This window comes from Klebsiella oxytoca NBRC 105695 (genome assembly GCF_001598695.1).
GTDB classification, from domain to species: Bacteria; Pseudomonadota; Gammaproteobacteria; order Enterobacterales; family Enterobacteriaceae; genus Klebsiella; species Klebsiella oxytoca.
This window is the reverse complement of the sequence record NZ_BCZK01000012.1, coordinates 1-115343: the sequence shown is the minus strand read 5'-3', so window position 1 is coordinate 115343 and position 115343 is coordinate 1. Positions and strand designations below refer to the sequence as shown.

Annotated in this window: 107 protein-coding genes, 3 tRNA genes and 1 other annotated feature (1 of these 111 running past the window's edge); of the genes, 78 read left to right on the top strand and 32 right to left on the bottom strand. The window is 53.7% G+C overall.

Going from position 1 to position 115343, the window contains the following annotated elements; translation table 11 throughout:
- The 9 genes from KO1_RS20015 to KO1_RS19975 all read left to right on the top strand — a co-directional run.
- Positions 1 to 172, top strand: partial view of a tagaturonate reductase gene (locus tag KO1_RS20015; RefSeq protein WP_024273693.1) — the 3' portion only. The gene continues 1274 nt to the left of window position 1, outside the view; the window shows 172 of its 1446 coding nt (coding positions 1275–1446); its start codon lies off the left edge, out of view; it ends in the stop codon at positions 170 to 172.
- A gap of 134 nt (positions 173 to 306) precedes the next feature.
- Positions 307 to 3072 carry a sigma-54-dependent transcriptional regulator gene (locus KO1_RS20010; RefSeq protein ID WP_024273694.1) on the top strand — a complete coding sequence of 922 codons (2766 nt, stop codon included), beginning with the start codon at positions 307 to 309 and terminating at the stop codon, positions 3070 to 3072.
- Positions 3073 to 3171: 99 nt separating this feature from the next.
- Complete coding sequence (locus KO1_RS20005) at positions 3172 to 3594, top strand: PTS sugar transporter subunit IIA (protein ID WP_004108510.1); 423 nt, start codon at positions 3172 to 3174, stop codon at positions 3592 to 3594.
- 14 nt (positions 3595 to 3608) lie between these two features.
- Positions 3609 to 4079, top strand: a complete 471-nt coding sequence (locus KO1_RS20000; RefSeq protein ID WP_004108507.1) for a PTS sugar transporter subunit IIB — start codon at positions 3609 to 3611, stop codon at positions 4077 to 4079.
- Between the two features lie 18 nt (positions 4080 to 4097).
- The gene (locus KO1_RS19995; RefSeq protein ID WP_004108505.1) at positions 4098 to 4877 is read left to right on the top strand and encodes a PTS mannose/fructose/sorbose/N-acetylgalactosamine transporter subunit IIC; all 780 of its coding nucleotides are present in this window, start codon (positions 4098 to 4100) and stop codon (positions 4875 to 4877) included.
- The gene (locus KO1_RS19990; RefSeq protein WP_024273695.1) at positions 4855 to 5706 is read left to right on the top strand and encodes a PTS system mannose/fructose/sorbose family transporter subunit IID; all 852 of its coding nucleotides are present in this window, start codon (positions 4855 to 4857) and stop codon (positions 5704 to 5706) included. The genes KO1_RS19995 and KO1_RS19990 overlap by 23 nt, the downstream gene beginning before the upstream one ends.
- Before the next feature lie 12 nt (positions 5707 to 5718).
- The gene (locus tag KO1_RS19985; protein ID WP_004108501.1) at positions 5719 to 6780 is read left to right on the top strand and encodes an SIS domain-containing protein; all 1062 of its coding nucleotides are present in this window, start codon (positions 5719 to 5721) and stop codon (positions 6778 to 6780) included.
- A gap of 17 nt (positions 6781 to 6797) precedes the next feature.
- Complete coding sequence (locus KO1_RS19980; RefSeq protein ID WP_004108499.1) at positions 6798 to 7808, top strand: SIS domain-containing protein; 1011 nt, start codon at positions 6798 to 6800, stop codon at positions 7806 to 7808.
- A gap of 139 nt (positions 7809 to 7947) precedes the next feature.
- Positions 7948 to 8874 (top strand): Rpn family recombination-promoting nuclease/putative transposase, encoded by a 927-nt coding sequence (locus KO1_RS19975; protein WP_004108497.1) that lies wholly within the window; start codon positions 7948 to 7950, stop codon positions 8872 to 8874.
- Positions 8875 to 8926: 52 nt separating this feature from the next.
- Here KO1_RS19975 and opgB read toward each other — a convergent pair whose 3' ends face one another.
- The 6 genes from opgB to KO1_RS19945 all read right to left on the bottom strand — a co-directional run bounded on the left by opgB (position 8927) and on the right by KO1_RS19945 (position 14662).
- Positions 8927 to 11218, bottom strand: a complete 2292-nt coding sequence (opgB, locus tag KO1_RS19970) for a phosphatidylglycerol--membrane-oligosaccharide glycerophosphotransferase (protein WP_004108496.1) — start codon at positions 11216 to 11218, stop codon at positions 8927 to 8929.
- Between the two features lie 256 nt (positions 11219 to 11474).
- Positions 11475 to 11969: a YjjA family protein gene (locus KO1_RS19965; protein WP_004108494.1), complete on the bottom strand. Its 495-nt coding sequence runs from the start codon at positions 11967 to 11969 to the stop codon at positions 11475 to 11477.
- A 64-nt stretch (positions 11970 to 12033) separates the two neighbouring features.
- Positions 12034 to 12771, bottom strand: coding sequence for a replicative helicase loader DnaC (gene dnaC, locus KO1_RS19960; protein ID WP_024273697.1), 738 nt, complete (start codon positions 12769 to 12771; stop codon positions 12034 to 12036).
- 2 nt (positions 12772 to 12773) lie between these two features.
- A complete protein-coding gene (gene dnaT / locus KO1_RS19955) occupies positions 12774 to 13313 on the bottom strand; it encodes a primosomal protein DnaT (protein WP_004108490.1) in 540 nt (179 codons plus the stop codon).
- A 108-nt stretch (positions 13314 to 13421) separates the two neighbouring features.
- Complete coding sequence (locus tag KO1_RS19950; RefSeq protein WP_004108488.1) at positions 13422 to 13895, bottom strand: threonine/serine exporter; 474 nt, start codon at positions 13893 to 13895, stop codon at positions 13422 to 13424.
- Positions 13886 to 14662: a threonine/serine exporter family protein gene (locus KO1_RS19945; protein ID WP_004108487.1), complete on the bottom strand. Its 777-nt coding sequence runs from the start codon at positions 14660 to 14662 to the stop codon at positions 13886 to 13888. The genes KO1_RS19950 and KO1_RS19945 overlap by 10 nt, the downstream gene beginning before the upstream one ends.
- A 283-nt stretch (positions 14663 to 14945) precedes the next feature.
- Here KO1_RS19945 and pobA point away from each other — a divergent pair, with 283 nt between their 5' ends.
- From pobA to bglJ, 4 genes are all read left to right on the top strand, one after another.
- A complete protein-coding gene (gene pobA, locus KO1_RS19940) occupies positions 14946 to 16130 on the top strand; it encodes a 4-hydroxybenzoate 3-monooxygenase (protein ID WP_024273698.1) in 1185 nt (394 codons plus the stop codon).
- A 23-nt stretch (positions 16131 to 16153) separates the two neighbouring features.
- Positions 16154 to 17023, top strand: coding sequence for a helix-turn-helix domain-containing protein (locus tag KO1_RS19935; protein WP_004108485.1), 870 nt, complete (start codon positions 16154 to 16156; stop codon positions 17021 to 17023).
- Positions 17024 to 17301: 278 nt separating this feature from the next.
- Positions 17302 to 18024, top strand: coding sequence for a helix-turn-helix transcriptional regulator (locus tag KO1_RS19930; protein ID WP_004108484.1), 723 nt, complete (start codon positions 17302 to 17304; stop codon positions 18022 to 18024).
- A complete protein-coding gene (gene bglJ / locus KO1_RS19925) occupies positions 17985 to 18665 on the top strand; it encodes a DNA-binding transcriptional activator BglJ (RefSeq protein WP_004108483.1) in 681 nt (226 codons plus the stop codon). The genes KO1_RS19930 and bglJ overlap by 40 nt, the downstream gene beginning before the upstream one ends.
- A 13-nt stretch (positions 18666 to 18678) precedes the next feature.
- Here the strand turns inward: bglJ and KO1_RS19920 are convergent, their stop codons facing one another.
- Positions 18679 to 19137 (bottom strand): YbaK/EbsC family protein, encoded by a 459-nt coding sequence (locus KO1_RS19920; protein ID WP_004108482.1) that lies wholly within the window; start codon positions 19135 to 19137, stop codon positions 18679 to 18681.
- A 341-nt stretch (positions 19138 to 19478) separates the two neighbouring features.
- Between KO1_RS19920 and KO1_RS19915 the strand changes: the two genes are divergently transcribed.
- Entirely contained in the window at positions 19479 to 20822 is a 1344-nt protein-coding gene (locus KO1_RS19915) for a PTS cellobiose transporter subunit IIC (protein ID WP_004108481.1), read from the top strand.
- Positions 20823 to 20864: 42 nt separating this feature from the next.
- Here the strand turns inward: KO1_RS19915 and fhuF are convergent, their stop codons facing one another.
- The gene (gene fhuF, locus KO1_RS19910; protein ID WP_023320293.1) at positions 20865 to 21653 is read right to left on the bottom strand and encodes a siderophore-iron reductase FhuF; all 789 of its coding nucleotides are present in this window, start codon (positions 21651 to 21653) and stop codon (positions 20865 to 20867) included.
- A 110-nt stretch (positions 21654 to 21763) separates the two neighbouring features.
- On the bottom strand, positions 21764 to 22810 hold the full coding sequence (locus KO1_RS19905) for a GGDEF domain-containing protein (RefSeq protein WP_004110370.1): 1047 nt from the start codon (positions 22808 to 22810) through the stop codon (positions 21764 to 21766).
- A 262-nt stretch (positions 22811 to 23072) separates the two neighbouring features.
- Here KO1_RS19905 and KO1_RS19900 point away from each other — a divergent pair, with 262 nt between their 5' ends.
- Positions 23073 to 23312 carry a DUF1435 domain-containing protein gene (locus tag KO1_RS19900; protein WP_004110371.1) on the top strand — a complete coding sequence of 80 codons (240 nt, stop codon included), beginning with the start codon at positions 23073 to 23075 and terminating at the stop codon, positions 23310 to 23312.
- Positions 23313 to 23331: 19 nt separating this feature from the next.
- On the opposite strand, the gene KO1_RS19895 is transcribed toward KO1_RS19900, so the two are convergent.
- The 4 genes from KO1_RS19895 to rsmC form a co-directional block, all read right to left on the bottom strand.
- A tRNA-Leu gene (locus KO1_RS19895) sits at positions 23332 to 23418 on the bottom strand.
- 31 nt (positions 23419 to 23449) lie between these two features.
- A tRNA-Leu gene (locus KO1_RS19890) sits at positions 23450 to 23536 on the bottom strand.
- Positions 23537 to 23564: 28 nt separating this feature from the next.
- Positions 23565 to 23651 (bottom strand) — tRNA-Leu (locus KO1_RS19885).
- A gap of 167 nt (positions 23652 to 23818) precedes the next feature.
- Positions 23819 to 24847, bottom strand: a complete 1029-nt coding sequence (rsmC, locus tag KO1_RS19880; RefSeq protein ID WP_023320294.1) for a 16S rRNA (guanine(1207)-N(2))-methyltransferase RsmC — start codon at positions 24845 to 24847, stop codon at positions 23819 to 23821.
- A gap of 158 nt (positions 24848 to 25005) precedes the next feature.
- Between rsmC and KO1_RS19875 the strand changes: the two genes are divergently transcribed.
- The 13 genes from KO1_RS19875 (at position 25006) to deoD (ending at position 37403) form a co-directional block, all read left to right on the top strand.
- Positions 25006 to 25419, top strand: a complete 414-nt coding sequence (locus tag KO1_RS19875) for a DNA polymerase III subunit psi (RefSeq protein WP_017145042.1) — start codon at positions 25006 to 25008, stop codon at positions 25417 to 25419.
- Positions 25388 to 25834, top strand: coding sequence for a ribosomal protein S18-alanine N-acetyltransferase (gene rimI, locus KO1_RS19870; RefSeq protein WP_004110373.1), 447 nt, complete (start codon positions 25388 to 25390; stop codon positions 25832 to 25834). Before KO1_RS19875 ends, rimI begins: the two co-directional genes overlap by 32 nt.
- 14 nt (positions 25835 to 25848) lie before the next feature.
- Positions 25849 to 26526 carry a pyrimidine 5'-nucleotidase gene (yjjG, locus tag KO1_RS19865; RefSeq protein ID WP_023320295.1) on the top strand — a complete coding sequence of 226 codons (678 nt, stop codon included), beginning with the start codon at positions 25849 to 25851 and terminating at the stop codon, positions 26524 to 26526.
- A gap of 92 nt (positions 26527 to 26618) precedes the next feature.
- On the top strand, positions 26619 to 28208 hold the full coding sequence (gene prfC / locus KO1_RS19860; protein ID WP_004108474.1) for a peptide chain release factor 3: 1590 nt from the start codon (positions 26619 to 26621) through the stop codon (positions 28206 to 28208).
- Positions 28209 to 28425: 217 nt separating this feature from the next.
- The gene (gene osmY, locus KO1_RS19855; RefSeq protein ID WP_047720379.1) at positions 28426 to 29037 is read left to right on the top strand and encodes a molecular chaperone OsmY; all 612 of its coding nucleotides are present in this window, start codon (positions 28426 to 28428) and stop codon (positions 29035 to 29037) included.
- A gap of 124 nt (positions 29038 to 29161) precedes the next feature.
- Positions 29162 to 29323 (top strand): DUF1328 domain-containing protein, encoded by a 162-nt coding sequence (locus tag KO1_RS27505; RefSeq protein ID WP_003856556.1) that lies wholly within the window; start codon positions 29162 to 29164, stop codon positions 29321 to 29323.
- Between the two features lie 120 nt (positions 29324 to 29443).
- Positions 29444 to 30517, top strand: coding sequence for a patatin-like phospholipase family protein (locus KO1_RS19850; protein ID WP_004108471.1), 1074 nt, complete (start codon positions 29444 to 29446; stop codon positions 30515 to 30517).
- Entirely contained in the window at positions 30514 to 31293 is a 780-nt protein-coding gene (locus tag KO1_RS19845) for a metal-dependent hydrolase (RefSeq protein ID WP_016809137.1), read from the top strand. Before KO1_RS19850 ends, KO1_RS19845 begins: the two co-directional genes overlap by 4 nt.
- A gap of 145 nt (positions 31294 to 31438) precedes the next feature.
- Entirely contained in the window at positions 31439 to 32716 is a 1278-nt protein-coding gene (locus tag KO1_RS19840; protein WP_004108467.1) for a NupC/NupG family nucleoside CNT transporter, read from the top strand.
- A gap of 414 nt (positions 32717 to 33130) precedes the next feature.
- Positions 33131 to 33910: a deoxyribose-phosphate aldolase gene (gene deoC / locus KO1_RS19835; RefSeq protein WP_004098396.1), complete on the top strand. Its 780-nt coding sequence runs from the start codon at positions 33131 to 33133 to the stop codon at positions 33908 to 33910.
- A 78-nt stretch (positions 33911 to 33988) separates the two neighbouring features.
- Entirely contained in the window at positions 33989 to 35311 is a 1323-nt protein-coding gene (gene deoA / locus KO1_RS19830; protein WP_004108464.1) for a thymidine phosphorylase, read from the top strand.
- A gap of 52 nt (positions 35312 to 35363) precedes the next feature.
- The gene (gene deoB / locus KO1_RS19825) at positions 35364 to 36587 is read left to right on the top strand and encodes a phosphopentomutase (RefSeq protein WP_004108462.1); all 1224 of its coding nucleotides are present in this window, start codon (positions 35364 to 35366) and stop codon (positions 36585 to 36587) included.
- A gap of 93 nt (positions 36588 to 36680) precedes the next feature.
- The gene (gene deoD / locus KO1_RS19820; protein ID WP_004108460.1) at positions 36681 to 37403 is read left to right on the top strand and encodes a purine-nucleoside phosphorylase; all 723 of its coding nucleotides are present in this window, start codon (positions 36681 to 36683) and stop codon (positions 37401 to 37403) included.
- Positions 37404 to 37457: 54 nt separating this feature from the next.
- On the opposite strand, the gene lplA is transcribed toward deoD, so the two are convergent.
- Positions 37458 to 38474, bottom strand: a complete 1017-nt coding sequence (gene lplA, locus KO1_RS19815; protein WP_004110384.1) for a lipoate--protein ligase — start codon at positions 38472 to 38474, stop codon at positions 37458 to 37460.
- Positions 38475 to 38484: 10 nt separating this feature from the next.
- On the bottom strand, positions 38485 to 39126 hold the full coding sequence (locus KO1_RS19810) for a YtjB family periplasmic protein (protein WP_004108456.1): 642 nt from the start codon (positions 39124 to 39126) through the stop codon (positions 38485 to 38487).
- A gap of 104 nt (positions 39127 to 39230) precedes the next feature.
- Between KO1_RS19810 and serB the strand changes: the two genes are divergently transcribed.
- From serB to nadR, 3 genes are read left to right on the top strand one after another with little or no spacing between them, the layout of a single operon-like run.
- Positions 39231 to 40202: a phosphoserine phosphatase gene (serB, locus tag KO1_RS19805; RefSeq protein WP_004108454.1), complete on the top strand. Its 972-nt coding sequence runs from the start codon at positions 39231 to 39233 to the stop codon at positions 40200 to 40202.
- 9 nt (positions 40203 to 40211) lie between these two features.
- Positions 40212 to 41594, top strand: a complete 1383-nt coding sequence (radA, locus tag KO1_RS19800) for a DNA repair protein RadA (RefSeq protein ID WP_004110386.1) — start codon at positions 40212 to 40214, stop codon at positions 41592 to 41594.
- Positions 41595 to 41615: 21 nt separating this feature from the next.
- Complete coding sequence (gene nadR / locus KO1_RS19795; RefSeq protein ID WP_004108450.1) at positions 41616 to 42848, top strand: multifunctional transcriptional regulator/nicotinamide-nucleotide adenylyltransferase/ribosylnicotinamide kinase NadR; 1233 nt, start codon at positions 41616 to 41618, stop codon at positions 42846 to 42848.
- 189 nt (positions 42849 to 43037) lie between these two features.
- Here nadR and ettA read toward each other — a convergent pair whose 3' ends face one another.
- The gene (gene ettA, locus KO1_RS19790; RefSeq protein WP_004108448.1) at positions 43038 to 44705 is read right to left on the bottom strand and encodes an energy-dependent translational throttle protein EttA; all 1668 of its coding nucleotides are present in this window, start codon (positions 44703 to 44705) and stop codon (positions 43038 to 43040) included.
- 223 nt (positions 44706 to 44928) lie between these two features.
- Between ettA and sltY the strand changes: the two genes are divergently transcribed.
- Positions 44929 to 46866: a murein transglycosylase gene (gene sltY, locus KO1_RS19785; protein WP_004108446.1), complete on the top strand. Its 1938-nt coding sequence runs from the start codon at positions 44929 to 44931 to the stop codon at positions 46864 to 46866.
- Positions 46867 to 46983: 117 nt separating this feature from the next.
- A complete protein-coding gene (gene trpR / locus KO1_RS19780; RefSeq protein WP_004108439.1) occupies positions 46984 to 47316 on the top strand; it encodes a trp operon repressor in 333 nt (110 codons plus the stop codon).
- Here the strand turns inward: trpR and yjjX are convergent.
- On the bottom strand, positions 47297 to 47818 hold the full coding sequence (gene yjjX, locus KO1_RS19775) for an inosine/xanthosine triphosphatase (protein WP_004110389.1): 522 nt from the start codon (positions 47816 to 47818) through the stop codon (positions 47297 to 47299). The two genes, trpR and yjjX, sit on opposite strands and share 20 nt — an antisense overlap.
- A 114-nt stretch (positions 47819 to 47932) precedes the next feature.
- On the opposite strand from yjjX, the gene gpmB reads away from it, so the two are divergent.
- Positions 47933 to 48580 carry a 2,3-diphosphoglycerate-dependent phosphoglycerate mutase GpmB gene (gene gpmB, locus KO1_RS19770; protein WP_004108435.1) on the top strand — a complete coding sequence of 216 codons (648 nt, stop codon included), beginning with the start codon at positions 47933 to 47935 and terminating at the stop codon, positions 48578 to 48580.
- Here the strand turns inward: gpmB and robA are convergent.
- A complete protein-coding gene (gene robA / locus KO1_RS19765; RefSeq protein WP_004108433.1) occupies positions 48577 to 49446 on the bottom strand; it encodes an MDR efflux pump AcrAB transcriptional activator RobA in 870 nt (289 codons plus the stop codon). The genes gpmB and robA overlap by 4 nt on opposite strands.
- 209 nt (positions 49447 to 49655) lie before the next feature.
- Between robA and creA the strand changes: the two genes are divergently transcribed.
- Genes creA through creD form a run of 4 tightly spaced genes read left to right on the top strand, consistent with a single transcriptional unit; the run spans position 49656 to position 53669 of the window.
- Positions 49656 to 50129, top strand: a complete 474-nt coding sequence (gene creA / locus KO1_RS19760; protein WP_004110391.1) for a protein CreA — start codon at positions 49656 to 49658, stop codon at positions 50127 to 50129.
- 12 nt (positions 50130 to 50141) lie between these two features.
- Entirely contained in the window at positions 50142 to 50828 is a 687-nt protein-coding gene (creB, locus tag KO1_RS19755; protein ID WP_004108429.1) for a two-component system response regulator CreB, read from the top strand.
- Entirely contained in the window at positions 50829 to 52253 is a 1425-nt protein-coding gene (creC, locus tag KO1_RS19750) for a two-component system sensor histidine kinase CreC (protein ID WP_024273701.1), read from the top strand.
- Positions 52254 to 52310: 57 nt separating this feature from the next.
- The gene (creD, locus tag KO1_RS19745) at positions 52311 to 53669 is read left to right on the top strand and encodes a cell envelope integrity protein CreD (protein ID WP_024273702.1); all 1359 of its coding nucleotides are present in this window, start codon (positions 52311 to 52313) and stop codon (positions 53667 to 53669) included.
- A 53-nt stretch (positions 53670 to 53722) separates the two neighbouring features.
- On the opposite strand, the gene arcA is transcribed toward creD, so the two are convergent.
- On the bottom strand, positions 53723 to 54439 hold the full coding sequence (arcA, locus tag KO1_RS19740; protein WP_002887843.1) for a two-component system response regulator ArcA: 717 nt from the start codon (positions 54437 to 54439) through the stop codon (positions 53723 to 53725).
- A 95-nt stretch (positions 54440 to 54534) separates the two neighbouring features.
- On the opposite strand from arcA, the gene yjjY reads away from it, so the two are divergent.
- The 6 genes from yjjY (at position 54535) to thrC (ending at position 60800) form a co-directional block, all read left to right on the top strand.
- Positions 54535 to 54675, top strand: coding sequence for a YjjY family protein (gene yjjY, locus KO1_RS28295; protein ID WP_001541509.1), 141 nt, complete (start codon positions 54535 to 54537; stop codon positions 54673 to 54675).
- Positions 54676 to 55073: 398 nt separating this feature from the next.
- Positions 55074 to 55760, top strand: a complete 687-nt coding sequence (locus KO1_RS19735) for a tRNA/rRNA methyltransferase (RefSeq protein ID WP_064407091.1) — start codon at positions 55074 to 55076, stop codon at positions 55758 to 55760.
- 212 nt (positions 55761 to 55972) lie between these two features.
- The gene (gene thrL, locus KO1_RS27490) at positions 55973 to 56041 is read left to right on the top strand and encodes a thr operon leader peptide (RefSeq protein WP_004222578.1); all 69 of its coding nucleotides are present in this window, start codon (positions 55973 to 55975) and stop codon (positions 56039 to 56041) included.
- Positions 55980 to 56097: a sequence feature (Thr leader region), on the top strand. (Overlaps the previous gene by 62 nt.)
- 25 nt (positions 56098 to 56122) lie before the next feature.
- Positions 56123 to 58585, top strand: a complete 2463-nt coding sequence (gene thrA, locus KO1_RS19730) for a bifunctional aspartate kinase/homoserine dehydrogenase I (protein WP_023320300.1) — start codon at positions 56123 to 56125, stop codon at positions 58583 to 58585.
- A gap of 1 nt (position 58586) precedes the next feature.
- Positions 58587 to 59516, top strand: coding sequence for a homoserine kinase (gene thrB / locus KO1_RS19725; protein ID WP_004110407.1), 930 nt, complete (start codon positions 58587 to 58589; stop codon positions 59514 to 59516).
- Between the two features lie 3 nt (positions 59517 to 59519).
- Positions 59520 to 60800: a threonine synthase gene (gene thrC / locus KO1_RS19720; RefSeq protein ID WP_004108418.1), complete on the top strand. Its 1281-nt coding sequence runs from the start codon at positions 59520 to 59522 to the stop codon at positions 60798 to 60800.
- A gap of 51 nt (positions 60801 to 60851) precedes the next feature.
- On the opposite strand, the gene yaaA is transcribed toward thrC, so the two are convergent.
- A complete protein-coding gene (yaaA, locus tag KO1_RS19715; RefSeq protein ID WP_004108416.1) occupies positions 60852 to 61625 on the bottom strand; it encodes a peroxide stress protein YaaA in 774 nt (257 codons plus the stop codon).
- Between the two features lie 77 nt (positions 61626 to 61702).
- Positions 61703 to 63133 (bottom strand): alanine/glycine:cation symporter family protein, encoded by a 1431-nt coding sequence (locus KO1_RS19710; RefSeq protein ID WP_017145033.1) that lies wholly within the window; start codon positions 63131 to 63133, stop codon positions 61703 to 61705.
- 203 nt (positions 63134 to 63336) lie between these two features.
- On the opposite strand from KO1_RS19710, the gene tal reads away from it, so the two are divergent.
- From tal to KO1_RS19695, 3 genes are all read left to right on the top strand, one after another.
- On the top strand, positions 63337 to 64290 hold the full coding sequence (gene tal / locus KO1_RS19705) for a transaldolase (protein ID WP_004108412.1): 954 nt from the start codon (positions 63337 to 63339) through the stop codon (positions 64288 to 64290).
- Between the two features lie 99 nt (positions 64291 to 64389).
- Entirely contained in the window at positions 64390 to 64977 is a 588-nt protein-coding gene (gene mog / locus KO1_RS19700) for a molybdopterin adenylyltransferase (protein WP_004108410.1), read from the top strand.
- A 120-nt stretch (positions 64978 to 65097) separates the two neighbouring features.
- Positions 65098 to 66408, top strand: a complete 1311-nt coding sequence (locus tag KO1_RS19695) for an MFS transporter (protein ID WP_004108409.1) — start codon at positions 65098 to 65100, stop codon at positions 66406 to 66408.
- Positions 66409 to 66455: 47 nt separating this feature from the next.
- Here the strand turns inward: KO1_RS19695 and satP are convergent, their stop codons facing one another.
- From satP to KO1_RS19680, 3 genes are all read right to left on the bottom strand, one after another.
- Complete coding sequence (satP, locus tag KO1_RS19690) at positions 66456 to 67022, bottom strand: acetate uptake transporter (RefSeq protein ID WP_004108407.1); 567 nt, start codon at positions 67020 to 67022, stop codon at positions 66456 to 66458.
- A gap of 89 nt (positions 67023 to 67111) precedes the next feature.
- Complete coding sequence (msyB, locus tag KO1_RS19685; protein ID WP_024273703.1) at positions 67112 to 67861, bottom strand: acidic protein MsyB; 750 nt, start codon at positions 67859 to 67861, stop codon at positions 67112 to 67114.
- A 28-nt stretch (positions 67862 to 67889) separates the two neighbouring features.
- Entirely contained in the window at positions 67890 to 68294 is a 405-nt protein-coding gene (locus tag KO1_RS19680; RefSeq protein WP_016809145.1) for a DUF2541 family protein, read from the bottom strand.
- A gap of 386 nt (positions 68295 to 68680) precedes the next feature.
- On the opposite strand from KO1_RS19680, the gene dnaK reads away from it, so the two are divergent.
- The 4 genes from dnaK to KO1_RS19660 all read left to right on the top strand — a co-directional run bounded on the left by dnaK (position 68681) and on the right by KO1_RS19660 (position 73405).
- The gene (gene dnaK, locus KO1_RS19675; RefSeq protein ID WP_004108401.1) at positions 68681 to 70597 is read left to right on the top strand and encodes a molecular chaperone DnaK; all 1917 of its coding nucleotides are present in this window, start codon (positions 68681 to 68683) and stop codon (positions 70595 to 70597) included.
- Positions 70598 to 70684: 87 nt separating this feature from the next.
- Positions 70685 to 71818 (top strand): molecular chaperone DnaJ, encoded by a 1134-nt coding sequence (dnaJ, locus tag KO1_RS19670; RefSeq protein ID WP_004108399.1) that lies wholly within the window; start codon positions 70685 to 70687, stop codon positions 71816 to 71818.
- Positions 71819 to 71985: 167 nt separating this feature from the next.
- Positions 71986 to 72933, top strand: a complete 948-nt coding sequence (locus tag KO1_RS19665) for a LysR family transcriptional regulator (protein WP_004110417.1) — start codon at positions 71986 to 71988, stop codon at positions 72931 to 72933.
- A gap of 124 nt (positions 72934 to 73057) precedes the next feature.
- Entirely contained in the window at positions 73058 to 73405 is a 348-nt protein-coding gene (locus KO1_RS19660; RefSeq protein ID WP_004108395.1) for a phage holin family protein, read from the top strand.
- A 76-nt stretch (positions 73406 to 73481) separates the two neighbouring features.
- Here the strand turns inward: KO1_RS19660 and KO1_RS19655 are convergent, their stop codons facing one another.
- Positions 73482 to 74015 carry a glycoside hydrolase family 108 protein gene (locus tag KO1_RS19655; RefSeq protein ID WP_024273704.1) on the bottom strand — a complete coding sequence of 178 codons (534 nt, stop codon included), beginning with the start codon at positions 74013 to 74015 and terminating at the stop codon, positions 73482 to 73484.
- A 16-nt stretch (positions 74016 to 74031) separates the two neighbouring features.
- Positions 74032 to 74475 carry a winged helix-turn-helix domain-containing protein gene (locus tag KO1_RS19650; RefSeq protein ID WP_004108388.1) on the bottom strand — a complete coding sequence of 148 codons (444 nt, stop codon included), beginning with the start codon at positions 74473 to 74475 and terminating at the stop codon, positions 74032 to 74034.
- Positions 74476 to 74864: 389 nt separating this feature from the next.
- Here KO1_RS19650 and KO1_RS19645 point away from each other — a divergent pair, with 389 nt between their 5' ends.
- From KO1_RS19645 to nhaR, 16 genes are all read left to right on the top strand, one after another.
- Complete coding sequence (locus tag KO1_RS19645; protein WP_024273705.1) at positions 74865 to 76979, top strand: glycoside hydrolase family 18 protein; 2115 nt, start codon at positions 74865 to 74867, stop codon at positions 76977 to 76979.
- 91 nt (positions 76980 to 77070) lie between these two features.
- Entirely contained in the window at positions 77071 to 80130 is a 3060-nt protein-coding gene (locus KO1_RS19640; protein ID WP_024273706.1) for a hypothetical protein, read from the top strand.
- 311 nt (positions 80131 to 80441) lie between these two features.
- Positions 80442 to 81158: a winged helix-turn-helix transcriptional regulator gene (locus tag KO1_RS19635; RefSeq protein ID WP_017145027.1), complete on the top strand. Its 717-nt coding sequence runs from the start codon at positions 80442 to 80444 to the stop codon at positions 81156 to 81158.
- Between the two features lie 417 nt (positions 81159 to 81575).
- On the top strand, positions 81576 to 82118 hold the full coding sequence (locus KO1_RS19630) for a fimbrial protein BcfA (RefSeq protein WP_004108376.1): 543 nt from the start codon (positions 81576 to 81578) through the stop codon (positions 82116 to 82118).
- An 84-nt stretch (positions 82119 to 82202) separates the two neighbouring features.
- Entirely contained in the window at positions 82203 to 82886 is a 684-nt protein-coding gene (locus KO1_RS19625) for a fimbria/pilus periplasmic chaperone (RefSeq protein WP_004108372.1), read from the top strand.
- Positions 82887 to 82896: 10 nt separating this feature from the next.
- Positions 82897 to 85506, top strand: a complete 2610-nt coding sequence (locus tag KO1_RS19620) for a fimbrial biogenesis usher protein (RefSeq protein WP_029779276.1) — start codon at positions 82897 to 82899, stop codon at positions 85504 to 85506.
- The gene (locus KO1_RS19615) at positions 85507 to 86514 is read left to right on the top strand and encodes a fimbrial protein BcfD (protein ID WP_004108362.1); all 1008 of its coding nucleotides are present in this window, start codon (positions 85507 to 85509) and stop codon (positions 86512 to 86514) included. It abuts the gene before it with no gap.
- On the top strand, positions 86515 to 87051 hold the full coding sequence (locus tag KO1_RS19610) for a fimbrial protein BcfE (protein ID WP_004110439.1): 537 nt from the start codon (positions 86515 to 86517) through the stop codon (positions 87049 to 87051).
- Positions 87052 to 87086: 35 nt separating this feature from the next.
- Complete coding sequence (locus KO1_RS19605; protein WP_049128444.1) at positions 87087 to 87584, top strand: fimbrial protein BcfF; 498 nt, start codon at positions 87087 to 87089, stop codon at positions 87582 to 87584.
- Complete coding sequence (locus tag KO1_RS19600) at positions 87577 to 88281, top strand: pili/flagellar-assembly chaperone (protein ID WP_032725853.1); 705 nt, start codon at positions 87577 to 87579, stop codon at positions 88279 to 88281. Before KO1_RS19605 ends, KO1_RS19600 begins: the two co-directional genes overlap by 8 nt.
- A 29-nt stretch (positions 88282 to 88310) precedes the next feature.
- Positions 88311 to 89156, top strand: a complete 846-nt coding sequence (locus KO1_RS19595; protein ID WP_017145021.1) for a DsbA family protein — start codon at positions 88311 to 88313, stop codon at positions 89154 to 89156.
- Between the two features lie 62 nt (positions 89157 to 89218).
- Positions 89219 to 89518: a hypothetical protein gene (locus KO1_RS19590; RefSeq protein WP_004108350.1), complete on the top strand. Its 300-nt coding sequence runs from the start codon at positions 89219 to 89221 to the stop codon at positions 89516 to 89518.
- A gap of 433 nt (positions 89519 to 89951) precedes the next feature.
- Complete coding sequence (locus KO1_RS19585; protein ID WP_004108345.1) at positions 89952 to 91445, top strand: sulfatase family protein; 1494 nt, start codon at positions 89952 to 89954, stop codon at positions 91443 to 91445.
- A 232-nt stretch (positions 91446 to 91677) separates the two neighbouring features.
- The gene (locus KO1_RS19580; RefSeq protein WP_024273712.1) at positions 91678 to 92940 is read left to right on the top strand and encodes an IS1/IS1595 family N-terminal zinc-binding domain-containing protein; all 1263 of its coding nucleotides are present in this window, start codon (positions 91678 to 91680) and stop codon (positions 92938 to 92940) included.
- A 148-nt stretch (positions 92941 to 93088) separates the two neighbouring features.
- Positions 93089 to 94264 carry a Na+/H+ antiporter NhaA gene (gene nhaA / locus KO1_RS19575; RefSeq protein WP_016809073.1) on the top strand — a complete coding sequence of 392 codons (1176 nt, stop codon included), beginning with the start codon at positions 93089 to 93091 and terminating at the stop codon, positions 94262 to 94264.
- A gap of 52 nt (positions 94265 to 94316) precedes the next feature.
- Entirely contained in the window at positions 94317 to 95252 is a 936-nt protein-coding gene (gene nhaR / locus KO1_RS19570) for a transcriptional activator NhaR (protein ID WP_004108338.1), read from the top strand.
- A 99-nt stretch (positions 95253 to 95351) separates the two neighbouring features.
- Here the strand turns inward: nhaR and rpsT are convergent, their stop codons facing one another.
- Entirely contained in the window at positions 95352 to 95615 is a 264-nt protein-coding gene (gene rpsT, locus KO1_RS19565; RefSeq protein WP_003018940.1) for a 30S ribosomal protein S20, read from the bottom strand.
- Between the two features lie 330 nt (positions 95616 to 95945).
- Here rpsT and ribF point away from each other — a divergent pair, with 330 nt between their 5' ends.
- From ribF to rihC, 6 genes are all read left to right on the top strand, one after another.
- Positions 95946 to 96884 (top strand): bifunctional riboflavin kinase/FAD synthetase, encoded by a 939-nt coding sequence (gene ribF, locus KO1_RS19560; protein WP_004108323.1) that lies wholly within the window; start codon positions 95946 to 95948, stop codon positions 96882 to 96884.
- Positions 96885 to 96928: 44 nt separating this feature from the next.
- Positions 96929 to 99745 carry an isoleucine--tRNA ligase gene (gene ileS / locus KO1_RS19555; RefSeq protein ID WP_024273713.1) on the top strand — a complete coding sequence of 939 codons (2817 nt, stop codon included), beginning with the start codon at positions 96929 to 96931 and terminating at the stop codon, positions 99743 to 99745.
- Positions 99745 to 100245, top strand: a complete 501-nt coding sequence (gene lspA, locus KO1_RS19550; protein WP_004108317.1) for a signal peptidase II — start codon at positions 99745 to 99747, stop codon at positions 100243 to 100245. Before ileS ends, lspA begins: the two co-directional genes overlap by 1 nt.
- A gap of 97 nt (positions 100246 to 100342) precedes the next feature.
- The gene (fkpB, locus tag KO1_RS19545; protein WP_004098486.1) at positions 100343 to 100792 is read left to right on the top strand and encodes an FKBP-type peptidyl-prolyl cis-trans isomerase; all 450 of its coding nucleotides are present in this window, start codon (positions 100343 to 100345) and stop codon (positions 100790 to 100792) included.
- A gap of 1 nt (position 100793) precedes the next feature.
- Positions 100794 to 101744, top strand: coding sequence for a 4-hydroxy-3-methylbut-2-enyl diphosphate reductase (gene ispH, locus KO1_RS19540; RefSeq protein ID WP_004108315.1), 951 nt, complete (start codon positions 100794 to 100796; stop codon positions 101742 to 101744).
- 65 nt (positions 101745 to 101809) lie between these two features.
- Complete coding sequence (gene rihC, locus KO1_RS19535) at positions 101810 to 102724, top strand: ribonucleoside hydrolase RihC (protein ID WP_024273714.1); 915 nt, start codon at positions 101810 to 101812, stop codon at positions 102722 to 102724.
- Positions 102725 to 102752: 28 nt separating this feature from the next.
- Here rihC and KO1_RS19530 read toward each other — a convergent pair whose 3' ends face one another.
- Positions 102753 to 103688 carry a LysR family transcriptional regulator gene (locus KO1_RS19530; RefSeq protein WP_064407090.1) on the bottom strand — a complete coding sequence of 312 codons (936 nt, stop codon included), beginning with the start codon at positions 103686 to 103688 and terminating at the stop codon, positions 102753 to 102755.
- 279 nt (positions 103689 to 103967) lie between these two features.
- On the opposite strand from KO1_RS19530, the gene KO1_RS19525 reads away from it, so the two are divergent.
- The 4 genes from KO1_RS19525 to KO1_RS19510 all read left to right on the top strand — a co-directional run bounded on the left by KO1_RS19525 (position 103968) and on the right by KO1_RS19510 (position 110366).
- The gene (locus tag KO1_RS19525) at positions 103968 to 105023 is read left to right on the top strand and encodes a 4-oxalomesaconate tautomerase (protein ID WP_004108309.1); all 1056 of its coding nucleotides are present in this window, start codon (positions 103968 to 103970) and stop codon (positions 105021 to 105023) included.
- A 107-nt stretch (positions 105024 to 105130) separates the two neighbouring features.
- The gene (locus KO1_RS19520) at positions 105131 to 106564 is read left to right on the top strand and encodes an anion permease (RefSeq protein ID WP_004108306.1); all 1434 of its coding nucleotides are present in this window, start codon (positions 105131 to 105133) and stop codon (positions 106562 to 106564) included.
- A gap of 183 nt (positions 106565 to 106747) precedes the next feature.
- A complete protein-coding gene (locus KO1_RS19515; protein WP_024273715.1) occupies positions 106748 to 108007 on the top strand; it encodes an SLC13 family permease in 1260 nt (419 codons plus the stop codon).
- Between the two features lie 70 nt (positions 108008 to 108077).
- On the top strand, positions 108078 to 110366 hold the full coding sequence (locus KO1_RS19510) for a hydratase (RefSeq protein ID WP_024273716.1): 2289 nt from the start codon (positions 108078 to 108080) through the stop codon (positions 110364 to 110366).
- 55 nt (positions 110367 to 110421) lie between these two features.
- Here the strand turns inward: KO1_RS19510 and KO1_RS19505 are convergent, their stop codons facing one another.
- On the bottom strand, positions 110422 to 111375 hold the full coding sequence (locus tag KO1_RS19505; RefSeq protein WP_004110488.1) for a LysR family transcriptional regulator: 954 nt from the start codon (positions 111373 to 111375) through the stop codon (positions 110422 to 110424).
- A 92-nt stretch (positions 111376 to 111467) separates the two neighbouring features.
- On the opposite strand from KO1_RS19505, the gene KO1_RS19500 reads away from it, so the two are divergent.
- Complete coding sequence (locus KO1_RS19500; protein ID WP_004108297.1) at positions 111468 to 112097, top strand: alanyl-tRNA editing protein; 630 nt, start codon at positions 111468 to 111470, stop codon at positions 112095 to 112097.
- A gap of 45 nt (positions 112098 to 112142) precedes the next feature.
- Here the strand turns inward: KO1_RS19500 and citB are convergent, their stop codons facing one another.
- The 3 genes from citB to KO1_RS19485 all read right to left on the bottom strand — a co-directional run.
- Complete coding sequence (gene citB / locus KO1_RS19495; RefSeq protein ID WP_004108295.1) at positions 112143 to 112841, bottom strand: citrate response regulator transcription factor CitB; 699 nt, start codon at positions 112839 to 112841, stop codon at positions 112143 to 112145.
- Positions 112834 to 114462, bottom strand: coding sequence for a citrate sensor histidine kinase CitA (gene citA, locus KO1_RS19490; RefSeq protein ID WP_004108293.1), 1629 nt, complete (start codon positions 114460 to 114462; stop codon positions 112834 to 112836). Before citA ends, citB begins: the two co-directional genes overlap by 8 nt.
- A 424-nt stretch (positions 114463 to 114886) precedes the next feature.
- Positions 114887 to 115343, bottom strand: a 457-nt coding sequence (locus KO1_RS19485) for a sodium ion-translocating decarboxylase subunit beta (protein ID WP_148719764.1), incomplete at its 5' end; no start/stop codon positions are given.

Below are 115343 nucleotides of genomic sequence, written 5' to 3'. Positions count from 1 at the left end.
GGCGCAGGTGGCGCGCGGCCGCCCGCTGCATGAACTGGTCACGGAAGTCCTGCAGGATGCAGCGCACTGGGGTGAAGATCTGACGACCGTTCCGGGGCTTGCCGATCAGGTTACGCGGTATCTGGAAATGATTTTGAGCGCGGGGATGCGGGAGGCCCTGAGGCGGCTGTAGTCGGTTTGTTGTGCGGCGTCCGCGGATTTGGGCGCCGTTTTTTTTGTGCTCTGAACCGCAAAAAATAAATTAAGCGCCAATGGTTGGCGGATTTCCCGCATCATAAGCCCCTGTAAGGTGAAGAGGGGGATGCGATGCGTAAAACGGAACTATTGGCTTTTCTGCAAAATCAGACCGATTTTTTTGATCCGGATAACCTGAGCGAGGTCTTCACCGCCGGCTACCTGGCCCGGCGTTTTGCCATGCAAAGAAATACCGCCAGCCACTATCTGAATCAGCTGGTGGCCCAGGATGTGCTGGTAAAGATTAATACCCGTCCGGTCTATTTTTTCCATAAAGCCACCTTCTGCCAGCAGTTTTTCCCCCTTTCCCGCAGCGAGTACGCCAGCATGGTGGAGCTGCTCGCGGAGAGCGATCGACAGCCGGAGCAGGCGGATCATTTTTCATTGCTTACCGGCCATGACGGTAGCCTGCGCAAGCCGATCGAACAGATGAAAACCGCGCTGTTTTATCCCAACGGTGGCCTGCCGCTACTGATCGTCGGCGACAGCGGAACTGGCAAAAGCTATATGGCGGAGCTGATGCATGAGTTTGCCATCGCCCAGGGACTGCTGCCGCCCGATGCGCCCTTTGTCAGCTTCAACTGCGCCCAGTATGCCAGCAACCCGGAGCTGCTGGCCGCCAACCTGTTTGGCTACGTGAAAGGCGCGTTTACCGGCGCGCAGGGCGATAAAGCCGGGGCGTTTGAAGCGGCAAACGGCGGCGTGCTGTTTCTCGATGAAGTCCACCGCCTGGATGCGCAGGGACAGGAGAAGCTCTTCACCTGGCTGGATCGCAAAGAGATCTATCGGCTGGGAGAAACGGCGCAGGGGATGCCGATATCCCTGCGGCTGGTGTTTGCCACTACCGAAGATATTCACAGCACGTTTCTGACCACCTTTATTCGTCGTATCCCGATCCTCGTTAGCCTGCCTGATTTACAGACCCGCAGCCGCCACGAGAAAGAAGCGCTCACGCTGCAGTTTTTCTGGCAGGAGGCGCGCACGCTCGCCGCCCGGCTGCAGCTGACGCCCCGGCTTTTGCAGGTGCTGACGCACTACGTATATCGCGGTAACGTCGGTGAGCTAAAAAACGTGATTAAGTACGCCGTTGCGTCAGCCTGGGCCAGGGCTCCGGGCAGCGAGAAGCTGAACGTCACGCTGCACGATCTGCCGGAAAATATCATGGCCGCGACGCCGGCGCTTAGTGAACCGATGGGCCATGAAGAGCCGCTGCTTATCGAACCGCAGACCAGCCTGGTCTGGCTGCTGCGCGCGCGCGACCCGGTTCAGGGGCTGATTTATGATACTCAGTGCCGCGTTCTCGCGCTGTATGAGGCGGTGCTGAGCAAAAAAAGGCTCTGGGAAGAAGCGCAAAAAAGCATGGGCGAGGAGATTGAAACCCTCTTCGATCGGCTGATATTTGATAATCACGATACCCAGAGTTCGCATATGCTGCTGCTGATAACGCATCAGGTGCGGGAGGAATTTTATCGCCTTGAAAAGCGCTTCAATATCCAGTTTAACGGCAACTGTATTTATGCTCTAAGCCACTACCTGATTCATCGTTCCCGCCAGGCGCAGTCGACGATGAGCAACGAGAAAAGCCGCCAGCTGGAGGATTTCCTGGCGCAAAAATATCCGTTGCTGTATCGCTTTTGTGAAGAGATCCTCGCCGCGCTGGCGCTGAAGCTGGACATTGAACCCCGACGTATTGACCTGTTGTTACTGGTGCTGTGGTTACAGAAAAATGGCGCCATTAGCCAGCAGCAGGTGACCCGGGCAATTATCCTCGCCCACGGTTACGCCACCGCCAGCAGTATCGCTAACGTGGCGAACCGGTTGCTGAAAAGCCAGCTGTTTGAGTCATTCGATATGCCGCTTGATGTCACGCCGGAGGCTATTGCTAACCAGGTGATGGCCTATATTGAGAGTCACGCGCTGGCCTCCGGACTGGTCATCCTGGTCGATATGGGTTCGCTGAACGCCATTCATAGCCATTTTAACCGTCGGCTGACGACGCCGATGGCGATAATTAATAACGTCTCGACCGGGATGGCGATGTACGTCGGCGAGCGAATTTTGCTGGGCGACATGCTGGAAGATATCGTCCGGGAGATCCGCGGTGACCTCGCGATCGAGCATCAGCTCTATTACCCGCAAGCGGACAAACCGCGGGCGATTCTTACGACCTGCGCCACCGGCCTGGGAGCGGCGGCGAATCTGTCGGCGCTGTTAAAAGCCAGCATCCCTGAAGCGCTGGGGATCGATATTGTGGCATGCGATGTGGAGACGCTCGCCGATCCCGCGCGGCGGCAGCCGATGCTGAGCCGCTATGAGGTGCTGGCGATCGTCGGAACCCTGGACCCGCAGCTTGCCGATCTGCCGTGGATTTCGCTGGATTCGTTAATCTCCGGCGAAGGGAGCCGCCCGCTGATGCGCATCTTCGGCGAGCTGGCCACCGCTGAGCAGGTCAGCGAAATCAATAACCTGATCCTGAAGAATTTCTCGCTGCGCCGGGTGATCGAGTCGGTGACGATCCTCGATACCGGTAAAGTGATCAATCAGGTTGAGCAGTTTTTACTGCGCTATGAGCATCTGGCCGGCTGCGATGTGCCTAACGATCGCAAGGTAGCGCTGTATGTGCATATCAGCTGTCTGATAGAGCGCCTGATCCGCAACGCCTCGCCATCCCATTATTCCGGAAGGCAGTGTCCGCAGAGCGAGCTGGCGACGCTCCGCGAGGCTTTTAGTGTCATAGAGAGTGGATATAGTGTCAAAATCCCCGCCGTAGAGCTGTACTACATTCACGATATTCTGACGCGGGAAACTGAATTTATTCAGGAAGATCAAGAGTTTTAATCCCCTTCATTAGTTGATCCTTGCGCTAGCCGGCGCGCCACTGTTTCTGGCACGCCGGTTGCAATCAAGAAAGCAGTGGAATGCGCTTTCGAGGTAAGGATGAAACGACACTATATTTTTGCCAGCCATGGCACCTTTGCTAACGGTTTGCTGAACTCCGTGGAGCTGATCCTCGGTAAACAGCCGGATATTCATACCCTGTGCGCCTACGTCGAGGAGGAGGCCGACCTCACGCAGCAGGTGGAGACGCTGCTGGCGCGTTTTCCCGCCCAGGATGAGCTGATTGTGATTACGGATATTTTCGCCGGTAGCGTCAATAATGAATTTGTGCGCTTTCTATCGCGCCCGCACTTTCATTTATTGTCCGGCTTAAATCTGCCGTTGATTATTGATTTGCTCATTTCAGCTGGCGAAGAGAATACCGAAAAATTAATTTCTGAAGCATTAATAAGCGCCAAAGAGAGCATTCAGTACTGCAATCAGACGATTGCCAGTGCGATGACTATTGATAAAGACTTCTGAAATGAGGGAACACTATGATTACGCTATTAAGGGTTGACCATCGATTACTTCACGGCCAGGTTGCCTTTTCCTGGACGCAGTATGTCGGCGCTGATTGCATTTTAATTGCCAACGATAATGTCCCAGATGATGAGCTACGGAAAACGACGATTAAGCTCGCTAAACCCCCTTCAGTCAAACTGGTGATTAAAAATATTAACGACTCTATTGAATCGATAAAAAGCGGCGTGACCGACAAATATAATCTGTTTATCGTCGTGGAATCGGTAAATGATGCCTGGCGGATTGCCAGCGCCGTCGAGGAAATTAAAAGTATTAATCTCGGCGGAATTAAAGCCAAAGAGGGCAGTAAAAATATCTCTAAGGCGATTAATTTACTCCCGGAGGAAATAGAGCAACTGCAGCAACTGGTTGGGAAAGGCGTCGAAGTTGAGATTCGCCAGGTCCCTAACGACCGCAAACAGCTTTTTGCGGAATGCGTTTAATTCCGCGGAGGACAGATTATGGTAGAGGCTCTCTTACTGGGGCTGGTGGCGTTTATCGCGCAATCGGAATATGCATTAGGAACGTCGCTGATTTCGCGGCCTATCGTGACCGGGCTGCTGACCGGGCTGGTGCTGGGGGATGTACAAACCGGCGTCATCATGGGCGCGACGCTTGAGCTGGCCTTTATTGGCTCTTTCTCGGTCGGCGCATCGATTCCGCCTGATGTAGTAACCGGCGGTATTCTCGGCGTGGCGTTCGCCATTACCTCCGGCGCGGGAACGGAAACGGCGCTGCTGCTTGGACTGCCCATCGCCACCCTGACGCTGATCCTGAAAAACGTCTATCTGGGGATGTTTATTCCGATGCTCAGCCAGAAGGCTGACGGCTATGCGGAGCGGGCGGATACCCGCGGCATTGAACGTATGCATTTGATTGCTGGCTTCGGGCTGTCGCTGATGCTCGCCACGGTGGTCACCGTGTCATTCCTGGTCGGCAGCAATGCGGTGAAATCCCTGCTTGACACGATCCCGGAATTTATCAAACACGGGCTCAGCGTCGCCACTGGCATCATTCCGGCCCTCGGCTTCGCAATGCTCGCCAGACTACTGATTAATAAGAAAGTTGCGCCGTACTTTTTCCTCGGTTTCGTGCTGATGGCCTACCTGAAAATTCCGGTAACCGGCATCGCCATTCTCGGCGCTATTGTGGCGGTGGTCATGGTTAACGTCACCGCGTTGAGCTCACCTCGTACGACGACAGAACAAGGAGTCAGCGATGACGACGAAGATGATTTCTGAAGAAACTCTGCAGCCGCAGGCGCAGGAAGAGGCCCGTATTACGCCGCGCGATCTACGCCGGGTCTTCTGGCGCTCCTTCCAGATGGAGTTCTCCTGGAACTATGAGCGGCAGATGAATCTTGCCTTTGTTTACGCGTTGATTCCGGTGCTGAAAAAGCTCTATCCGCGCAAAGAGGAGTTGGCCGGGGCGTTAAAGCGACATCTGGTATTTTTCAATACCACGCCGCATATCGTCACCCTGCTGCTGGGGATCACCGCGGCGATGGAGGAGAAGAATAGCCAGCAGAAGAACATGGACGCCAACGCGATTGATAACGTCAAAGCGTCGCTGATGGGGCCGCTGGCCGGGCTGGGGGACTCCTTCTTCTGGGGCACGCTGCGCCTGATCGCCACCGGCATCGGCACCAGCCTGGCCCTGAAAGGCAACATTCTCGGTCCCATCCTGTTTCTGCTGGTGTTTAACGTGCCGCACATCCTGGTGCGCTGGTTCTTTACCCGCTGGGGCTATGTGCTGGGCACCGGGGTACTGCAGCGCATCCAGAAGAGCGGAATGATGGAGAGCCTGACCTACGGCGCGTCGATTATCGGCCTGATGGTGGTCGGGGCGATGACCGCTTCAATGATTGATATCACCATCCCTATCTCATTCGGCGCCGGAGAGGCGAAAACCCAGGTGCAGGACATTATCAACGACATTCTGCCCTGTATGCTGCCGCTGGTAAGTTTCGGCATCGTTTACTGGCTGCTGGGGCGCAAGGTTAAACCGCTCTCTATTATCGGGGGGATGGCGCTGGTGGGCATTCTGGGTTCGTGGATTGGCTTGTTTTAACAGGAGTCGAAAATGGTAGCAACGATGATGACCTATATCAGTGAGGAGTCGGCCTGTCTGACGCAGATCCTGCGCGACTACCGGCAAAAGCTGGCGGCGATTGAGACTTTTGCCCGCCAGCACCCGGTGCGCCGCATTCTGCTGTTGGCGACCGGGTCGTCGCTGAACGCCGCCCTGTGCGCGCGCTATTTCTTTGAGCAGCGCTTCGGCGTCCTGGTTGAGATTAAAGAGCCGTACAACTTTACGCACTACGAGGCGGTCGATCCGCATACCGATCTGGTGGTGGCGATTTCGCAGAGCGGTAAAAGCGCCTCAACGCTGGAGGCGATGCGTAAGGTGCAGGCATTGAGCCTGCCGGTTTTTGCTCTGACCTCCGATCCGCAAAGCCCGATAGCCCGGGCCTGCGACGGGATACTGGATATCAACACCGGGATTGAGAGCGTGGGGTTTGTCACCAGAGGGTTTAGCGCGACGGTGCTGAATTTGCTGCTGATGGCGCTGACCATCGCCCGTAGCCAGGGAAAAGCCAGCGAGGCCGAGGAGCAGCGCTATCTTGCCGAACTGCAGCGGCTGGCAGCGGCGATCCCGGATGTCATTGACCGCACCTCGCGGTTTATCGACAGGCATGGCGAAGCGCTGCGGGGCGGCGAGCGCTTTGTCGCCACCGGCTATGGCGCTCTGGTTGGGGTTGCGAAAGAGTTTGAAACTAAATTTACCGAAACGGTGCGCGTGCCTTCCAGCGGCTTTGAGCTGGAAGCTTATATGCATGGTCCCTATCTGGAGGCGAATTGCCGCCATGTGATGCTGTTTATTGAAGATGCGCCGGATGGGCGGACCCGGGCGCTGCGGGACTATATGGCGCCGTCCATTGCCCGCGCCTTTACGCTGACGCTGAGCGACGAAGAGGATGCGCAGACGCTGGCGCTAAACTGCCCGTGTGAACATCACCTGGCGCCGCTGCTGCTGATTGTTCCCGTCCAGATGCTGGCCTGGCATACCGCCGGACTGAAAGGCATCGATCTGGCTAAACGTATTTTTGACGATTTTGATCGCGTCTTAAAAAGTAAAATCTGATTATTCAGGAGAAAACTATGTTGGGTTTTAATCAGGACGAGTACCTGACCAGTGCTCGCGAAATCATCGCTGCGCGCAAACAGGCGGAAGCCGTCGCCGACGATATTTATCACAGCGGCTGCAGCGCCTTATTTTTCGCCTCGGTAGGCGGTTCTTTAGCTCCGATGATGGCAATTAATGAGTTTGCTAAAGAATTAACCGGCGTGCCGGTTTATCTTGAGCAGGCGGCGGAATTAATCCATCGCGGGCATAAAAAATTAAATAAAGATGCGGTGGTGGTGACGTTATCCAAATCCGGCGATACCAAAGAGTCGGTGGCCATTGCCGAATGGTGCAAAGCGCAGGGGATTCGCGTCGTGGCCATTACCCGTAATGCCGATTCGCCATTAGCTGAGGCGGCGAGCTGGCATATTCCAATGTGCCACAAGAACGGCGTGGAATATGAATATATGCTGCTCTACTGGTTATTCTTCCGCGTCATTTATCGTCACGGCGATTTCGCCCATTACGATCGTTTTGCCAGCCAGCTGGAGTTGCTGCCGGAAAATCTTCTGCAGGCCAAACGCCAGTTCGATCCGCAGGCGGATAAAATTGCCGCTCAGTATCACGGCTGCGACTATATGATGTGGATCGGCGGGGCGGAAATGTGGGGCGAGGTCTATCTGTTCTCGATGTGTATTCTCGAAGAGATGCAGTGGAAGCGGACCAAGTCGGTGAGTTCGGCTGAGTTTTTCCACGGCACCCTGGAGTTACTGGAAAAAGAGGTCCCCCTGTTCCTGGTGAAAGGCGAGGGTAAATGTCGGGCGCTGGATGAGCGCGTTGAGCGCTTTGCTGCGAAGATCACCGACCACCTGGTGGTTATCGACCCGCGTGACTATCCGCTGAACGGTATTGATGATGCTTTCCGCTGGATCATGGCGCCGTGTGTCGTTTCTACTCTGCTGGTGGACCGGCTGGCGGCCCACTTCGAACATCATACCGGACACGACCTTAATATCCGTCGTTATTATCGTCAGTTTGATTACTAAGCTATGCTGATGGCGGCCAGCCCGGCTGGCCGCCGCGCTATTCTCCGAGGCGCTTCCCAGAAAATTATCGTCAAACCCAACGGGTCAAAAACTGATGGTAGAGTCCGGCTTTCCTTCTCTTTCTGGCAAGCGGACGGCCATGAAAAAACGGATGACCTCAACGCCGCATGATGCGGTTTTTAAGCGATTTCTTCGCCACCCGGAAACGGCGAATGATTTTCTCACGCTGCACCTGCCGGAAGCGATCCGTCAGCAGTGTGATTTTTCTACCCTGCGGCTGGAACCGGCGAGCTTTGTCGATGAAGATCTGCGCGCCTGGTACTCGGACGTACTATGGTCGGTACAAACCCCCTGCGGCCTGGGATATGTGTATGTGGTGATAGAGCATCAGAGCTCGCCGGATAACCATATGGCTTTTCGCCTGATGCGCTATGCGATTGCCGCCATGCAGCGTCATCTCGACGCCGGGCACAAAACGCTACCGCTGGTGGTGCCGATGCTTTTTTATCACGGTGCGACCAGCCCCTATCCCTTTTCCCTGAACTGGCTGGACGAATTTGCCGACCCGCAGATGGCGAGGACGCTGTATGCCTGTCCGTTTCCGCTGGTTGATGTGACGGTGATACCGGACGATGAAATTGTTCAGCACCGGCGGGTCGCGCTGCTGGAACTGATGCAAAAGCATATTCGCCAGCGCGATCTCAGCGGGATTACGGAGTCGTTGGCGACCCTTGTCATGCTGGGATACACTAACCGCAGGCAGTTGAGAGTGCTGTTTCATTATATGCTGCAGTACGGCAACACCGCCGATCCGAGCGTGTTTCTCCGCCGGTTGGCCCGCCGTCTGCCACAATATGAGGAGAGGTTGATGTCTATCGCTCAAAAACTCAAGCAGGAAGGGATACAGGAAGGCCGGCAAGAAGGGCGCCTGGAAGGTCTGCAGGAAGGTAGCCGGCGGGAAGCGTTGCGCATTGCCGGCAGTATGCTGCAAAACGGTTTAGATACCGAGACGGTTCAGCGGATTACCGGGCTCTCAGCGGATGAGTTAAAGCCGCTGCATAGCTAATATCCGCACCCAGTCACCGCGACCCGGCGCAAAAGCCGCCGGGTGGAAGGGGCTACCCTTCGCTTTTCACCACTTTGATTTCAACCATACCGATGCCCAACTGACGCGGGGAGTGGCCGAGAATATTGCCCTCGTTCGTGGACTGCGGGTCCGGCGGCGCAATCGTCAACGTACTGCTACGCGACGGATTATCGAAATGTAGGGTAGTGGTGGTGACATCATTAGCCAGGACGATCGTTTGTTCGCTGTTGCCTACCCGTACCGGAATCGGCTTATTGGCATTCGGCCCGTAGGCTTTGGCGGTAATCACCAGATCGAATTTCTCCGGCAGCGGCTCCTTATATTCAATTTTCACTTCGCTGCCGAGCTGAGCGTTAGACCATCGTCCCCATGTTTCCGGTCGAGAGATACCGCTAAATTGCTTCACCTCTTCCGGCGCGCCGGCAACGTTGAACAGGAAGCTGTCGGCTTTATAGCGAATGTCGTTATCGACAATCTTCAGCGTATCGACGTTGCCCTTATAACGCTCCATATCGATAAGGGTATCTTTGAACGCGGTTTTACCCTGCCACTGGGCTTTGTCGACGCGCTGGACTTTCTGTTCGCCTCCCAGCTGGCCCTGCGATACGCACCAGTCGGTGGAGAGCGCCACTTCCGGCGACCACAGCTGACCCATCTTGTAGCAGCGGTCGACCCAGACGAAATTATCACGCGGCGCGAAATCGGCCAGCTGGAAGCGCAACGGTGCGGAGTATTCGCTTTCCGGCAGCGGCTCAACGCGTTTGTCGGAGATGCGCAGCAGCAGCGGCAGGCGGAAATGGCTGCCGGAGAAGGAGATCATATTTTTCTGCGCATCAACGGTGAAGTTCTTCATCTCTTTGGGGAAATTCCACAGGCGGATGATATCCGGCTTCCACGCCAGCACTTTCTCTTTCATATTGAGGAACACGGTGGAGAGCGACTCTCCGGAAAGGCTGCTGCGGCCAAGGCCAATAAAGTTATCGCCGCCGAGAATATCGAGCACTGTCGCGCCGTTATCCATGGTATTACGTTTGACGGCCAGCGTATCCTGCTGGGGTTGATCGCCGCGCAGGACGAAAAACAGATTGCTGCGATCCTGCTTATTCAGATAATCCCAGGCGCTGTTTTTCATCGCCAGGTGATCGGATGACACTACGATGACCGTATTTTTGAACCACGGAGAAGCTTTAATCTTCTCGATTAACGCCGCAATGTGCTCCTGACTGCAGGAGACGGCGCTAAAGGAGAGGTTCTTTTTGCCGTCCATGTCGTAGCTTTTGCGCTGGCAGGTTCGGGAGATGAAACCATCCGGATGATGGGTATCGACCGTCAAAGCAAACAGCGAGAAGCGTTTACCGGACTGCGAAAGCGCTTCGAATTTTTTCCAGGTTTCATCAAGCACCGTATCATCGTAGAAGCCCCAGTCGTTACGATAGGCCGGATCGGCAACCGTGGTTTTTAGCTCTTCCGCGCCGTACAGATGATCGAAGCCGTGAGACTTCAGGAAGACATCTTTTCCGGCGAAGCGCAGATTCGCGCCCTGTACGAAGTAGTTCTCATAACCCGAGTTTTTCAGGATATCCCCAAGGCAGATATTCTGCGGGAAAAAGCTGGAAACTGAGGCCGAGGCGTTGCCTTCAAACGGCGCAAACAGCGGGATCCCGCACTGAGAGGCGACCATTCCGGCAATCGTGTAGTCTGTGCCGGGCAGCTGGGCGGTATTGCTGAAATCCAGCCCCTCGCTTTTGAGTTTACCGAGCTCCGGCGTCAGGTCCGGGAAGGCGTCGTTATCAAAATAAGTGCGCTCCAGACTTTCGCCGTAGATGTACACCAGGTTCAGTTGCGGATTGGCGATGCTTTTTGATGGCTCTTTGTAGTAAGCCACGAAGTCAGGATCGCCATCGCGGGACTGGGATTTAACCAACTCGCTAATCTGGCGAAAAGCGGGGCTGGCATCCACTGAAGCCAGCGCCAGAACCAGCGCCACGAGGCTGTAGCCAAAGTGATGAGGGTGATGCCGGCGGCGGCGGAGCACCCAGCCGAGTGCGCCAAATACCGCGACCAGCGCCACGACCAGCCCAACGCCAGGCAGGATATATTTGCCCACGCCAGCGCCCGTCAGGCTGTTGGTCAACGTATAAAGTACCGCGTCATTGATACCATCGCCGGTGAAGTAATTGCTGGCGTAGAGGGTAATATTCAAAATAACGAACAGGCCCAGCACCGTGAGCGTGGCGGCGAACCACCAGGTATTACGACCGGCTTTTAATGCATAAATCATCACCGAAGCAAGAAACAGGGCGATGGATAACAACTCTGACACAGCTCATCCTCATTCACGCCAGTTGTCTGCTGGCCAGATAGATCTTTTTCCACGCTACACTGTAATTGCAGCGCAATATTGCCGCAATTGTAACGTCATGAATTTGTGCTGTGGTTCAGAATTGGTTTAGAAATCGCCGTTTTTGATCTGCCTCACATCCTGTCAGACAGGAGATTCCGGGCAAAGATGTTAAAAAACAGACGTTGCCGCCGCGTTGGCCAGGGTAACCCGCCAAACGCGGCATTAAGAGGATAAATCAGGAGAGGAAGCTCACGCCCTGTTTTAAGACCAGGTCGCAGGCTTTGGTTTTGACTTTTTCCGCCAGCGGGCTGCTGCCAAGGTTGTTCAGATTCAGCTGCTGGCCATCTTTGCTGGTCAGCAAACCCTGAAGACCCTCAAGATAGCTGGTGTCTTCTTTTTGTTTTTCCGGCGTGCTGAGACCCAGTTTATCCAGCACCTGATTTTTGATGTTTTCAGTATTGGTGACTGAAGCCAGCTTCTGTTTCGCGCAATAAGACATAATCCCTGCGGCATTATTCATGCTGCTGGAGGTCAACGACTGGTTGCCGCCGTTGAGCAAACCGGTCAGCGAAGAGAGGGACATCCCGCCGCTTTGCTGGCTACCGTTCTGGCTGCTGAGCTGGTTTGCGGCGCTGGAGAGAGAATCCTGCCAGGAGGTGGCGTGGGCGCCGAAGGTGAATAAAGCGCCGGCCACTATCGCCGTGCGGAACAACGTTTTTGCAGATTTCATAGACGTACTCTTCGCCGTGGCTGAACATGCAAAGATTATAACGCTGGCGGTGTTCAGAAATATCTTAATACTCTTTTCCGGTTACGCGATCGCGGTAGCTTTCCCAGTTAAAATTGACCCACAGGCTATTGCCCAGCCGCATACGGTCCATTACGCGCTCGCCAAGTAGTTTGTTCATCTCGTCCATGGTGCTGTTCGTCAGCATACCGGTTGGGCGCTTTGACGAAGAGCGGCGATCGACAATCTGATTAATGATGACCTTCTCGTAGCGTGATTCCGTTTGCATACCGATTTCGTCTATTACCAGCAGGTCGACCTTGCTCAAATCGGTGAGTAGCTGCTCTTCGCTGGTTTCCCGGTTGCCGAAGGTATCTTTCATCGCTGACATAATATCGGCGACGGTGATAATCAATACCGATTTCCCCCGCAGCAGCAGCTCGTTGCAGATAGCGGCGGCAAGGTGGTTTTTTCCGGTACCCGGCTTTCCGGAGAAGATAAAGCTGGCGATATTGCCGTCGAACTCCTCAACGTACTGGCGCGCTCTGGACAGCGCAATCATCTGGCCCTCGCACTCAACCCGGTAGTTATCCAGCGAACAGTTCTGGTGCAGCGGGCGGATGCCGGAGCGGTTAAAGGTACGCTGCATTTTCATGGCGCGGTTTTCGCGTTCCAGCGCCTCAGAGCGCAGCTTGCCCTGTTCTTTTTGCCACGCCAGCAGCTCTTCACCTGTCTTGAACGCGGGTTCGACATGGGCTGGCATCATCTTTTGCAGGCGCTTCATTAAATCGCCGACATTTTTCATGCTCATCCTCGGAATCCTCGTGGAATATGGTTATCGGGTTCGCTAATCGCGTTGACATCCCGTCGCGGCTGGCCGCCGTTGCTGGCCCGGCCAATCTGCACGCTGCGCGCCAGCTTCTGCTGCCACTGGACATGATGAAAGACTTTACCTTCCGCCTGCCAGTAAGCGACAAATGCCGCCAGCTCTTCCGGCGTGACGGGCTGGCTGAGGGCGATGCCCCACAGCGCGGCCAGACGCTGGAAATCGGCATCCGGCTGCCAGTCGGCATACATCGGAAATTTACCCATCGGTACCGCAACGGGGGCCGCTGTCGGCTCGTCAAAAAACTGCGCATCCAGCGCAATATCGCTATTAGGGCGCGATAATTTGGCTTCCAGCTCCAGCAGCTGCGCCAGACGCTCCGGCGTCAGCGCATAGAATGCGGGCGCGTTGTTGGCAAATACGGCGACGGCGCCGGCGGTGGATTTTGCCAGCACCGCCGCGTGATCCTGCATGAAGTCATCCAGACCGCTAAAATCGGTAGTTAATATTCGTGAAGACATAAATCAATCTCAACTCTGAACAACTAAAAAGAGAGGGGTAGCTGCACACATAGTAGCATAGAGGTCGCTCAGGAAGGAGCGCCGCGGGCGAACCGGCGGCGCGGTTAGCTAGACGCGCGGACGCTTGCGATACAGCCAAAGTCCCGGAATAGAAAGCCCGATAGATAATGCACCAACGATAGACGAAGCCTTAAGAAAATTGCTTAACAGCATAATCATCATCTCTTCCGAGTAGCCAAAATGGCTGATTTTCACCGCAGAGATCATCGCGGTATAGGCGGAGATGCCCGGGAACATCGGGATTACCGCAGCAACGGTGAAAATCTTCGGGTGAGCCAGATACCAGCGCGACCACTGGATGCCGATGCTGCCAACCACCAGGGCGGCCATAAACGTCGCCCATTCAATATTAAAACCTGCCGTCATCATAACCATGCGCGAGCCGTGGCCGATAGCCCCCAACAGGGCGCACCAGCGCAGCGCTCGCTGCGGAACGTTGAATACCATCGCAAACCCAACGGCAGGGATGGCGGCCAGCACCATATCCAGCGCCAGTTCGTAGAGATAAATGATTATGCCCATCCGCGTAGCCCCCACATTGTCATCGCCATCACCACGCCAATACAGGTCGCGAGGGTTAACAGGCTGGCGATTGCCCAGCGCGCCAGGCCGGTGTTGATATGTCCCTTAAACATGTCGGCAACCGCATTGATCAGCGGAAAGCCGGGTACCAGCAGCAGCACGCTGGCGGCCATCGCGATCGTCGGCGTGCTGGCGAAAGCCGGCAGGCGCAGCATCAGCCCGGAGATGGTGGTTGCGACAAAGGCGGTGAGGCAGAAGTTGATTTGCGGATGCATGGAGCGATGAGTCAGGACCTGGCGAATATACATCGCTACCGTGCTGGCGCAGAAAGTGACCAGCGCGCCGTCCCAGCCGCCGTTGTTAAGCTTGCAAAAGCAGGCGCAGGAAAGGCCGACCATTAAAACCAGCAGCCAGCGTGGATAGCGCAGCGGCTTGATCTGGGCGAAGCGTTTTTCGACATCTTTATAATCCAGCAGCTTATGTTCCGCCATAATCACAATATGCTGAACTTCCGTGACGACGTGCATGTTGATGCCGCGATCGCTGTTTTTCCGCGTCGACGTCAGACACTCGCCATCTTTGATGGTGGTGAGAACAATCGCATTAGAAGAGATGGCGCTTTCCACGCTATCCATCCCCAGCGCCAGGCCCAGGCGGGTTGAAAGCTCCTCTACCAGCGCGCTTTCCGCTCCGTGTTGTAATAAGAAAAGACCACATTGAATGCACAATCGCGTGATTGCGCGCTGAGTTGCCCGATCTGCTTGCATAGATACCTGCTGTCCGTGATGCCCGATGCCGTAGTGTCTGGCGATACTTTTACCTGAAGTTGCGTTTTATCTGAGCGGTCCGGATCAAACAATGTGTAAAAAACCGCCGCATCCAGAGGGGCGCTGAAATTTGAACTCCGCCACACTTCCGCAAGATTGGTGAAAAGTACAATTTTTGCACCAATTTCTCCCTTCTTTTTCCCGCCAGACTTATCAAAAATGCAAATTCAAACTTTTAATAAACAAAAAACAAACAAATAATTAACCATACTGAGGCGATGCTATGAAAACACAGGTGGCGATTATCGGGGCTGGCCCATCCGGACTCCTGCTGGGGCAGTTGTTACATCACGCCGGGATTCAAACCGTCATCCTTGAGCGACAGACTCCTGAGTACGTGCTGGGGAGGATCCGCGCGGGCATTCTGGAAAGCGGAACGGTAGAGCTGCTGCGCGAAGCCGGCGCCGCCCGGCGAATGGAGGCTGAAGGCCTGGTGCATCATGGCGTCGAATTTTTGTTTGAGGGCAAGCGGGTACCGGTTGCGCTGACGGAACTGACGGCGGGCAAAAGCGTGATGGTTTATGGCCAGACTGAAGTGACGCGGGATTTGATGGCCGCGCGGGCGGAATGCGGGGCGGCGACGATTTATGGCGTCAGCGAAGTCACTATTAATGAGGCAAAGAGCGATCGACCATCGGTCTCTTTTATCAGCAATGGCGAACACTGCCGCTTAGAGTGCGACTTTATCGCCGGCTGCGATGGCTTTCACGGCGTGTCCCGTCAAAGTATTCCTCCTGGGGTGCTGAAAGAGTACGAAAGCGTCTGGCCGTTTGGCTGGCTGGGGCTGCTGGCCGATACGCCGCCGGTGAACCCGGAGCTTATTTACGCGCACCACGAACGCGGGTTTGTTCTTTGTAGTCAGCGCTCACTAACTCGAAGCCGTTATTACCTCCAGGTCCCGCTCAGTGAAAAGGTTGAGGCATGGTCTGATGAGCGTTTCTGGAATGAACTCAAACGCCGCCTCCCTGAAGAGCTGTCCAGCAAGTTAGTGATTGGTCACTCACTCGAGAAGAGCATCGCGCCGCTGCGCAGCTATGTGGTGGAGCCGATGCAGTACGGCAGATTGTTTCTGGTGGGGGATGCGGCGCATATCGTACCGCCTACCGGGGCAAAAGGATTGAATCTCGCGGCGTCCGATGTGAACTATTTATGGCGCATCCTCCGTGAATATTATCACCATGGTCGCGTTGACCTGCTGGCGAGCTACTCTCGTTTTGCGCTGGATAGGGTATGGAAAGGCGAAAGATTCAGCTGGTTTATGACCCGTCTGCTGCATGATTTCCCGCAACAAAGCGAGTTCGATAGAAAAATGCAGGCGGCGGATCGGCGTTATTATCTTGGCTCACGCGCCGGATTAACCACGATCGCTGAAAACTATGTCGGTTTGCCGATGGAGCGCGTGGCATAAAGAGAAACCGTTCAGGAGTCCCGATGCAGGCAGTGAGTACCATTCCCGTTTTCAAACTGTATGGCGAAGAGCAGGGCTGGCCGACGCCCGATCTGCTGCACTGCGAGTCGATACTCCAGCGAAGCCATCTTTATGAATGGCATATCCGCCTGCATCAGCACGCAGAGCTGGTGCAGCTGCTATATCTGCACAAAGGGCAGGCGGAAATTGAAATCGAAGGTACGACGACCGTGATGAGGGAGTCCTGTATTCAGATCGTTCCGGCGCTGTGTATTCATGGTTTTCGTTTTTCCCCGGGTACGGAAGGCTACGTCTTGTCGCTGGCGCTGCCGCTGCTCGGAAGTCTCGAAAGTCAGTTTGCCAGTCAGTTGGATGTACTCGGCCAGCCGCGATGCGTGCCGGTCAAGGCGTCGCGGAGCCATATTCGGGCCCTATTCACCGCTTTGCGCGAAGAGTATCGCGAAGAGTATGACGCGCGTGAAATGATGCTGCATTCCCTGCTGGGAGCGCTGCTGGTGTGGTTGAACCGGCAGCATCGCCCGCAGCCGATAACGGCAGACAAAGCTGAGCGCAAGCGTAGCGTCATGCGTCATTTTTCTCGACTGATAGAAAGTCATTATCGCGAACATATGCCCTTAGCCGCTTATGCAAAGCTGGCGGGCGTTTCTGCAACGCATCTGAATTATTTATGCCATGAATTCTACGGCTGCAGCGCGCTGGGAGTATTACATCAAAGATTGATGCTTGAGGCGCGTCGCAATCTGCAATACACCAGCATGACGATTGCACAACTTTCTGATTATTTAGGATTTACTGATGCAGCCTATTTTTCTCGTTTCTTTCGTCGTTATAACGGCGAATCTCCTAAAGCATTTAGGAACAAAATAAAATGAAAAAAGATTTATTAAATATATCTTAAGTTAGCGTATCTAACGAAGCTTTTAATCATTTCTAATTTATTGCTGACAACTACCTGTGTTAATGTTAATCATTGGCGGGGATAACAGCAATATGTTACTCCCTATAATATAAATTGGCTTTAGAGCGCGGTACCGCGTGTTCGCCAGGGACGATAAAGATTCATTTTGGCAAAATAATATGATGGCTATTAAGTTATTCATCCAATTGTTTTTCTGCCGGTCGTGAATCTTCGACAGGAAGCGGAGGGTTTATGTTACCAGGACAGGGTAAGTTCGGCATTATTATCAGCAGAATACCGGTTATGCAGTCCGGCTTGAAGGCCATTGTTGGGGAGCATCTACCCGATTATGAACTGAGTTTTTGCCGTTCTCAGGATGAGCTCACCCTGCTGCAACTGCGGCGCGCAGTACTGGTTATTGCAGATTTATCCGGTGAAATAGAGAATCCAAGAAATATTTGTGAACACTACTACTCCTTAATGACGCAATACAGGGATATACACTGGGTCTTTATGGTAGGAAGTGCCTGTTTCCCATTAGCGGTTGAATTATTAATGCGGCCTGAAAGCACATTAATTTCAGACAGTGAGCCGGTAAAACGTCTCATCGAAGTGGTTCGCGCGGGTGGGCTTGCCGCCGAGCGAATCAGCCAGACATTGTTCTCTCCTGAAGTGGAACACATCGGTGACGAACAGCAAAAAATGGTCATTCTGACGCTTTCTGAGCGAAAAGTGTTGCGGCTTCTCGCTAAAGGATGGGGAATTAATCAAATTGCTGCTTTATTGAAGAAGAGCAATAAAACCATAAGTGCGCAGAAAAATAGTGCTATGCGCCGCTTGTCTTTGCGTAGCAATGCAGAGATGTATGCCTGGATTAATAGTGCACAGGGAATGAAGGAGCTGAATATTTATTCAGCCTATGGAGATCAAACTGAATGGAAAAAGACCTCACAGCACGATATGTCGCTATCGTAGAGAAATGTGCGATGACGGAAGTGGCCCTTCGCCACATTTTAATTAATGAAAGTGGTAAGAATTATCGCATTCAATTCTTTAAAGATACTCAGGCATTAAAGCGGGAGTTCCAGTCTAAAGATTTTTCGGCGATTATTTTTTCTCTTTCAGGTAACCGCCGATCCCGGCTTGAAAGCTTACTCTTTCTTCATGAGATTGCACGCTACTGCCCTGAAATGCAAAGAATTGTCTTAGCCAATGATGAAGCTGAAATGCGTCTGGTTAGCCATCTGACGCCTTCACGCCTGCACGGCATTTTGAATAAATCAGCCTGTCGGCTACAGCTGCAGGAACATCTGCTGCAGCTTCTCGAACGCAGCGGCCCGGCAAATGAAAGCTCGCTAAACCAAAAGCAGGGCATGTGTAGTCAAATTCTGAGCCCGACGGAACATACCATCCTGCGCTATATGTCTTATGGCTATTCGTTGCCTGAGATTGCGACACAGCTGGAGCGCAATATTAAAACGATTCGGGCGCATAAATTTAATGCCATGACCAAGCTGGGCGTCAGTTCTGATATGGGACTACTGAGCGCGGCTGATATATTAATGCGCTTATCGGCAAACAATGATGATGCCAGGGTAATGCGCCTTGCCCAGTAGTGCTAATCGTCTATTAAAGACAAACGTCAATCCATGTAGCATCCGTCAGCTGCGCCATTCGCTCGGGTGAAATGCGAACGGCGCTATGTATTGAACCTGCTGCTGGAAGCACTTCCGGATACTGTCTTAATGAAATATCGCAATACACTGCCAGCGGAACTTCCAGGCCAAAAGGGCAAACGCCGCCAATGGGGTGTCCGGTTAACGTAATGACCTCATCGCTACTCAGCATGCGCGCTTTAGCGCCGAATGCTTCCTTGAGTTTTTTATTATCCAGGCGTGCATCGCCTTTTGCGACAACAAGTACGACCCTTTCCTTTATTTTTAAAGAGAGGGTTTTTGCTATTTGTCCGGGTTCAACGTTATGCGCCGCCGCGGCTAACGCTACTGTGGCCGTACTCTGATTAAGTTCGATGATTTCGATATCGGGGGCGCGGTCAGCAAAAAACTGCCGCACGGACTGCAGACTCATTGGAATCTCCTGATTAAGGCTTGTTAAAAATCTGTCACAAGCTTCGCAAAGTGTAAATATCCTTGATAGATAATCAAGAATCTTTCCAATTTCTGGATCTCCTTCACATTCGCCGCAACCGGTTACTGTAACCGGTTGCGGTTATTCATTTAGATATGAATACTGACAAGGTAACTTCCCTGCTTCACCTATAACAAAAGAGCCGTGGATGAATCGAAAAGTCTTGAGCTGTAGAGGCGGTAGCTTATCCAAACGGATGGGTACTTCGAAGAAGCGCATTCATCACAACGGCAAAATAATCGTTGTTGGGCCTGTTCATCTAGCCTGTCAGGAGGGCTGCCATGTCTGCTAACCATGCTGCATTTAATCTGATATTTCGCTTTGTAGAGAATTACATCAGCCCTGTCGCCGGACGCATCTCGTCCCAGCGTCACGTGATGGCTATTCGTGATGGTTTCATCTCCGCGATGCCGTTTATGATTGTTGGTTCATTTCTTCTGGTATTTGCTTACCCGCCGTTTTCGCCGGATACCACCTGGGGATTTGCTCGCGCCTGGCTGGATCTGGCAAAAGAGTTTGAAGGGCGTATTCTGACGCCGTTCGATATGACGATGGGCATCATGTCTATCTACATCTGCGCCGCGATCGCCTATAACCTCGGAAAGCATTACGAAAAAAGCAATCAGCTCGATCCCTTCATGTGCGCCATGCTGTCGATTATGGCCTTTCTGCTGGTGGCGGCGCCAAAAACGAACGGTAACCTGCCGGTAGATAGCCTGGGCGGAACGGGGATTTTTACCGCGATTCTGGTTGCCGTTTACTGCGTTGAGATGATGCGCTTTCTTAAAGCACATAATATTGGTATTCGCCTGCCGGATCAGGTGCCGCCGATGATCAAAAACTCTTTTGATCTGTTGATCCCGGTACTGGTGGTCGTCCTGACGCTTTATCCTTTGAGTCTGCTTATCCAGCATCATTTCGATATGCTGATCCCCCAGGCCATTATGGCTATTTTTAAACCGCTGGTTTCCGCAGCGGATTCGCTGCCGGCGATTTTATTGGCGGTACTGGTGGGGCACCTGCTATGGTTTGCGGGGATCCACGGTGCCGCTATTGTTTCCGGTATGCTGCAGATGTTCTGGCTGACTAACCTTGGAATGAACCAGCAGGCTCTGGCTCAGGGGGCTCCGCTGCCGCATATTTTTATGGAGGCGTTCTGGACATTCTTCATTGTAATTGGCGGTTCCGGGGCGACGATGGGGTTAGTATTCTGCTATTTGCGTAGCCGCTCGGCGCATCTGCGTTCAATTGGTCGTCTTAGCGTGGTGCCAAGCCTTTTCAATATCAACGAACCGGTTATCTTTGGCACCCCTATCGTGATGAACCCGGTGTTCTTTATTCCCTTTCTGCTGGCGCCGATGGTTAACGCCGTACTGGCGTGGGCGGCAATGAAGCTGGATCTTATCGGCCGGGTGATTTCGGTTGTTCCGTGGACGGCTCCGGCGCCGATCGGCGGCGCGTGGGCGCTGGGATGGGATTTCCGGGCGGCGATTCTGGTCGTCGTTCTCGCCTGCGTTTCCGCGATTATCTACTTCCCGTTCTTCAAGGTGTATGAGAAACAGCTGCTGGCGCAGGAGGCCGAAGAGGCACAGCGCATGGCGGAAGAGAGTCAACAAACGGCATAAAAAAACGGGCGGCTAAAATAGCCGCCCGTTTTTAACAATTGTTTATTTCAACGTGCAGTCCCCGCACTGCTGAACATCCGGCAGGCGATAGCGCTGGCAGCAGGTTCGACGGACGAGCTGCCCTTCCCGCAAAACGACCGTACGCCAGAGCGGATTATCCTGGCCATCAGAAAACTGTTTTTCGAAGAAGCAGTGCTGACGCAGAGCGGCAATTTTTTCATCTCCGAGCAGGGTTTTCATTTCACCCAGATACCAGTTGATCAGGTAACCCGTATTGCTCCAGATAAGTTTGCCATTGATATCACCCGTGGCTTCAAGCGCCTGAACGACAGGTTGGAGAGCCGTAGCGATCAGCTTTTCCATCCTTGATTGCGCAGATTGTTCCGGCGAGGCGCCCGCCGAATGTACCTCAATCCAGAAACGGGCCGCACGGCCGGTTTCGTGAAACTCGACGCGAAAATGCTCCGGCGCCAGGCTAAGGGCGCGCTCTTCACTCAACAGCGCCAGCATTAATGGCGGAACCAGCAAACCGATGTACCACTGTGCCCACAGGGAAAGCAGCGGTTTCTGCTCACGGGGTTTCCCCGGCTGGTTACGATAAATATGGTCGGACCAGGTCGCCAACAGGGAACTTAGCATTGCGGGCTGCGACCACTCTGTAAGCGTCAGCGCATGATGGGGGGCTTCTTCATTTAGTCTCAGAAAATCAAGCAGATGGGGACGTAGCGCAGCGATCTTGTCATGTAATGCATTCGCCAGTTTGCGCTCAGCCGAAGGCAGCGGGGCCCGCCAGATGAGGTCATTATTGAATGCAAGTGAACGGTAAGCCATTGCGCGCCAGATACAAATCTAAATGATAATGATTTCCGATGTTAATGCCGGGGCGCCAGCTTGGCAAGCGATTTGTCCGCCTGATGACACCCTGCTGCGCGATACAGGGGTTAGCTGGCGAGAATAATGTTTCGCCCCATATTTTTGGCTTCATAGAGCGCGTTATCCGCTCGTTTCAGGGCGCTATCGATATCGGCATCTACGAGCGGCGTCATGCCGATACTAATGGTGACATTGGTCGCGACGCTTTCATTGAACATATGCGGGATTTTCAGATCGTAGACCCGCTGCCTGATTCGCTCCGCGGCCTGAAGGGCGTTTTCCGCACTACTGCTGGTCAAGAGCACCATAAACTCTTCGCCGCCAAAGCGGGCCACAATATCGCGCGAGCGCACGGCGTTACGAATGGCTGCGGAGACCTGAATTAAGGCCTGGTCGCCCATCATATGCCCATAGTGGTCGTTATAGGCTTTGAAATGATCAATATCCAGCAGCAGGACGTAATGCTCGCTACTATCCAAAGAAAGAATGGTGTCCAGACGATTTTGTAAGCCCCGACGGTTATACAAGCCGGTGAGAGGATCCAACATGCTGAGATCGTTAAGGGTATTACGTTCTTTCAACAGTTTATCCATGAGGCCCTGGGTGAAAACATCGCTGCGTTTTTGCATCAGGCTTTGCAGGGCGATCCCTGCAATCGGCAACACAAAGCACCAGGACATGCGCAACCACTGTTCGCCTCCGCCGAGAAACAGGCAGGTCACGTAGGTGGGTAACGAGTGCAACGTAAAGGCAATGATATTGCTGGAAAAAGCAATGGTGCCGATAAATAGCACGCTTAATAACGCGATGACCAGGTAGTTAAAATGTGGGGGGCCCATCACCATTGCTTTTAGGGCTACATGCCATGCCCACAGCAGACCAAATATCAGTGAAATAAGCGGAATATTTATTTTGTGCTGGGCGAATTTCCAGTGCCATAGCAGCAGAACCGCGCTGCAGGCCACGATCAAAAAGCAAGGTGGGGTAAATGTAATGACGGTAAAGAGCGGGCTGACCAGAGATAAAAAGGATGAAACCAAATTAAGCAGTAAAAATAGCCGTAAGGAATACTGATATTTCTGTTCGTAATGGGATCGCCAGGATTGTGCAGTCATGTCGGAGTTGTCATTATTAATCGTTAAAATTCAAAGTGATGTGAGGTTGGAATGAATAATAAAAAACAGTGCGTAAAATAAGGTTTTTACGAAATAATCAGACAATTTAATATATAAATTATTTTGTTTAATTTATCACCTTCATGAATGTATGTCATTACCGCAAACGTAAAGAATAAGGATGCGCTATTTTCCCTGGATGACAAATGATAAAAATTATCATATGGTATTGGTTATCATTATCGTTGTGAGAGGCGAAATCATGTTGCAGCGAACTTTAGGGAGTGGATGGGGCGTGTTGATCCCTGGCGTAGTGCTTGCCGCCCTCGGGTTTGCCGATTTGTCGGTAGATGCCTGGCGTGGATTGGTCACTTTGGGAATGCTGATGTCAGCGATGATGATTTGGCACCGGCAGCTACGGCATTTTGTTTTGCTGCCATCATGCGTGGCGCTGATCGGTGGAATAATGCTGATATTGCTGAATTTGAGGCTGATGGGATAAAGCAGAAGGGTAAGAATATTGGTGCGAGGGGGGGGACTTGAACCCCCACGTCCGTAAGGACACTAACACCTGAAGCTAGCGCGTCTACCAATTCCGCCACCTTCGCACAGTATTCTTAATTTTTGATATCGCCTCGTTGGTGCGAGGGGGGGGACTTGAACCCCCACGTCCGTAAGAACACTAACACCTGAAGCTAGCGCGTCTACCAATTCCGCCACCTTCGCCCAGTGCGAGCAATATCAACGTGGATTATGGTGCGAGGGGGGGGACTTGAACCCCCACGTCCGTAAGGACACTAACACCTGAAGCTAGCGCGTCTACCAATTCCGCCACCTTCGCATACCATCGACACTATAAAAGTATCGTTACCACGGAGGCGCATTCTAGTGGTTTTCAGCTATTCGTCAATAGTTAATTGTATCAGTTGGATTGATTGTTGCAAAAATGGGCGACTGAGAGGGTAAAGTTCGGCGACGAGCGTCTGCTGTCGCCGAAAAAACGCGGGACTATTTCCTGGCCTGACGCGTCATCACCGTCCGGTAAACCTTAAAGCGGCCCGTCTGGGCAATCACTTCATGGAAGCCGAAGATCTCATCCAGCACATTCGGATAGGGCAAGAAGGCGTTGGCGACGATGCGTAGCTCTCCGCCGCTGTTCAAATGCCGAACGGCGCCGCGAATCAGGGTCTGAGCGGCTTCCAGGCTGGTCTGCAGACCATCGTGGAAAGGAGGATTGGAGATAATCATATCGAAGCGGCCGTTCACTTCGGAAAATACATTGCTGGCGAATACTTCCCCTTCGATACCGTTAGCGGCGAGCGTGGCGCGGCTGGCTTCAACTGCCGGGGCGCTGACGTCGCATAAGGATAAGCGGACTTTAGGCGAGTGGCTGGCCAGCACGGTTGCCAGTACGCCGGCGCCGCAGCCGACGTCCAATACTTTACCTTTGGTGTGCGGCGTCAGGGTTGAAAGCAGCAGCTGGCTACCAATATCCAGGCCATCGCGGCTGAAGACGCCCGGCAGCGTTTTAATCGTCAGATTTTCCAGCGGATACTCGCCCCAGAACTGCTCGGGATCGAAGGCCGGCTGTTTTTCCAGACGACCGTGATAGAGACCACAGCGGCGCGCGCTGTCGACTTTAGTCAGCGGCGCATATTCCGCCAGCATCTGCTCGGCGCTGCGCACGCCGCTGCGGTTTTCGCCAACCACGAAAATATCAATACCGACCGGCAGCAGGGAAAGCAGATTCATCAGCTGAAACTGAGCTTCGGGTTTGTTTTTTGGCCAGTAGTAGATCAGCGTATCGCAATCGGCAACATCGCTGGCTTCCGCGACCAGGCTAAAACGGGCGTTTTCAGCCATCTGGCGGCTCAGTACCTGCCAGTGGTGAAACTGCTGGGTATGGGCGCGGCTGGCAGCCGTATCCAGACGAGCGGGCAGGTCATCCTGCAGGTCACCGGCAAACAGAACGCGGGCGGACTCGAAATCATCACTGTGGCGCAGCAAGACTTCACTTGCCGGGGTAAAAGCGGACATGAAACACTCCTTCATTAAGACTGGCGCCGATTATACACGTTATCTTTCAGCCTGCCTCTTTGTTGGCGGCGGGATGCGCTCCGGCCGCCGCGTAGTTTGTTGGCGCAAATACGACGTATTTGCTATATTGCGCGCTTAATTAACAGGAGTGTTTCGCTATGACATCCCGACGAGACTGGCAATTACAGCAGCTGGGTATTACCCAGTGGTCGCTGCGTCGTCCTGGGGCGTTACAGGGTGAAATCGCTATCTCGCTTCCTGGACACATTCGTCTGGTGATGGTGGCGGAAGAACCGCCATCGCTGACCGAACCGCTTATCCGCGATATTCTGCGCACGCTGTCCCTGACGCCGGAGCAGGTAATGCAGTTGACGCCTGAGCGCGTGGCGATGTTGCCTCAGGACGCACGCTGTAATAGCTGGCGGCTGGGTACGGACACGCCGCTGATGCTGGCGGGCGCGCAGCTATCCACGCCCGCTTTCGATGAACTTCAGACCAGTACGCCTGCTCGCATGGCGCTCTGGCAACAGATCTGCTCACATGAACACGATTTCTACCCTCAACGCGGCTGATTTGCCTCGGGCCTGGCAAATTGAAACGCGCGCCCACGCTTTCCCCTGGAGCGAGCAGACGTTTGCCAGCAATCAGGGCGATCGCTATTTGAATCTTCAGCTGTCCGTAGACGGGGAGATGGCGGCCTTTGCTATTACGCAAATCGTGCTCGACGAGGCGACGCTGTTTAATATCGCCGTCGATCCCGCTTTTCAGCGTCGCGGTCTGGGCAGAGCGCTGCTGGAGCAGGTGATTGATGAAATAGAAAAACGCGGCGTCGTCACGCTGTGGCTGGAGGTGCGCGCGTCTAACGTCGCCGCCATCGCGCTCTATGAAAGCTTAGGCTTTAACGAGGCGACGATTCGCCGCAACTATTACCCCACGGTCGACGGACGTGAGGACGCCATTATTATGGCACTGCCAATCAGTATGTAAGACAAGGTGATACGATGAAGTGGGACTGGATTTTCTTTGATGCCGATGAAACGTTATTTACGTTTGACTCGTTTAGCGGCCTACAGCGGATGTTTCTCGACTATAGCGTGACCTTTTCCGCAGAGGATTTTCAGGACTACCAGGCCGTGAATAAGCCGCTGTGGGTGGATTATCAGAACGGCGCTATCACTTCTCTTCAGCTGCAGCATCAGCGCTTTGACGGTTGGGCGGAGCGCCTGAACGTCCCTCCTGGTGAGCTGAACGCCGCGTTTATGAACGCGATGGCGGAGATCTGCTCGCCGCTGCCGGGCGCGGTGTCGCTGCTGGATTCGTTGCAGGGTAAGGTGAAAATGGGCATCATCACCAACGGTTTTACCTCGCTACAGCAGACGCGTCTTGAACGTACCGGGTTACGCGATCATTTTGATTTACTGATTATTTCCGAAGAGGTTGGGGTCGCTAAACCGGATGCGCGCATCTTTGATTATGCCCTGGCGCAGGCGGGCAACCCCGATCGTGCACGGGTGCTGATGGTGGGTGATACGGCGGAATCTGATATTCGCGGCGGCGTGAATGCCGGCCTGGCCACCTGCTGGTTTAACCCTCATCAACGCGAGTTGCCCGCCGACCTCCGCGCGGACTGGACGGTCACCTCTTTAAGCGAACTGGAGCAACTCCTGTGTAAACACTGATTGCCTCCCCCCCATTGATGGGTAAAATAGCCGCAATTTTTTCGTATTCAACATGCGCGGCGCATTGCCGCGTTTACTAAGAAGATTGAATTATGACGTTGTCTCCTTATTTGCAGGAGGTGGCCAAGCGCCGCACTTTTGCCATTATTTCTCACCCGGATGCCGGTAAAACGACCATTACTGAAAAGGTGCTGTTATTCGGACAGGCTATTCAGACCGCCGGTACGGTAAAAGGCCGCGGCTCCAGTCAGCATGCGAAGTCTGACTGGATGGAAATGGAAAAGCAGCGCGGTATCTCCATTACCACTTCCGTAATGCAGTTCCCGTATCACGACTGTCTGGTCAATCTGCTGGATACTCCGGGGCACGAAGACTTCTCCGAAGATACCTATCGTACGCTGACGGCGGTGGACTGCTGTCTGATGGTTATTGATGCCGCGAAAGGCGTTGAGGATCGTACCCGTAAGCTGATGGAAGTCACCCGTCTGCGCGATACGCCGATCCTGACGTTTATGAACAAACTTGACCGTGACATCCGCGACCCGATGGAGCTGCTGGATGAAGTGGAAAACGAGCTGAAAATCGGCTGCGCGCCGATCACCTGGCCCATTGGCTGCGGCAAGCTGTTCAAGGGCGTTTACCACCTCTATAAAGATGAAACCTATCTCTACCAGACCGGTAAAGGTCACACTATCCAGGAAGTGCGCATCGTTAAAGGGTTAAATAACCCGGATCTGGACGCGGCGGTGGGTGAAGACCTGGCGCAGCAGCTGCGCGACGAGCTGGAGCTGGTGCAGGGCGCGTCTAACGAATTCGATAAAGATCTGTTCCTGGCGGGCGAAATTACGCCGGTATTCTTCGGAACCGCGCTGGGTAACTTCGGCGTTGACCATATGCTGGACGGTTTAGTGGAGTGGGCGCCTGCGCCGATGCCGCGTAAAACCGATACCCGCACCGTGGAAGCCTCGGAAGAGAAGTTCACCGGCTTTGTCTTTAAAATTCAGGCCAACATGGACCCGAAACACCGCGACCGCGTGGCCTTTATGCGCGTGGTTTCCGGTAAGTACGAGAAGGGCATGAAGATGCGCCAGGTGCGTATCGGCAAGGATGTGGTGATCTCCGACGCGCTGACCTTCATGGCCGGCGACCGTTCGCATGTGGAAGAAGCGTATCCGGGCGATATCCTGGGTCTGCATAACCACGGCACCATCCAGATTGGCGATACCTTCACCCAGGGTGAAATGATGAAGTTCACCGGTATCCCGAACTTCGCCCCGGAACTGTTCCGCCGCATTCGCCTGAAAGATCCGCTCAAGCAGAAACAGCTGCTGAAGGGTCTGGTTCAGCTTTCTGAAGAAGGCGCGGTGCAGGTGTTCCGTCCGATCGCCAATAACGATCTGATCGTCGGCGCGGTGGGGGTACTGCAGTTTGACGTCGTCGTCGCTCGCCTGAAGAGCGAATACAACGTTGAGGCGATCTACGAGTCGGTCAACGTCGCCACCGCCCGCTGGGTGGAATGCAGCGACGCGAAGAAATTCGAAGAGTTTAAGCGTAAGAACGAAATTCAGCTGGCGCTCGATGGCGGCGATAATCTGACCTACATCGCCCCGACCATGGTTAACCTGAACCTGACGCAGGAGCGTTATCCTGACGTCCAGTTCCGTAAAACTCGCGAGCACTAATCCTCTCCGGAGCGCGGTTTTCGCCGCGCTCCACGTCGTTTTTCTTTCAGAAGCCCCTATCTGGAAAGTTCTTAATTCTTACCGTTTTGCCTGCTTTTTTACCCGTTCATGCCGCACTCTTCCGTGTATCTACTACATTTAATAAGTAATTTTTGGAATCCTGGCTTAATAGACTACTTATTTTGCTTTACCTGCTTAGATATAACGAGGAACGACGATGACAAGACTTAAGAGCGGCAAGACACTCCTGGCCCTCTTCCTGGGCTCAGCAATAATCAGCGCTTCGGCGTATGCAGAAAACTCGACCGTAGACAGCGCAAAATCTGCAGCCAGCAATGCCGGTCAAGCCGTTGATAATTCGATGAACAAAGTCGGAAACTTTATGGACGACAGCACCATCACCGCCAGGGTGAAAGCGGCGCTGATCGATCATAAGGATATTCGCAGCACCGATATCTCGGTGAAAACGGAAAATAAAGTCGTCACGTTAAGCGGTACAGTTGATAGTTCAGAGCAGCATAAACAAGCGCTTAGCGTAGCTAAAGCCGTTGAAGGCGTGAGCTCGGTAAACGACAAGCTTAGCGTGCAGAACGAAAAATCAGCGTCGCTGAAGGGCTACGCGGGCGATACCGCGGTGACCAGCGAGATCAAAGCTAAATTACTGGCTGACGATATCGTCCCGTCGCGTAACGTGAAAGTTGAGACCACCGATGGCGTCGTACATTTATCCGGCACGGTCGAGTCCAGCAAGCAGTCGGAACGTGCGGAAGGCATTGCTAAAGCCGTTTCCGGCGTCAAAAGCGTGAAGAACAATCTTAGCGTTAAATAAATCCATTCATTAAAAGAATTTATTCTGCGGTCTTTCCGCAGGATGTGTAGCACCACAGGGTTGTGTATGCGCGGCCTGAGTGCGCAGAAAATCGACCGTCATTAACTATGGTAAGGAGAGACGTATGTTTAGATGGGGCATTATTTTTCTGGTGATCGCTTTAATTGCCGCCGCTCTGGGTTTTGGTGGCCTGGCAGGTACCGCTGCCTGGGCTGCTAAAATTGTCTTTGTTGTCGGTATTATTCTGTTCCTGGTCAGCCTGTTCACCGGCCGTCGACGTCCCTAGACGCTAATCAGTGAAATACCGTCTTACATAAAGCCAGTCAATGAGACTGGCTTTCTCTGTTTCAGGGCGTTAAAAATTGCGTTACCTTTGTTTTTATAATAAGCCAGACAGGAAAGCAGGGTGGGGCAGCGAATTCCCGTGACGTTGGGCAACATTACGCCGTTATCTGTTAAACCCTTCCAGCCGGGCAGGCTTGCGCTAGTGTGCGAAGGTGGGGGACAGAGGGGCATTTTTACCGCCGGGGTGCTGGACGAATTTATGCGCGCGGGATTTAACCCGTTCGATATGCTGTTTGGTACCTCTGCCGGGGCGCAAAATCTCTCGGCCTATCTGTGCAACCAGCCTGGCTATGCCCGCAAGGTGATCACCCGCTACACCACCGCCCGCGAGTTTTTCGACCCGATGCGTTTTGTCCGCGGAGGCAACCTCATCGATCTCGACTGGCTGGTCGACAGCACCGCCAAAAAAATGCCGCTGGCGATGGCTTATGCTGAAGACCGTTTTGCTCAGGGTAAAGAGTTCTGGATGTGCGCCTGCCGCGGCGATGATTATACGCCCAACTACTTTTCCCCTACCCAGCAAACCTGGCTCGATCTGATTCGCGCCTCCAGCGCGATTCCCGGTTTTTACCGCAGCGGCGTTATGCTGGATGGGGTGAGCTATCTGGACGGCGGCGTCAGCGATGCGATCCCGGTGCAGGAGGCCGCCCGTCGGGGCGCGCAAACAATCGTAGTGATCCGCACCGTGCCTTCGCAGATGTACTACACCCCGCAGTGGTTTAAACGGATGGAGCGCTGGCTTGGCGAAAGTAGCCTGCAGCCGTTTGTGAATCTGGTACAGCACCACGAAACCACCTATCGCTCCACGCAAGAGTTCATTGAGAAGCCGCCGGGTAAGCTGAGAATTCTGGAAATATATCCACAGAAGCCATTGAAAAGTATGGCGTTAGGCAGCCGTCTTCCTGCTTTACTGGAAGACTACAAAACCGGGCGCCAGTGCGGGCGCTATTTCCTCGCTACGGTCGGTAAACTGCTGGCCGACAGGCCTCCTTTGCTGCGTCATGCGCCACGCATTGCGGTACCGAAAACGGTGGTTATCCCGCCGGCGCCCGTGGCCAACGAGATCCCTCAGGTTCCGGTCATCGCGGCTGAGCAGGCCAATGATGCCAGCTTTGATAATGAGGACCTCGCGTGACCTTGCGATTTATTGATACCCACTGTCACTTCGATTTCCCTCCTTTCACCGGCGACGAAACTGCCAGTATTGCCCGAGCGGCTCAGGCTGGCGTGAGGCAAATCATCGTACCGGCGACGGAAGCGGATAACTTTGCCCGCGTATTAGGGCTGGCGGCGCAGTATGCTCCGCTTTACGCGGCCCTGGGGCTTCATCCGATAGTAATTGAGCGGCATGAAGAAGAGAGTCTGGCGCGGCTTGAAGCCTGCCTGGCGAAACGCGATGCTAAGCTGATCGCGGTTGGGGAAATTGGCCTCGATCTCTATCGCGAAGATCCGCAGTTCGAGCGCCAGATTTCTCTCCTGGAGGCGCAGTTGCGTCTGGCGAAACGCTACGACTTGCCGGTCATCCTCCACTCCAGACGCACTCATGACAAGCTGGCGATGCTGCTAAAAAAGCACGCTTTACCGCGTACCGGCGTGGTGCACGGTTTTGCCGGTAGTCTTCAGCAAGCCGAACGTTTTGTCCAGCTGGGCTATAAAATCGGCGTTGGCGGTACCATTACCTACCCGCGCGCCAGCAAGACCCGCGATGTGATGGCGCAGCTGCCACTTTCTGCGCTGTTACTGGAGACCGATGCGCCGGATATGCCGTTAAACGGTTTCCAGGGGCAGCCGAACAGGCCTGAGCAAGCGGCTCGCGTCTTCACCGCCTTATGTGAGCTACGCTCTGAGCCTGCTGAAGAGATAGCTAATACCATGTTTTGTAATACAAAAGAGGTTTTTGCTATTTTATAACCTTTTATTGAGTGACTTGTGTCTCATTCCTGCCTTTTTATCTCATTGTTTTGCCTAAAATGTGTGAGCTGTGATGAGCGTGATGGTTCCATGCCGTTATAATCGCGGGGTTTTACGCTGAACTATCAATACACAGGGATTCTGTATGCAAATTATCATGGGACTTATCGGCATGGTGGTGCTGTTAGCCATCGCAGTGCTCCTCTCCAGTAATCGAAAAGCCATCAACCTGCGCACCGTCCTCGGCGCCTGGATTATCCAGGTGGGGATCGGCGCGTTAATTCTCTACGTGCCGGCCGGGCGCACGGCGCTGCTGGCCATGTCTAACGGCGTTGCCAACGTGATTGCTTACGGCAATGAAGGGATCGGCTTTATTTTCGGCGGTCTGGTTTCCGACAAGATGTTTGAGGTCTTCGGCGGCGGCGGGTTTGTTTTTGCCCTGCGCGTCCTGCCGGTCATTGTCTTCTTCTCATCGCTGATCGCCGTGCTTTATTACCTGGGCATTATGCAGTTTGTGATCCGCATACTCGGCGGGGCGCTGCGCGCGGTACTGAAAACCTCGCGCACGGAATCGCTCTCTGCCACGGCGAATATTTTTGTTGGCCAGACCGAAGCGCCGCTGGTCGTGCGTCCTTACATCGCCACCATGACGCGCTCTGAGCTATTTGCGGTGATGTGCGGGGGCCTGGCTTCGGTCGCAGGCTCCGTTCTGGCCGGTTATGCCCAGATGGGCGTACCGTTAGAATATCTGATTGCCGCTTCATTTATGGCGGCACCGGGCGGCCTGCTGTTTGCGAAAATTATCGTGCCGGAAACCGAGCAGCCGCAAGATAGCCCGGCGCTGGAAAAAAATGACGCCGATCCGGAAGCGCCGGCAAACGTACTGGATGCTGCCGCATCCGGGGCAGCTTCGGGGATGCAGCTGGCGCTTAACGTTGGCGCGATGCTGCTGGCGTTTATCGCGCTGATTGCGCTGGTTAACGGGATCCTCTCCGGCGTGGGCGGCTGGTTTAACTACCCGGATCTGTCGCTGCAAATGATTCTCGGCTGGGTCTTCTCGCCGCTGGCGTGGGTGATTGGCGTTCCATGGAGTGAAGCCACCGTGGCCGGCTCATTTATCGGCCAGAAGCTGATCATCAATGAGTTTGTAGCCTATATGAATTTCGGCGAATATCTGAAAGCCGACGCCGAGGTGGCTGCCGCAGGTTTGCAGGTCATTTCAACCCACACTAAGGCCATTATCTCCTTTGCCCTTTGCGGTTTTGCCAACCTGTCATCCATTGCCATTCTGATTGGCGGTTTAGGCGGTATGGCGCCCAATCGCCGCCAGGAAATCGCACAGCTGGGCATGCGGGCGGTGGCGGCGGGTACGCTCTCAAATCTGATGAGCGCCACCATCGCAGGCGTCTTCCTCGCGCTATAACGCGTCCTTCAGCGAGAAAATACCGGTGGCGGCGCTGCCGCCGGTATTTTTATCACAATTGTTAAAATTCCATCATCCTGCAACGCTCTGTTTTTCCATCGTTAGTGCTCTTTTTCGCCGTTGTTCGCACAAAATGACCCTGCTGATATCGAGTTGTCGCGTTCGGATATGTTATAATAATAACATTCCGTCGGGCCGGAGCTTGCTGTTTATGCTTATAAAGTGCTGTACGCTCATGAAGCCCGGGCTTGGCTATTTAGTGTGATTTAAATCACGTCACAGCAATGCAAATTGGCAATTAGTTTTCATTAACTGTGATGTATATCGAAGTGTGGCGGCGAGGCAATGTTACAATAGTAACAGACTCGCAAGGTGAACAAACTTTTAACCGGCAATACGCCGTCGGAGTATGAAATGACTGATTTAACTGCAAGCAGCCTGCGCGCGTTGAAACTGATGGACCTTACCACCCTGAATGATGACGACACTAATGAGAAAGTGATCGCGTTGTGTCATCAGGCCAAAACACCGGTAGGGAATACCGCCGCAGTGTGTATCTACCCGCGCTTTATCCCGATCGCGCGCAAAACGCTGAACGAACAGGGAACCCCGGATATCCGCATTGCGACGGTGACCAACTTCCCGCACGGTAACGATGATATCGATATTGCGCTGGCGGAAACCCGCGCGGCGATTGCCTACGGCGCGGATGAAGTCGACGTCGTGTTCCCTTATCGCGCGCTGATTGCGGGCAACGAACAGGTGGGTTTTGACCTGGTCAAAGCCTGTAAAGAAGCCTGCGCGGCAGCAAACGTGCTGCTGAAAGTCATTATCGAAACCGGCGAGCTGAAAGAAGAAGCGCTGATTCGTAAAGCGTCTGAAATTTCCATCAAAGCCGGCGCTGATTTTATCAAAACGTCGACCGGTAAAGTTCCGGTGAATGCGACCCCGGAAAGCGCGCGCATTATGCTGGAAGTCATCCGCGATATGGGTGTTCAGCAGAGCGTTGGCTTCAAACCGGCAGGCGGCGTGCGCAGCGCGGAAGACGCGCAAAAGTTCCTCGCCATTGCTGATGAGCTGTTCGGGGCCGACTGGGCCGATTCTCGCCACTATCGCTTCGGCGCTTCCAGCCTGCTGGCAAGCCTGCTGAAAGCGTTGGGTCACGGCGATGGTAAGAGCGCCAGCAGCTACTAATACGTAATTTGTCTGACCTTAAGGCCGGATGTCGTCCGGCCTGAGGTTGGTCTTTGACTCTTTCCTCGGGAGGTAATCTTGTTTCTCGCACAAGAAATTATTCGTAAAAAACGTGATGGTCATGCGCTGAGCGATGAAGAAATTCGTTTTTTCATTAACGGTATCCGCGATAACACCATCTCTGAAGGGCAGATCGCCGCGCTGGCGATGACCATTTTTTTCCACGATATGTCTATGCCGGAACGCGTTTCGCTGACCATGGCGATGCGGGATTCAGGAACCGTCCTCGACTGGAAGAGCCTTAATCTTAACGGCCCGATTGTCGATAAACACTCTACCGGCGGCGTAGGCGATGTGACTTCCCTGATGCTGGGGCCGATGGTCGCTGCCTGCGGCGGCTATGTACCGATGATCTCCGGGCGCGGACTCGGTCATACCGGCGGTACGCTGGACAAGCTGGAAGCGATCCCCGGTTTCGATATCTTCCCGGACGATAGCCGCTTCCGTGAAATCATTAAAGATGTCGGCGTCGCGATTATCGGGCAGACCAGCTCTCTGGCACCGGCGGACAAACGTTTTTACGCCACGCGTGATATCACCGCGACGGTGGACTCTATCCCGCTGATCACCGCCTCGATTCTCGCCAAGAAGCTGGCGGAAGGGCTGGACGCGCTGGTGATGGATGTCAAAGTCGGCAGCGGCGCCTTTATGCCTACTTATGAGCTTTCCGCCGCGCTGGCCGAAGCGATCGTCGGCGTTGCTAACGGCGCCGGCGTGCGGACGACAGCCCTGTTGACCGATATGAACCAGGTGCTGGCTTCCAGCGCTGGTAATGCGGTGGAAGTGCGGGAAGCCGTGCAGTTCCTCACCGGCGAGTACCGCAATCCGCGGTTGCTTGAGGTGACGATGGCGCTCTGCGTTGAGATGCTGATTTCCGGCAAGCTGGCGGAGAACGATGCCGATGCGCGGGCTAAGCTTCAGGCGGTGCTGGATAACGGTAAAGCCGCAGAAGTCTTTGGCCGGATGGTGGCGGCGCAAAAAGGCCCTGGCGATTTCGTGGAAAACTACGATAAATACCTGCCGGGCGCGATGCTAAGCAAAGCGGTCTACGCCGAAGGCGAAGGATTTGTTGCCGAAATGGACACTCGCGCTCTGGGCATGGCGGTGGTCTCTATGGGCGGCGGTCGCCGTCAGGCTGCAGATCTAATTGATTACAGCGTCGGCTTCACCGACATGGTTCCCCTCGGCGCGCGCATTGATACGCAGCAGCCGCTGGCGGTTATCCATGCGAAAGATGAGAACAGCTGGCAGGAAGCGGCCAAAGCAGTGAAAGCGGCCATAAAACTTGACGATAAAGCGCCTGAAATTACGCCGACAGTCTATCGTCGTATCACCGAATAGTTATATACTGATCTGATCGCTTTTTTGCAGCGCAAAAGGTACGGAGAATAATATGAAACGTGCATTTATTATGGTGCTGGACTCATTCGGCATCGGTGCGACTGAAGACGCTGAACGCTTTGGCGACGTCGGTTCAGACACCATGGGCCATATTGCAGAAGCTTGTGCCAAAGGCGAGGCTGACAACGGCCGTAAAGGTCCGCTCAATTTGCCTAATCTGACCCGCCTGGGGCTGGTTAAGGCCCATGAAGGTTCTACCGGTAAAGTTGCAGCCGGTATGGACGGCAATGCGGAAGTTATCGGCGCTTACGCATGGGCGCATGAGCTCTCTTCCGGCAAAGACACCCCGTCAGGCCACTGGGAAATCGCCGGCGTGCCGGTTCTGTTTGACTGGGGCTACTTCCCTGAGCATGAAAACAGCTTCCCGCAGGAGCTGCTTGATAAACTGGTTAAGCGCGCAAATCTGCCGGGCTACCTCGGCAACTGCCACTCTTCCGGTACCGTTATCCTCGATCAACTGGGCGAAGAGCATATGAAAACCGGCAAGCCGATTTTCTATACCTCTGCTGACTCGGTGTTCCAGATTGCCTGCCATGAAGAGACCTTTGGTCTCGATAAGCTGTACGAACTGTGCGAAATCGCGCGTGAAGAGCTGACCGAAGGCGGCTACAACATCGGCCGCGTTATTGCGCGTCCGTTTATCGGCGACAAAGCCGGTCACTTCCAGCGCACCGGTAACCGCCACGATCTGGCCGTTGAGCCGCCGGCACCGACGGTGCTACAGAAGCTGGTTGACGAGAAAAAAGGGCAGGTGGTTTCGGTCGGTAAAATCGCCGACATCTATGCCAACTGCGGCATTACCAAAAAAGTGAAGGCGACCGGCCTGGATGCGCTGTTTGACGCCACCATTAAAGAGATGAAAGAAGCGGGGGACGAAACCATCGTCTTCACCAACTTCGTGGACTTCGACTCTTCCTGGGGCCATCGCCGCGATGTTGCTGGCTATGCTGCGGGCCTGGAGCTGTTCGATCGCCGTCTGCCGGAGCTGATGGAACTGGTAGGGGAAGATGACATTCTGATCCTGACCGCTGACCACGGCTGCGACCCGACCTGGACCGGTACTGACCATACCCGCGAACATATTCCGGTACTGATTTATGGCCCGAAAGTGAAGCCGGGTTCGCTGGGTCACCGCGAAACCTTCGCCGATATCGGCCAGACTCTGGCAACGTACTTCGGTACGTCTCCGATGGAATACGGCAAAAACATGCTGTGATTTTTTGCCCGGTGAGTCACGCTCACCGGGCCTTTTTTGTCAGCCTGATTAGGCGTAGCCGCCATCAGGTATAACATTCAGAAGGATTTAACGATGGCTACTCCACACATTAACGCAGAAATGGGCGATTTCGCTGACGTTGTGCTGATGCCTGGCGACCCGCTGCGCGCGAAGCACATTGCCGAAACTTTCCTTGAAGATATCCGTGAAGTAAACAACGTCCGCGGTATGCTGGGCTTCACCGGTACCTATAAAGGCCGCAAAATTTCCGTTATGGGTCACGGTATGGGTATCCCCTCCTGCTCCATTTATGCGAAAGAGCTGATCACCGACTTCGGCGTCAAAAAAATCATTCGCGTAGGCTCCTGCGGCGCGGTGCGTATGGACGTTAAACTGCGCGACGTGGTTATCGGCATGGGCGCCTGCACCGACTCTAAAGTTAACCGTATGCGTTTCAAAGACCACGACTTTGCGGCGATTGCCGACTTTGGCATGGTGCGTAACGCGGTTGACGCGGCAAAAGCGCTGGGCGTTGACGCTCGCGTGGGCAACATCTTCTCTGCTGATCTGTTTTATGCGCCGGACGGCGGTGAGATGTTCGACGTAATGGAAAAATACGGCATTCTGGGCGTGGAAATGGAAGCGGCCGGGATCTACGGCGTCGCGGCGGAATTCGGTGCGAAAGCGCTGACCATCTGCACCGTATCTGACCACATCCGTACCCACGAGCAGACCACGGCTGCTGAACGCCAGACGACCTTCAACGATATGATCAAAATCGCGCTGGAATCCGTTCTGCTGGGCGATAAAGAGTAATCATCTCTTCCTCCCTCTCCCTATGGGAGAGGGGCGACGTGATCTGACCGCACGTTAGCGTACCGCGCCGGCAATCCACGCCGACAGCTCACGCAGCTCTTTCTCCTGCTCCGGGAAATCAACGAATAAAGCCTCGCACTCCTGCTGCAGCATATCCGCGCGGTACAGGCAGCCCTGCAGTCGGGCGGCAAGCGCTTCCAGCGGTGCCGGGTTAAGGCTGTCGGTAAAGACCTGAGTGCGCGTGATATGGCCTTTTTCGACGTCGAAATGGAGCTCTACGCCGCCCCAGGTAAAACGTTCGTCCAGCAGATGGCTGAAAGCCGGTGCCTGGCCAAAGTTCCACTCCCAGCTGCTCTGGCGAGCAAAGGTCGCGGCAAAATTCGGCAGGTCCGGCATTTTCTCCGGGGAGATCACTTCTGCAGTGACGCGTTCGCCGTAATGGGCGAAAAACGCCTCCTGTATAGCCTCGCAGACCTGCTGATGGGTAATGCCCGGTAGCAGCTCGACCAGATTGGCTACGCGCCCGCGTACGGAGGTAATGCCTTTAGCCTGCAGCTTTTTCTTATCGGGATTGAGGTAGTTGGCCAGACGGCTTAAATCGGCGTTCAGCAGCAGCGTTCCGTGATGAAAGCCGCGATCCATCGTTTCGCGATAGGCGGAGCCGGAGACTTTTCGGTCGCCTTCAGCGGTTTTTACGACCAGATCGTTACGGCCTGAGGCTTCCGCCGTGACGCCCAGCGAATTCAGCGCCGTCAGGACGATATTCGTGGAAACGGTTTTATCGTACTCTGGCTTTCCGGCCATAAAGGTAAAGCAGGTATTGCCCAGATCGTGGAATACCGCGCCGCCGCCGCTGCTGCGACGCGCCAGGCGCACGTTGTCTTCTTCCATACGTCGGGTGTTGCACTCTTTCCACGGGTTTTGTGCGCGGCCAATGACCACCGTATCGGCGTTGCGCCACAGAAACAGCACCCGTTGAGTTGCGGGCATCTGGCGAAAAATGGACTCCTCAACCGCCAGATTGAACCAAGGGTCGTAAGAGTCAGAGAGCAGCAGGCGCAGCGTGGGCATAGCGATTTCCTTATTCTGATTCATCTTTATCTTCATCCTGCACCGGCTTATTGGCGGTGAGCAGGAAAGGCGATTGCTGCCAGCGGGTACGTTTTCCCTGCAGCAGGGTGCGCGTCAGGACGACGCCGATGGCCAGAGATAGCAGCAGCATCAGACGCAGGATATTGGTGGTATTATCGACCTGCTGCGCTTCGGTGGCTAACGTGTGGGTATCCAGCGTCAGGCGCAGGTAGCCGAGCGGCCCATTTTTACCCTGAACAGGCTCAACGATTTGCTGGTTGAAGTAGCCGCCCGCTTTTTTCCCGTCCAGCGCCAGCCGATCGCGTACCTCGACGCTTTCGCCGGAACGCGCCACCAGGTCACCCTGTTCGTCATACACGCCGGCGTCGAGGATCCGGCTTTTATGGGTAAGCTGGTCCAGCAGCTGGCTAATTCGCTTTTCGTCGGGCGTTTCGCTGTGCATCAGCGGCGCCAGGTTCAGCGTGACCTGCTGGGCGAGCGTGCGGGCCAGTTCTTCCAGCTGCGGATTGCGCTGCTTCTGACTGTTCTGGCTAAACCACGAAGCGCCCTGCATAAGGGCGACGAGGAGTGCGAGACAGATCAGAACTATCACCGCGCGATGCAGCCGGAATTTAAGTTTTGCGCGTACCATATTCCACCTTTGAAAATTTGCAGCTTAATGTTGCCAGAAGCGCTGGTTACAAGGTAGCCTCATGCGTTATTTTCCTCGCCTGAATGAAGTTATGTGGAGCCGTGATGCCAAACAGTTTGACCTGGTGCGACCTGCCTGAAGATGTTTCCCAGTGGCCTGGATTGCCGCTTTCCCTGAGCGGTGATGAGGTTATGCCGTTGGATTATCATGCCGGACGTAGCGGCTGGCTGCTGTATGGTCGCGGTCTCAACAAGCGTCGTCTGACCGAATGGCAACGGGAGCTGGGGGCGGCCCTGGTAATTGTTGCCTCCTGGGCGGTTGACGACTATCAGGTGATTCGTCTGGCTGGTTCGTTAACGCTACGAGCGACCCGTCTGGCCCATGAGGCCGGGTTTGACGTCGCGCCGCTGGGGAAAATCCCGCATTTACGCACGCCGGGCCTGCTGGTTATGGATATGGACTCGACGGCGATTCAGATCGAGTGCATTGATGAAATCGCCAAACTGGCTGGTACCGGCGAGCTGGTCTCTGAAGTGACCGAGCGCGCGATGCGCGGCGAACTTGATTTCACCGCCAGCCTGCGTCAGCGGGTAGCGACGCTGAAAGATGCCGATGCCAATATTCTTCTGCAGGTGCGTGAAACGCTGCCGCTGATGCCGGGGCTGACCCAGCTGGTGCTGAAGCTGGAAACGCTCGGCTGGAAGGTGGCGATCGCCTCCGGCGGCTTCACCTTCTTTGCCGAGTATTTGCGCGACAAGCTGCATCTCGACGCGGTGTTCGCCAACGAACTGGAGATCATGGACGGTAAGCTGACCGGCAACGTCATCGGCGATATCGTCGATGCGAAATATAAAGCCAGTACGCTGCGTAAACTGGCGGAAAAGTATGAAATCCCGCCGGCGCAAACCGTCGCTATTGGCGATGGCGCAAACGATCTGCCGATGATTAAAGCGGCAGGACTCGGCATCGCCTATCATGCTAAGCCCAAAGTGAATGAACTGGCGGAAGTGACAATCCGCCACGCTGACCTGATGGGGGTATTCTGTATTCTCTCCGGCAGCATGAATCAAAAGTAAGAGGTTAACGTGGCGAAAGCTCCAAAACGCGCATTTGTCTGTAATGAATGCGGTGCGGATTATCCGCGCTGGCAGGGGCAGTGCAGCGCCTGTCATGCCTGGAATACCATAACCGAGATGCGCATTGCCGCTTCGCCGCAGGTGGCAAGAAACGAACGCCTGTCAGGTTACGCCGGTAATGCCGGCGTATCGAAGGTGCAAAAGCTCTCCGATATCAGCCTCGAAGCGCTGCCGCGCTTTTCGACCGGATTTAAAGAATTTGACCGCGTGCTCGGCGGCGGCGTGGTGCCGGGAAGCGCGATTCTGATCGGCGGTAACCCTGGCGCGGGCAAGTCGACGCTGCTGCTGCAAACCCTGTGTAAGCTCTCCGAAGGCATGAAAACGCTCTACGTCACCGGGGAAGAGTCGCTTCAGCAGGTGGCGATGCGCGCTCACCGCTTAGGTCTGCCCACCGCCAACCTGAATATGCTGTCAGAAACCAGCATTGAGCAGATTTGCCAGATTGCCGACGAAGAAAAGCCGCAGCTGATGGTTATCGACTCCATCCAGGTGATGCATATGGCCGACGTGCAGTCATCGCCGGGCAGCGTGGCTCAGGTGCGCGAAACGGCGGCCTATTTAACGCGCTTTGCCAAGACGCGCGGCGTGGCGATCGTCATGGTCGGCCACGTGACCAAAGACGGCTCGCTGGCCGGGCCGAAAGTGCTGGAGCACTGTATTGACTGCTCCGTGCTGCTCGACGGCGACGCCGATTCTCGTTTTCGCACCTTGCGCAGCCATAAAAACCGCTTCGGCGCAGTCAACGAGCTGGGCGTATTCGCTATGACCGAGCAGGGGCTACGTGAAGTGAGCAACCCCTCGGCTATCTTCCTGAGCCGCGGTGACGAAGTGACTTCGGGCAGTTCGGTAATGGTGGTCTGGGAAGGTACCCGACCGCTGCTGGTGGAGATCCAGGCGCTGGTCGATCACTCAATGATGTCCAACCCGCGCCGCGTGGCGGTGGGGCTGGAGCAGAACCGTCTGGCGATCCTGCTGGCGGTACTGCATCGTCACGGTGGTCTGCAGATGGCTGACCAGGACGTGTTCGTCAACGTGGTTGGCGGTGTGAAGGTCACCGAAACCAGCGCCGACCTGGCGCTGCTGCTGGCGATGGTTTCCAGCCTGCGCGACCGTCCTCTGCCGCAGGACCTGGTGGTTTTCGGCGAAGTGGGTCTGGCGGGCGAAATTCGCCCGGTGCCGAGCGGCCAGGAGCGTATTTCCGAAGCGGCTAAGCATGGTTTTCGTCGGGCGATTGTGCCGGCCGCGAATGTGCCGAAAAAAGTGCCGGAAGGGATGCAAATCTTTGGCGTGAAAAAGCTTGCGGACGCGCTAAGCGTCTTTGACGACTTATAATAAGTTAAAAGGAGACTCGCCATGTCGTCATTTGACTATTTAAAAAGCGCCATAAAGCAGAAGGGCTGTACGCTACAGCAGGTGGCGGACGCCAGCGGAATGACAAAAGGCTACCTGAGCCAGCTGCTGAACGCCAAAATTAAAAGCCCCAGCGCGCAAAAGCTGGAAGCGCTGCACCGGTTTCTCGGGCTTGAGTTTCCGCGTCGGCAAAAAAGCGTTGGCGTGGTATTTGGTAAGTTTTACCCGCTGCACACCGGGCACATCTACTTGATTCAGCGCGCCTGTAGCCAGGTCGATGAGCTGCATATCATTATGGGCTACGACGATCCCCGCGATCGCGAGCTGTTTGAAAAGAGCGCGATGTCGCAGCAGCCGACCGTGCCTGACCGCCTGCGCTGGCTGCTGCAAACGTTCAAATATCAAAAAAATATCCGCATCCACGCCTTCAATGAAGAGGGAATGGAGCCTTATCCGCACGGCTGGGACGTCTGGAGCCGCGGGATCCGCGCCTTTATGAGCGAGAAGGGCATTGAGCCTAACTGGATCTACACCTCGGAAGAGGGCGACGCGCCGCAGTATCTGGATCATCTGGGGATTGAAACCGTTCTTATCGATCCTAAACGCACCTTTATGAACATCAGCGGCGGACAGATTCGTGAGAATCCGTTCCGCTATTGGGAATATATTCCTACCGAAGTGAAGCCCTTTTTCGTACGCACGGTGGCGATCCTCGGCGGTGAGTCGAGCGGGAAGTCGACGCTGGTGAATAAGCTTTCCAATATCTTTAATACCACCAGCGCCTGGGAGTATGGCCGCGACTACGTCTTTTCGCACCTCGGCGGCGATGAGATGGCGCTGCAATATTCCGACTATGACAAAATCGCTCTCGGTCATGCGCAGTATATTGATTTTGCAGTAAAATATGCCAATAAAGTGGCATTTATCGATACTGACTTTGTCAGTACTCAGGCGTTTTGTTTGAAGTATGAAGGGCGGGAACATCCCTTTGTTCAGGCGCTGATCGATGAGTATCGCTTCGACCTGGTCATTCTGCTGGAAAACAACACGCCGTGGGTAGCCGATGGCTTGCGAAGCCTTGGCAGCTCCGTAGACCGCAAAGAGTTCCAGTCGCTGCTGGTGTCGCTGCTCAGGGAGAACGAGATAGATTTTGTGCATGTGAAAGAGGCTGATTACGACGCCCGCTTCCTGCGCTGCGTTGAGCTGGTGAAAGAGATGATGGGCGAGCAGGGATAGGCCTTCTGCGGCCTGATGCCGCATGAATCCCTGGCCCGGCTAAGCGCAGCGTGAGCCGGGGAAATGGCTGAAGCGGTATTGCGGTTGGTTTCCCGGCTGGCGGCATGAATGCCTGAGCCGGGCTACAACACTCTCCCGGCGGGAGAGAGACAAATACTAAAAAGGGCAACCTGCGTTGCCCTTATGCTCTTATTTCGCAATACGTTTGTACTTGATACGCTTCGGCTCCAGCGCATCGGCGCCGAGGGTGCGTTTCTTATACTCTTCGTATTCGGTAAAGTTACCTTCGAAGAACTCCACCTTACCTTCATCCTGGTAGTCCAGAATGTGGGTCGCGATGCGGTCGAGGAACCAGCGGTCGTGCGAGATAACCATCGCGCAGCCCGGGAACTCCAGCAGGGCGTTTTCCAGCGCGCGCAGGGTTTCGATATCCAGGTCGTTGGTCGGTTCATCGAGCAGCAGGACGTTACCGCCAACCTGCAGCAGCTTCGCCAGGTGCAGACGACCGCGCTCACCGCCGGACAGTTCGCCAACGCGCTTGCCCTGGTCAACGCCTTTGAAGTTAAAGCGGCCCACGTAGGCGCGGCTCGGCATCTCGGTGTTGCCGATCTTCATGATATCCAGCCCGCCGGAAACTTCTTCCCACACGGTTTTGCTGTTGTCCATAGCGTCGCGGAACTGATCGACGGAGGCCAGCTTGACGGTTTCACCCAGGGTGATAGAACCGGCGTCAGGCTGTTCCTGACCGGACATCATGCGGAACAGGGTCGATTTACCCGCGCCGTTAGGACCGATGATGCCGACGATAGCGCCCTTCGGTACTGAGAAGCTCAGATCGTCAATCAGCACGCGGTCGCCGTAGGACTTACGCAGATTGCTGACTTCCACAACTTTATCCCCCAGACGCGGGCCTGGCGGAATAAACAGTTCGTTGGTTTCGTTACGTTTCTGATACTCGACGTTGTTAAGCTCTTCAAAGCGCGCCAGACGGGCCTTACCCTTAGACTGACGGCCCTTCGCGCCCTGACGGACCCACTCCAGCTCTTTCTCGATTGACTTACGACGCGCCGCTTCCTGAGAAGCTTCCTGCGCCAGACGCTGGTCTTTCTGCTCCAGCCAGGAGGAGTAGTTACCTTCCCACGGAATACCTTCGCCGCGGTCAAGCTCAAGGATCCAGCCGGCCACGTTGTCGAGGAAGTAACGGTCGTGGGTAATCGCCACCACGGTACCTTCGAAGTCGTGAAGGAAACGTTCCAGCCACGCTACGGATTCCGCATCCAGGTGGTTAGTCGGTTCGTCGAGCAGCAGCATGTCTGGCTTTTCGAGCAGCAGACGGCACAGCGCGACGCGGCGGCGTTCACCCCCGGAGAGATTGGCGATTTTCGCGTCCCAGTCCGGCAGACGCAGGGCATCTGCGGCGCGCTCCAGCTGCACGTTCAGGTTATGGCCGTCGTGCGCCTGGATAATCTCTTCAAACTTGCCCTGCTGAGCGGCGAGCTTGTCGAAGTCGGCATCCGGCTCAGCGTACTTCGCGTACACCTCGTCCAGACCTTTCAGCGCATTGACCACTTCGGCCACCGCCTCTTCAACCGACTCACGTACGGTCTGCTCTGGATTGAGCTGCGGCTCCTGCGGCAGATAGCCGATTTTCAGGCCAGGCTGCGGACGAGCTTCGCCTTCGATATCGGTATCAATGCCGGCCATGATGCGTAGCAGGGTAGACTTACCGGCGCCGTTCAGACCGAGAACACCGATTTTTGCGCCAGGGAAGAAGCTCAGGGAGATATTTTTCAGAATATGACGTTTCGGCGGAACCACTTTGCCGACACGATGCATGGTATAAACGAATTGAGCCACGTTGGACTTCGCCTCTCATTTATAATGATAGATAGTTTTCAAAGGCGAAGTGTAGCCTTTTTCGCGCTTTAATCCCAGCGAGGCGATGGGTTTCACAAAAGAGTAAAAAAATGTCCGGGACGTGGCGCGATTCGCGTTGTCTGATTAGCATATCTACGTAATACCTGAAATTTTTGCCCGCGGCATGATGCTGCTGTGATGTACCTGAATAGAGGAAGAGCTTGTGGAAAAAGCCAAAACTGTGACGTGGCGTCTTCTGGCCGCCGGCGTAAGTCTGCTGACGTTAAGCCAACTGGCGCATGCGGATTCACTGGATGAACAGCGCAGCCGCTATGCTCAAACTAAACAGGCATGGGACAACCGACAGATGGATGTCGTCAATCAGCTGATGCCCACCCTGACGACCTATCCGCTTTATCCTTATCTCCAGTATCGTCAGATAACCGACGATCTGATGAACCAACCGGCGCTGGTGGTCACCAATTTTATCGCCGCTAACCCTACGCTGCCTCCCGCACGATCGCTGAAATCCCGCTTTGTTAATGAACTGGCGCGTCGCGACGACTGGCGAGGCCTGCTGGCGTTTAGCCCGGAGAAACCGACCGGCACCGAAGCGCAGTGTAATTACTACTATGCGAAATGGAACGTTGGCCAGACTCAGGAAGCCTGGGATGGGGCGAAAGCGCTGTGGCTGAGCGGCAAAAGCCAGCCAAACGCCTGCGATCGGCTATTTGGCGCCTGGCGGGCCTCAGGTCAGCAGGATCCGTTGGCCTATCTTGAACGGATCCGTCTGGCGATGAAGGCGGGAAATACCAGCCTGGTAAGGGTTCTGGCCCAGCAGATGCCGTCCGATTATCAAACGATTGCGACGGCGGTTATCGCGCTGGCTAACGATCCGAATAGCGTTATGACCTTTGCCCGTACAACCGGCGCGACGGATTTTACCCGCCAGATGGCGGCGGTCGCCTTTGCCAGCGTTGCGCGGCAGGACGTGGAAAATGCGCGCCTGATGATCCCTTCATTAGCGCAGGCGCAGCAGCTTAATGAAGATCAAATCCAGGAGCTGCGTGACATCGTCGCCTGGCGACTGATGGGCAGTGACGTGACCGAAGAGCAGGCCATCTGGCGCGACGACGCTATCATGCGCTCCCAATCCACTTCGTTGGTGGAGCGCCGGGTACGTATGGCGCTTGGTCTTGGCGATCGTCGCGGCCTGAATACCTGGCTGGCGCGTTTGCCGATGGAAGCGAAAGAGAAGGATGAATGGCGCTACTGGCAGGCCGATCTGCTGCTGGAGCGCGGGCGCGATGATGAAGCGAAAGATATTCTGCGCTCGCTGATGCAGCAGCGCGGTTTCTACCCGATGGTCGCAGCCCAGCGCCTGGGCGAGGAGTACACTTTCCGTATTGATAAAGCTCCCGCTAATCTCGATCCGGCGCTGACCTCCGGGCCGGAAATGGCGCGAGTCCGCGAGCTCATGTACTGGAATATGGACAATACCGCCCGCAGCGAGTGGGCCAATCTGGTCACCAGCAAGACCAAAGATCAGCAGGCACAGCTGGCGCGTTACGCGTTTAATCAGAACTGGTGGGATCTCAGCGTTCAGGCCACGATCGCCGGGAAACTGTGGGATCAGCTGGAAGAGCGTTTCCCGCTGGCCTATAACGATCTTTTCAAACGCTACATCAGCGGGAAAGATATTCCGCAAAGCTACGCGATGGCCATTGCGCGTCAGGAGAGCGCCTGGAACCCGAAAGCCGGTTCACCGGTAGGTGCCCGCGGTCTGATGCAGATTATGCCGGGTACGGCGACGCATACGGTGAGCATGTTCAGTATCCCTGGCTATAGCGGTCCATCGCAGCTGCTGGATCCGGAAATGAACATCAACATTGGTACCAGCTATCTGCAGTATGTTTATCAGCAGTTTGGCAATAACCGTATCTTCGCCTCAGCGGCCTATAACGCCGGGCCAGGGCGGGTGCGCACGTGGCGGGGCAACAGCGGCGGCCGTATTGACGCGGTGGCGTTCGTCGAGAGCATTCCGTTCTCTGAAACGCGCGGTTACGTCAAAAACGTTTTGTCCTATGATGCCTACTATCGCTATTTTATGGGCCAGAAAGATGCTCTGCTGAGCGATGCGGAGTGGAAGCTGCGCTACTAGCGCTGTCGTTTTCGGGCAACATAGCAAAAGGCGATGTTGCCCGAAATCCGTAGAGTCCGGACAGAAGTATGTTATGCTTTGTACTCGTTAGTGAGTACATCCGACAGGTGGCGTAACATGACCCAACAATCCCCCTATTCAGCAGCGGTAGCCGAACAGCGTCATCAGGAGTGGCTGCGTTTTGTCGCGCTCTTACAGCAGGCGTACGCCGACGATCTTCATCTGCCGCTTTTACAGCTTATGCTGACCCCCGACGAGCGCGAGGCGCTGGGTACGCGGGTACGTATTATTGAAGAGCTGCTGCGCGGTGAGATGAGCCAGCGCGAGCTAAAAAATGAACTCGGCGCCGGCATCGCGACTATCACCCGCGGTTCGAACAGCCTCAAGTCAGCTCCGCCGGAGCTGCGTTTATGGCTGGAGCAGTCGTTGTTTAACGCTGGCGATAAATAGCGTTATGAAACGGACTTAGCGCCAGCACGACGGCCTGATGATAAACGCTGCTGCGGGTCAGTTTTCCGGCCGTAAATACGCCGATTGCGCCCTCTTTACGGCCAATTTCATCGATGCCGGTATGCTGAGACATCACTGGACCCAGCGCTTCCCCTGCCTGAACTTTTTCAAGAATGACCTGCGGCAGCGGTAGGGTTGCCGAGCGCGCTTCGCCGCGCAGGCTACCGTTATCGATGGTCACCCAGCTAAAAGTGCTGCCCTCGTCGATTCCGGCTTCAATGGCGACCCAGAAGTCCGCATTTGGCTGCGCAAGACGCGCGTTAGCCACGCGATTTCGTGCGCCAGCGCGCGTTTCGTCGCTACCAAAAGGCTGTTCCGGCACGCCGCTCTCGACGGAGACGGACTCAATGTGGCAGGATCCTTCGCCGAAGATCTCGTTGAAAGCCTGCAGAATTGCCTGAATTTTGGCGGGATTAGTGGTAGCTGAGACAACATGGTGCATAATCAAAATAACTCAGAATGACTTAACATCATCGCAGTATACTCCAAACCCTTCTTGTTGCAGGCGGCTATGCTTGAAGCGAGAGGGTTAAGAGCTCATAACGGATAATAAAGCATGTTACAGGTATACCTTGTTCGCCACGGTGAAACGCAGTGGAACGCCGAGCGACGTATTCAGGGCCAGTCCGACAGTCCGCTTACCGCCCACGGTGAGCGTCAGGCCTGGCAGGTAGGCGAGCGCGCCAGAACGCTGGGGATTACGCATATAATTGCCAGCGACTTAGGTCGGACGCGGCGTACCGCAGAAATCATCGCTGAAGCCTGCGGATGCAGCGTCATAACCGATTCACGCTTGCGTGAGCTGGATATGGGCGTGCTGGAAAAGCGCCATATTGACTCGCTAAGCGAAGAAGAAGAGGGCTGGCGTCGCCAGCTGGTCAACGGCACGCCCGATGGGCGTATCCCGCAGGGGGAATCGATGCAGGAGCTGAGCGAGCGTATGCATGCGGCGCTGGCATCTTGCCTGGAACTGCCCGCAGGCAGCCGGCCGCTGTTGGTGAGCCACGGCATGGCGCTGGGATGTCTGGTGAGTACGATTCTTGGTTTGCCGGCATACGCGGAGCGACGTCTGCGTCTGCGCAACTGCTCCATTTCCCGCGTTGACTATCAGCAGAGCCCCTGGCTGGCGTCAGGATGGGTAGTGGAAACCGCGGGGGATGTTTCGCATCTTGATGCCCCCGCGATGGATGAACTACAGCGTTAACGACGAATCGGGATCAGGTATTCGCAGCGTAGCTGAATGGGCGGTTCCTGATTCCGGCTTTCATCTTCCGGAAAGAAACGTTCGATATCCAGACCTTTACGGCGGGTGAGGTTGAGCATCGGCATGCAGGTGCCGTAAACCGTCAGAATAAATTCCTGTAACCCGGTACCCAATCCTTCGTAGGTAAACATCACGTACTCGCCGCCTTCCAGCGTCACCGGATGGGCGTTGTGCAGATGACCGTTAGCCAGCTCCGGCGTCAGCGCGGTGGTGTAGAACACCTCCTGCTCATCGTCTTTATCCATGCTGGGGCGCGGTTCGTGCAGGCCGTACAGCGTCGGGGGAATTGACGGCGTATTGGCGAGGAATTCACGCCAGAACTGAACGCGCATCTGATTACGGAAATCGGAGATCTCTTCCAGCTTACAGGTATAGCTCTGAGTGACGCCAACCAGCTGAGTGGTGTTCAGCGTGACGAATTCATACTGCGGCATGGTGAACTCGCCCAGACGCAGCGGAGGGCGCATACCGTAAGAACTCCAGTCTGGAGAGCGTCGATAGAGGGCTGGCGTCAGCGAAAACTGCTTTTTGAAAGCACGCGTAAACGTCTGCTGCGAATCAAAACGATACTGCAGCGCGATATCGAGAATCGGACGTGCGGTCAGGCGCAGGGCAACCGCTGACTTAGATAAGCGACGGGCGCGAATATAGGCACCGATGGCGTGGCCGGTGACGTCCTTGAACATTCTTTGCAGATGCCACTTGGAATAACCTGCCTTCGCTGCCACATTGTCCAGTGAGAGTGGCTGATCCAGGTGACCTTCCAGCCAGCTAAGGAGATCGCGAATAATCCCTGCTTGATCCATAAAATATCCCCATCCTTAAACTCAGGTGCCTGATACTAAAGGTAGCGGATAATAGCATTTTTTGATGTTTTAGCATTCAGTGTTTTTTTTGCTTTTAAATGCGATTATTCCACAAGTATCGGTGGTAATTTTGTAAAGCTGTGATCTATAAAACTTTTCTTCATAATGTGTGATTATCACTCAGCTAAATTTTTAAGAATGGTAACAATATGAAATACAAGAAGTTAGTTGCAGGAATGTTTTTACTGGCCGGCTGTCAGGTGGCCCAGGCGGAGCAAATCGGCTCCGTGGATACGGTATTTAAGTTTCTTGGTCCGGATCATAAAATCGTCGTGGAGGCCTTTGACGATCCGGATGTCCAGAACGTGACGTGCTACATCAGTCGCGCGAAAACCGGCGGAATTAAAGGCGGGTTAGGCCTGGCGGAAGATACCTCTGATGCCGCAATTTCCTGTCAGCAGGTGGGGCCCATTGAGCTGACGGATAAAATTAAAAACGGGAAAAAGCAGGGCGATGTGGTATTCCAGAAACGCACCTCGCTGGTTTTTAAAAAGCTGCAGGTCGTGCGTTTTTATGATGCGAAACGCAATGCGCTGGTCTATCTGACCTATTCAGATAAAATCGTTGATGGCTCGCCGAAGAATGCGCTTAGCGCCGTGCCGATTATGCCATGGAATAAATAACAGGGAACGCCGATGCAACAACCGCGGATCTGGTTGGTGGAAGATGAGCTCAGCATTGCCGATACGCTTGTCTACATGCTGCAACAGGAAGGATTTATCGTTACGGCGTTTGAGCGCGGGCTACCCGCTCTGGATGCCGCCCATCATCAAATACCCGATCTGGCGATCCTCGACGTCGGGCTGCCGGATATCAGCGGTTTTGAGCTATGCCGTCGTCTGCTGGCCCGCTATCCGGCGTTGCCGGTGTTGTTTCTGACGGCCCGCAGCGAAGAGGTGGATAAGCTGCTTGGCCTGGAAATCGGCGCCGATGATTATATCGCCAAGCCCTTTTCCCCTCGTGAAGTGTGCGCCAGGGTGCGCACCGTCCTGCGGCGGCTGCAAAAATTTGCCGCGCCTTCGCCGCTGCTACGGGTAGGGGAATTTACTCTGCATGACGCTGCGGCTCAGGTTACGTGGTGCGGACAGCCCCTGAATCTGACCCGCTATGAGTTTTTATTATTAAAAACGCTGCTTCACTCTCCCGGCCGCATTTTTTCTCGCCAGCTGCTGATGGAGCAAGTTTGGGGCGACGCGAACGAGAGCTTCGATCGCACCGTGGATACCCATATCAAAACGCTGCGCGCGAAGCTGCGAGAAGTTAACCCCAATATCTCCCCTATTAGTACGCATCGCGGCATGGGATACAGCCTTGGAGGTTAGATGCGCATCGGAATGCGGCTGCTGCTGGGCTATTTTTTGATTGTCGCTATCGCGGCCTGGTTTGTGCTTTCCATCTTTGTCCAGGAGATTAAGCCCGGGGTGCGGCGGGCAACGGAAGGTACGCTGATTGATACGGCCACCTTGCTTGCCGAGTTGGCCCGCGAGGATTTACTCTCCGCCGATCCCCAGCATGGGCGGCTGGCCCAGGCTTTCCAGTCGCTTCATCGACAACCGATTAACGCCAATATCGCCGGCATTAATAAAGTGCGTAACGAATATCATATCTATCTGACCGACGCGCAGGGCAAAGTGGTGTTTGATTCGGCGGGCAAAGCGCTGGGACAGGACTATTCGCGCTGGAACGATGTCTGGCTCACTTTACGCGGTCAATATGGGGCGCGCAGTACCCGCAGCGACCCGAACGACGACGACAGCTCGGTGATGTATATTGCCGCGCCGGTGAGCGACAATGGCCGGATCATTGGCGTGCTGAGCGTTGGAAAACCCAATCTGGCCATGGCGCCGGTAATCAAACGCAGCGAGCGCCGTATTCTGTGGGCCGGAGGCGCGCTGCTGGGTATCGCGCTACTGATCGGCGCCGGGATGGTGTGGTGGATTAATTTCTCCATCGGCAAGCTGGTTCGTTACGCGGACTCCGTGACCGCCGACCGCCCGGTTCCGTTGCCGGATGTCGGCGGCAGCGAACTGCGTAGGCTGGCGCAGGCGCTGGAGAGTATGCGCCTTAAGCTGGAAGGAAAAAACGCCATTGAAAACTACGTGTATGCCTTGACCCATGAGCTGAAGAGCCCGCTGGCGGCGATTCGCGGCGCAGCAGAAATCCTCCAGGAAGCGCCTCCGCCTGATATCGCCGCGCGTTTTACCCGTAATATCCTGGCGCAGAATGCGCGTATGCAGTCGCTAGTAGAAAATTTACTCCAGCAGGCCCGGCTGGAGAATCGGCTGGAGATCGCCAGGCGTCCCGTCTCTGTAGCGGCGCTTTTTCGCCGCCTTGCCGAGGAGCGAGAGATCGCGCTGGCGGCGAAAAACCTCAGGCTACGCTGGCAGGAGACAACCCTGACGGTTGAGGGCGATCGCGAACTTTTGGCGCAGGCGTTGGGCAATCTCATTGATAACGCTATCGATTTCACTCCTGTGGAAGGAGAGATCCTGCTTGGCGCGGAAGAAAACGATGGCGGCGTACTCTTGACCGTAAGCGATACGGGAAGCGGTGTTCCAGACTATGCGCTGGGGCGTATTTTTGAGCGTTTCTACTCACTGCCGCGCGACGATGGACATAAAAGCAGCGGCCTGGGGCTGGCATTTGTGCGTGAGGTTGCGCGCCTGCATCAGGGGGATATTCAGCTGATTAATCGCCCTGAAGGCGGGGCGTGCGCTTTGCTGAGACTTCACGCTCACTTCACATAGCTTCAAACTCTCCCCACATAGCCTCTTTATGGTGAGCGCATCACTAAGGAGAGGGCTATGTTGAAATCACCACTATTCTGGAAAATGAGCACCCTGCTGGGATGTATTTTACTGTTGTCGATCCCGCTGATGATTGTCAGACAGCTGATCGACGAACGCGCGGATTATCGTAGCGACGTCATTGAGGCTCTGGAGAGCAGCACCAGCGGGGCGCAGAAGCTGGCCGGGCCGCTCATCGCCATTCCCGTAACCGAGACGTTGACTCGGGTTGAGGGCAAAAAAACGGTCGAATATCAGAATCAATGGGTGCATTACTGGCTGCCGGAGACGCTGGCGGTTAACGGTAATCAGGACGTTGAATCCCGGCGGGTCGGTATCTATGAAGGGCAAATCTGGCACAATAATCTCAGCATCAAGGCGCATTTTGACCCGGCACGAATCACGGCGCTCAGGAAAAGTACGATTACGCTGGGGAGGCCATTTCTGGTCGTTAGCGTTAGCGATGCGCGCGGGATTGGCGAGATTAAGGCTCCTGAGGTCAACGGCGAGACGCTGTCCGTTGAGCCAGGGCCCGGCACTGGCGAGAGCGGAGAGGGCATTCATATGCCAATGCCGCTGTTGTTACCTGAACAAAAAGCGCTGGATATTGAATTCACACTTAATCTGAATGGTAGCGGCAGCTTCTCGGTGGTACCGCTTGGGCGCAACAGCACGCTACAGCTAACCAGCAACTGGCCGCATCCGGGATTCCTTGGCGATTTTTTACCCGGCAAGCGTGAGGTTAGCCCAACAGGCTATAGCGCACAGTGGCAAAGCACCTGGTTTGCCAACAATATGGCCAGGTTTTTTGTCGATGACCGGGAAATTGAGTGGCGTCAGCTACCTGCATTCAACGTGAATGTCACCACGCCTGCCGATCAATATCAGCTGACCGACAGGGCGACAAAATATGCCATTCTATTGATAGCACTGACATTTATGGCGTTCTTTGTGTTTGAAAGTTTAACCCTTTATCGTATGCACCCCATGCAGTATATGCTGGTGGGGCTGTCGCTGGTTATGTTCTATCTGGTGCTGCTGGCGCTGTCCGAACATATCGGCTTTACGTCATCATGGATTGCCGCCAGTTTGATCGGCGCGCTCATCAATGGCGTGTATCTTCAGGCGGTGCTGAAAGGGTGGCGGAATAGCTTTCTGTTCGTCTGTGCGCTACTGCTGCTGGATGGCATTATGTGGCTGCTGCTGCGTTCGGAAGATAGCGCATTATTGCTGGGTACCGGTGTGCTGCTGCTGGCGTTAAGTGCGCTTATGTTCCTGACTCGCCATGTTGACTGGTACGCGTTATCTCTGCCGAAAGCCAAAGATAATCAGCCAGGCGTTGGCGATGATGACGATAGGCTCAGGATCTGGAAATAAAAAAACGGCGCGAATAGCGCCGTTTTTACGTTATGACAGCAAGAAAAACGGAGTTATTCCTGCAGGTCGCCACAGAAGCGGTACCCCTCGCCATGAATGGTGGCGATAATTTCCGGGGTGTCCGGAGTGGACTCAAAATGCTTACGAATGCGACGGATGGTCACGTCCACGGTACGGTCGTGCGGCTTCAGCTCACGGCCGGTCATTTTCTTCAGCAGTTCTGCACGCGACTGGATTTTGCCCGGATTTTCGCAGAAGTGCAGCATGGCGCGGAATTCACTGCGCGGCAGCTTATACTGCTCACCATTTGGGCTTACCAGCGAACGGCTATTGATATCCAGCTCCCAGCCGTTGAACTTATAGCTTTCTACGCTGCGGCGTTCTTCGCTCACGGTACCCAGGTTCATGGTACGGGAGAGGAGGTTGCGAGCGCGGATCGTCAGTTCACGCGGGTTGAACGGTTTAGTGATATAGTCATCGGCGCCGATTTCGAGGCCAAGGATTTTATCCACTTCGTTATCGCGACCGGTGAGGAACATCAGCGCGACGTCCGCCTGCTCACGCAGCTCGCGTGCTAACAGGAGACCATTTTTGCCTGGCAGGTTGATATCCATGATCACCAGGTTGATATCATTTTCAGACAGGATCTGATGCATTTCCGCGCCATCGGTCGCTTCGAATACATCATAACCTTCTGCTTCGAAAATACTTTTTAACGTGTTGCGTGTTACCAACTCGTCTTCAACGATAAGAATGTGCGGGGTCTGCATGTTTGCTACCTAAATTGCCAACTAAATCGAAACAGGAAGTACCAAAGTCCCTGACCTGCCTGGTGCATGTCGCAAATTAACATGCCCGGCGTAACATGACTAAAGTACGTAATTGCGTTCTTGATGCACTTTCCATCAACGTCAACAACATCATTAGCTTGGTCGTGGGTACTTTCCCTCTGGACCCGACGGTGTCAAAAACGGCTGTCATCCTAACCATTTTAACAGCAACATAACAGGCTAAGTGAGGCATGACACCCAATAAAACTACGCTTCGTTGACATATATCAAGTTCAATTGTAGCACGTTAACAGTCATGTGAAATCATTGCATCTAAACCGGATTCATACTCACAATTCATACCCTGCTCAACTAGTTGCAATGAGAAAATAATAAACGTGGTGAATCCAAAGCTTCAAAACGTATTCGGGCATAAATCTCATTGCCAAACATACGGATAAAGCTGTTCTGTTAACATACTCTGTGTCATGGTGCCTTGGGAATAGTTTAGTTTTTTTTATGGGTGATAAAGCTCAAATTTAGTGATTTTTGTTGCAAATTTGTAAATTTACGGCGCGTAAAATGAAGGGGTGAATTGTCATTTCCACGCCTGGAAAAGCAAAAGAGAGAACGAATGCGTTTATCAATAGTATTAGTGTCCCCGGCGCGGGCAGAAAACGTGGGTGCGGCAGCCAGGGCAATGAAAACTATGGGGTTTAGAGATATGAGGATCGTCGATAGCGAGGCTCATTTGCAGCCTGCCGCGCGCTGGGTCGCGCACGGCTCCGGCGATATTCTCGATAATATTCAGACTTATGCCACTCTGGAGCAGGCGCTGCACGATGTCGATTTTACCGTCGCCACGACGGCCCGCAGCCGGGCTCGTTTTCACTACTACGCGACGCCGCAGCAGCTTTTACCGCTACTGGAAGAGAAAGCGCAGTGGATGCATCATGCCGCGCTGGTATTTGGCCGTGAAGATTCCGGTCTGACCAATGAAGAGCTGGCGCTTGCCGATGTGCTGACCGGCGTGCCGATGGCGGCAGACTATCCTTCGCTGAATCTGGGGCAGTCGGTGATGGTATATTGCTACCAGCTGACCTCTTTGCTGCAAAAAACCACGACCGTAGCCCCAGGCGTCGATGACAATCAGCTGCAGGCGTTACGTCTGCGCACGCTCGATCTGCTCAATCGCCTCGGCGTAGGCGACGATATAAAATTGACCGACTGGCTTCAGCAGCGAATAGGTCTTCTGCAGCAGCGAGACACCGCCATGCTGCATCGTTTACTGCATGATATTGAAAAAAACCTTCCAGAGTAAAGCTCTGCCATGTTGTTTCCACATAGTTTTATGTGCTAAAAAACAACGAAGAAATGCGTAAATACGGATGAAGTATCAGGTTGTTGTGGCGTATTGGCCAGGTGCATAAAAACCGGCTAAAAGTAGAAATTCATTGACTTACGTCGGCAGATACTTTAACCAATATAGGCACAGGACACAGACAGATAAAAATTACAGAGTACACAACATCCATGAATCGCATCGGCATGATCACCACGATTATCACCACCACTATTACCACAGGTAACGGTGCGGGCTGACGCGTACAGGAAACACAGAAAAAAGCCCGCACCTGAACAGTGCGGGCTTTTTTTTCGATAAAAAATCAAGGGGTCATAACCATGCGTGTGTTGAAGTTCGGCGGTACATCAGTGGCAAATGCAGAACGTTTTCTGCGTGTTGCCGATATTCTGGAAAGTAATGCCAGGCAGGGGCAGGTAGCGACCGTACTGTCTGCCCCGGCGAAGATCACTAACCACCTGGTTGCGATGATCGAAAAAACGATCGGCGGGCAGGATGCGTTGACCAATATCGCTGATGCCGAACGCATTTTCGCCGAACTTCTGCAAGGGCTCGCCGATGCTCAGCCGGGCTTTCCACACGCTCAGCTGAAGGTTTTTGTCGAGCAGGAATTTGCGCAAATCAAACACGTTCTGCACGGTATTAGCCTGCTTGGGCAGTGTCCGGATAGCGTTAACGCGTCCCTTATTTGCCGGGGTGAAAAGCTCTCAATCGCCATTATGGCCGGCTTGCTGGAAGCGCGCGGTCATAACGTCACGGTGATTAACCCGGTTGAAAAACTGCTTGCCGTTGGCCATTACCTCGAATCCACCGTAGATATCGCAGAGTCGACTCGTCGCATTGCCGCCAGCCAGATCCCGGCTGACCATATGGTGCTGATGGCGGGCTTTACCGCGGGTAACGAAAAGGGTGAGCTGGTGGTGCTGGGGCGTAACGGCTCTGACTACTCCGCAGCGGTACTGGCAGCCTGCCTGCGCGCCGACTGCTGTGAAATCTGGACCGACGTTGACGGCGTTTATACCTGCGATCCGCGTCAGGTCCCGGATGCGCGTCTGTTGAAGTCGATGTCCTATCAGGAAGCGATGGAGCTTTCCTACTTCGGCGCTAAAGTTTTGCACCCGCGTACTATCGCCCCCATCGCCCAGTTCCAGATCCCCTGTTTAATCAAAAATACCGGTAATCCGCAGGCGCCGGGTACGCTTATCGGCGGCAGCAGCGATGAAGACGATCTGCCGGTGAAAGGTATCTCTAATCTCAACAACATGGCGATGTTCAACGTCTCCGGTCCGGGGATGAAGGGGATGGTTGGCATGGCAGCGCGCGTGTTCGCCACTATGTCCCGCGCGGGAATTTCCGTCGTACTTATCACCCAATCCTCATCCGAATACAGCATCAGCTTCTGCGTGCCGCAGAGCGACTGCGCTCGGGCGAAGCGGGTAATGGAAGATGAATTTTATCTGGAGCTGAAAGAGGGGTTGCTTGAGCCGCTGTCGATCATGGAACGCCTGGCAATTATTTCGGTTGTCGGCGATGGCATGCGGACGCTACGCGGGATTTCCGCCAAATTCTTCGCTGCGCTGGCGCGCGCCAATATCAACATTGTGGCGATTGCACAGGGCTCTTCCGAGCGCTCCATCTCCGTTGTCGTCAGCAACGATGATGCGACTACCGGCGTTCGCGTGACGCACCAGATGCTGTTCAATACCGATCAGGTGATAGAAGTGTTTGTGATTGGCATCGGCGGCGTCGGCGGCGCGTTGATCGAACAGATTAAGCGCCAGCAGGGCTGGTTGAAGAGTAAACATATTGACCTGCGCGTTTGCGGGGTAGCCAACTCTCGCGCTTTACTGACCAACGTACACGGTCTGAACCTGGAACACTGGCGCGATGAGCTGGCGGAAGCCAAAGAGGCGTTCAACCTGGGACGACTCATTCGTCTGGTGAAAGAGTACCATCTGCTGAACCCAGTGATTGTCGACTGTACCTCCAGCCAGGCGGTGGCCGATCAGTATGCCGATTTCCTGCGCGAAGGCTTCCACGTGGTGACGCCGAACAAAAAGGCCAATACCTCATCGCTGGATTACTATCATCAGCTGCGTCATGCCGCGAGCAGCTCACGACGCAAGTTTCTCTACGACACCAACGTCGGCGCGGGGCTGCCGGTAATCGAAAACCTGCAAAATTTGCTGAATGCCGGTGATGAACTGCTGCACTTCTCCGGTATTCTGTCCGGCTCGCTGTCATTTATCTTCGGCAAGCTGGATGAGGGCGTAAGCTTCTCTGCCGCGACGAAGCTGGCGCGTGAGATGGGCTATACCGAACCGGATCCGCGCGACGATCTTTCTGGCGTTGATGTCGCGCGTAAGCTGCTGATTCTGGCTCGTGAAACCGGGCGAGAGCTGGAGCTGTCTGACATTATCGTAGAGCCGGCGCTGCCGGCGGATTTTGATGCCAGCGGCGATGTTGACAGCTTTATGGCGCGTCTGCCGTCACTGGATGATGAGTTTGCTTCACGGGTCGCTAAAGCGCGCGATGAAGGTAAAGTCTTGCGTTATGTTGGCAATATCGAAGAGGATGGCACCTGCCGCGTGAAAATTGCCGCGGTAGACGGCAACGATCCGCTGTTTAAAGTGAAAAACGGCGAGAATGCGCTGGCGTTTTACAGCCACTATTATCAGCCACTGCCGCTGGTGCTGCGCGGTTATGGCGCGGGGAATGATGTCACCGCGGCTGGCGTTTTTGCCGACCTGCTGCGTACCCTGTCATGGAAGTTAGGAGTTTAAGATGGTCAAAGTATATGCCCCGGCTTCCAGTGCCAACATGAGCGTCGGGTTTGACGTGCTGGGCGCGGCGGTAACGCCGGTCGACGGCACGCTGCTGGGGGACAACGTCTCGGTTGAAGCGGCGGCGAGCTTTAGCCTGCAAAACGTGGGTCGCTTCGCCAGTAAACTGCCGACGGCTGCGCAGGAGAATATCGTCTATCAATGCTGGGAGCGTTTTTGCCAGGAGATTGGCAAACAGGTACCGGTGGCGATGACGCTGGAAAAAAACATGCCGATTGGTTCCGGCCTGGGCTCCAGCGCCTGTTCCGTGGTTGCCGCGCTGGTGGCGATGAATGAATTCTGCGGTAAGCCGCTCAATGAGAGCCGAATGCTGGCGCTGATGGGCGAGATGGAAGGGCGGATTTCCGGCAGCATTCACTATGATAACGTCGCCCCTTGCTATCTGGGCGGGATTCAGCTGATGCTTGAGGAAAACGGCATCATCAGCCAGCAGATACCGGCATTTGATGAATGGCTGTGGGTGCTGGCCTATCCGGGGATTAAAGTCTCAACTGCGGAAGCGCGGGCCATTCTCCCGGCGCAGTATCGCCGTCAGGACTGTATTGCCCACGGTCGCCATCTGGCGGGCTTTATTCACGCCTGCTATAGCCGTCAGCCTCAGCTGGCGGCGAAGTTGATGAAAGATGTCATTGCCGAACCGTATCGTACCAAACTACTGCCGGGCTTCAGCGAAGCGCGTCAGGCAGCAATGGAAATTGGCGCGCAGGCGTGCGGCATTTCCGGTTCCGGTCCAACGTTGTTTGCATTATGCGATAAACCGGAAACCGCGCAGCGCGTCGCCGACTGGCTGGCTACGCACTATCTGCAAAATAAGGAAGGCTTCGTTCATATTTGCCGGCTGGACACGGCGGGCGCTCGAGTAGTGGGATAACCAATGAAACTCTATAACTTAAAAGATCATAACGAACAGGTCAGCTTTGCGCAGGCCGTTACGCAGGGGCTTGGCAAGCATCAGGGGCTGTTCTTCCCGCACGATCTGCCGGAATTCAGCCTGACTGAAATCGACGAAATGCTGCAGCAGGACTTCGTGTCGCGTAGCGCAAAAATTTTGTCGGCATTTATCGGCGACGAGATCCCGCAGGAGGTTCTGCAAGAACGTATCGGCGCCGCCTTTACCTTCCCGGCACCGGTAAGTAAAGTGCAGGACGACGTCGGCTGCCTCGAACTGTTTCACGGTCCGACTCTGGCGTTTAAAGACTTCGGCGGCCGCTTTATGGCGCAAATGCTGACCCATATCGCAGGCGACAAACCGGTTACTATTCTGACGGCCACCTCGGGTGATACCGGCGCGGCGGTTGCGCATGCGTTCTATGGTCTGCCAAACGTCAAAGTCGTCATTCTCTATCCGCGCGGCAAAATCAGCCCGCTGCAGGAAAAGCTGTTCTGCACCCTGGGCGGCAATATTGAAACCGTAGCAATCGACGGTGACTTTGATGCCTGCCAGGCGCTGGTTAAGCAGGCATTTGATGATGAAGAGCTGAAAGCTGCGCTGGGTCTTAACTCGGCTAACTCAATCAATATCAGCCGCCTGCTGGCGCAGATTTGCTACTACTTTGAAGCCGTTGCTCAGCTGCCTCAGGAAGCCCGTAATCAGCTGGTTATCTCGGTACCCAGCGGTAACTTTGGCGATCTGACCGCCGGTCTGCTGGCTAAATCTCTGGGGCTGCCGATCAAGCGTTTTATCGCGGCGACTAACGCCAATGATACCGTGCCGCGCTTCCTGCAGGACGGTAACTGGTCGCCAAAAGCGACTCAGGCCACGCTGTCTAACGCGATGGACGTCAGCCAGCCGAACAACTGGCCGCGTGTGGAAGAGCTGTTCCGTCGTAAAATCTGGCGTCTGAACGAGCTGGGCTACGCGGCGGTGGATGATGAAACCACCAAAAAGACCATGCGTGAGCTGAAAGCCATCGGCTATACCTCTGAACCGCATGCGGCGATTGCCTATCGCGCGCTACGCGACCAGCTGCAGCCTGGCGAATATGGCCTGTTCCTCGGCACGGCGCATCCGGCGAAATTTAAAGAGAGCGTGGAAGAGATTCTGCAGGAGACGCTGCCGCTGCCGAAAGAGCTGGCCGATCGTGCCGATTTGCCGCTGCTGTCGCATGATCTGCCGGCTGATTTTGCCGCGCTGCGTAAGCTGATGATGGGTTAAGCCTGATTCAGCGCTCCCCTCCTGCATTATCCGCAGCAGGGGAGCGTGTTTTTACTGCTCGTGGCGTTTAAAGACCAGTTCTCCGTTATCCGAAGCCTCGGCGTCAAAGAAATAGCCTTCACTATCAAAACGGGTCAACTGCTCAGGCTTCGTTAAGCGATTCTCAATGATATAACGACTCATCAAGCCGCGCGCTTTTTTAGCGTAGAAGCTGATCACTTTAAACTTGCCGTTTTTCTCATCAAGGAATACCGGCTTAATCAGCTGGCCCTCAAGCCGTTTGGCTTTCACCGACCTGAAGTATTCATCAGAGGCAAGGTTGACCACGATATCGTCTCCCTGGGCTTTCAGTGCCTGATTCAGCTTATCGGTGATGACGTCTCCCCAATAGTGATACAGGTCTTTACCCCTCGCATTCTCAAGCTTAATACCCATTTCCAGGCGATACGGCTGCATCAGATCCAGCGGGCGCAGAACGCCATACAGGCCGGAAAGCATCCGCAGATGCTGCTGGGCAAAATCGAAATCAGCTTCGCTAAAGGTCTCTGCCTGCAGGCCGGTATAGACATCGCCCTTAAACGCCAGGATCGCCTGACGGGCATTGTCCGGGGTGAAGTCTGGCTGCCAGTCGTGGAAGCGGGTCGCGTTCAGATCGGCCAGCTTGTCGCTGATGCCCATCAGTTTAGCAATCTGTGGTGCCGACAGCTGGCGGGCAATGCCGATAAGCTCCTGAGAGTGTTCCAGCAGCTCTGGCTGAGTATAACGCGTCGTTGCCAGCGGACTTTGATAATCAAGCGTTTTGGCAGGTGAAATCAGAATGAGCATATCCAGTCCTTACGGGAAATTTTTGACGACTTTAGCAAAAAAACCTCAAGAGAGGATCGATAGCTGCGATTGCCGCGCTATTCGCGCGGCAGGTTATCCCAGGTTCCCGGTACCAGCTGTTGATGGATTTCAGGGTAGCGGGTGACGTCAAATTCCGGCCGCTGGCCCAGCTTGCGCTGCCGCAGGTAATCGCTGGCAATGATGCGCACCGTCGGCGACAGCAGCAGGATAGCCGTCAGGTTAGTTATCGCCATCAGCGCCATGATAATATCCGCCATCTGCCAGACTACCGGCAGGCTGACTACCGCTCCGGTGATGACCATGCACAGCGTCAGCAGACGCAGCAGCCAGATGTTGCGGAGGCTATCCATGCGCAGAAAGATGAGGTTATTTTCGGCATAGATATAGTTTGCGACGATCGAACTGAAGGCGAACAGCAGCACGATACAAGCGACAAAGCTGGCACCCCAGTCGCCGACAAGATTGTTCATCGAGTGCTGGATAGCCTGAATACCGTTTGCCACCCCTTCATTGCCGTCTCTCGGCGCCAGCATAATGATCACGGCGCTGGCGGTACAGATGACGATGGTATCAATAAAGACGCCGATCATTTGTACGATCCCCTGCGCTGCGGGATGAGGTGGCCAGGAGGCAGCGGCGGCGGCAGAATTTGGCGTCGAACCCATACCCGCTTCATTGGAGAACATCCCGCGCTGAAAGCCGCTGGTGAGCGCCTGGCTGATGGTATAGCCCACCGCGCCTGCAGCGGCCTCCTGCCAACCGAAAGCGCAGCGGAAAATAATTTCAAAAATCGTCGGCAGGGCGCTGATATGCCACAAGCCAATGACCAGGCTGGCCATCACCCACAGCAAAGCCATAGCCGGCACGAGCCACTGCATCAACCGCGCTACGCCGCGAATACCGCGAATGATGACCAGCAGGGTCAGGGCCGCAAGCGCGCCGCCGGTGATGACATCAGGTAAACGAAACGCATACTCCATGGCATGGGCAACGGAGTTGGCCTGGACGGTGTTAAAAATAACACCGTAGGCCAGCAGGAGAAGAATAGAGAACAGCACGCCCATCCAGCGCATGCCGAGCCCCCGGGCCATATACCAGGCCGGACCGCCGCGAAAGTGTCCGCGAGAGTCGCGCTCTTTATAAAGCTGCGCCAGAGAGCATTCGGCGAAGCTGCTGGCCATGCCGAGCAGCGCCGAGATCCACATCCAAAAAACGGCGCCCGGGCCGCCAGCGGCAATGGCCAGCGCAACCCCAGCCATATTGCCGCTGCCCACGCGCGCCGCCAGGCTCATGCACAGCGCCTGAAAAGACGTTAAGCCGCCGGGCTGCGGCTGAAGGCTTTTTTTCAGACTTTTGCTGAACTGGCGGATATAACGGAACTGAATATATTTTGTTCGCCAGGTAAACCAGACGCCAGCGCCCAGTAACAGGTAGATCATTACCGAGCCCCAAAGTATTTCATTGATAAACGACAGAAAATCAGGCATCAAGCATCCTCTTGCCCATATCGGCGCGCGAGTGTAAGCGCTACCAATCCAGTGACAATCCTTTAGTGTTCAGGTAATTAATTGGCCCAGTTTATCACACTCTGCGCTCATGCATTGTAGGCGGTTGCGCTGCCCCGGCAGCGTGTTATCATCTTGGCAGACCGGTTACATCCCCTTAACTGCTGTTTAAGAGAAACACTATCATGACGGATAAATTGACTTCTCTGCGTCAGTACACCACTGTCGTAGCTGATACCGGAGATATCGCGGCAATGAAGCTGTATCAGCCTCAGGACGCCACGACTAACCCTTCTTTGATTCTCGGCGCGGCTCAGATCCCTGAGTACCGTAAGCTGATTGATGACGCTGTTGCCTGGGCTCGCGGCCAGAGTAGCGATCGCGCGCAGCAGATTATCGATGCTTCCGATAAGCTGGCGGTGAACATTGGTCTCGAAATCCTTAAGCTGATCCCTGGCCGTATTTCCACCGAGGTTGATGCTCGTCTGTCCTATGACACCGATGCATCTATCGCCAAAGCTAAGCGCCTAATCAAGCTGTATAACGATGCCGGCATCAGTAACGATCGCATTCTGATCAAACTGGCTTCTACCTGGCAGGGCATTCGCGCCGCTGAGCAGCTGGAAAAAGAAGGCATCAACTGTAACCTGACTCTGCTGTTCTCCTTCGCTCAGGCGCGTGCTTGTGCGGAAGCGGGCGTATTCCTGATTTCTCCGTTTGTGGGCCGTATCCTCGACTGGTACAAAGCGAACACCGATAAGAAAGAATACGCGCCGGCAGAAGATCCGGGCGTGGTGTCCGTAAGCGAAATCTACGAATACTACAAACAGCACGGCTACGAAACTGTGGTTATGGGCGCAAGCTTCCGTAACCTCGGCGAGATCCTGGAACTGGCCGGCTGCGATCGCCTGACCATCGCTCCGGCCCTGCTGAAAGAGCTGGCTGAAAGCGAAGGCGCGGTTGAGCGTAAACTGTCTTTCAGCGGCGAAGTGAAAGCCCGTCCGGCTCGCATCACCGAATCCGAATTCCTGTGGCAGCACAATCAGGATCCGATGGCGGTAGACAAACTGGCGGAAGGTATCCGTAAGTTTGCGATCGACCAGGAAAAACTGGAAAAAATGATCGGCGATCTGCTGTAATCCCCCATGTGGCCGACGCCCGTCGGCCACATTAAACTGTCTGCCTTGCTCCCCTCGGTGTATTATTCTGGCTATTAATACTGTTTGAACGGAATAATCATGAACACCTTACGAATCGGCTTAGTTTCCATCTCCGATCGCGCCTCCAGCGGCGTCTATCAGGATAAAGGTATCCCGGCGCTTGAAGAGTGGCTGGCCCGTGCGCTATCCACGCCTTTCGAATTGCAAACCCGCTTGATCCCGGATGAACAGGTTATTATCGAGCAAACGCTGTGCGAACTGGTTGATGAAATGGGCTGTCATCTGGTCCTGACTACCGGTGGCACGGGCCCGGCTCGCCGTGACGTGACCCCGGATGCGACGCTGGCGATTGCCGATCGGGTGATGCCAGGCTTTGGCGAGCAAATGCGCCAGGTGAGCCTGCACTTTGTGCCGACGGCCATTCTTTCTCGCCAGGTTGGCGTTATTCGCAAGCAGGCGCTGATCCTTAACCTGCCCGGGCAGCCGAAAGCGATTGAAGAAACCCTGGAAGGCGTAAAAGATGCCGAGGGTAACGTGCTGGTGCACGGAGTTTTTGCAAGTGTACCGTATTGTGTACAGTTGCTTGAGGGGCCATATGTCGAAACAAACGGCAATGTTGTAGCAGCTTTTCGCCCTAAAAGCGCGAGACGTGAAACATTATCCTGAATTTAATGCATTCCTGAAATAACCTGCAACATCAGTGGTGTGTTGTTTTATTTACGATATAGTGTTTTTTACTTTACACACTGCGTAGAATCTCTTCACACCTCTGGATGATTGCTCGTTATGTCACACTATACCCGACCCCTGAACCGACAGGATTATAAAACCCTGACGCTTGCCGCGCTTGGCGGCGCGCTGGAGTTTTATGATTTCATCATCTTTGTTTTCTTTGCCGCCGTTGTCGGCGAGCTGTTTTTCCCGGCGGATATTCCTGAGTGGCTGCGACAGGTACAAACCTTCGGCATTTTTGCGGCAGGCTATTTAGCGCGTCCTCTTGGCGGCATCATTATGGCCCACTTTGGCGATCTGGTTGGGCGTAAGAAAATGTTTACTTTGAGCATTTTACTGATGGCGCTGCCTACGCTGGCGATTGGTCTGCTGCCTACCTACGCGTCGATGGGCATCGTGGCGCCGATTTTGCTGTTGCTGATGCGCATTCTTCAGGGCGCAGCAATTGGCGGCGAAGTTCCCGGCGCCTGGGTCTTCGTTGCCGAGCATGTACCGGAAAAAAGAATAGGTATCGCCTGCGGTACGCTGACTGCCGGTCTGACGGTGGGTATTTTACTCGGTTCGGTCGTCGCGACGCTGATTAATACGCACCTCACCCCTCAGGGTATCCACGATGGCGGCTGGCGTATCCCGTTCCTGTTAGGCGGCGCATTTGGCCTCGTCGCCATGTATCTGCGCCGTTGGCTTCAGGAGACGCCGATTTTCCTCGAAATGCAGCAGCGTAAGGCATTAGCGCAGGAGCTGCCGGTTAAAGCCGTCGCGCTGAAGCATCAGAAGGCGGTTGTGGTCTCAATGCTGCTGACCTGGCTGTTATCCGCAGGCGTGGTGGTGGTGATCCTCATGTCTCCGGTCTGGCTACAAAAACACTACGGCTTTGCTCCCGCCATCACCCTGCAGGCGAACAGCATCGCTACCATCATGCTCTGTATCGGCTGCCTGCTGGCAGGCCTGGCCGCCGATCGTTTTGGCGCCAGTCGCACGTTTATTGTCGGCAGCTTATTCCTCGCTGCGGCAAGCTGGGCTTTCTATCATCTTTCCGGTGATAGCCCGCAGCGCCTGTTCCTGCTCTACGGTACGGTGGGGTTATGCGTTGGCGTGGTCGGGGCGGTTCCGTATGTGATGGTGCGCGCGTTCCCGGCGGAGGTCCGATTTACCGGTATTTCGTTCTCTTATAACGTCTCTTACGCCATCTTTGGCGGCCTGACGCCGATTGCGGTGACCATGCTGATGGGCGTTTCGCCGATGGCGCCCGCGTGGTACGTGCTGGCACTGTCGTTTATGGGATTGGGGTTGGGGATCTGGCTGCGTCAGGGACTGGATCAGCAGGTCGCAGCGCCGAAAGCTGAACTGCAGCGTCTGCCTTAAATCAAGGTGACCCATGTCGCCGCTCGCGAACGAGCGGCGACAATGAATTAATGCTTTTCGCCGATTGGCAGAACGGTGCGGCCAAACTGCTCGTTCAGCACTTCACCCATCGCCAGATAGATGGCGCTGCCGCCGCAGACCAGACCCACCCAGCCAGCAATCTTCACAATGCCTTCGTTATCAGCCAGGTGGCCAATCGCCAGCAGAGCGAACAACACGGTCAGGCTGAGGAAAACAAACTGCAGCATACGTGCGGCTTTCAGAGTGCCAAAGAACATGAACAGGGTGAAAACGCCCCACAGTCCAAGGTAGATACCGAGGAAGTGTGCATCAGGCGCTTCAGCAAGGCCCATTTTCGGCATCAGAAGAATGGCAACCAGCGTCAGCCAAAAAGCGCCGTAAGACGTAAATGCGGTTAAGCCAAAAGTGTTGCCTTTTTTAAATTCCAGCAGGCCGGCAAAAATCTGCGCAATGCCGCCATAAAAAATGCCCATCGCCAGGATAGCTACATCAAACGCGAACAGGCCGCTATTTGCCAGGTTAAGCAGAATAGTGGTCATGCCGAAGCCCATAAGGCCCAGCGGTGCCGGATTAGCCAACTTAGTGTTGCCCATAATTCCTCAAAATAATGATTAGAAAGGGAAGCATTCCCCGCCGTCTCTGCGTCGGGGCGCGGCATAATAATTAGGCGTTACGATACTGTCTATGATCTGGCGGGGTATTTTTCGCCAATTTCATTTTTTCCCTGATGAAGTCTGGTCATTTGCCTTAAACAGGCAATATGCAACACGGCTGGAATGGTCACCCGATATGCGCTGCCGCTCACGGCTTTTACCCCATTAAACGCGGCGCCGAGCGGTCCGCCAAGCCCTGCTCCGCGTACCAGCCCATGGCCGATGACGCTCACCGCGGCGTGGGTGCGGAGGATCTTCGTCAGTCGGGTTTCAAGAAGATGCGAGACTCCCTGCGCTAACTTATTTGTCTGAAGCAGATGGGGAAGCAGCTCTTTCTGCTCTTTGACACGACACTCAACGGCACTGAAGAAGTCGGCTTTTTGCCGCTCATCCATCTTTTTCCAGCTATGCTCCAGAAAGTGTTCCAGGAGATGTTGTTCTATTTCCGGGGTAGAGGCTTGTTTATCGGTTTTGATTTTTAGTCTCTTGCAGACGTCCAGCAAAATTTCGCGATAGAACTTGCCATGACGACGCAGCGTGTTGGCGATGCTATCACCGCCAAAGTGCTGGAGTTCCCCGGCAATGAGCTGCCAGTTGCGGCGATAGCGCTCAGGGTGTCCTTCCATCGCCTGAAAGGTTTCATTACGCAATAGCGTACTTGAAAGCCGGGGTTTTCCATTCTCATTGTGAGTCAGAATTCGAGCGAATGTTTCCAGATGCTCTTCGCTACAGCGATGCAGAAAAGAGAGGTCTTCATCATCCAGATAATTAATCTTCATAAGCGTTTTGATAATGTGAACCGGAATATTAATCGTCGCCGATAATTTTTAGCGAGGCCATATCGGAAGAGTTAATGGTGTGACCAGAAAAAGCGATTTTTTTAACGCAGCGTTTGTTGTCGTTGTCGCTATTAATATTAATCCAGCCGGTCGTTTCCCCTTCTTTTATCGTTGACGGGACGCTGAGGCTTTGGCTGGCGCTGTTGCTGACTTTGAAGTACACCGTTGCGCCGGACAGCTGGACATCGCCGCGATCGGCAGTCAGCTGGATACGCTTAATTACCCTGCATATCGGTAGCTTCAGGGTGAGATCGTTAGTCTCATTTCGCGGCATGGCGACAACCCCTAAAATTTTATGATCGTTAGCGGACGCCGACGTGGCTAACGTCGCGCTCAAAAATAATCCTGCTGATATATGAATCAGTGATTTCATGAGGATTTCCTGATTATTAGATGGGTTATTAGGACGACGCATTTTATCACTGGAACTTTATTGTATTTAGCACGTAATGATTGCGGATTATGTCAATTACGGTGTGAATGTATTTAGGTTTAATAATAATTTTAAATTATGTAATGGGCGTTTTTAGCGCGGCATTTCGCGCGTTTTCGGCTGCCGGGACGTACCCGGCGGCGCGGTCAGAGTAAAAATTTTTCGTATCCCCCCCTTGATGAAGTCGCGGGTGACCCCATCTTGTAGTCAACCGCAGTGAATGAACCTGAAAAAAAAATGATGTCTGGGTAGTTGAAACCGCACGTTTCGCCCTTATTACAGGTTCACAACCACATGTTGACTGAATTTTTAGTGGAGACGTTTAGATGGGTAAAATTATTGGTATCGACCTGGGTACTACCAACTCTTGTGTAGCGATTATGGATGGCACTACTGCACGCGTGCTGGAGAACGCCGAAGGCGATCGCACCACGCCTTCTATCATTGCCTATACCCAGGATGGTGAAACTCTGGTTGGTCAGCCGGCTAAACGTCAGGCAGTGACAAACCCGCAAAACACCCTGTTTGCGATTAAACGCCTGATTGGCCGCCGCTTCCAGGACGAAGAAGTCCAGCGTGACGTTTCTATCATGCCGTACAAAATCGTGGCCGCAGATAACGGCGACGCATGGCTTGATGTGAAAGGCACCAAAACCGCACCGCCGCAGATCTCTGCTGAAGTGCTGAAGAAAATGAAGAAAACGGCTGAAGATTACCTGGGCGAACCGGTAACTGAAGCGGTAATCACCGTACCAGCTTACTTCAACGATGCTCAGCGTCAGGCAACCAAAGACGCCGGCCGTATCGCAGGTCTGGAAGTCAAACGTATCATCAACGAACCGACAGCCGCTGCGCTGGCTTACGGTCTGGATAAAGAAGTCGGCAACCGTACTATTGCGGTATACGACCTTGGTGGTGGTACTTTCGATATCTCCATTATCGAAATCGACGAAGTTGACGGTGAAAAAACCTTCGAAGTTCTGGCGACCAACGGTGACACCCACCTGGGCGGCGAAGACTTCGACACCCGTCTGATCAACTACCTCGTTGACGAGTTTAAGAAAGATCAGGGCATCGACCTGCGTAACGACCCGCTGGCGATGCAGCGCCTGAAAGAAGCCGCTGAGAAAGCGAAGATTGAACTCTCTTCTGCTCAGCAGACCGACGTGAATCTGCCGTACATCACCGCAGATGCCACCGGTCCGAAACACATGAACATTAAAGTGACCCGTGCGAAACTGGAAAGCCTGGTAGAAGATCTGGTTAACCGTTCCATCGAGCCGCTGAAAGTTGCTCTGCAGGATGCTGGCCTGTCCGTGTCTGACATCAACGACGTTATTCTCGTTGGCGGCCAGACTCGTATGCCAATGGTGCAGAAGAAAGTTGCTGAGTTCTTTGGTAAAGAGCCGCGTAAAGACGTTAACCCGGACGAAGCCGTGGCCATTGGCGCAGCTGTCCAGGGCGGTGTTCTGACCGGTGAAGTAAAAGACGTACTGCTGCTGGACGTTACCCCGCTTTCTCTGGGTATCGAAACCATGGGCGGCGTGATGACTGCGCTGATCAACAAGAACACCACTATCCCGACTAAGCACAGCCAGGTGTTCTCTACTGCGGAAGACAACCAGTCTGCGGTAACCATCCATGTGCTGCAGGGTGAGCGTAAACGCGCATCTGATAACAAATCTCTGGGTCAGTTCAACCTGGATGGGATTAACCCGGCGCCGCGCGGCATGCCGCAGATCGAAGTCACCTTCGATATTGACGCCGACGGTATCCTGCACGTTTCCGCGAAAGACAAAAACAGCGGTAAAGAGCAAAAGATCACCATCAAAGCCTCTTCTGGCCTGAACGAAGAAGAGATCCAGAAAATGGTTCGTGAAGCAGAAGCTAACGCGGAATCTGACCGTAAGTTTGAAGAACTGGTTCAGACCCGTAACCAGGGTGACCATCTGCTGCACAGCACCCGTAAGCAGGTTGAAGAAGCGGGCGATAAACTGCCGGCTGACGATAAAACCGCTATCGAGTCTGCATTGACCGCGCTGGAAACTTCCCTGAAAGGTGAAGATAAAGCCGATATTGAAGCGAAAATGCAGGCGCTGGCCCAGGCTTCCCAGAAGCTGATGGAAATCGCTCAGCAGCAGCACGCACAGCAGCAGGCTGGCGGCGCTGACGCTTCCGAGAGCAACGCGAAGGACGACGATGTTGTTGACGCTGAGTTCGAAGAAGTGAAAGACAAAAAATAATCGCCCTTTGAACGGGTAAAACACTGGCACGGGCGAAGAGGTTTCCTCTCCGCCCGTGCACGCATGTTAAGGGGCTGAAAAACACCAATGGCAAAGCAAGACTATTACGAGATTTTAGGCGTTTCCAAAACAGCGGAAGAGCGTGAAATCAAAAAGGCGTACAAGCGCCTGGCCATGAAGTATCACCCGGACCGCAACCAGGGCGATAAAGAGGCAGAATCAAAGTTTAAAGAAATCAAAGAAGCGTATGAAATCCTGACTGATGCCCAGAAGCGTGCAGCTTACGATCAGTACGGCCATGCTGCGTTTGAGCAGGGCGGTATGGGGGGCGGCGGCGGTTTTGGCGGCGGCGCGGATTTCAGCGATATCTTTGGCGATGTTTTCGGCGATATTTTCGGCGGCGGACGTGGTCGTCAGCGCGCATCGCGCGGTTCAGACCTGCGCTATAACATGGATCTTACGCTCGAAGAAGCCGTTCGCGGTGTAACGAAAGAGATCCGTATCCCGACTCTGGAAGAGTGCGACGTTTGTCACGGCAGCGGCGCCAAAGCGGGCAGCCAGCCGCAGACCTGTCCGACCTGCCACGGGGCAGGCCAGGTTCAGATGCGCCAGGGCTTCTTCGCCGTTCAGCAGACCTGTCCGCACTGTCAGGGACGCGGTACGCTGATCAAAGATCCGTGCAATAAATGTCACGGTCATGGCCGCGTCGAGAAAACGAAAACGCTGTCGGTTAAAATCCCGGCGGGCGTTGATACCGGCGACCGTATTCGTCTGGCAGGTGAAGGTGAAGCCGGCGAGCATGGCGCACCGGCAGGCGATCTGTATGTTCAGGTTCAGGTTAAGCAGCACGCCATTTTCGAGCGTGAAGGAAATAATCTGTACTGTGAAGTACCGATCAACTTCACTATGGCTGCTCTCGGCGGTGAAATCGAAGTCCCGACGCTGGACGGTCGTGTAAATCTTAAAATACCGGGCGAGACGCAGACAGGTAAGCTGTTCCGGATGCGCGGTAAAGGCGTGAAGTCCGTTCGCGGCGGCGCGCAGGGCGATCTGCTGTGCCGCGTGGTCGTCGAAACGCCGGTTGGTCTGAACGATAAACAAAAGCAGCTGCTGAAAGATCTGCAGGAAAGCTTTGGTGGCCCAACGGGTGAAAAGAATAGCCCGCGCTCCAAAAGTTTCTTCGATGGCGTGAAGAAATTTTTCGATGATTTGACCCGCTAATTGCATTTCATTTTCAGTCTTCCACTAAGCCTGGGCCTTCGCGCTCAGGCTTTTTTCTATCCGCAGCCCCTATCTTTTTAATTAACCTATTATTTATAAGGGCTAAGAATTGATTTATTTTGAGTATTATCTATATTGCTTTTTTCGTTTTTAGAGGCTGACAGCGGATGGGATCGAAAGGTGCCAACAAGGATTTTGATTACAATTTAATCAAGACCCTTGACGCTGTTATTTCAGCTGGAAATGCTGCCAAAGCAGCAAAAAAACTTGGTATCACTCCGGCGGCGGTCTCGTTGGCGCTTCGCCGTTTACAGAGCTATTATCAGGAAGAGTTGTTTATCCGTGGTAAAGATGGCCTGTTACCCACCGCTAAAGCGATCGAGATCCATCAAAATTTCCGTCAGGTTATGGAACTGATAAATAGTACCTTTATTCCCGAGCATAAAGGGAGTCGTGATGCCCGGCTGACTATTTTAGGCGGTGATATCGTTGAGGCTTACTATCTCTCACAGCTTTATGCCGGAGATATCTTTGAACGGGTATTACTCAACCATTATTCATCAAGAAATCTCTCTCGTGAGATGATGACGGAGCTACTGCTTACAGCAGAATGTGATGTTCTGATTGGTACCGAGCCGTTGAACGTCCCCGGGATTGATAATCAGCTGATCGATAGTTTCAAAAGCTTTGTCTGCATTTTTGCCAGTAATCATATCTTAAGCACCTTACCTCATCTTTCATTACATCATTTCTATTCCTCCCGTCATGCGATGTATCAGCCGGGCATGCACTCCCCGATGATTATTAATGATAAGGGTCTTTTTAAAGATGATCTTTATTATAAAGGCTCACGTATTATTGGCTATCGTAGCGACTCCCTTAATGGCTTAATGAGTATGATTGAACGTACTTCATTCATAGCCTTAATGCCGTTGAAGTTGGCGCTATTCTATAAGAATCAGCGTAAATATGATATTAAGTTTGTGCAACCGCCACCGGAACTTACTTTTAAATCTATACAGATTTATGCATCATGGAACAGAAACAGTAAAAATATATCAGTGATAAATGAAATTGTTTCCATGTTACACACTCTGTCATCATTTCGTCGCTGAGGAGTATCACTTCAAACGATATAGTTAATATGGTTTGGTTTGATGCTCTTTGATTACTGGTAAATAGCTAACCTCTTTACACTTATTGGGTACCATTTTGTACGCCTTCATCAAGGAGTGTTCTATGTCTATTCCAAATCATTTGGCGACAACGGAAGTCGTTTTGCTGGAAGTCGAAATTTTTATCACCATTATTGCTATCGGAGCCTGGGGCGGGTTTGTTAGCTACCTTATCCGGCGTGATAAGCAAGAAGGTGATGATCATTCCCATAAGGGCATCATGCACTGTTTAACCCAGGTTGTGGTTTCCTGTTTTACTAGTTTTTTGCTCAGCGCCGTGGCGATTGAAAAAGAGCTTAGTTTTAATATGGTGTTGCTCGCCGCGGGGCTTGGCGGGGTATTTGCAGGGCCGATTTTGAAAATTCTTGGCGAGAAGATTAAAAAGGCTCTGGAAAATGCAAAAATTCATTAAGTGATGTCCAGTCTATATTTATGCTAATAAAAGTCTCGTCCCTGAGTCTTTTATTAGCTGTATTGCCACGATGATCTTAGGTGATTCTGGCCTTCATCCAGCCATAAATAAACTCTTCATTACCTTTGTTTTTTTCTGTGATATCCAGATAGTAGGCTCCCTGGCTGCAGTTGAGCGCTTTTATCAGCACTTCTTCACCCTGTTTGCCCCTTAAGGTCAGAAAGTGATTGAGAGCGGAGAGGGTCCGAGGGCCAATCTTGCCATCGGTTTTGATATCCTGGTAACTTTTTTCTTCCCGGTTTAGCGCGTTGAGCCAGCGCTGTAGCCAGACGCAAGGATAGTGGGGGCCAATATTGACTGCGGCATCGCAGAGTTCGAAAGAAATGGGCCAGGATATAGTTGAGATCTGCTCAAATCCGGGTTTGATCCAGTAATCCTCTTCGAGGATAGAAAAAGCTTCAGCTCGCGTCAGGTTGATCATCTCTCCTGTATAACCATGAGCTCGGGCCGTTGCCTCAGTGATCCCCCAGTTGGTGGCTCCACCTTTATCTTTAGGATTGTTGGTATAGCCGCCTTCCATTACTAAAATACCATCAATAATCGGGTTCATTTTTCATTTCCTTGAATTAATGAATGTGCAGGTACATCACCGTGCCGAGGGTGACAGAAAACACGGTGGTTAATGCTGCCAGCGTCTTTCTGAACACCTGTCGTTTTGTTCCTTTCTTTTCGCTCTCCATGGCTTTAATAGGAATCTCTTTATTAACCTGAATGCCCTGTCTTGGGATGGTGATAAACAGGTCATTTATCCCAAGGGACTTCAGATCTCTTCTGATTAAGTAGAGTATTTGCGTTAAATTTGCGTCATTCACAAAGTGACTACGGCTTCCCCATAATTCTGAAGTTATTTTTTGCCGTTCAATAATATCCATATTTGCATTTTCGATGATGAAGCTCAGGCACTTCGCCCTCATTGCCGTCATTTTAATGACCTGTGAGTTTGAGGTGGTTCTCAGCTCATACTTTCCTTCGTTGTAAACGCAATTATCATTGATGAGATAAGTTTTCATGTTGTCGTCCTTTAGATATAGAGATCCTGATTGCGTGGGTTCAATATATTGTACGAGAATTGGCTTAATCTATTACTTGTCATTCGTATTATTCTAATGTCATTTGATGATGAGAGCTTAATCACATAATCTCATGTAAAGTAAATGATATTTAACCCACTGATAAATGAGATTTAATGTGCTGCTGATGTTTTCGCCATGATTTTGCTGAGATACGTATATCCGCTGATGATTTAAGAATTACCGCCATCATTTTTCTCGCATAAAATAGCGTGAATGAGATGTTGAAAACATGATGTTATGTGATTAGCCATTGTCTCGTAAGCATTGAATTATTGGTCCGGCAGAACGAACTGCGACAATTTTTCAAGCTTAAAAGGAAATTAATAATGGCTACTAGCAAACTGATTCAGGGCGATACGCTGACCGAAACCAGCAACGCCGCAGACGGCTTTAACCCAGCGAAAGAAGTCAGCGCATACAGCTATACTTCTGCTCGCGTCGCGAAGCCGGTATATAACCAGTACAAGTCTTCCACGGCTAAGCCCAAAGTATTCGGCTACTACACCGACTGGTCCCAGTATGATGGTCGCCTGCAGGGAGATGATTCGAAAGATAACCGCGGTCGCGGTTACGATCTGACCAACGTTGCGCCTACCGCTTACGACAAAATCATCGTCGGTTTCGTCGGCGTCACCGGCTTCCATAAAGTGGATGGGATGTACCGCGATGTGGTTGCCGAAGGCGCCGAGCAGTGCGGAAAAGTTAAATATGAGCCGACCTTCCTCGACCCGTGGGGCGATTTCCAGTCCTACGTTAACGTTGGCCACTCCGTCAGCGGCTGGGACGTCGATCCGAAAACCGTCACTCAGGCGAATGCCAAAGGTCTGCTCGGCGGCCTGCGCGATCTGCAGGCTAAAGCGAAGCAGCAGGGTCACGATCTGGTGCTGTCCATGAGCATCGGCGGCTGGACCATGAGTAACGGCTTCCACGAAACCGCAGCTTCTGATTCCGCCCGTAAAACCTTCGCGAAAGGCGTGGTAAAACTGTTCAAACAGTTCCCGATGTTCAGCGAAGTGGATATCGACTGGGAATACCCGAACGCGGAAGGCGCGGGCAACCCTTACGGCCCGGAAGACGGCGAAAACTATGCGCTGCTGATCGGCGAGCTGCGTAAGCAGCTGGATTCAGCCGGTCTGAGCAACGTCAAAATCTCCATTGCCAGCTCCGCGGTAGTGAAGACCTTCGATTACTCCAACGTGAAAGCGCTGCTGCAGGCCGGTCTGTACGGCATCAACGTGATGACCTATGACTTCTTCGGTACGCCGTGGGCGGAAACCCTGTCCCATCACACCAACCTGAACGCGCTGGAAGAAGGCGGCTGGGCGGTCAATACCATCGTCGACCATCTGCTGGCCGAAGGCTTCCCGGCAGACCGCATTAACATTGGCTATGCCGGTTATACCCGCAATGGCCGCAGCGTTGAGCTGGAATCTCTGTCTCCGCTGAAAGGCTCCTATAACCCGGGTACCGGTACTACCACCGGTACCTTCGAATCCGGTACCACCGAATGGTATGACGTTATTTATAACTACCTGGACCTGGAAAACCAGAAAGGCCGCAACGGTTTCAACGTCTATACCGACCAGGTGGCCAATGCGGATTACCTCTACAACCCGGAAAGCAAACTGTTCATGTCTCTGGACACGCCGCGTTCTGTTAAAGCTAAGGGCGAGTACGCCGCGAAGTTGGGGCTCGGAGGAATGTTCACCTGGACTATCGACCAGGACAACGGCGTGCTGGTGAACGCCGCGCGTGAAGGTCTGGGCTATGAAATGGCCTCTGAAGTTATCGATATGGAACCGTTCTATTTCGAAGGCATCAACGTCGACCCGGCAGATGAACAGGATGACGATAGCGTTCAGCCTGAACCGGCGATCAACCACGCGCCGAAGGCTGCCATTGAACTGCGCGTTGTGGGCGGTTCTACCGTACAGCTCTCTGGTGAAGGTTCCTCTGATGAAGATAAAGACGAGATTACCTGGAGCTGGGGTGTTCCTTCTGAAATCAGCGTGGCAGACAAGACCAGTGCTGTCATCGAGTTCGTCGTTCCGGAAGTGACCGTTAACACCAACTTCCAGTTCACCCTGTTCGTTCGTGATGCCTGGGGCGAGCCTTCTTCCCAGCAGCGTTATGTGCTGGTTGCCGTTCCGTCGGCGTCTCAGGTGCAGCCTGAGCCGGAAGAGGACGATACCGTGGTTCCGGTAGAGCCTGTCGAACCGGAAGAAGACTCCACTCCTGCGGAAGATGACACTTCCACGGATGACGCGACGACGCCTTACCCGCTGTGGGATGCCAGCACCGTTTATGGCGGCAACTGGGGTACCTTTGAAACCGTCAGCTGGAAAGGCCATAACTACCAGGTGAAATGGTGGTCTCAGGGCGACCAGCCGGATCTGAACTGCGCTGCGGGCCAGGCATGGACTGACCTTGGTGCTTACTGATCCTTTTCGTTAAGCGAAAAATAGTGGGCTAAAAAATGCAAGCCCCGGTTTACCGGGGCTTTTTTCCACCAGGGAATGAGGAATTTTGTCAATGACGGTCTCGATTAAAAACAGCCAGATCGATGTGAACAGCTGGTATCAAAAAATCACCTTAACCATCACCAATGAAAATAACAGCGCCGTGGATATCAATCATGCGGCCATTGGTTTTACCGGGTCCGGACATCAGGATCCGTGGGGCAATTTTGGCGGTACGCTTAAAGGGGATATGCCCCTCACCTTAAGCGGTAAAACGCAGGGAGCCCTCGACGTCAATGAAATCATTATTAATAACAGCCAACCGCTGCTGCTGCAGCCCGGTGAAAGCGGCACGTTATTCTTCAGCTTTGCCGCCACTCAGGTACCGGTCAAAATCTCAACTTTTAGCTTAACCCTGGCCTCATCTGCGCAAGATGATAGCGCTGATGAATCTGCGGACGAGGGGCAGCCGGAACCTGAAGCCCCCGTCGATGATCAAACTGATGATGTCGCGCCTGTACCGGAAGAGATTATCCCTGACGATGAGGGTACGGATGAGATGGCTCCTGAGCCTGAAGAGCAGGGCGATGATGCGGTTGTGGAAGGAGAGGGAATCACTGTTGTCGCAAGCCCGCTGAGCACGACCAGCTGGTATCAACGGGTGACTCTGACGCTGACCAACCTCTATGCCCAGGCTATCGATCTTAACCAACTTAAGCTGCAGTTTACCGCCAGCGCGCATCCCGATCCTTACAGCGCGTTCAGCGGATCTTTGCTCGGCAACAAGCCCGTAACGTTGGGCAGCGACGGCGGTTGGCCAATCGAAAAGAACACGATTACGATAAATAATGATGGGCAATTCTGGCTAAAGGGAGGCGCAAGCGCTGAGCTGCAGTTCTATCTTTCCGCTACCCAAACTCCGGTCACTATGAGCGGCTTAACGGCAATCCTCGCGCACGACCCAGGCCGTCAGGGCAAGATCAATATTCAGTTCCCTTCGTTAAAACAAAACACCACCCTGAAGCCGACGATCGACCTGTACTATCCGGATGCGACTTCACGACGCTTTGCAGGCGAGTGGGGAGAGACGCTGACCATCAGCGATCTTAGCGCAGGTGAGTACACGATCGCTGTGCTGGAGCTGAGTAATGATGATATGCAGATCGTACCCGTTGAATCGACGTTCAGGCTGAAGCTGGCTGGTGGATCTGACTGCCAGACCTGTCAGGTCGCGTATCAGGCGCCGGTACAGTTTGCTTCAGTACGTCTTATCGTCGATGCCCCTGAGTTTGCCGGCGCGGAAATGGTGGTTGAGCTGTGGTCGGAATCTGGGGTATGCGAAAGAACCCTGACGATGCCCGTCAACCAAATACAGCTGGTGGATCGGCTTATCGCCGGTCACTGCTACGAGATTGGCTTACAGTCGACGGTAATCAATAACCAGATGATTAGCCATCCCGCCCGACCGACGATTTTTACCCCTGAGCAGGGCCAGGTGAAAGAGGTGAGCATCGGCTTCCAGCAGACCGGGGTTGATAGTCATGATTTTGTCGAAGTTCAGGTGACGATACTAGGTTTACCTGAGGGCGTATCGCCTCAGCGCTATCGGTTCTGCTGCGGGCAATATCAATATACCGTGATGCTGGAGAGCGATGCCCGTCTGCAAACGCTGGCGATGCATCTGGCTCCCGGACAGTATAGCGTTGAGACTCCCGATGTTTACGTCGCCGGTACACCGTGGCGCTGTGAACAGGATGCGCCGCTGCGGCTGCTGAAAAGCGTCAATCACATTACGCTCGAGTTTGTGCAGGGCGTTCCACTGCAGGTTAAAGGCTGGCCGGACTATCTTGCCCACGGCGGGGTGACGGTGAATGCCGCGGATACCGTATCGCTATATCGCGACGTCCCTTTTAGCGCCCTGTTTAAATATGATGGTTTTGACGGCGGCGGCGACCCGATACCGGCGGCGGAAGTGGATAAAAACGGTGACGGCTTCCTTGATTATGACTCGCTGCCGATTCACAAAACCGTTCCGCTGGTGCGTGAGATTGAAAAAGAAGCGGGACGCTCCGTGATGCCGGTCATGGTGGTTTATACCGCTAACGCCAGCGGCGGCAGCGCGCTCTCGGATCTTCAGGACGGACAGCGGTTACGTAACCACTTTGGTAACTTCATCACCCAGTGTCTTGCGGCGCAGTCCTGGAAGGGCGACCAGCACGCCGTTCCCGCCACCTTTGTGCTGAATCCGGATTTCCTTGGCGCGATACAGCAGGAGCCGTACGGCTATACCGCAGTACGTAAAGCGAATAGCGTACAGGTTAATGTCCAGCTGGCGGCGGCGATTAACGCTTTGCCTGCTCTTCCGGGATTCAGCGCGCCGCTGTTGCCGACGTTTTCTAACGATCTTTATGGTTATGTCCAGGCGATTAACTATATTGTGCGCCAGTTTGCGCCGGACGTGGCCTTCGGCTGGCAGACCAACGTCTGGGCGACGGGAACGGCAGACTGGGTACTCAGAGCAAATGCCGATCCTGTGGCCCAGGGGACAGCGATAGCCAGCTTTATCAATGAGCTGGGAGTGTATAGCGGTGAGTATGCGCCAGATTTTATCGCCTTTGATAAATTTGAACGCGATTGCTTTAGCCCGGATGCATTAGCGCACTATGGCTGGAACGCGACCTGCTGGTTTAATTATTTAGGGATGGTAAAACAAGCGGCTAAAGACCTGCATAAACCAGCTATGCTATGGCAAATCCCGGGGGGCCATATGCCAACCGTAGACGAAGGCAACAGTAAAATTGCCGCCGCGCACTACGCGTCGGGCGGAAGCTTCTTTATGGGCGATGCGCGTATTGGCAGCGATCTCAATACCATCGCTTCGGATCTGTTAAATACGACGGTGAATAGCGCGACTTATGGCGTAGCGACAGTCGGCGACTTTTTACGCCAGGATAATGGCTACGACTGGGGGCAGATGCAGGCGTTAAATCTCCCTGATTATAACGTTTTCTCGGTACTTTGGGGCGGAGGCTCAACGGTAAGCATTACGACAATTCACTCTAACGGTGAAGATGGCGGTTGGCTGGCAGAAAAAATGGTGGAATATTACTCAGCGCCAAAATATTTTAGTTAATAACACCTCTTTCCCTGCTGTTTAGTGAAGAAAAATCGTCTTGTTCATAGTGATTCAGAGAGTTTAATATTCTGAATCACTATTTTTTATGAGGTTTTTTATTTTCCGAGAAATAGTTTCATTTGTGATTTTATTTCCCTGTTAATATTATGTTTTGAGGTTTAATTGAGCTTGTTGATATTTTTATTAAGAATTTACTCATCGTGCTAAGTATTGCGTATTTGTGCGGGTTTGGTACAGATATACTACCAGGTGGTTTTATTTATAATTAATTGAAGACACCTTTCATTAAGTATATGTTGGGTTGACCTATGATTATGGTTTTTAATGAAAAAATGAAAGTTGACATTGCTGAAAACGATAATGAGAATACCTTGCACTCATATTTATTTTCCCAGCAGGCTAAACCACATGCAGCGCTTGATGCGCTCTTCTCTGCATTATGGTCTTTTGGTAAGCCTTTTAATTTAAATCCTGGTGATGAGTTTTTACTTAATTCTGGCGGTGAGAATAAAATAGTCCTTCTGCAGTCCGGGATTTTTTCATTTTGCCGCTGCGGCAGTGGACTTCATGTGAGTTCTACATTTGCGCCCTCTATTGTCGGACTCGTCGATAGCTATGGGGTAACCTACGATGTTCCGACCCGACCGGAGCACTTTCTGGTGGCCGAAACCGAGTGCAGCGGACGTGCGGTTTCTTTGCCCGACTTTATTAAGACCGTCGATGAGTGCGATCTGTGGCACGATGTCGCACGAATACTTGCCTATCGTTTGATGGTGATGAGCGTACGGGATCGGGAGCTGGTTGGCGTGGATTCTTATCTGAAGGTGCGCGCATTATTAATCGAACTTTGGGCTTATGCCAGCGAATACCGACAAAGCATTAACGTCCTTAACTTTATTCAAAGACGAACGGGCATATCCCGTAGCCGTACGATGAAACTTCTCTCTGAACTTAAGAAAGGGGGTTATATTAGTATCGATGGCGGTCGTTTATTAGACATGAAGAAATTACCGACGGCCTATTAACGATGTTGCATAAAAGGTGTTTTTTTACATCAATTAAACACCTTTTAAAAAGTATTACGAACGGTTGTCTTTCGTGTGTTCATGTATTAATTAAAAAGTCAATAGTCCTGATGGCATAGGGTGTATCTCATGACTATAGTTCTTTTAAAACATGAGGTTATGTGTAGTCCTATAAAAACAGCAGGTGATGATTGCAACTGTTTATACCTTTTATAATAATTAACTAATGTCAGAGTGTTTATTTGAGTGAGGCGATTACTGGTCAGTAAGTTATCTCATATTAATGACGTGAGTGTCTTCCTGTAGCATATAAAGCCAGGGATCGTCAGGCTGGCCTGAGCGAAAGCCCTTGTCCACCAATGTCTGATATTTATCAAACTATAACACTGGGTTTTTATTAAATTTAAAAGGGATTATATGAAAAAGCATCTATTAGCCATGATGGTGACTGCTATTTCTGCAGGCGGCATGATGACTTCCGCTTTTGCGGATACGGCGACCGTTTCGGGTGGCACTGTTAATTTTGTTGGCCAGGTTGTTAATGCCGCCTGTTCTGTTTCTGCTGACTCCGTTGATCAAACGGTCACCTTAAGCCAGGTTCGTGCCAGCAAATTAACGGCCGCCGGCATGGTTGCGAATCAAAAAGAAGATTTCTCGATCAAACTGGAAGATTGCGATACCACGGTAAGCCAGGAAGCCGCAGTTATTTTTAACGGTCAGCAGGACGGTACGCTGGCCGGCTCCCTTGCCAACACCGCAGGTGCTGGTGCGGCTACCAACGTCGCTCTGCAGCTGTATGGTCCGGACGGCCAGCCGCTCAATATTGGCGATACTTCTGGCACCGTAACGTTAATTGATGGTGAAAACGTGGTTCCGCTGAGCGTCGATTATATCGCCACCGGCGCTGTAGTTGCCGGTAACGTCTCTGCTACCGCCACCTTTAGTATGGTGTACTCCTGATTTCTTTTCAGGTATTCCTCCGTGCATCTTGCACGGAGGAAACGCTATTTGTGTTGCGCCCAAAATCGTTTATTTACTTAGAAAATGCTTAAAAGAACAATTCAATTTCTATCGCTGTTGCTGGCTATCGCTGGAATAATAAACCAGGCGCACGCGGGCGGTATCGCTCTGGGATCAACCCGCGTTATCTATCCGCAGGGAAGCAAGCAGGTCTCTCTGCCGGTTATTAACTCCTCGGAGAACAACGTTTTCCTGATTCAGTCCTGGGTTGCCAATGCTGATGGTAGCCGGAGCGCTGATTTTATTATTACCCCGCCGCTGTTCGTGATTCAGCCGAAAAAAGAGAACACCCTGCGAATTATGTACATCGGTCCGTCTTTGCCCACCGACCGGGAAAGCGTGTTCTATCTCAATAGCAAAGCGATCCCCTCGGTCGATAAAACCAGGCTGGCGAATAATTCATTGCAAATTGCGACCCAAAGCGTCATTAAACTTTTTATTCGTCCTGCGGATTTGTCCGTTCCTTCCACAAATGCGCCCGCGATGCTGCGCTGCCATAGCCAAAACGGTCGATTAATCGTTACCAATCCGTCGCCCTACTATGTCTCTCTGGTTGAAATACATGCTGGAAGCCGAAAACTGCCGAATGCCATGGTCGCGCCAAAAAGCGAGCTGACGTTGCAGAGCAGCGAAAGCCGGGTAACCTTCCAGACCGTCAATGATTTTGGTGCGACCACGCCTGTACAAACCTGCCAGAGCCAATCTTAGCGTGCAGAAAATGGCTGCTATAAAGCGTCAATCGCCGTCTGTCAGTAAACCGGTGCTGATGACCCTGACTTTAGTCAGCGTGTTAACGCTGCCGAAGGGCTGGGCGGATAACTATTTTAATCCCGCGTTTTTATCGGACGATCCGTCCAGGATCGCCGATCTTTCACGTTTTGAAGGCAACGGCCAGGCGCCTGGCGTTTATCGGGTCGACGTCTATCTGAATGGCGCCTTTCTTGCCACCCGCGATATGACCTTCTACGAAGCGAAACCCTCCGCCAGGACGCCAGCCGCAGACGACTCCGGGCTAAGCGCTTGTCTGACGCCTGATATGCTCAAAGAGATGAAGGTGAACGTTGAGGCCTTTCCGGGGTTGTTAAAGCCCTCTTCTCAAGGGTGCGTGGATATTGCCGCCGCCATTCCCGCGGCTTTCGCGCGCTTTGATTTCACCCAGCAGCGCCTGAATATCAGTATTCCCCAGGCGGCGATGAAGAACAGCGCCAGGGGCTATATTGCACCTGAATACTGGGATGAAGGGATCAACGCGCTATTGCTTAATTACACGTTTACCGGTGCGAATAGCCGCGATCGCAGCGAGGGCGGCGTTGATGCCCGTACCCTGTTTCTTGGCCTTAACAGTGGCCTGAACCTTGGCGCCTGGCGCTTGCGTAACTATTCCACCTGGAACGATAACAGCGGCGGCGAGAGCAATAAAAGCGACTGGCAGCATATCAGCACGTATGTAGAGCGCGATTTGCGCGCTCTGAAAAGCGAACTGACCGCAGGAGATAGCTATACGCCTTCCGCGATCTTCGACAGTTTGCCCTTTCGCGGCATTCAGCTGGCTTCCGATGACAACATGCTGCCTGACAGTATGAAAGGCTTCGCACCGACCATCCACGGTATCGCTAAAAGCAATGCCCAGGTGACCATTCGGCAGAATGGCTACACCATCGACCAGCGCTACGTCTCTCCCGGCGCATTTACCATTGACGACCTTTACTCCACGGCCAGCAGCGGTGATTTGAGCGTTGAGATAAAAGAGTCCGATGGCAGCATCACTCGCTATAGCGTGCCGTATTCCGCTGTGCCAATTCTGCAACGTGAAGGGCGGTTGAAATACGCGGCCACGGCGGCGAGCTATCGCGGCGACAGCAGCCAGAAAGAGGACGTTAAGTTTGGCCAGGCGACGCTGATATGGGGCCTGCCGCACGGCTTTACCGTCTACGGCGGGACGCAGTTTGCCGATCATTATCGCGCGCTGGCGTTAGGTACGGGAGCCAATCTGGGCGACTGGGGGGCGATTTCCGTCGACCTGACCCAGGCGCGCAGCACCCTGGCTGATGATAGCGAGCATCAGGGGCAATCCACGCGTTTTCTTTACGCTAAATCGCTGAATAGTCTGGGAACTAACTTTCAGCTGCTCGGCTATCGCTACTCAACATCGGGTTTTTATACCCTCGACGAGACGGCGTTGAAGCGCATGTCTGGCTATAACGGTCCAACCGACGAAAATGAAGACCAGCGTAGCTGGAGCGATTACTACAACCTCTATTACACCAAACGCGGCAAGATTCAGCTGAATATCTCGCAGCAGCTTGGGCGTTTTGGTTCGCTTTATGTAACCGGTAGTCAGCAGAGCTACTGGCATACCGGTGAGAAGAACACGCTGCTGCAAGTGGGCTATAGCGATACCCTGGCGGGCGTGTCATGGAGCCTCTCTTATAACCAAAGCCGTGCCCCGGGAGAGGACAAGAGCGACCAGCTTATTGCCCTGAATCTCTCGCTGCCGCTCAGCCAGTGGCTACATCACAGCGATGATGTTACCCACAAGCATCACAATATCTACGCCACGTTCAGCACCAGTACCGATCGGCACGGCGGCGTCAGCCAAAATGCCGGAATAAGCGGTACCGCGCTGGCGCAAAACAATCTCAGCTATAGCGTACAGCAGGGTTATCAAAATCATGGCGTTGGTAAAAGCGGCGCCGCCAGCCTCGAATATGATGGCGCCGAAGGCAATGTCAACGTGGGCTATAACACCAGCAATAACGGCGATTATCAGCAGATAAATTACGGTCTGAGCGGCGGCATAGTGGCGCATGCGCACGGCTTAACGCTGAGCCAGCCGCTGGGCGAGACCAACGTGCTGATCGCCGCTCCGGGAGCAGGCAATGTCAATATTGATGACGAGCCGGGCATTCATACCGATCGCCGGGGCTATGCGGTGGTGCCTTACGCCACGACCTATCGCCAAAATCGCATGGCGCTGGATGTGAACTCGATGGCGGATGACGTGGATATCGACGATGCCGTCGTGAACGTCGTGCCTACGCAGGGCGCGCTGGTACTGGCCAGCTTTAAAGCGCGCGTCGGCGAACGTGCGCTCCTGACGCTGCTGCACGACGGGCAGCCGGTACCGTTCGGCGCGACCGCCTCGACCGATGCGTCAGCGGAGGAGGCGATCGTCGGCGATGGCGGCGAAGTTTACCTGGCCGGTTTGAGCCCCCAGGGAACGCTCAAAGTGCAGTGGGGCCGGGGAGCTTCCCGGCAGTGTCTGGTGCATTATCAACTTCCCGCAACCCGGCAGGCCCTGGTGCGACAACGCGTGGAATGCCGCTAAATGAAGACAGGTTTATTTTTTATTCCGCTGGCGGGACTGCTGTTAGCCAATGCGGCTCAGGCTGCCGTCTGTCAAAACGTCAACGGCGCGCCTACTACGGTCGATTACGATCTGAGTACCACCCTCACGGCGGCCCAAAACGCGGCGGGGAATACGGTTCAGTTGACCAAAAACCAGGAAGTGAACGTTCAGGCCGTGTGTCCCGCAGGGTCGGCATTCTCGAACCGGACGTATCGTTCCTATGTTTCACCCTACGCCGTGGTTGAAACCAGCGGCCCATGGAAGTATTTAAAGCTCGACCCTGACTATCTGGAGGGGGCGATGAGAATTGACGACTCCGCGGCAGGAACCCTTTATCTCCCTACCAACTACGCCTATATGGGCACCGATGACAGCGTAAACGCCGGCAAACCGTTCTACATCCGCGACTCGAACCTGGTGTTTCAGCTCAAGATTGCCAGGCCTTTCGTGGGAACCGTCACTATCACTCCGAAGACCATGTTCAACGTCTACGTGACGACAGGGACGAGCGATCCCCTGAGCAACGTGGTTTACAACATTGCTTACAGCGGAACGGTAACCGTGCCACAAAGCTGCGAAATCAACGCAGGGCAGACCATTCTTGTGGATTTCGGCTCGCTTTATAGCGGTGGCTTCAACCGCGCCGGGGCAAAGCCGGTGAGCGTCAGAAATAAAAAATTCAGGGTGCCGGTGAAATGCAGCGGCGTGAATTCGCAGGTTAATTTAAGCCTGCGGCTGATTGCGACAGCGGATACTCACCTTAACCAGGCTATCGCCTCGGATAACCCGGACGTCGGCGTGGTGGTTGAGACCAACGATGGCGCGGTATTGACGCCAAACGATGCCAGCAGCGTGGTGCCTTTCGTCACTGACGATGCGGGCAAAGCCAACATCGCGCTGCAGGCTTATCCGGTTAGCACGACCGGTGAAATTCCCGCGGAGGGCGTATTTACCGCGCTGGCTAACCTGCGGGTGGACTTCGACTAAATGAGCTTAAAACGCGGTCTCTTTTTAGCGCTCCTCTGCGGGAGCCCATTTTGCCAGGCCAGTGATACCGGCAATAACCTGGAATTTACCGGCACGATCGTTGCGCAAACCTGCGATGTGGAGATTTCCAGCGTCAGCCAGAGTATCGATTTGGGGCAGTTTTCGGTTGAGGATTTTCCCGCAACCGGAACGACAACAAAATTTAAGCCGTTTAACATTAATCTGAAAAACTGCTCCCGGGGAATTACCGGAACCAAAATCTGGTTTACCGGCACGGCAGACAGTGATGATCCGTCGCTGCTGGCGCTGACCGATACCGGCATGGGTAACGAAAATATGCTGGCCAGCGGCATCGGCGTGGAGCTGCTTGATGAAGATCAAGATGATGTCAGTATGAATAATAGTGAATCAGTAGTTTATCCCCTCAAGGCCGGGCGCAATACGCTCTCCTTCTACATTCGCTACAAATCGACACGGCCAGTGGTCACCTCCGGCAATGCGACGGCGGTGATGTATTTCGACCTGCAATACGAATAGGCGCGGCGATGAATAAATATGCTTATTATGCCTGCATGGCTTGCTGCCTTCTGACGACAGCAACGGCAGACGCGCATGACGGGCGTGTCTATGTCACCGGCACGATTACCGACAATACCTGCACGCTGTCGCCGGATTCAGAAAACATTAACGTGGAGATGGGCAGCGTATCGAACCGTCAGTTTTACCAGGCTGGCGATGGTTCCGCCTGGCAGCCTTTCGCCATTGATTTGCAGAACTGCGGCAGCACCGTCAGCGGCGTTACGGTGAGCTTCAGCGGGACGGCAAATCAGCGAAATACGGATCTCCTGGCGCTTATCGACGCGGCGGACGATGCCACAGGGATTGGCATTGGCCTCTATGACCAGGATAAACATCTTATTCCGCCAGGGCAGACGAGCGAAGTCATCGCGCTTTCTCCGGGGCAGACTTCCGCGCATCTGCAGTTCTATGCTCGTTATGTCGCGGACGGCAGCGCGGTTACGGCCGGAAAGGCGAATGCTTCAGCCACGTTTATCCTCGCCTATGAATAAACTCCTTTTTTATATCGTCATGAGCTGGCTGCTGCCGATCCCTGTGGCTCAGGCGGGCGTGGTGATCGGCGGGACGCGGTTTATCTATCATGCGCAGATGCCGACCCTAAGCGTGCCGGTGAGCAACACCTCTTCTGAGAGCTGGCTTATTGATAGCCACATTCAGTCGGCGCAACGATGGCCCGGCGCGGCTATTGCCGCAGGGAACAGACCCCCCTTTATCATTACGCCGCCGTTGTTCCGTCTTGCGGCAGAGCAGGAGAATACGCTGCGCGTGACCTGGACCGGCGACGCGCTCCCCTCCGACCGGGAAAGCCTGTTCACATTGAGTATTGCCGCCATACCCTCCGGTAAGCCTGGCGACCATCATGTTCAGATGGCCTTTCGTTCCGCGCTGAAGCTTATCTATCGTCCTGCTGGCCTGGCAGGCAATCCCCAGCAGGCGTACCGGGGGCTGCGCTGGACGTTGACCCCGGAGGGGCTGTCGGTACAGAACCCGGGCCCTTATTACGTCACGCTCTTCTCGCTCAAGGCCAACGGCCGGCCCATTGATACCGCAGGTGTCGTCGCCCCTTTTTCGACGCGCAAAACCGACTGGTGCCAGCGGGCGACCCGCTGCGAGGTACGCTGGCAAAGCATTAATGATTATGGCCGCGTGCTGCCGCCGATAGCGGCGAACGTACTGCTGGCGCGCTGATTTTTATCCCTGGAATGAGAGTTTGTTTTATGCACGATTCATCTTTAAAGCTGAGCTGCCTGGCGGCGCTGGCGCTGGTTAGCGGCGCGATTTCCTTACCGGCGCAGGCGGAGAACGGCGAGCCGGCGTCGCAGATTGGTCCGGCGGCGGAGGCCTATATCGCCAGCCATCCGGATAAAGTCGGCGAAGCCGTAGCCACGTATCTGGCGAATCACCCGGAATTTCTCATCGCCGCCAGTGAAACGCTACATCAGCGGCAGCAGATCGCCCAACAGCAGGCTTACGTACAGCTGGCCCTGCAGTATCAGGCCGGGCTGTTGAGCAGCGCCAGCCCATCCGTTGGCCCGGCAGATGCGAAAGCTGCAGTGGTCATGTTCTTTGATTATCAGTGTTCATGGTGCAGCAAAATGGCGCCGGTTATCGAGGCGCTGATCAAAGCCAACCCGGATACGCGCTTTGTTTTCAAAGAGTTCCCTATTTTTTCTTCGCGCTGGCCGGTATCGGGGCTGGCAGCAAGGATCGGCGAACAGGTGTGGTTAAGCGACGGCGGCGCCAAATATCTTGACTGGCATAACGCGCTCTATGCCACCGGTAAAGTGGAAGGCGCGCTCACGGAACAGGATGTCTATGGCCTGGCGCAGCATTATCTGTCGAAAGAGAAGATCGCGGAGGTCAAGCAGGCGCAGGATAGCGGGGCGGTTCATGACGCTCTGCTGGCAAATCAGGCGCTGGCCCAGCATATGAACTTTTCCGGTACCCCCGCGTTTGTCGTGATGCCACAGGCGAAAACGCCGGAGGCTAACCGCGTCTCGGTGATGCCCGGCAGCTCCTCGCAGGACGCTCTGCAGACGGCGATTCAGAAAGCGAAAGGCTAGGGGCGGCATTATCCACCGGGGTGGTCACGCCCCGGTGAAATCAAACACAGGAGTGTCGAAACATGGAAAAAATGCCCCTCATACATAGTGTGATGCCCGCGCTGGTCTTGCCGCTATGGTTTATCGGCTGCGCGTGCCTCGCCTCCGGCGGTCAGCTTCAGTTTTCCGGTAGCGTGATAACCGCCGCCTGCTGGAACGAAACGGGAACCTCCGATATTTTATGCCAGCGTCAGGATCGTCTTGAGCGTCATATCACCGTGGAAAACCTCATTGTGCCCATATCCTCCCCCTATGCCACGATTGAAAAGTCCTACCTGGATGAGGACAAACAGCTAACGCTGCTGCGCGTGGTCTATGACTGATCCTCACGCCCGTCTGTCATTGCCAATAACCCGATCGCCCCGGTCCCTCAGGTAAGAGAGGGAGCGGAGAAGAGGGTATTTCTTGCGCATCTGTTTAATGAGTCAGTGCCGTTTTCATTATTGTTAAGAGAATATTCTCTGCAACAGAAACATTCATTTATGTGGTTATTAACAACATTCATTGACACCCTTTTGGCATGAGTTTTTATGCCGTTGCTATGTGAGATTTCAATCACTAATATCATTTTCTTTTCGATTGATACTTCTTTCCCGATTGGCCGGTTTGGCTATGGATACTTCAATTTTACTCCCATGAATATCTGCAATTATAGGCTGGTGAGAGAGCAATAATACATCTGGCCAGAGGGCTTATGGGATTAAATGCGTTATATGTTGCGTTATCAATTTTTAAATTTTTTTCTGAGGGATTAACATGAAAAAAACATGTGTTGCCGGCCTGATTGGCCTGGCATTATGCGCAGGTAGCGCCATGCATTCTGTTTATGCCGCTGATGCTAAACATCCCAATCTGGTCATCATTCTGGCAGATGATTTAGGCTATGGTGACCTGGGCGCCTATGGGCATCAAATCGTCAAAACGCCCAATATTGATAAGCTGGCTCAGGAAGGGGTGAAGTTCACCGATTATTATGCTCCGGCGCCGCTCTGCTCACCTTCGCGGGCGGGCCTGTTGACCGGCCGCATGCCGTTTCGTACGGGCATTAGATCGTGGATCCCGGAGGGGAAAAATGTTGCCTTAGGCCGTAACGAGCTGACGATTGCGAATCTGCTGAAGCAGCAGGGTTACGATACGGCGATTATGGGCAAACTCCATCTCAACGCCGGCGGCGATCGTACCGACCAGCCGCAGGCGAAGGACATGGGCTTTGACTACAGGCTGGTCAATACCGCCGGGTTCGTGAGCGACTCAACGCTGGATAACGCCAAAGAGCGTCCTCGCTACGGCATGGTCTATCCCACCGGTTTTACCCGCAACGAGAAACCTATCGGTCGCGCGAAGACGTTCAGCGGCGAGCTGGTGAGTTCGGAAGTCGTCAACTGGCTGGATAAGAAGAAAGATAACAACCCCTTCTTCCTCTACGTCGCCTTTACCGAAGTGCATAGCCCGCTGGCCTCGCCGAAGAAATATCTCGATATGTACGCGCCTTATATCAGCGCTTATGCGAAGCAGCACCCGGATCTGTTCTACGGTGATTGGGCGGATAAGCCCTGGCGCGGCGCCGGTGAGTACTATGCCAACATCAGCTATATGGATGCTCAGGTAGGGAAAGTGCTCGACAAGATTAAAGCAATGGGTGAAGAAGATAACACGATCGTAATTTTTACCAGCGATAACGGCCCGGTTACCCGCGAAGCGCGAAAAGTTTATGAGCTGAACCTTGCTGGTGAAACGGATGGGCTGCGGGGTCGTAAAGATAACCTGTGGGAAGGCGGAATTCGCGTCCCGGCGATTATCAAATATGGTCACCATATTCCGCAGGGGATGGTCTCAGAAACGCCGATGTCGGGTCTGGACTGGATGCCGACGCTGGCGCAGATGATGAACTTCCCTCTGCCGAAGGACCGTACCTATGACGGCCAGTCAATCGTACCGGTACTGGAGAAGCAAGCGTTCAAGCGGGAAAAACCGCTGATTTTCGGTATCGATATGCCGTTCCAGGACGATCCGACCGATGAATGGGCGATTCGCGACGGCGACTGGAAAATGATTATTGATCGCGAAGGTAAGGCTAAATACCTCTATAATCTGAAGCAGGATCGCGCAGAAACGCTAAATCAAATCGGTAAGCAGCCCGAAATTGAGCAGCGGATGTTCGCTGAGTTTCTGAAATATAAAAATGACATCGATAATGATTCACTGATGAAAGCCCGCGGAGATAAACCGACGCCGGTGACCTGGGGCTGATGAAATATTAGCATATCATAATCGTATGCTACCAGGCGCCATACCTGCCTGATTCAGCGTTCTGACGTTGAATCAGGTATTTTTATTGGCCCGCATCGGCGGATAGACAGAGGCTGCAATAACCTGAACCGTTACTCATAATCAAAAAAAGGGTGATAACGCGCTTTTACCCTGGAGAAATAATAGTGATAAAATCAGCGAGGCCCGAGGGAAATATTCGCAGTGAGTGAATATGTTTAACGACGTTAATGTTAATAGTTGCAAAACGCCCGGTTGTAAAAATCTTGGCGTGCTTAATAGCCCTGATTATCTTCGTCAGGGAGAAAATATCCTGTGCCGGGAATGCGGCTTTCTCTTTCCGCCCATTTCGGCGATTTCCCTTAACGCTTTTCGCCGCACGGTAAACCAGGGATGGAAGGGGCTGGTTAAGCAGTGTCCGGGATGCGGCAGCGTTTCTCTAAAACGCTACGGCTACTCGGCGCAGGGCGAGCGGCGTATGGCATGTCGCGACTGCAGCAAGACCTTCGTGATACCGGACAGCCTGACCCTCACGCCTCGCCAGCAGGAGCTTGCCGCTTTCATCCAGCAAGGCAGCTCGCTTAACGATATTCGCACTCTACTGGCAATCGATAACACTACATTAGGCCGCGAATTAGCTAACCTCTCTTATCGCGCGGACCTGGCGGAGCGCGCTTTTGACTTTCCGGCGTTTGATATTGTTCTCACCACCCGGGCGTTTAGCCTTGGTTTTAACGGTGGAGAGAATCGGCTGTATGTGCTGGTCACCGCTGAGGAAAAAAGCGGTAAAGTGGTGGCTATCTCGACGAACTATACTCCACGCCCGGTTGAGCCGGCGTATCAGTATCAATCGCAATATGAAGAACGACTGCCCCCAGGCACGCTGGCGTATCTCGTGCAACGCAAAGAAATGCTCACTATGCGGCGTCGTGGCGCGCTGTTTGATATTGATTACGGGCCGGGAACGTTGCACCGGCATGTGCGAGGTATGCTGGTTAAACCCGTATTGCCGGCCTATCGACATTTTGAACTGGTGCGAATGTTAACCGATGAGCGTTCGCTAAATGTGCAGCATTATCTCGATCATGAGTGTTTCATCCTTGGCGGATGTATGATGGCAAACCTGGCGCAGGTCCGGCAGGGGCGCTGCCATATCTCATTCGTCAGAGAACGCGGTGTAAACCCCCCTCAGGGCGAAATGCCACCGCGACTGTTCTACAGCGGCGGGATCCGCAACAATGTCTGGCGAACATTCTCCACGCGGGACTACGCCATGGCCGTTTGTAACCTGACCGGAAGTAAGAAAACCGGCCTGTTACGGCATGCGACCCTGCGAAGCGCCAGCGAATTTATAGACTATATTTATCACCATCCTTTCCTTCCCTGGCTCACCAGGATGTCGCCTGCCAACGTGACGTCTGCGCTAAATCATTTGAAATATGAATATAACAACCGTCTTTTCTGCCTGCCTTTTTAAACTTCACTGCCCGGTTAACCCGGTCAGCATTTGACGGGCGTACATTCGTAAAAAACGATCTTAACGGCAATTTAAACCTACTTTTTTCGATGTATTTGCGTCTGTATTATACTTTTATCGAGTTGTTTGCCGATAAGGTGAGGTAAAAGTGAAACATCTACAGCGTTTTTTTCATAGCGAGGCATCCGGGGGGATAATCCTCATCTTCGCCGCCGCTATGGCGATGCTATTAGCCAATACGGGCCTGACCAGCGGCCTGTATCGCTCTTTTCTGGAGACGCCCGTTCAGCTGCGTGTAGGCGCGTTAGAGATCAACAAGAACATGCTGTTGTGGATAAACGACGCGCTGATGGCGGTATTTTTCCTGCTTATAGGTCTGGAAGTAAAGCGCGAGATGAAACAGGGCGCGTTGGCCAGCCGTCGCCAGGCCGTATTTCCGGTCGTCGCGGCGTTGGGCGGCATGGTGGTTCCGGCGTTAGTCTATCTGGCATTTAACGGCCAGGATGCGATTGCCAGAGAAGGGTGGGCGATTCCGGCTGCGACCGATATTGCCTTCGCGCTGGGCGTACTGGCGCTGCTGGGCAATCGGGTTCCCGCTGCGCTGAAGATCTTTCTGATGGCGCTGGCCATCATCGACGATCTGGGCGCCATTATTATCATTGCGCTGTTCTACACGCACGATCTTTCCGTGGTGTCGTTGGTTGTCGCTGCCGGCGCCATTATGGTGCTGGCAGCGCTGAATCTGAGCGGCGTACGGCGTACCGGGATCTATATTCTGGTCGGCGCCATACTCTGGACTGCGGTGCTGAAGTCGGGGGTTCACGCAACGCTGGCTGGCGTCATTGTCGGCTTTATGATCCCGCTAAAAGAGCAGAACGGTAAATCGCCGGCGAAGCAGCTTGAGCACGTGCTGCATCCGTGGGTGGCCTTCCTGATCCTGCCGCTGTTCGCCTTCGCTAACGCGGGCGTTTCTTTGCAGGGCGTCACGGTAGAAGGGCTGACCTCGCTGCTGCCGTTAGGTATTATTGCCGGGCTGTTTATCGGTAAGCCATTGGGAATTAGCGTATTCTGCTGGCTGGCGCTGAAGCTGAAATGGGCCTCGTTGCCGGAAGGGACAACCTGCAAGCAAATTATGGCGGTCGGCATTCTATGTGGGATTGGCTTCACAATGTCGATTTTTATTGCCACCCTGGCCTTCGGCAGCGTCGACCCCGGATTGATCAACTGGGCCAAGCTTGGCATCCTGATTGGATCGATATTATCGGCAGTCACGGGATACATCATACTGCGTAAGCGCGTAACGGATTCGGGCTACGCGGCTTAACATCTCACGGAGAGCCGCTACGGCTCTCCTGGACATTATCAGGGAGAGAAGCATGTCGCATATCAACTACAACCATCTGTACTACTTCTGGCATGTCTATAAAGAAGGCTCCGTTGTTGGCGCGGCGGAAGCGCTGTTCCTGACGCCGCAGACCATTACCGGGCAAATTAAGGCGCTGGAAGAGCGCCTGCAGGGGAAGTTGTTCAAGCGAAAAGGAAGAGGGCTGGAGCCCAGCGAATTAGGCGAGTTGGTTTTCCGCTATGCGGATCGCATGTTTACGCTGAGCCAGGAAATGCTCGATATCGTTAACTATCGTAAAGAGTCGAATCTGCTGTTTGACGTCGGCGTCGCGGACGCGCTGTCGAAAAGGTTGGTGAGCGGAGTACTGGATGCTGCCGTTGTCGATAACGAACAGATCCATTTACGCTGTTTCGAATCAACCCACGAAATGCTGCTGGAGCAGCTTAGCCAGCATAAGCTCGATATGATTATTTCCGACTGCCCTATTGATTCAACCCAGCAGGAAGGGCTGTTTTCAGTGAAAATTGGCGAATGCAGCGTCAGCTTCTGGTGCATGAATCCGCCGCCGAAAAAGCCGTTCCCGGCCTGTCTGGAAGAGCGTCGCTTACTGATCCCTGGCCGTCGTTCGATGTTAGGGCGCAAGCTGCTCAACTGGTTTAACTCGCAGGGATTGCAGGTGGAAATCCTCGGCGAGTTTGACGATGCGGCGTTGATGAAAGCCTTCGGCGCGGCGCATAATGCGATATTCGTTGCCCCGACGCTGTATGCGCATGATTTCTATAGCGATGAGTCGATAGTTGAGATCGGACGGATGGACAACGTCATGGAAGAGTATCACGCGATCTTCGCTGAACGAATGATCCAGCATCCGGCGGTGCAGCGTATTTGTCATCGCGACTATTCGGCGCTCTTTACGCCGCCGCAGGCCCAGGACAGCGCTGTTTCTGGCGGTTCGGCAAAGCAATAGTCGCCAGAAGCGCGATGGTTGACGCTTTGAGCGATAGACGACAGACATAAAAAAACCCGCTTTCGCGGGTTTTTTTACAAAGCGACAACAAGCAGACGATTAAGCCAGTTTGTTGATCTGAGCGGTCAGGTTTGCTTTATGACGCGCAGCTTTGTTTTTGTGGATCAGACCTTTAGCAGCCTGACGGTCCACGATTGGTTGCATTTCGTTAAATGCTTTCAGTGCAGTAGCTTTGTCGCCAGCTTCGATAGCTGCGTATACTTTCTTGATGAAAGTACGCATCATAGAGCGACGGCTAGCGTTGTGCTTGCGGGCCTTTTCAGACTGAACGGCGCGCTTCTTAGCTGATTTGATATTAGCCAAGGTCCAACTCCCAAATGTGTTCTATATGGACAATTCAAAGGCCGAGGAGAATGCCCGTTTAGCCTTCTTTTGTCAATGGATTTGTGCAAATAAGCGTCGTTTAAACGAACAACGCTTCATTACGTAGTGATGGCGCAAGATTCTACCAGCTTGTTGCAGGCGAATACAGCCTTTCAACCATAAAAATCGACGACGCCGGAGAGATTTTCCCGCAATCTCGCGCTGAGTGAATGAATTCCCGGGATCTTTCGGTGAAGAGGTGCAATCGCTGGTTAACGTCGCCAGTTGTACAAGGTATACTCGGACGATTTTCACTGTTTTGAGCCAGACATGAAGCTGATACGCGGCATACATAATCTCAGTCAGGCCCCGCACGGGTGCGTGCTGACCATTGGAAATTTTGACGGCGTGCATCGCGGGCACCAGGCATTATTGCAGCGTTTGCGCGCAGAAGGTCGCCAGCGTGGCTTACCGGTGGTGGTGATGATTTTTGAGCCGCAGCCGCTTGAGCTTTTTGCCGCCGATAAAGCGCCGGCACGTTTAACGCGCCTGCGTGAGAAGCTGAACTATCTGGCTGAAAGCGGCGTCGATTACGTCCTGTGCGTGCGTTTCGATCGGCGCTTTGCGGCATTGACCGCCCAGGACTTTATCAGCGAACTGCTGGTCCGCCAGCTGGGCGTTCAGTTCCTCGCCGTTGGCGATGATTTCCGCTTTGGCGCAGGTCGCCAGGGGGATTTCTTGTTATTACAAAAAGCCGGCGTGGAGTACGGCTTTGACGTCACCAGCACCCAAACCTTCTGTGAAGGCGGCGTGCGCATCAGCAGCACCGCGGTGCGCCAGGCGCTGGCAGACGACGATCTGCCCCTGGCGGAGACGCTGCTGGGGCATCCGTTTACCATCTCCGGCCGCGTTGTGCACGGTGATGAACTCGGGCGCACAATAGGTTTCCCGACGGCGAATTTACCGCTGCGTCGTCAGGTTTCCCCGGTTAAAGGGGTCTATGCGGTAGAAGTGACAGGGCTTGGCGACAAACCTTTTATGGGCGTCGCCAACATTGGTACTCGTCCAACGGTGTCCGGCGTGCGTCAGCAGCTGGAAGTCCATCTCCTGGATGTTGTAATGGACCTCTACGGTCGCCATATAGATGTAATACTGCGTAAAAAAATACGTAACGAGCAGCGATTTGCGTCGCTTGATGAGCTAAAAGCGCAAATCGCACGTGATGAGTTAACGGCCCGCGACTTCTTTGGGCTAACCGGGCAGGCATAACCCTGACGGTGTTTATCAAACCGAAATACGGAACCGAGAATCTGATGAGTGACTATAAATCGACCCTGAATTTGCCGGAAACAGGGTTCCCGATGCGCGGCGACCTCGCCAAGCGTGAACCGGGAATGCTGGCGCGTTGGACCGATGATGACCTGTACGGCATCATTCGTGCAGCCAAAAAAGGCAAAAAAACCTTCATTCTGCATGATGGCCCTCCTTATGCGAATGGCAGCATTCATATTGGTCACTCGGTTAACAAGATTCTGAAAGACATTATCGTTAAGTCCAAAGGGCTGGCGGGCTATGACTCTCCGTACGTACCGGGCTGGGACTGTCACGGTCTGCCAATCGAGCTGAAGGTAGAGCAGGAATACGGCAAGCCGGGCGAGAAATTCACCGCCGCCGAGTTCCGCGCCAAGTGCCGCGAATATGCCGCCACTCAGGTTGACGGGCAGCGCAAAGACTTTATCCGTCTGGGCGTGCTCGGCGACTGGTCGCACCCGTACCTGACCATGGACTTCAAAACGGAAGCCAACATCATCCGCGCGCTGGGTAAAATCATCGGCAACGGCCACCTGCACAAAGGCGCTAAGCCGGTGCACTGGTGCGTAGACTGCCGTTCCGCGCTGGCGGAAGCGGAAGTTGAGTATTACGACAAAACTTCTCCGTCCATCGACGTGGCGTTCCACGCGACCGATAAAGCGGCGGTGCTGGCGAAATTCGGCGTGGCCGACGTTAACGGTCCGGTTTCTCTGGTTATCTGGACCACCACCCCGTGGACCCTGCCAGCGAACCGCGCCATCTCCCTGTCCCCGGAGTTTGACTATGCGCTGGTGCAGGTTGACGGCCAGGCGCTGATCCTGGCGAAAGATCTGGTCGACAGCGTCATGAAACGCGCCGGCATTGCTGATTACACCATCCTTGCGGTGGTAAACGGCGCCGAGCTGGAGCTGATGCGCTTTAAGCATCCGTTCCTCGATTTCGACGTCCCGGCGATCCTGGGCGATCACGTCACTCTGGACGCGGGTACCGGTGCGGTACATACCGCGCCAGGCCACGGCCCGGATGACTATGTCATCGGTCAAAAATATGGCCTGGAAGTCGCTAACCCGGTGGGTCCGGACGGCGCCTATCTGCCGGGAACTTACCCGACGCTGGATGGCGTAAACGTGTTTAAAGCCAACGATATTGTCGTTGCGCTGCTGTCTGAAAAAGGCGCGCTGCTGCACGTAGAGAAAATGCAGCACAGCTACCCGTGCTGCTGGCGTCACAAAACGCCGATCATCTTCCGCGCCACGCCGCAGTGGTTCGTGAGCATGGATCAGAAAGGCCTGCGCGCGCAGTCGCTTGCCGAAATCAAAGGCGTGCAGTGGATCCCTGACTGGGGCCAGGCGCGTATTGAATCGATGGTCGCCAACCGTCCTGACTGGTGTATTTCCCGTCAGCGTACCTGGGGCGTACCGATGTCGCTGTTCGTGCATAAAGAGACGCAGGAGCTGCATCCGCGTACTCTCGAACTGATGGAAGAAGTGGCGAAACGCGTTGAGATCGACGGCATTCAGGCGTGGTGGGATCTCGATTCCCGCGACATCCTCGGCGCCGATGCCGATAGCTATGAGAAGGTGCCGGATACGCTGGACGTGTGGTTTGACTCCGGATCGACCCACTCCTCCGTTGTTGACGTGCGTCCGGAATTTGCCGGTCACGCCGCCGATATGTATCTCGAAGGTTCTGACCAGCACCGCGGCTGGTTCATGTCATCCCTGATGATCTCTACCGCGATGAAGGGCAAAGCGCCTTACCGCCAGGTGCTGACCCACGGCTTTACCGTTGATGGCCAGGGCCGCAAGATGTCCAAGTCTATCGGCAACACCGTCTCTCCGCAGGACGTGATGAACAAACTGGGCGCGGATATTCTGCGTCTGTGGGTGGCTTCCACCGACTACACCGGCGAAATGGCGGTCTCCGACGAGATCCTTAAACGCGCCGCCGACAGCTATCGTCGTATCCGTAACACCGCGCGCTTCCTGCTGGCGAACCTCAATGGTTTCGATCCGGCTAAAGATATGGTGAAACCGGAAGAGATGGTCGTGCTGGACCGCTGGGCAGTAGGCTGCGCGCAAGCGGCGCAGGACGATATCGTCAAAGCCTATGAATCTTACGATTTCCACGAAGTCGTGCAGCGTCTGATGCGCTTCTGCTCCATCGAAATGGGTTCGTTCTGGCTTGATATCATTAAAGACCGTCAGTACACCACCAAGGCGGACAGCGTCGCGCGCCGTAGCTGCCAGACCGCGCTGTACCACATTGCCGAAGCGCTGGTACGCTGGATGGCGCCGATCATGTCCTTTACCGCTGACGAAATCTGGGGTTACCTGCCGGGCGACCGCGAGAAATACGTCTTTACCGGCGAATGGTACACCGGTCTGTTTGGCCTGGCCGACGACGAAGCGATGAACGATGGTTTCTGGGACGAGCTGCTGAAAGTGCGCGGCGAAGTCAACAAGGTTATCGAACAGGCGCGTGCTGACAAGCAGGTGGGTGGCTCTCTGGAAGCGGCGGTAACGCTGTATGCCGATGCCGATCTCGCGGCGAAGCTCAACGCGCTGGGCGACGAATTGCGATTTGTCCTGTTGACCTCAGGGGCGAAAGTTGCCGATTATGCGCAGGCTCCGGCCGACGCATGGCAGAGTGAGCTGCTGAAAGGCCTGAAAGTCGTGCTGAGCAAAGCCGAAGGTGATAAGTGCCCGCGCTGCTGGCATTACACGACGGACATCGGCAAGGTGGCGGAACACGCGGATATCTGCGGACGCTGTGTCAGCAACATCGCCGGTGACGGCGAAAAACGTAAATTTGCCTGATGAGTAAACCGATTAGTTCAACGGGGCTACGCTGGCTCTGGGTCGTCGTAGCCGTGCTGATTATCGATTTAGGCAGCAAATTCCTGATCCTTCAGAACTTCGCTCTGGGGGATACGGTATCGCTGTTCCCATCGCTTAATCTGCATTATGCGCGTAACTATGGCGCGGCCTTTAGCTTCCTCGCCGACAGTGGCGGCTGGCAGCGCTGGTTCTTCGCCGGTATCGCTATCGGTATCTGCGTGATCCTTGCGGTGCTGATGTATCGCTCTAAGGCGACGCAAAAGCTGAATAACATTGCCTATGCGCTGATTATTGGCGGCGCGTTGGGCAATTTATTCGACAGGCTTTGGCATGGTTTTGTCGTCGATATGATCGATTTCTACGTCGGGGACTGGCATTTCGCCACCTTCAACCTTGCCGATACCGCTATCTGTATCGGCGCGGCGCTGATTGTGCTGGAAGGCTTCTTGCCGAACGCGGCTGCGAAGAAACAGGCGTAACAATACCCGCCGGGCGGCGCGACGTTTGCACGGGTCTACGTTCTCCGTAGGCCCGTTCAGCGCCAGCGTCACCGGACAAAACTAGTGAGCAACCTGCATGTCTAAATCAGTACAGAGCAACAGTGCGGTGCTGGTGCACTTCACCTTAAAGCTCGACGATGGCTCCACCGCAGAGTCAACCCGCAACAACGGTAAACCGGCGCTCTTTCGTCTGGGCGATACTTCCCTGTCTGAAGGTCTGGAACAGCATCTGCTGGGGCTAAAAGAGGGGGATAAAACCACCTTTTCGCTGGAGCCGGACGCCGCGTTTGGCGTACCGAGCCCGGACCTGATCCAATATTTCTCGCGTCGGGAATTTATTGATGCGGGCGAGCCGGAAGTCGGCGCGATTATGCTCTTTACCGCAATGGATGGCAGCGAAATGCCCGGCGTGATCCGTGAAGTAAACGGCGATTCGATTACCGTTGATTTCAACCATCCGCTGGCCGGGCGTACCGTTCATTTTGATGTTGAAGTGCTGGAGATCGATCCGGCGCTGGAGGGGTAACATGCAGATTCTGTTGGCTAACCCGCGCGGCTTCTGCGCAGGCGTTGACCGCGCTATCAGCATTGTTGAAAACGCGCTGACGCTATATGGCGCGCCGATCTACGTGCGTCATGAAGTCGTGCACAACCGCTATGTTGTCGACAGCCTGCGTCAACGCGGCGCTATTTTTATCGAGCAGATTAGCGAAGTGCCGGACGGCGCGATCCTGATTTTCTCCGCCCACGGCGTCTCTCAGGCCGTACGCAACGAGGCGAAAAGCCGCGATCTGACGGTTTTTGACGCTACCTGCCCGCTGGTGACCAAAGTCCATATGGAAGTTGCTCGCGCCAGCCGTCGGGGGGAAGAGTCGATCCTGATTGGTCACGCCGGTCACCCGGAAGTTGAAGGCACCATGGGCCAGTACAGTAACCCGCAGGGGGGGATGTACCTGGTGGAATCGCCGAATGACGTCTGGAAGCTGGATGTGAAAAACGACGCTAAGCTGTCGTTTATGACTCAGACGACGCTCTCCGTTGATGATACCTCCGACGTGATTGACGCCCTGCGCGAACGGTTCCCGAAAATCGTCGGGCCGCGCAAAGATGATATCTGCTATGCGACGACAAACCGGCAAGAGGCCGTCCGCGCGCTGGCCGGGCAGGCTGACGTAGTGCTGGTGGTGGGGTCGAAGAACTCCTCGAACTCTAACCGTCTGGCCGAACTGGCCCAGCGGATGGGGAAAGCTGCCTATCTGATCGATGATGCGACCGATATCCAGGAAGCCTGGGTGAAAGACGCAACCTGCGTCGGCGTAACCGCAGGCGCATCGGCACCGGATATTCTGGTACAGAACGTGATTTCGCGTTTGCAGGAGCTGGGCGGCGGCGAAGCGGTGCCGCTGGAAGGCCGTGAAGAGAACATTGTTTTCGAAGTGCCGAAAGAGCTGCGCGTAGACGTCCGTGAAGTAGAGTAAGTTCTTTTTCCCCGCAGTATGAGAAGATGCCAGGCTTAACGTCTGGCATTTTTTATGGAGAAACTATGCGCTTACCTATCATTCTGGATACCGATCCCGGCATTGATGACGCCGCAGCGATTACCGCGGCGCTGTTCGCTCCCGAGCTGGACCTACAGCTGATGACCACGGTAGCGGGGAACGTATCCGTGGAGAAAACCACCCGCAACGCCCTGCAGCTCCTGCATTTCTGGAACGCCGATGTTCCGTTGGCTCAAGGCGCCTCTATGCCGCTGGTCCGCCCGCTGCGCGACGCCGCCTCCGTACACGGCGAGTCCGGGATGGAAGGCTACGATTTCGTGGAACATAACCGTCAGCCGCTGGCAAAACCGGCATTTCAGGCGATCCGCGATGCGCTGATGCACGCTCCGGAGCCGATGACCCTGGTGGCGATTGGCCCGCTAACCAATATCGCGCTTCTGCTGACCCAGTATCCCGAATGCCGCTTTAATATCCGTCGACTGGTTATCATGGGCGGTTCCGCCGGGCGCGGTAACTTTACGCCGAATGCGGAGTTCAATATCGCCATCGACCCGGAAGCGGCGGCGAAAGTTTTCCAGAGCGGGCTGGAGATTGTGATGTGCGGGCTGGATGTCACCAACGAGGCGATGCTGGCTCCGGACTACCTTGCTACGCTACCGACGCTGAATCAGACCGGGAAGATGCTGCATGCGCTATTTAGCCACTACCGGAGCGGGAGCATGAGCAGCGGCCTGCGTATGCATGACCTGTGCGCGATTGCCTGGCTGGTTCGTCCGCAGCTCTTCACCCTCAAGCCCTGTTTTGTGACGGTAGAAACCCAGGGAACCTGGACCTCGGGAACGACGGTGGTCGATATCGAAGGCAAACTGGGCCAACCGGCAAACGTGCAGGTGGCGCTGGGTCTGGATGTAGAAGGTTTTCAGCGCTGGGCAGCGGAGGTGATTGCTTTAGCGCCCTAATCTGGCGATGAAGCGGCCGGCATGGCTTTCAGGTTTTCTGCGTTGAATCCACGACGTTGCGCCAGAGCGTGCCCGCTTCATCCGTCCACATCATCAGTAGCAGGGAAGCTAAGCGCTCTGCCGCTGCGGAAAGAGGCCTGTTTTTTACGCGAATCATACCCAGCGTGCGTCTGATGACCGGCTCCACAAGCGGGACGCTCACCACGGCGCTCTCTCCGTGGGGCATTGCCAGACAAGGGAGTGCGGAGACTCCGAGGCCTGCTTCGACAAGGCCGAGCGAGGTCGACAAATGTCTGACTTCATAAAACCAGCTCAGCTGCCAGGGTTTATCCGCCAGGCATTTCTCGATCAACTGTCTATTGCCGCTTGATTTCCTGACGCCGATTAACGTCTCGCTAACAAGCTCCCGCCATTCGACCAGTTTCCTGGTTGCCAGAGGATGATCTTGCCGGCAGGCCAGAACAAAAGGCTCGTTCACCAGGGGAATGAAATCGATATCCGGATGTGTGATGAAGTTCATGTTTATACCAAAATCAACATCGCCTTTTCGTACCGAGTCCATACAGGTTTCAATACCTTGTTCATAAATTCGTACTTTGATGTTGGGGTAACTTTGATTAAATTGCACGATAGCGCGCGGTAAAAAATAAAATACGGCAGTAGGAATGCAGGATAGCGTAACCGTATCATGCAATTGAGACGTTAAATCGTTAAGGTCAAATATTGCCGCATCAAGTCCGGAGATCAAAGATTTAGCTCTTGGGAGAAGCATTTTCCCGGCTTGCGTCAGCGCAATCTTTCGCGTCGTTCGTTCGAACAGCGCAATATCCAGATTACTCTCTATTTTTTTTATCTTCTTAGTTAATGCCGGTTGCGTAAGATTTAATTGTTCGGCGGCTTTACTAAAAGAGCCTAGCTCTGCAACGGTGACAAAGGCTTTCATCCCGGATAGTTCATTTTTCATTATTGCTCCGTAGGGCCTAATAAGTGTTTCTCTAAGTAGATGACAAGTGATTATTAATCGGTAATGGCACTTTTATTAATTCCTGGCAGGAATAACTCTTATGGCGAAATTTTATCAACCGGTAAAAATCTTGCAAGTAGAATGAATTTGTAAAATGCCTGACGTGAATGATGTAGCAGGTGAATTAAGTAAATAAAAAACTTAAACAGCATAAAGCAAATTAAATTCACAAGGCATTTCGTTTAATTCTTCTATGTTTTATCGGGTGAGGAACTTGCTATGAAGAGCATTCCCTGTGTATTAATGCGTGGTGGAACATCCAAAGGCGCCTTTTTATTAGCGGATGATTTACCAAAGGATATTAACCAACGTAATGACTTCCTGTTATCCATCATGGGATCGGGCCATGAGCTGGAAATTGACGGAATTGGCGGTGGAAGCCCACAAACCAGCAAAGTGGCCATTATTAGTCGATCTGTTAGTGAAAAAGCGGACATTGATTATCTGTTTGTTCAGGTTATCGTCAACGAACGGCGGGTCGATACCACGCCGAACTGCGGAAATATGCTGTGTGCTGTAGGGGGATTCGCAATAGAACAGGGGTTAATTAAAGCGGATTCTCCGGTCACGAGAGTGCGCATAAGGAATGTGAACACCAATACTTTTATTGAGGCTGACATTCAAACGCCTGAGGGAAAGGTTATCTACGACGGCGATACGCAGATAGACGGCGTTCCCGGCCGTGCCGCACCGGTTGCATTAACCTTTTTGAATTCTGCGGGTGCAAAATCCGGCCAGCTTTTCCCTACCGGGAATCGGCTGGACGTATTTGATAATGCGCAAGTCACCTGTATTGACATGGCAATGCCGATGGTCGTGATTCCAGCTCAGAGCCTGGGAAAAACCGGTTATGAATCTGCCTGCGAATTAGACCGGGACACAGCGCTTTTAGAATCGCTGGAGTCTATTCGGCGACAAGCGGGAAAGGCGATGGGATTTGGCGATGTGACAAATATGGTTATCCCGAAACCGGTTCTGATTTCTCCTGCGCTTAGCGGCGGAAATTTAAATGTTCGATATTTTATGCCCCACAGTTGCCATAAATCGTTGGCGATTACCGGCGCTATCGGCCTGGCGAGTGCATGTATTATTCCGGGAACGATTGCTAATGAACTGACGAAATTGTCTGGTGATGGCATCGTTAAAATCGAGCACCCCAGCGGGAGTATTGCGGTCGACTTAAGTAATACGACCGAAGCCCCTGAAGCGATCCGCGCCTCTGTTATTCGCACGGCACGGAAGATTCTTTCCGGCTCGGTTTATATTGCCGACTAAATACCGAGTCCCCTCCTTAACGAAAAATTACCGTGGATTGAGGCGGGGAGCTATGTGAATGCGTTCCACAAGCATCCTTAAATATTGAGTACAGCTAAGGAATGGAAATGCAAAAGAATAAGTTATGGAAGCTGCTGGTTATAATAGCAATACCGTTACTCATGAGTTTATTCCCGGCGCCGCAAGGATTATCAACACTTGCCTGGGTTTTATCAGGCATTTATCTGGCAGCCATTGTGGGGTTAGTCATTAAACCCTTTTCAGAGCCTGTGGTACTGCTGATTGCCGTCGCCGCATCAATGGTGGTCACCGGCAATCTGGGTGATGGTTCGGTAAAAGCCGCCAGCGTATTAAGCGGATATTCATCCGGCACCACCTGGTTAGTTTTCTCCGCATTTACTCTGAGTGCAGCTTTTGTTATTACCGGGCTAGGTAAAAGAATTGCTTATTTTCTTATCGGAAAAATTGGTAGTACAACGTTGGGCCTTGGCTATGTAACCGCCTTCCTTGACCTGATCCTGGCCCCCGCAACGCCATCGAATACAGCACGTGCTGGGGGGATTGTTTTACCGATCATTAATAGCGTCGCAGTCGCCCTTGGCTCGGAGCCGGAGCACAGCGCAAAGCGAGTTGGTCACTATCTTATGTTGAACATCTATATGGTGACGAAAACAACCAGCTATATGTTCTTTACCGCAATGGCCGGCAATATTCTTGCGCTGAAGATGATTGAAGATATCTGCCACATCAAATTAAGCTGGGGTGGCTGGGCGCTGGCCGCAGGATTACCTGGTATCATTATGCTGCTGCTGACGCCGCTGATTACCTACAAGCTTTATCCGCCGGAATTAAAGCGGGTTGATAATAAAAAGATCGCCAAAACGGGCATCGAAGCTTTGGGACCCATGACCCTGCGTGAAAAGATGCTCTCTTGCCTCTTTGTTCTGGCACTGGGCGGTTGGGTGTTCAGCAGCGCCCTGGGGGTTAATGAGTCAACCGTTGCTATCTGCGTCATGGCCTTGATGTTAGTGCTGAAAATCGTAACCTGGGATGATGTGATAAAAAATAAAGGCGGCTGGAATACGCTCATTTGGTACGGTGGGATTATTGGCTTAAGCTCGTTATTATCAAAAGTTGGCTTTTTCGTGTGGCTGGCTGATTTATTAAAAAATAATATTTCATTTGATGGTCACGGTAATATAGCCTTTATTGTTATTGTCGCCTTGAGCATACTGGTTCGTTATTTCTTCGCCTCGGGAAGCGCTTATATCGTCGCTATGGTTCCGGTCTTTGCCATGCTGGCGAATGTATCTGGTGCACCGATAACCCTCACCGCACTCGCGCTATTATTCAGCAATTCTTATGGCGGAATGGTCACTCACTATGGTGGCGCGGCGGGACCAGTTATTTTTGGTGTGGGTTATAACGATATCAAATCCTGGTGGATTATAGGTGGAATACTGGCGGTACTGACATTCCTCTTGCACATCACCCTCGGGGTATGGTGGTGGGAAATACTCATATCATCCGGGATGATTTAAGTCGTTACTGAGAAAGAATGTCGTGAATCTCTGGGCATCGGTTGATGCCCAGGACAATTGTAGATGATGCCATTGCCATGTGGTTATTATCTTACCTGGAGTTTAATGATTTAAGTATGAAAAAACTCACATGATCGCAAATATTATTATATGACCTTTAACAAGGTGAGGTGCAATATATTTATGTCTCCAGTTACGATTACGTTGTCGCTATTGGTTTTTTCGATCGTCATGTTCGTTTGGGAAAAAATACCATTAGCTGTAACTGCCATGATTGTTTGTATTACTCTGGTTGTCACCGGGGTCTTCGATGTCAAAACTGCTTTTGCAGGTTTTATTAATCAGAATGTTATTTTATTTGTGGCTATGTTTGTGGTAGGCGGGGCTTTATTCGAAACCGGCGTAACCGATAAAATTGGCGGTATCGTGACACGCTATGCGCGTACAGAAAAACAGCTGATAGTCATTATTATGTTAGTGTGTGGGACCCTTTCTGGATTTTTATCGAATACCGGAACGGCTGCAGTGTTAATACCTGTTGTGATCGGCGCAGCGATAAAATCAGGTTATGCCCAGTCACGTCTGCTTATGCCCCTGGCCTTTGCCTCTGCGTTGGGGGGAAATTTGTCGCTTATCGGTTCCCCAGGAAATCTGATTGCACAGTCGGCGCTGGAGCAGGTTGGCCAACGTTTTGGTTTTTTTGAATATGCTAAGCTGGGTATTCCGATGCTGGCTTGCGGTATTCTCTATTTTGTCACGATAGGCTACCGACTATTACCGCAAAAAAGTACGCTACACCAGCAACGCACTGAAAGTATGCGCAAGATAGCGTGCCCGAAATACAAGCAGGTGATTGCGCTGTCGGTACTAATCGCAACCGTATCCGGCATGATTTTCGAAGAACAGATTGGATTGCCGATTGCTATTGTTGGCTCAATTGGCGCTTTAACGCTGATTGTCACCCGGGTGATTACTGAAAAACAGGCATACCAGGCCATTGATTCACAGACCATTTTCCTGTTCGGCGGAACGCTGGCATTAGCAAAAGCGCTGGAAACCACCGGCGCTGGTGCGATCATGGCGCGTGCAATGATTGAACAACTGGGTAATCACGCTTCCCCCTTCTTACTTTTAAGCGCGGTATTGCTCATCTCCTGTGTGTTAACAAACTTCATGTCCAATACGGCAACCGCCTCTTTATTAATGCCGATTGGTCTATCTATTGCGCATTCGATGGGGGCCGATCCCCGGGCGGTATTAATGGCTATAGTTATTGGCTGCTCGTGTGCGTATGCAACCCCTGTGGGTACGCCCGCCAATATGATGATTTTTTCTGCGGGTGGCTATAAGTTTATTGATTACGTTAAAACCGGATTGCCGCTTATTGTTATATCGGTAATCGTCAGCTTTATTTTATTGCCTGTGTTTTTTCCATTTTATTAGCCGATAACGGTAGTGATTAAAAAGTGTTGCTATTCTGTCAGACCTTGTTTTTTATATAAGGATATATGTCATGATAAAACTGTATGACCATGGAGTATGTATATCACACCAGCATGGTATTATCCCTGTTGGTCATCCTTCCTTCCCGGTGGACAAGCAGGAGGCGCGTAAAGGCACGATTTCGTGGTCGATCCTCTCTGCCCATAATACTTCAGGCGATCACCGCAAGTTAAAAATAAAATTTGATTGTATGGCCTCACACGATATTACATTTGTGGGGATAATCCAAACCGCTAAAGCGTCTGGAATGCAGCGTTTTCCACTGCCTTACGTATTAACTAATTGTCATAATTCGCTATGTGCGGTCGGCGGTACCATTAATAGTGATGATCATATATTCGGTTTATCTTCGGCCAGAAAGTACGGCGGGATTTATGTTCCGCCGCATATTTCCGTTATTCATCAATATATGCGCGAGATGATGGCCGGCGGTGGCAAGATGGTGCTGGGCTCGGACAGCCATACCCGCTATGGCGCTTTAGGGACGATGGCCGTCGGCGAGGGGGGCGGCGAGTTAGTTAAGCAACTGCTGGGAGGGACCTGGGATATTGATTATCCCGAGGTTGTTGCGGTGTATTTGACAGGTAAACCCAGCCCTGGCGTGGGGCCTCAGGATATTGCCCTGGCGATAATTGGCGCGGTGTTCCGGCGCGGTTATGTGAAAAACAAGATAATGGAGTTTGTGGGACCGGGGGTGGCGACAATGTCTACCGATTTCCGCAACAGTGTTGATGTCATGACGACGGAGACCACCTGCTTATCGTCTATCTGGCAAACCGATGAAGAGACTCGAAGCTACTTGCGCGTTCATGGCAGGGAGCAAGACTATTGTTCGCTCTCAGCATCCGATATGGCTTATTACGATGGTTGTATAGAAGTCAATTTAAGCGCTATCAAACCGATGATCGCCTTACCTTTTCATCCCGCCAACGTCTATGAAATTGATACGCTGAAGGAGAACTTGCCGGATATTTTGCATGAAGTCGAAATGGAATCCGAAAAAATTTCGCTTGGGCGCGCAAAACTCTCCCTGCTGGATAAAGTCGAAAAGGGTAAGCTCCGGATCCAGCAGGGAATTATTGCCGGTTGTGCCGGCGGAAATTACGTCAACGTAGTTGAAGCGGCAAATGCCTTAAAGAATCACTCCTGCGGCGACAACGTTTTCTCTCTCTCGATATATCCCTCATCCCAGCCGGTGCTGATGGATCTGACCAAAAAAGGGATAACGACCGATTTATTAAGCGCTGGCGCGATTATGCGTACCGCATTTTGTGGGCCCTGCTTTGGCGCAGGCGACACGCCTATGCATAATGGATTGAGCATTCGCCATACAACGCGCAATTTCCCAAACCGGGAAGGTTCAAAACCCGGAAATGGGCAAATGTCGGCTGTCGCGCTGATGGATGCCCGCTCAATTGCGGCGACGGCTGCCAACGGTGGTATTCTGACCTCGGCGTCAGAGCTCGATTGCTGGGAGAACATACCGCAATATGAATTTGACGCTTCACCCTATAAAAACCGTGTCTATCAAGGCTTTATTAAAGGCGCATCCCAGCAATCGCTGATTTATGGACCCAATATAAAAGACTGGCCGGAAATGAGTGAGTTAACGGAAAATATTCTCTTAAACGTTACCTCTAAAATCATGGATCCGGTGACGACTACTGACGAGCTTATCCCATCGGGAGAAACCTCATCATTTCGCTCTAACCCCTCAGGACTGGCGGAGTTTACCCTCTCACGGCGCGATCCGGGCTATGTTGGCCGCAGTAAGGAGATTGCCGCTCTGGAACAATTGCGCGTCGCGGGGGACAATCCTTGCAGGCTGCATCCTGAACTTGAGGACATCTTTACCCAAATCCGCCAGCTGCCGGGACAGGAGGGCGTCACCCTGCAGCAGACGGAAATAGGTAGTATGGTTTATGCGATAAAACCGGGCGATGGTTCAGCACGAGAACAAGCGGCCAGCTGCCAGCGCGTGCTGGGGGGGCTGGCAAATATTGCGCAGGAATACGCCACGAAACGTTATCGTTCGAATGTGATTAACTGGGGAATGCTGCCGCTGCAAATGAAAGCCTTACCCGAATTTGAAGTGGGGGATTTTATCTTTATTCCGGGCATAAAATCCGCCTTAGACAGCGAGCTGGGTCATATTACCGCGTTTGTCATTAGCCGCGAGCGCCCCATAAAAGAGATCGCGCTTTACATGGAGGGCCTGACCTCATCAGAGCGGGAGATTATTAAGGCAGGAAGCCTGATTAATTATAATAAATCACGCTTAACTTCCCACCATCAGTAAACGATAGTCCTCATTAAGGTAATAAACGGGGGTGATATAGCATCCCCGTTTTTATTCATAGCGGCTTATCCGTGATTTTCGAACGTTGCGCTATGGCTGTGCTGCCTGCAGTCGGCTTCATCTTCTCGCTAAGATAATCAATCATTGCCCGCATTCTGGCGGGCATGTGCTTATTGCCCGACCACAGTAGCCAGAGCTGGCCGGAATAGCGACTGATAAACTCCCATTCCGGTAAAACCTGCACAATCTCGCCGTTCGCCAGCGCCTCACGGGCGGTAAACAACGGCAGGCTGCCGATACCCAGATTTTGCTTCACGGCATCAAGGCGTACGGCGGTGTGGTTTGCCGCGTAACGACCGTGGGTCTGGATAGTCTCCGTTTTGCCGTCGCGGCGAAACTTCCAGCGCGAATCGGCGGGCGTTTCCCCAAGGCTGATACAGCTATGTTCGCGCAGATCCTGCGGCGTTCGCGGTCTGCCATATTGCGCCAGGTAGCCGGGCGTCGCACAGACGATATGGCTGACGGACAGCAAAGGCTTACCGTGCAGCCCCGGCGAGGGCGTATGGGTGATGCGCAGCGCCAGATCGATACCGTCATCGATAAAATCGAGAACCCGATCTTCAAGGCGCAGACAGACGTCGATCTTCGGGTAGCGGCTAAAAAACTCCAGCATCAGCGGATGAATGACAAACCGTCCCACGGCTTTCGGCACGCTTAGCGTGAGCTTACCCTGCGGCACCGCCTGGGCGCTGCCGGCGGAATCCATGGCCAGACGCGCCGAGTCCAGCATCTCCAGCGCATGTTCATACACCGTTTTCCCGGCATCGCTAAGGCGCAGCTTGCGCGTGGTGCGATGCAGCAGCTTGCAGCCCATTTCCTGCTCCAGCCGCGAGACGCTGCGGCTAATGGCGGAAGGCGTCGCGCCTGTCTGGCGCGCGACGGCGGAAAAGCTGCCCTGATCGACAATCTGCACGAACAGGGCGAGATCGGGCAGTAAGTTCAGATTCATTTGTGCTTCCAGAGCAAAATTGCATTGATGATCGGCGGGATTATCGCTGTCGTTAATATCAATATACTGTCCTGACTGAGGGGAGGACAACCATGACTGAACGACTTTATTACACCAGCGATGCCACTGAATGCCCTGCGCGAGTCGTCAACTGCCTGGGCGAAGCCGATGGCCGCTATGCCATTGAGCTGGACCGCACGCTGTTTCATCCGCAGGGCGGAGGACAGCCAGCGGATCGCGGCTGGATTGGCGAGCTTGCGGTCGAGAGCGTTGCCGCGCGCGGCGAGAGCATCGTGCATATTGTTGCGCAGCCGCTACCCTCCGGCGAGGTGGCGATCCGGGTGGACGCGGACGCAAGACGGCTGCACGCTCGGCTACATTCCGCCGGGCACCTGATTGGCCAGGCCGGAGAGCGCTTTGGCTGGCGGCCGATTAAGGCGCATCACTGGCCGGGAGAAGGGCGCATCACCTTTGCCGCCGGGACGAACGCGTCACTGCCCGAAGCCAGCGCCCTGCTGGCGCAGATCGAAGGATGGCAGGCGGAGGATTTACCGCGTCGGATCTCTTTTGCCGAAGGTCTGCGCAAGGTCGGGTTCGGCGATATGCCGAGCTATCCCTGCGGCGGCACGCACGTGGCCAGCCTGTCAGAACTGGGAGAGGTCGTCATTACCCAGGTGAAGATGAAAAAAGGCCAGATGATTGTTAGCTACGCTATAGCGTAAACGAATAAAAGGAGATGCATGCTAAACAAAGCATCTCCGCGATCCTTAAACGTGCTCACTATTTTTGCCGTGATAAATCCGCTCCGGTCTGCCGACTTTACCGTAGCTTATTTCGGCCTCAAGAAAATCGTTTTTGACCCCTTGCTCCAGGTAGCGGCGGGCAGTGGTTTTGCTGCTGCCGAGGATACGCGCAAGGGAGTCTGCGGTATGGACGATCCCCGGGTCGGTGAAGAGCTGTAATACGCGGTTAAAGGTGCTTTCATCGATTCCGCGCAGAGCGGTGCCGGCGGCTTCCGCGTGCTCTTTGGCCTGGATATTGAAAAGGGCGTCAACGTGGGTCTGGCTCGCCTGCTCGCTCGAGCGCAGGGAGCTGCGATAGCGGGCAAAACGCTCGAGCGTATGCTGCAATCGCTGATAGTGAACCGGCTTAATCAAATAATCGAAAACGCCCATCCGCAGGGCTTCGCTGATGGTATCCATATGGTTGTCGGCGGTGATGAAAATGATACGTCCTTTATAATTGATATTGACGGCGTGACGGATCAAATCGAGGCCTTTGCCATCGGGCAAAAAGTTATCCAACAGAATCAGCTGGGGCTGATAGAGACGAAGCATTTTTTTTGCGCTTTCCAGCTTATCCGCAATGCCAATGACTTCGAACTGGGGAAATTGCTTGATGGTATCCACCAGAATTTCCGCCAGCATAGGTTCGTCTTCAACGATGAGAGTTGTGATGCTATCCATGGTGTTCATCTCGGGTCAGGGGGATATAAAGAGTAAAAATAGTGCCAAAAGGGATGTTGTCGTCGACGACGATATTGCCGCCCGCCTGCTCGACGTAGCTGCGTACCAGCCATAGCCCGATACCGTGATCGCCGCTGTCGCTGCTGGTGACGCCGCGCTCAAAAATACGATCGCGCAGCGATTCATCAATTCCGCAGCCCTGGTCGGCGATCTCGACGATCGCTTCGCCGCCCTCGCTGTTGATCAGGCACTCGATCTGCTTCGATCCTGCCGGCTGACGTAAGGCGGCATTGTAGGCATTGTCCAGCAGGTTACCGACGATCGAGATCCACTCATTATGCGAAAGCGATGAGGGGAGGGTTTCCACGTGACAGGCGGGATCGAAGACCAGCTCTAATCCGAGCTCTTTGGCGCGGTAATATTTGCCGATCAGCAGCCCGGCAAGATGGTTCACTTTAAAATTACGGGCGATAAAATCGAGAACTTTCTGGTGGCTTTCAGACTGCTGCTGAATGAGATCCAGCGCGTTATCGTAGCGTTTCAAAAACAGTAGCCCGGCAATGGTGGAGATCAAATTGCGGTGCTCGTGCTGCACGGCGCGAAGGTTATCCGCATACTGCTGGACCTGGCTGAGCTGCAGGCTCAGGGTGTTGATATCGTCTTTACTACGAAAGCTAATGACCCATCCCTGGGGCTCGCTATTGAGCGTGACGGCCATGCGGCTGGCGATCACTTTGATCTGATTAAAGGTGACAATTTCGTCTTTTTTATTTGTCTGCGGCGCGTCATAAAAGAACGTCTCCTGAGAGATCACGCTGCTGATGCTTTTGCCAATCAGGATAGTTTCCGGCTGGCTGAGGTTTAATAATCTCCTTGCGGTTTGGTTGATGGCGGTAATTCGGTAGTGAGAGTCAATGGCTATCAGTCCCTCGAAGACCGATTCAAACAAGACGCTTTGCTGGATAAGCAGCTGTGATAGCTGCTGCGGCTCCATATTCAGCATCTGTTTTTTGATATGCAGCGAGAAGCGTCGGGCGCAGTAGAGCAGCAGGAGCAGCATGATTGCCATCGGGATCATCAGCGATCCGATTTGCAGACTCAGCCAGTTCTCTAACTGTTCGATGGTGTAGCCCACCGAGACGATGCCGATCACTTTCCCGGTGCTGTCCTGGATCGGCGACTTACCGCGCAATGAAGAGCCGAGCGATCCTTTACGCACCGACACGTAGCTTTTAGCGTTATACAGCGCTTCGTCGCTGTCTCCGCCTTCCATATATTTACCGATCTCATCCGGATTCACGTGATACAGACGCTGGCCTTTTGCATCACCGACGGTGATGTAGGTGGCATCGGAAAACGATCGCATGGGGTCGATAAGCGCTTTAATTCGCGCCAGATCGTGCTTTTCGACCGCCTCTACCAGCTCAGGCATGGCGGAGATCTGCATCGCCTGGATCAGCGCGCGCTGGCCGACCTGATAATGCAGACGCTCTTCCGTGATGCTGGTGAGATACCATGACATCGCCAGCATCACTATTGTCGAGGTAAACAGGATCAACAGGAAGATGCGGTTCTGGAACGAACGTCGGGCAAACCAGTGCGTGATTTTTCGGCTAAACATTGGGCGAATTGACATCAAAAGGCCATTTTCTCTTTTTTAGCGACCGACGGCGCGGAATCGGCCCACAGTTTTATGGATTTCAGAACACATCCAGATGGAATACGACGTTTTACGTATCCCGGGCTTGCGGTTGATGCCTTACCCGGGCTACGGGTTTACAGCCGTCTGCGATCCGGTAGCCCGGACAAGGCGCGTTAAGCGCCGCCTCCGGGAGAATCCCCGGGTTGCGGCTGACGCCTTACCCGGGCTACGGGTTTACAGCCGTCTGCGATCCGGTAGCCCGGACAAGGCGCGTTAAGCGCCGCCTCCGGGAGAATCCCCGGGTCGCGGCTGACGCCTTACCCCGGGCTACGGGTTTACAGCCGTCTGCGGGCCGGTAGCCCGGATAAGCCGTTTACGGCGCAATCCGGGGAAAGGTAACGATTCACATCGCCAGCACGTACTTGAGCATCACCCCGGCGGCAATCGCCGAGCCAATCACCCCCGCCACGTTCGGCCCCATCGCGTGCATCAGCAGGAAGTTCTGCGCGTCCGACTCCAGCCCCACCCTGTTCGACACCCTTGCCGCCATCGGCACCGCCGACACCCCGGCGGAGCCAATCAGCGGGTTGATTTTGTGCCGGCTGCACAGGTTCAGCAGCTTCGCCATCAGCACGCCCGCCGCCGTACCCACGCAGAACGCTATCACTCCCAGCACCAGTATCCCCAGCGTCTGCGGCTGCAGGAACTTGTCCGCCACCAGCTTGGCCCCCACCGATAATCCGAGGAATATCGTCACGATATTTATCAGCCCGTTCTGTACCGTGTCGCTCAGGCGCTCCACCACCCCGCTCTCGCGCATCAGGTTGCCGAAGCAGAACATCCCCAGCAGCGGCGCTGCG

Coding starts and splice junctions, on each gene's coding strand:
- rsmC (WP_023320294.1), bottom strand. CDS start 24,847: ATGTCCGCTTTTACCCCGGCAAGTGAAGTCTTGCTGCGCCACAGTGAT.
- yjjY (WP_001541509.1), top strand. CDS start 54,535: ATGACTAAAGTACGTAATTGCGTTCTTGATGCACTTTCCATCAACGTC.
- KO1_RS19605 (WP_049128444.1), top strand. CDS start 87,087: ATGGCTTGCTGCCTTCTGACGACAGCAACGGCAGACGCGCATGACGGG.
- KO1_RS19695 (WP_004108409.1), top strand. CDS start 65,098: ATGTCACACTATACCCGACCCCTGAACCGACAGGATTATAAAACCCTG.
- bglJ (WP_004108483.1), top strand. CDS start 17,985: ATGGAAAAAGACCTCACAGCACGATATGTCGCTATCGTAGAGAAATGT.
- KO1_RS19530 (WP_064407090.1), bottom strand. CDS start 103,688: ATGAAAAATGAACTATCCGGGATGAAAGCCTTTGTCACCGTTGCAGAG.
- KO1_RS19515 (WP_024273715.1), top strand. CDS start 106,748: ATGTCTCCAGTTACGATTACGTTGTCGCTATTGGTTTTTTCGATCGTC.
- KO1_RS19875 (WP_017145042.1), top strand. CDS start 25,006: ATGACATCCCGACGAGACTGGCAATTACAGCAGCTGGGTATTACCCAG.
- thrB (WP_004110407.1), top strand. CDS start 58,587: ATGGTCAAAGTATATGCCCCGGCTTCCAGTGCCAACATGAGCGTCGGG.
- gpmB (WP_004108435.1), top strand. CDS start 47,933: ATGTTACAGGTATACCTTGTTCGCCACGGTGAAACGCAGTGGAACGCC.
- creA (WP_004110391.1), top strand. CDS start 49,656: ATGAAATACAAGAAGTTAGTTGCAGGAATGTTTTTACTGGCCGGCTGT.
- dnaC (WP_024273697.1), bottom strand. CDS start 12,771: ATGAAAAATGTCGGCGATTTAATGAAGCGCCTGCAAAAGATGATGCCA.
- serB (WP_004108454.1), top strand. CDS start 39,231: ATGCCAAACAGTTTGACCTGGTGCGACCTGCCTGAAGATGTTTCCCAG.
- lplA (WP_004110384.1), bottom strand. CDS start 38,474: ATGCCCACGCTGCGCCTGCTGCTCTCTGACTCTTACGACCCTTGGTTC.
- KO1_RS19650 (WP_004108388.1), bottom strand. CDS start 74,475: ATGAAAACTTATCTCATCAATGATAATTGCGTTTACAACGAAGGAAAG.
- KO1_RS19640 (WP_024273706.1), top strand. CDS start 77,071: ATGACGGTCTCGATTAAAAACAGCCAGATCGATGTGAACAGCTGGTAT.
- nhaR (WP_004108338.1), top strand. CDS start 94,317: ATGTCGCATATCAACTACAACCATCTGTACTACTTCTGGCATGTCTAT.
- KO1_RS19580 (WP_024273712.1), top strand. CDS start 91,678: ATGTTTAACGACGTTAATGTTAATAGTTGCAAAACGCCCGGTTGTAAA.
- KO1_RS19985 (WP_004108501.1), top strand. CDS start 5,719: ATGGTAGCAACGATGATGACCTATATCAGTGAGGAGTCGGCCTGTCTG.
- ribF (WP_004108323.1), top strand. CDS start 95,946: ATGAAGCTGATACGCGGCATACATAATCTCAGTCAGGCCCCGCACGGG.
- fhuF (WP_023320293.1), bottom strand. CDS start 21,653: ATGGCTTACCGTTCACTTGCATTCAATAATGACCTCATCTGGCGGGCC.
- lspA (WP_004108317.1), top strand. CDS start 99,745: ATGAGTAAACCGATTAGTTCAACGGGGCTACGCTGGCTCTGGGTCGTC.
- KO1_RS19525 (WP_004108309.1), top strand. CDS start 103,968: ATGAAGAGCATTCCCTGTGTATTAATGCGTGGTGGAACATCCAAAGGC.
- osmY (WP_047720379.1), top strand. CDS start 28,426: ATGACAAGACTTAAGAGCGGCAAGACACTCCTGGCCCTCTTCCTGGGC.
- KO1_RS19665 (WP_004110417.1), top strand. CDS start 71,986: ATGGGATCGAAAGGTGCCAACAAGGATTTTGATTACAATTTAATCAAG.
- KO1_RS27505 (WP_003856556.1), top strand. CDS start 29,162: ATGTTTAGATGGGGCATTATTTTTCTGGTGATCGCTTTAATTGCCGCC.
- ileS (WP_024273713.1), top strand. CDS start 96,929: ATGAGTGACTATAAATCGACCCTGAATTTGCCGGAAACAGGGTTCCCG.
- fkpB (WP_004098486.1), top strand. CDS start 100,343: ATGTCTAAATCAGTACAGAGCAACAGTGCGGTGCTGGTGCACTTCACC.
- KO1_RS19510 (WP_024273716.1), top strand. CDS start 108,078: ATGATAAAACTGTATGACCATGGAGTATGTATATCACACCAGCATGGT.
- trpR (WP_004108439.1), top strand. CDS start 46,984: ATGACCCAACAATCCCCCTATTCAGCAGCGGTAGCCGAACAGCGTCAT.
- KO1_RS19710 (WP_017145033.1), bottom strand. CDS start 63,133: ATGCCTGATTTTCTGTCGTTTATCAATGAAATACTTTGGGGCTCGGTA.
- KO1_RS19600 (WP_032725853.1), top strand. CDS start 87,577: ATGAATAAACTCCTTTTTTATATCGTCATGAGCTGGCTGCTGCCGATC.
- dnaK (WP_004108401.1), top strand. CDS start 68,681: ATGGGTAAAATTATTGGTATCGACCTGGGTACTACCAACTCTTGTGTA.
- deoC (WP_004098396.1), top strand. CDS start 33,131: ATGACTGATTTAACTGCAAGCAGCCTGCGCGCGTTGAAACTGATGGAC.
- KO1_RS19905 (WP_004110370.1), bottom strand. CDS start 22,810: ATGACTGCACAATCCTGGCGATCCCATTACGAACAGAAATATCAGTAT.
- KO1_RS19920 (WP_004108482.1), bottom strand. CDS start 19,137: ATGAGTCTGCAGTCCGTGCGGCAGTTTTTTGCTGACCGCGCCCCCGAT.
- nadR (WP_004108450.1), top strand. CDS start 41,616: ATGTCGTCATTTGACTATTTAAAAAGCGCCATAAAGCAGAAGGGCTGT.
- KO1_RS19900 (WP_004110371.1), top strand. CDS start 23,073: ATGTTGCAGCGAACTTTAGGGAGTGGATGGGGCGTGTTGATCCCTGGC.
- KO1_RS19990 (WP_024273695.1), top strand. CDS start 4,855: ATGACGACGAAGATGATTTCTGAAGAAACTCTGCAGCCGCAGGCGCAG.
- KO1_RS19655 (WP_024273704.1), bottom strand. CDS start 74,015: ATGAACCCGATTATTGATGGTATTTTAGTAATGGAAGGCGGCTATACC.
- creB (WP_004108429.1), top strand. CDS start 50,142: ATGCAACAACCGCGGATCTGGTTGGTGGAAGATGAGCTCAGCATTGCC.
- KO1_RS19520 (WP_004108306.1), top strand. CDS start 105,131: ATGCAAAAGAATAAGTTATGGAAGCTGCTGGTTATAATAGCAATACCG.
- prfC (WP_004108474.1), top strand. CDS start 26,619: ATGACGTTGTCTCCTTATTTGCAGGAGGTGGCCAAGCGCCGCACTTTT.
- KO1_RS19585 (WP_004108345.1), top strand. CDS start 89,952: ATGAAAAAAACATGTGTTGCCGGCCTGATTGGCCTGGCATTATGCGCA.
- creC (WP_024273701.1), top strand. CDS start 50,829: ATGCGCATCGGAATGCGGCTGCTGCTGGGCTATTTTTTGATTGTCGCT.
- KO1_RS20005 (WP_004108510.1), top strand. CDS start 3,172: ATGAAACGACACTATATTTTTGCCAGCCATGGCACCTTTGCTAACGGT.
- rihC (WP_024273714.1), top strand. CDS start 101,810: ATGCGCTTACCTATCATTCTGGATACCGATCCCGGCATTGATGACGCC.
- KO1_RS19505 (WP_004110488.1), bottom strand. CDS start 111,375: ATGAATCTGAACTTACTGCCCGATCTCGCCCTGTTCGTGCAGATTGTC.
- deoB (WP_004108462.1), top strand. CDS start 35,364: ATGAAACGTGCATTTATTATGGTGCTGGACTCATTCGGCATCGGTGCG.
- KO1_RS19930 (WP_004108484.1), top strand. CDS start 17,302: ATGTTACCAGGACAGGGTAAGTTCGGCATTATTATCAGCAGAATACCG.
- dnaT (WP_004108490.1), bottom strand. CDS start 13,313: ATGTCTTCACGAATATTAACTACCGATTTTAGCGGTCTGGATGACTTC.
- msyB (WP_024273703.1), bottom strand. CDS start 67,861: ATGAAGATTAATTATCTGGATGATGAAGACCTCTCTTTTCTGCATCGC.
- thrC (WP_004108418.1), top strand. CDS start 59,520: ATGAAACTCTATAACTTAAAAGATCATAACGAACAGGTCAGCTTTGCG.
- KO1_RS20010 (WP_024273694.1), top strand. CDS start 307: ATGCGTAAAACGGAACTATTGGCTTTTCTGCAAAATCAGACCGATTTT.
- yaaA (WP_004108416.1), bottom strand. CDS start 61,625: ATGCTCATTCTGATTTCACCTGCCAAAACGCTTGATTATCAAAGTCCG.
- KO1_RS19635 (WP_017145027.1), top strand. CDS start 80,442: ATGATTATGGTTTTTAATGAAAAAATGAAAGTTGACATTGCTGAAAAC.
- KO1_RS19915 (WP_004108481.1), top strand. CDS start 19,479: ATGTCTGCTAACCATGCTGCATTTAATCTGATATTTCGCTTTGTAGAG.
- tal (WP_004108412.1), top strand. CDS start 63,337: ATGACGGATAAATTGACTTCTCTGCGTCAGTACACCACTGTCGTAGCT.
- KO1_RS19935 (WP_004108485.1), top strand. CDS start 16,154: ATGCAGGCAGTGAGTACCATTCCCGTTTTCAAACTGTATGGCGAAGAG.
- KO1_RS19980 (WP_004108499.1), top strand. CDS start 6,798: ATGTTGGGTTTTAATCAGGACGAGTACCTGACCAGTGCTCGCGAAATC.
- KO1_RS19950 (WP_004108488.1), bottom strand. CDS start 13,895: ATGGGCATAATCATTTATCTCTACGAACTGGCGCTGGATATGGTGCTG.
- KO1_RS19660 (WP_004108395.1), top strand. CDS start 73,058: ATGTCTATTCCAAATCATTTGGCGACAACGGAAGTCGTTTTGCTGGAA.
- KO1_RS19945 (WP_004108487.1), bottom strand. CDS start 14,662: ATGCAAGCAGATCGGGCAACTCAGCGCGCAATCACGCGATTGTGCATT.
- KO1_RS19680 (WP_016809145.1), bottom strand. CDS start 68,294: ATGAAATCACTGATTCATATATCAGCAGGATTATTTTTGAGCGCGACG.
- KO1_RS20000 (WP_004108507.1), top strand. CDS start 3,609: ATGATTACGCTATTAAGGGTTGACCATCGATTACTTCACGGCCAGGTT.
- yjjG (WP_023320295.1), top strand. CDS start 25,849: ATGAAGTGGGACTGGATTTTCTTTGATGCCGATGAAACGTTATTTACG.
- KO1_RS19810 (WP_004108456.1), bottom strand. CDS start 39,126: ATGGTACGCGCAAAACTTAAATTCCGGCTGCATCGCGCGGTGATAGTT.
- rimI (WP_004110373.1), top strand. CDS start 25,388: ATGAACACGATTTCTACCCTCAACGCGGCTGATTTGCCTCGGGCCTGG.
- KO1_RS19965 (WP_004108494.1), bottom strand. CDS start 11,969: ATGAAATCTGCAAAAACGTTGTTCCGCACGGCGATAGTGGCCGGCGCT.
- yjjX (WP_004110389.1), bottom strand. CDS start 47,818: ATGCACCATGTTGTCTCAGCTACCACTAATCCCGCCAAAATTCAGGCA.
- robA (WP_004108433.1), bottom strand. CDS start 49,446: ATGGATCAAGCAGGGATTATTCGCGATCTCCTTAGCTGGCTGGAAGGT.
- KO1_RS19975 (WP_004108497.1), top strand. CDS start 7,948: ATGAAAAAACGGATGACCTCAACGCCGCATGATGCGGTTTTTAAGCGA.
- KO1_RS19625 (WP_004108372.1), top strand. CDS start 82,203: ATGCTTAAAAGAACAATTCAATTTCTATCGCTGTTGCTGGCTATCGCT.
- satP (WP_004108407.1), bottom strand. CDS start 67,022: ATGGGCAACACTAAGTTGGCTAATCCGGCACCGCTGGGCCTTATGGGC.
- KO1_RS19630 (WP_004108376.1), top strand. CDS start 81,576: ATGAAAAAGCATCTATTAGCCATGATGGTGACTGCTATTTCTGCAGGC.
- KO1_RS19620 (WP_029779276.1), top strand. CDS start 82,897: ATGGCTGCTATAAAGCGTCAATCGCCGTCTGTCAGTAAACCGGTGCTG.
- KO1_RS19995 (WP_004108505.1), top strand. CDS start 4,098: ATGGTAGAGGCTCTCTTACTGGGGCTGGTGGCGTTTATCGCGCAATCG.
- arcA (WP_002887843.1), bottom strand. CDS start 54,439: ATGCAGACCCCGCACATTCTTATCGTTGAAGACGAGTTGGTAACACGC.
- KO1_RS19615 (WP_004108362.1), top strand. CDS start 85,507: ATGAAGACAGGTTTATTTTTTATTCCGCTGGCGGGACTGCTGTTAGCC.
- ispH (WP_004108315.1), top strand. CDS start 100,794: ATGCAGATTCTGTTGGCTAACCCGCGCGGCTTCTGCGCAGGCGTTGAC.
- KO1_RS19735 (WP_064407091.1), top strand. CDS start 55,074: ATGCGTTTATCAATAGTATTAGTGTCCCCGGCGCGGGCAGAAAACGTG.
- citB (WP_004108295.1), bottom strand. CDS start 112,841: ATGGATAGCATCACAACTCTCATCGTTGAAGACGAACCTATGCTGGCG.
- citA (WP_004108293.1), bottom strand. CDS start 114,462: ATGTTTAGCCGAAAAATCACGCACTGGTTTGCCCGACGTTCGTTCCAG.
- KO1_RS19500 (WP_004108297.1), top strand. CDS start 111,468: ATGACTGAACGACTTTATTACACCAGCGATGCCACTGAATGCCCTGCG.
- dnaJ (WP_004108399.1), top strand. CDS start 70,685: ATGGCAAAGCAAGACTATTACGAGATTTTAGGCGTTTCCAAAACAGCG.
- creD (WP_024273702.1), top strand. CDS start 52,311: ATGTTGAAATCACCACTATTCTGGAAAATGAGCACCCTGCTGGGATGT.
- KO1_RS19595 (WP_017145021.1), top strand. CDS start 88,311: ATGCACGATTCATCTTTAAAGCTGAGCTGCCTGGCGGCGCTGGCGCTG.
- KO1_RS19645 (WP_024273705.1), top strand. CDS start 74,865: ATGGCTACTAGCAAACTGATTCAGGGCGATACGCTGACCGAAACCAGC.
- KO1_RS19610 (WP_004110439.1), top strand. CDS start 86,515: ATGAGCTTAAAACGCGGTCTCTTTTTAGCGCTCCTCTGCGGGAGCCCA.
- KO1_RS19590 (WP_004108350.1), top strand. CDS start 89,219: ATGGAAAAAATGCCCCTCATACATAGTGTGATGCCCGCGCTGGTCTTG.
- thrA (WP_023320300.1), top strand. CDS start 56,123: ATGCGTGTGTTGAAGTTCGGCGGTACATCAGTGGCAAATGCAGAACGT.
- KO1_RS19840 (WP_004108467.1), top strand. CDS start 31,439: ATGCAAATTATCATGGGACTTATCGGCATGGTGGTGCTGTTAGCCATC.
- mog (WP_004108410.1), top strand. CDS start 64,390: ATGAACACCTTACGAATCGGCTTAGTTTCCATCTCCGATCGCGCCTCC.
- deoD (WP_004108460.1), top strand. CDS start 36,681: ATGGCTACTCCACACATTAACGCAGAAATGGGCGATTTCGCTGACGTT.
- pobA (WP_024273698.1), top strand. CDS start 14,946: ATGAAAACACAGGTGGCGATTATCGGGGCTGGCCCATCCGGACTCCTG.